Genomic DNA, 112,249 nt, shown 5'->3' with positions numbered 1-112,249 from the left:
CGATTCCGTATCGATGATGATGACATCCGGCCGCTCGCTTTGAACCACGCGGTGCAGCGCTTGCGGCGTCACGGTGCTGGCCAGCATCTCGTAGCCGAGTCGTGCGAGGGCATCGCGCAGATCGCCAATGGGTTTTTCGGTATCGGTGACGAGCAGGACGCGCAGCATGGAGTGTGGGTTATCGACGACTGGATACGAATAAAGCAACCTGTATGCCAGAAGACGAACGCTACGCTGAACGCAGCGTAATCACGGACTTACGGACCGGGGAGGCAATCGGGGCCGCACCCGAACGGGGCATGCGAGGAGGATGCACCTACGCGGCGCATGGGATGTGCGGCCGCGCGGAGGACAGGCACTCACACTCTTACTCCCATTCCCGATAGCTTCGAGGTGAAAACAGAAAACTCACCAGGATCATGCCGGCGACGCCAACGAGGAGCATGCCCCACGCGGTGATAAACGAACCACTCACACCTCGAAGAACGCCGGCGAACACCGGCGCAATTGCGGCCACCACAAACCCGACGCCTTGAGTAAACGCGACCAGCCTTCCCGCAACGCGATGATCGGCGGAATGATCCATCGCGGTCACGAGCGTCAGCGAGAAAGTCCCACCGAGCCCGGCGCCGGCAACGCCGATCCACATCGAGGGCGCCACGCCCGGCCAAAAAATCAATCCAAGAAACCCTGCCAACTGGGCGGACAAGCCGAGAATCAACCATGGCCGCCGATCCCGAAAGGGTGCAGCGGCAACCGGCAACAGCAAAGCCGATGCGGCTTGAAACACCGTCATGCTGGCAAGCAGCGAGCCGCTATCCGCGACGCTCATGCCACGCTGCTGATAGAACGCTGGCAACCACGCGACGAGGCTGGTATAGCCGCCGTTGACGATCCCGAAGTACAAGCCAAGTGTCCAAGGCCGCCGCTTACGCCACAGCGGAAAAGCCACCGCGTGCCGCAGAGCCGCCTGCGCCGCGGCGGCGCGCGAAGGCCGACGATTCAAACCCAACCAGTAAAGCAGCGCGGCCAAAGCAGGAACGGCCCACACCGCGAGCCCCGCGTGCCACGACCCCATCGCGCCGCTCACCCACGGACTCAAGCGCGCACCCAGGCCGCCGCCGCCCATGATCGATGCCGAGAACACCCCCATCGCCAACGGTACGCGTGCGGGAAAGCGCTGCTTCATGACGACGGGCAGCAGCGCCTGAATCGCCGCGACACCGACGCCCGCGAGCGCCGCCGTCGCGAGCAGCGCTGCGCCGCTGGCGGCCGCCCAGCGGGCGCCGCACGCAAGCGCGATCGCCAGCAAACCGAGCGCGACGCCGCGCGTTTCGCCGATCGAACGGGTTAGCGCGCCCGCGCCAAATGCGCCGATGCCCATCGCGACGACCGGCACGCTGGTCAGCAAGGACGCGCCGTAAAAGCTCAGCCCGGTTGCATCGCGGATCGTCGTCATCAACGGGCTGATCGACGTCAGCAGTGGGCGCAGATTGATGCCGATCACGATGATCGCGCACAGCCAGGACGCGTCCCGCCACGTCAGCGCATGGGATGCGTCGTTTGCATGAGTTGGGGTCGAACTGGCGCTGGAGTGCGAATTCACAATGGACCTGAATGCGAGGGTTGGCACCGCCTGCACGCGCAAAGAAATGCTGCGCGGCGAGGGCGGCATGGCCGGCGAGGAGGCTCGACCGGCGTGAAAAAAGACCCGAGAGACTATTTTGGTCAACCATAATAACCTGAAATGGTTAACCATTTATCTGATGTCCGGTATAGGTCCGAGCGCAACCTGATGGTGTCTGCCATCCCTCGTCGCTACAATGCCGGGCGATATCGCTCCACTCTCCGTTACTGAATCCATGGCCTCCCGTTCTCCGCGTGCGTCGTCCGCCGATCCCGAAACGCCCATCCGCCAAGCGTTCGAAGACGATTCGATCAGCGTCGAGGCGCGCATTTATGCGTCGATTACCGCGGCGTTGCTGCAAGGTCGGCTGCGGCCGGGTGCACAACTGGTCGAGCGCGATCTCGCCGCGGCGTTCGGCTGCACGCGCGGCGCGTTGCGCAAGGTGCTCGCGCGGCTCGGCTTCGAAGGCAAGCTGGTGCTCGAGGCGAATCGCGGCGCGTTCGTGCCGTCGCCGTCGGAAGAGGATATTCGCCAGGTGTATCGCGCCCGGCAGATCGTCGAGGCGGGCATCGTCGCGGCTTTATGCGGGTCGCTGAGCGCGGCTCACAAGCGCCGTCTGCGCGCCCATGTGCGCAGCGAGGAAAAGGCGCTCCGCGCGGGCGCGATCGATGAATCCGTGCGGCTGGCGGGCCAGTTTCACGTGTTGTTGACGGAACTGGCGGGTGGTACGGCGTTGCTTGGGCTGGTCGGGCAACTCGTCGCGAAGACTGAGTTGTACAAGGCGTTATTCGACCCGTCGAAGGGTTCGACCTGTTCCGCGGACGAGCACACGCAAATCATTGAAGCGCTCGACGCGGGCGAGCTGCATACGGCCTTAGCGGCGATGCACGAGCATTTGTCGGAGTTGGAGGAGCGGGTAATCGAGCAGGTACGCGAGCAGGTGCGCGAGCAGGTGCGCAAAAGCGCCGCGGGAGAGGATCTCGGAGCGGTGTTCGGGCTGTAACCAGAAGCGGGACGGCGCACAAGGGTGCGAAACACCCGTTCGCGACAGAAAGCGCGAAGCGCGGCGAGGGTGCTCGGCCGACGTGCAAGTCGATCGGCGAAGCGATCGTTCATTCACAGCGCGCAAAACACTTGTGAAACTCATGCGATGCCGCAGCGCGCCGCTCAGGCTCGAATCAAGGAGTCAAGCCTGAGAAGGCGCGCGAAAGGCTTCGCGAACAACAAACAGCTATGGGACACGCAAGGACCGATCAGAAATCTGCTCAACGAGCAACTCAATGAACGGTCAGCGTGCCGCCGGCCTTAACGGCGACGGAATTGCGAATTGCGAGCACCGCCGCCACCGGTAGCGCGCTCGTCTTTGTGACGGAAATTGATCCGGCCTTTGGTCAGATCGTAAACCGACAGTTCAAGCGTCACGCGGTCGCCCGCGAGAATTCGGATGTGGTTCTTGCGCATGCGTCCGGACGCGTAAGCGCCAACCACGACGCCGTTGTCGAGCGTCACGCGGTAACGGCTATCCGGAAGTACTTCGTCGACGATACCGTCAAGTTCAAGCAGTTCTTCTTTCGCCATGCATAACTCCTGGTCGATGGGATAAGGGGGTGTTGGTCGTTCGGCCAAGCCGCTCGGCACAACATCGGATACGGTTGACAGCTGGCCATTTCAGGCCGTCTGTCCTGCGGTAACAGCAAATACTGCCGATGTGCTGATAATACCGCTCAAAGATCGGCGACGGACTGGCCGTCTACACGGCCGTCGATCAATTGCTCGGCGTGGGCCATGCACGCAATGCGCGCCTTGCCCGTGCCGTCGAACGGAAACAGGTACTGCAGACGGAACACACGCCCGTCGGCTGCCGGATTGGTGCCTACGCGGCAGATGCGCACCGACGCGTCGTAGCCTGCGTCCGGATTGCGGCTCGTCTGACCGTCCGCCGGGCGGCGCGGATAGACGAGCGGGTGAATTTCGTAACCCTTGTATGTCTTGACAACTGAATTCATAAAGCATTTGTCCTGTATTACGTGGCCGCTGTGACACGCGCGTTACGCGGGGCACGACAGGCCGGGCAGCGCTGCACCTTGGGGCGCGCCGCCATGGAAAAAAGGTTGGCACAGGCCCGATGGCAAGGGCTTGAGCGCTACCGCGCAAAATCGCGGATTCGATGGAGAAGAAACGCGCTGATGTCGCGCGGACATCAGCGCGTAAAGCTGAACAACTCAGCGGCACAACTCGCGACGGCGAATGCATGCGGCGCATTGCCGGAGTGACGGGATCGCCGACAGGCGGCGGTCGAACAGCCGGGGATGGTGCGGAGATGCCGATTGGTGCTGCCGGTGCAACAGATGCGGGATACAGCTATTTCAATATGATGCACTAAATGGGGCTAATTGGATAGCAAAAAGTTCCAGGCGCGGGCAAACCGCCCAGCTGGCGGGGGTTTTTAGAGGGTGCTTTCATCGCGCGAAAAAAAATCTCCCGCCACCCCAAGCTGCGGTGGCCGCATGCATGCGTTCAGGCGTTCAATCGAAGCGCTGCGCGCGATACGGCCCCGGATCCGCGAAGGGCGCGGCGCCCGTCATCATTTCCGCGAGCAGGCGGCCGCTGACGGGGCCGAGCGTCAGCCCGTGATGGTTGTGGCCGAACGCGAACCACAGCCCTCGATGCCGTGGCGCCGGACCGATCACGGGCCGCATGTCGGGCGTGCAAGGGCGCATGCCGAGCCACGGCGCCGCATCGAGCCGCGCGCCCAGGCCGAAAATCGGTTGCGCGAGCCGTTCGGCGCGTGCCAACTGAACGCCGGTCGGCGGCGTGCCGCGCCGGACGATCTCGACGCCGGTGGTCAGCCGCAGCCGCGCGCCCTGCATCGGCGCGATCACATAGCCTTGTTCGCTGTCGACGACCGGCACGGACAGCATTGTCTGCGTCGGCTGATAGTGCATGTGGTAGCCGCGCTTGGCGCGCAGCGGTATGCGGTAGCCGAGCGGCGCGAATACCGTGTCCGACCACGGCCCAAGCGCGACAACCACCTCTTGGGCGCTGATGCGTCCGCTTACCGTATCGACCGTCCACGCGCCGTTTTCTTCGCGCAGCGTGGTGGCGTCGCCGGTGAGCAGGGTGCCGCCTTCGGTTTCAAAGAGCCGCGCGTAGCTTTTTGTTAGCGCGCCCGGGTTCGAGACGCTTTTCGGGTCGTGCCAATGCAACCCGCCCGCAAAACCTTCGGCAAGGCCGGGTTCGCGCTTGCGCAAGGCGGCGGCGTCGAGCGGCGTCATGCGCAGGCCGTGCTCGCGCGCGGATTCGGTGCTGGTTCGAACTTCGCTGTCGAACACGGCTCGGCTGCGAAACGCCTCGATCCAGCCGCCGTCATGCACCAGCTCGCCGACGCCCGCGCGGGCGATCAACGCGTCGTGTTCGGCGACGCTGCGCGAGATCAGCGGCAACATGTCGCGCGCAGCGCCGGCGAGTCGTGACGGTTCCGACTCCCACCAGAAGCGCACTAGCCAGCTTGCATACGAGGGAAGCGCTTTGTAGTCCCAATACAGGTCCGTGGACTGATTGCGCGCGTAGCGCAGCAGTGTTCCGAAGCGCCGCGGAAACGCATACGGCACGATCGACGAGCGTTCGATCAACCCGGCATTGCCGAAACTGGTTTCCTCGCCGGGCCCGCGACGGTCGATCAGCGCGACGCGCCGGCCGCGATCCTGCAGATGCAGCGCGGTCGAGACGCCGACGATCCCCGCTCCCAATACGATGACGTCGAAATCCATGGTCCCTTTGATCTTTATGCCGCTGCGTGCGCGAATGGGTCGTGTGGTTGGATTGCGCGCCCGGCCTGGCTCGCCAGGCGCCGCGTCCGACTCTAAATCAGATTGTCGCGCCTTCGCAATGCCGCCGTGGTCGCAGCCGCGGACCGGGGTGGCTACAATGGCGAGTTGCCGCGCAAGGCTGCCGGCATGGTCGCGCTTGCAAGGCTTGCCCTGCTTGCCGGCTGTAAGCCCGGCGCTTGCGTATCGGTTCGCCTTTGCGAAAGCGGCGCCGCATCCCTCGAACACTGCGATTTTCCAATGCGCAAGACAATCGTCTCTCCTGTGAAAGACCTGCTGCTGGACCGCTACGCGCCCATCGCGGATGGCATCGCGGCGTTGTTCTACCCGTGCGCCGAAGTGGTGATTCACGACCTGCGCGATCAAACCATCGCATATCTCGTGAACAACCTGTCGAAGCTCGAAGTCGGCGGCCCCTCAGTGCTCGATGAAGTTCACTATGCGGCGCGCGGCCAGACGATCGGGCCGTACGAGAAGCTCAATTGGGACGGCCGCCGCATGCGTTGCGTGAGCAACATCCTGTTCGACGACGACGGCAAGCCGGCCGGCATGCTGTGCATCAACTTCAACATTGCGGTGTTCGAAGATGTGCGCTCCACGCTCGATCTGTTCATCAAAGGTGGCAATCTGACTGACGCGCCGGCGGAGGAACTGTTCCGCGACGACTGGCAGGACCGCATCAACACGTTCCTGCACACCTGGCTGCGGGAGCGGCAAATCGGCATCAATGCGCTCACGCGCGAACACAAGCGGGAAATCGTCGAGGCGCTGCATGCGCAAGGCGCGTTTCGCGGCCGCAGTTCCGCGAATTACGTGGCCGCCGTGCTGACGATGGGGCGCGCCACCGTCTATAAGATTCTGAAGCAGATGAAAGAGGGCGGCTGACGGTTTTTTGCCCTGGCCGTGCGTGACGAGTGCTGTGGGTTTTAATTCAAGGAGGATGCGAATGGTGCGCTACCGGCACTACAAAGGCGGCATTTACGAGCTGGTTTGCGAGGCCACGCTGGAGTCCGACCCGACGGTCACGATGATCGTCTACAAAGCCAGCAATGGTACGATCTGGACGCGTCCGGCTTCGGTGTTTTTCGAGCCGGTCGAAATCGATGGCATCAAGATGCCGCGCTTCGCACCGATCAATTAGGCGGCCTCGTTCAAACGATTGCGGGTGCGCTTTTACTTGCACTTGCAATCGAAGAACGCTCACTGCCGGGTCAATACAAACTACAAACAGGAAATCTGAATGCGCCTTTTGCTTGCCATCATTTTGCCGTGGTTTCAGTTCTTCACGATTGGCCGTCCGGTTGCCGGGATCATCTGCCTGATCTTGCAGATCACGCTGATCGGCTGGATTCCGGCTGCAATCTGGTCGGTGTATGCGTTGAGCCAGTACACCACCGACAAGAAAATCGCCCGCGCCATGGGCAACGGGCGATAAGACTGAATGTAATGTCGTCCGCCGCGCTGCATTGCGGCGGACTTGAGGGTGTGCCTGCTTCCTGCGCCGGCTCTCGCCGGAAGCAGGCGAGCCGGGCATGTGCTGACGGCGCCCCGACGGCGCATGACGACTGTATTAGCGTTGCGGTAATTCAACCGCGTCCGGCGCTTCGATCACCACGTCGGTTTCCGCGACCGCTACGCACGGCAGGATATAGCCTTCCGCTTTTTCTTCGCGACTGAGACCCGGCCATTCGATCGTGTAGCGCACGCGTCCAGCTGTCATTTTGCAGAGGCACGTTCGGCATGTGCCGTTGCGGCACGAACGCGGCAGACGCAGATTCGCAAAACCGGCGGCTTCAAGGATGGTGAGCGAGTCAGGCGCCTCGAAGCTCTGGCCGAGCGGCTCGACGCGAACCAAAAAAGGGTTTGGGGTGTCAGGCATGAATGGATGCGACGCGGGTGAGCGAAAAGCCAAATGTCGACTGTACATCGCAATGGATAAGCGTGATGTTAACCGACGCCCTGCGACAGTAAGGCTTGTGTAATTTTTTTATTCGCGATGTTAGTTTTTGACTTCCTTCCGCGGAGTCACACTAATCATGCGCTATACATTAATTGCACTCATAGTTGGTACTGCTTTATGTCGCGACGCTGTGGCGAACGCCCCAATCGCACCAGCATGTGCCTACAAGGTTCAAGCCATTGTCGCGCATCAGAACGACGATTTGTTTTTTATGCAGACCGACTTGCAACGCCATCTGGAGCGGGGCGCTTGCGCCGAGGTTGTCTACATCACCAACGGCAAGCTCAGTGAACAAACCTGGGAATACTCAGCAAAACGTGATCTGGGCGCGTTGACCGCATGGTCGTCCATGAGTGGGGCGCCCGCGCCGGAATCGGTCCACTGGGCGCAGGACAGACTGGAGGTCAACGGTCACAGACCGGTGCGCCATACCCACCCCAACGGCCGGCTCACCCATGTCCATCTTGGGGTTGACGATGCCTGGGAAGGCATCGGCTGGGGCAGCCATACACCGTTGAGCCGCATGGAGTCGGACGTGAAATACGAGGTCCGAGCCTATCCGGTGAGAGTGGCGGATAAAGAAACGACTGAAAGCAGTCTCGAGCGCTATACCAAGTCCAGTTTCCAGGTCACGCTTGGCCAGCTGATTAAAAACTATCAGCCGAACATCCTCGTCACGCACGATCCCTCAATCAAGACTGCATATGAAAAATTGTGCCGCCTATGCGGTGAAAACAACGATCATCCGGATCGTGTCGCCGGCGCGAAACTGGCGCTTGAGAGCCTGCGCATTTCAGGCGTGCCGGCGGCGACGCAGTTCTATGTGGGCGAGCCGGCCGCCGGCAGGGCAGCGAATCTGACTTCTGCCGAGGCCGACGCGAAATCGCGCGTGGCGGCGTGGTACGGCATTCACGACAGCCAATACAGCTGTTCCCGCGCCTCTTCCTCGGCACAGCCTGTTTGTTCGTGGGCGGCGGACGCGGAATCGAAATGGCTCCGATCCCAGTACATTGTGACGCGCAACACGGACGGCCCCGGCGCACAAGCCGGCCAGGCAGGCACGGCCGATTCCAAAGGCAACCCTATCGTGGCTTACGTGGGCAATGCAGATAATAAATTGCATATCTGGAATGGATCGTCGCGCACGGGGGCGCCGATCGAAGGACGATTCGCGGGGGTGCCGGCGGTCGCTGCGAGCGCCGATGCACGGCCGTCCGTTTTCGTGCGCACTGCGCAAAACGACGTTCTCCATGTGGCTTCGGAGGCTGGCGGCGGATGGCGGCCTGCTGCAACCTGGAGCGACCGGGTGATCGTTTCGTCGCCTCAGGTGCTGGCAAACAGCGACGGGCGCCTAGCTGTAGCTGCCCGGTCGGCCGACAGAAGCGTCCTGTATCGCGCCGAAGCCGGGATTGGCGGAGGGTGGGGCGCCTGGCAGTCGACGGGCTTGTCCGGAGTCGGTGAGCCGGCCATGGTGAAGGATGCCTCCGGTGCGCTGGCCATCGCGGTACGGAAGGCCGCGCCGGTGGGTCTGGTTTTAATGCGGTCGCAGGTTCAGCCCGGCCAGCCTATTTTCCGCGACGTCGCCATCAAGGCCGGATCGCATATGGATCCGATCATGCTGAGCGCCGCGGACGGTAGCGTGACTGTCATCACGAAAGATGTGGTTGCGCGATCAACCAGCGACTTCATCGTTCACCGGCAGTCGTCACCCGGGGCGCTGTCGGCGAACACAACCTGGACCAGAAGCGCACTCGGCCTAAGAGAGGATTGGATCAATGTAACGGCGACATTTGCAGCCGACAAATTGATCGTCGCGGGCAACTGCGGGCCCGAGAAGTGGTTCGAATTCAACACGAGTTTTAGTCGTGAATATCCCAACCTGTGCGTTTGGAAAGACGGCATGTCCACGGACCTCGGGCCCGTCAAAGGCGCGCCGCAGTTCGTTCGAAACAATAGCGCCGAACCGACGTTGATCGTTCGCGGCGCGACGGCTGACGCCCCGGTGCTTGGGTCGAAGCTGCAAGGCGGTGCCTGGTCTGCCCTCAGCGAACTTTAGTATTGGGCTGTCGGTGCCTGAAGCGCCGTTGCGCGGCGATACGAAAGCAAAACGGCGGCTTCGCACGGCCGTTTTGCTTCAGACACTCACATCGCAATGTCATCGGGTCAACCACTATGCCCGCTGATGCAAGAGCCGGGGGATGCACGCTGTTGCGTGCGCAACTAACCCGCGCGACCCCGGCGCAAATACCGGTACACCGTGTTGCGTGCCAGCCCCAACTCGCGTGCTGCCGCCGACACGTTGCCGCTGTGCCTTGCGAGCGTTTGCGCGATCAGCGTGGATTGCCACTCGTCCATTCGCGCGGGCGACGCCGACGTGTCGCCCGCGGCGGGGATGCAGCGGGCTCCGCGGGTTTCATCGAGCGGCATTGCACCGTTCACTGGCGGCTCGTTGTTATCGCTGTCGTGACTGACGCAATCCTGCAGGAAGTCTTCCGGCAAATCCTCGAGTTCGATTTGTTTCATGCCCTCAGCCATGATGCTCGCGGTGCGCAACACGTTCGCCAGCTGCCGCAGATTGCCCGGCCAGCGGCATTGCTCAAACCGTTCCAGCACCTCCTCGGACACGCGTCGCGGCAAGCGCTCGCCATCCGGCTGCAATTCCAGCATGCGCTCGACGAGCGCCGCCAGATCGCTGCGCTCGCGCAGCGCCGGCAAGGTGACGACGAGGCCGTTGATCCGGTAGTACAGGTCTTCGCGGAAGGTGCCCGCCTCGATCATCGCGCGCAGATTGCGGTGGGTCGCGCAGACGATGCGCAAATCGACCGGAATCGCCCGTGTGCCGCCGAGCGGCACGACCGTGCGCTCCTGCAGCACGCGCATCAGCCGTACTTGCTGGGCGAGCGGCATGTCGCCGATTTCGTCGAGGAACAGCGTGCCACCGTCGGCCTGCACGATCTTACCGACGCTGCCCCGTTTTTTGGCCCCGGTGAAAGCGCCGTCTTCGTAGCCGAATAGCTCTGCTTCGATCAGCGTATCCGGCAACGATGCGCAATTCAGGGCAACGAAGGGCGCGGCTCGCCGCGGCGAATCGTGATGGATCGCGCGGGCGAGCCACTCCTTGCCGGTGCCGGTTTTGCCGAGAACAAGAATCGGAATGTCGCGTCCGCGCAGCTTGGCGACTCGCCGCAGGATCGCGGAGACTTGCGCGTCGCCGGTATCGAGTGTTTCGAGTGTGGCGAGGGGCGCCGGCTCGCTGGGCCGAGCCGCGGCACGTGCGCCATCAAGAGGGGCAGTGCGCGCCGCGCCGGAAAAGCCGTCTGCCGATGCGACATACCGCGGCGTCGAATATTCGCCGCGCGCCACCACGCGCACACCACTCGGCAGCGTCAGCAGGATACTTTCGCCCGGGGTGCGGGCGATCTGCTGCAGCAGCCTCGGGAATGCGATACCAAACAGCGCGTCGAACGGTTGCCCTTTCAGATCGGCGAGCGGCTGCCCGAATTGAAACAGCGCGCTGCGATTCGCCGACAGAAAAGTGCCGTCCGGCGCGAACGCCGCGAGTCCTTCGAAGAGCGTGCCGATGAATTCCGCACGTGCATGAAAGTGGACGCGAATGGCGTCGGCGAATTGATTGGAGAACAGATGATTTTCGATCATCTGCGCCGACATCCGCACGAGCGCGAGCGTGTGCTTGTGAAAGCCGCGCGTGTCGCCGCTGACATCGAGCGCGCCGATAGTCCGTCCGAACGGATCCGCGATGGGCGCGCACGAACAGGTGAGAATCCGGTTCGCGTGCAGGAAGTGCTCTCCAGCGTGCACGACGGTGGGCTGGCCGTCCACCAGGGCCGTGCCGATCGCGTTCGTTCCACGATCGGCTTCAGCCCAGGACACGCCCGGACACAACGCGACGCGATTGGCTTTTTCGACGAAGTCGCTGTCGCCAAGGCTATGGAGGATCACGCCGTGGTTGTCGGTGAGGAGCACCATGCTTTGGGTGTCGACGATCTGCGCGTGCAGCGTCTCCATCACAGGGAGCGCGTGGGTATAAAGCGACTGATTGCGATCGACGAGTTCACGCAGCGCGAGGCGGCGCAACGGATGAAAGTCCGGCGTTTCCGACGCACGCAGGCCGACTTCGAGCGAGCGGGCATGAGCTTGCGCGATGACATCTGGCCGACCGATGGCGGACGGCGTGGCAGGACGATGGATCAATGCATGTCTCCGGTGATCGGACCCGGCGGGTACGTTGCCCGCCGTTGCGTGGCGCACTGCAACATACGCGCTGACGGTCGAACACCGATATTACAGGACGAAACAGGGCGAAGCGAAAGCTGCGCGGCAGGGGAAAAAGCATCGTTACGCGTGCAGGGACCACACCCCAAAAAAACGCGCGAGGCATCAAAATCAGGCAAACAACAAGGAAAACTTGCGCCGCGCCCGAACTCGTCTACAGTGAATCAAATCACCTCCGCGCGGCGCGAACTACATCGTCGTCGGCGCCGGCAGGTGACGATCCCGTGCCATCAGCATTCGACAAGGAGGAAAAGCGCTGCAGGCGCGACCAGGCTCAACCAGCGTGCGCACTACCCATCGAACCATGCGCAGCACCAACCTTTTAGGTGAACTCCCATGCAAATCATTTTCCCGAACGAAACACCTGAATATTCAGGTCGCGAACTTACCTTGGCGTTCCCGGCGATGGTTGATGGGCAGAGGGTGGAGTGCATGATCACGGCTGAGGCACTGGAAGACCACTTTGGCGCCGCATCGCCGCGTCTTGAGGACATGGTCGGCGCATTCGACACGCACCGGGCCCGCATCGAGGCCGCCACGCGGCGTCTGCTATCGGAAACGAGGGCGCAATGCCTGGTGCTGAGGAGCGGCTACGTGCGGTTTTACGAAGCGAACTGGCGTAACTGAGTGAATCCGCGCTTGCGTACGGTCTCGCGTGTCGCAAGCGTCAAAGATCGGAAAAAAATGAGTTAAACCATGCGCCGCAGCGTCCGGTCCTTGAGCACCACGTGATGCGCAATCGCCGCAAGCGCGTGCAGTCCGATGACCCAGTAAAACGCATTGCCGAGCCACACGTGGAGCGTCTTGAGCAGTGGCCGCGCGAGCGCATCGGCACCGACCAGCGTGTAATTCACATTGACCCAGGCGAGGGTCACCGGATGTCCACCGGTATTGATCAGCAAGATACCGAGCAGCGGCTGGGCGAAGATAAAAGCGTAAAGGGCGAAATGCGCGGCCCGCGCCAGAAAGGCGAGCAGCCGATTGCTGTCGATTTCCGCGGGGGCGTTTGCCCACAGCCGCCATAGCAGCCGCAAGACCGCCAGCCCCAGCACCAGTGTGCCGGCCCAGTAATGCACGCTGCTCCAGAACACCCGGCTATCGGAGCCTTTCGGCCCGCGTATTTCGATTGCCAGATAAGCGAGCGCGACCAGCAGAAAAATGGCCCAGTGGAAGAAGATCGCGGGCGTCGTATAACGGTCCGAGGTGCGGCTGTAGGACATGCAGGGAACTCCTGTGACCAGTTCGTTGGTTTTAATTAATCCTCGGATGATAAAGGCTGCGTGTTCCGAATGGGCGCCGTCAACAAGACGATCGTTGATCTAGGCCTAACCGCCGCGGTCATTCACTGCCCAGATAGAAGTAGCGGAACAGGAAAATCGCCGCAATGATCCACACCACCAGCTTCACCTTGCGCGCCTGGCCCGTCAGCAGTTTCAGGCCGGCATACGAGATGAACCCGAACGCGACGCCGTTGGCGATCGAGTAGGTGAACGGCATCAGGAGCGCGGTGAGCGCGGCCGGTACGACTTCGGTGGCATCGTCCCACGGCAGATCGAGCATTTCGCGCAGCATCAGGCACGACACGTACAGCAGGGCCGGCGCCGTCGCGTAGCCGGGCACCACGCTCGCCAGCGGCGCGAAGAACAGCGCCGCGAGGAACAGCACGGCGACGGTGATCGCGGTTACGCCAGTGCGCCCGCCCGCCTGCACGCCCGAGGCGCTTTCGATATATGCCGTGGTCGACGAGGTGCCGAGCATCGAACCCGCCAGAATCGCGGTGCTGTCGGCGAGCAACGCGCGGTTCAGCCGATGCATCTTGCCTTCCACCAGCAACCCGGCGCGATTGGCCACGCCCATCAGCGTGCCGGTCGCATCGAACAGTTCGACGAGGAAGAACACGAGAATCACGTTCAGCACGCCGCTGGACAGCGCCCCGCGAATGTCGAGCTGGAAGAGCGTCGGCGTGATCGACGGCGGCGCGGAGACGACACCGTGGAATTGATTGCCGCCGAAGAAAAAGCTCAGCACCGTCACGCCGACAATGCCGATCAGGATGGCGCCGCGCACGCGCAGATAATCGAGCGTGACGATCGCGAAGAAGCCGACCACCGCGAGGACGACATGCGAGTTGTGCAGATTGCCGAGTGTGACGAGCGTGGCCGGACTGCCGACCACCACGCCGGCCGACTTCAGCGAAATGATCGCGAGAAAGAGGCCGATACCGCCGGTGATGGCAATGCGTATCGAATGCGGAATGCCGTTGACGATCACTTCGCGCACGCGAAACAGCGTGACGATCATGAACAGGCAGCCGGAGATGAACACCGCGCCGAGTGCGGCTTGCCACGTAAAGCCCATGCCTTTCACGACGGTGTACGCGAAATACGCGTTCAGACCCATGCCGGGCGCGAGCGCGATCGGATAGTTCGCGTAGACGCCCATGATCAGCGAGGCCAGCGCGGCCACGATGCAGGTCGCGACGAACACGGCGTCTTTCGGCATGCCGGCGTCGCCGAGAATCGCCGGGTTGACGAAGATGATGTAGGCCATCGTCAGGAAGGTGGTCACCCCGGCGAGCACTTCGGTGCGCAGGTTGGTGCCGGCGGCGTCGAAGCCGAAGTATTGTTTTATGGCGTCCATGAGGCGGGTCTCCCGGGTTTATCGAAGGGGCGAGATGATACCTTGCCAGCGCGCCGGGTGGGGCGGCAAGCGAATTCGCGATGTTGCGGAAGGCGAGAGGGCGGGAAGGCGGAGGACGGGACAGCGGACGATACCGGTTCAGGCAGACGCAGGCCAGCAGGAAAGGCATGCAAGGCCAACGTCGCCCGCGACCGTTGCAGTCGCGGGCAGCCCGGCATGCCGCGTGATCGCCAAACTGACTACTGGGTCATCGTCCCGCCCGATTCCTGCGCCCGCCGCGCGGCGACGATGCGGCCGGCGCGTAACGCGTTGTCCGGGTAGTCGATCCAGTTGAGCGGATCGTAACCGGCGGCGCGCCAATCGGCCAGATCGGCTTTCACTTCGGCACGCGTTTTCGGCGCCGACGGATCGTAAGGCCGCGCCGATGTCTGCGCAAACGCGGTGCTCATACAAACGGCGGCTAGCAGCGCGCCGAGTCCTGCTTGAGAAGCGATTTTCATGACGAGCTCCTAGGAGCGGTTGAACACAACCCCGACACTTTAGTTTTCACCTGCATTTCGAGTAAGACGATTGAAGGCAATGCACCGTTTCATCCAGTGACCCAAAGTGGAATCGCAGCCTCCCCGGATCAAGGGACAGACGGCTTGCTGAAGCGATCCAGCACCGCGCTCAGCAGATCGATCGGCAGCGGAAACACGATGGTTGAATTCTTGTCGGCGGCGATCGTGGTGAGGGTTTGCAGGTAGCGCAGCTGCATGGCTTGCGGCTGCTTCGCGAGCGTCTGCGCCGCTTCCAGCAGATGCTGCGAAGCCTGTAATTCGCCCTCCGCATGAATCACCTTGGCGCGCCGTTCGCGCTCTGCTTCGGCTTGACGGGCAATCGCGCGGATCATCGTTTCGTTGATGTCCACGTGCTTGATCTCGACGATCGACACCTTGATGCCCCACGCGTCGGTCTGTGCGTCGAGCACCTTCTGGATATCGGCGTTCAGTTGCTCGCGATCGGCCAGCAGTTCGTCGAGTTCGTGCTTGCCGAGCACCGCGCGCAGCGTGGTTTGCGACAACTGGCTGGTCGCCTCGAAATAACGCGCCACCTGTATCACCGCTTTCTCCGGATCGACGACCCGGAAATACACCACCGCGTTCACCTTCACCGAGACGTTGTCGCGCGTGATCACGTCTTGCGGCGGCACGTCGAACACAACCGTGCGCAGGTCCATGCGCACCGCCTGCTGCACGATCGGGATGATCAGGACGAGGCCGGGGCCTTTCACTTTCCAGAAGCGCCCGAGCATGAACACCACGCCGCGTTCGTACTCGCGAAAAATCCGTATCGATGAAGCAATCAGCGCGGCCACCAGCAGAATCAGAATGCTGCTGAAGCCGAATGTGAAACCGATCATGAGCGTTCTCCTTGTTGTATTGCTTCCGCGGGCACCACGGTCAGCGTCAGTCCGCGCCGCGCAGTGACGCGCACCGCGTGACCGGCCGCGACCGGGGCCGTGCTGGACACCCGCCAGCGTTCGCCGTGCACGCGCGCCCAACCGGCCAGCGTGCCGCCTGCCGTTGCATCCTCTGGCAGCAGGCCACCGTCGAGCACGACGCCGAGACTGCCGATCATCGCTTCCGAACCGGTCACCACGGGCCGGCGTCGGGCGCGCAAGGCGAGCCTCGACACCCCGAACACGAACACGACGCTGAACACGACCACGGCCGCGATCAAGGGCAGCGGAATGCCGTAGCCGGGCACCTCGGTGTCGATCAGCATCAGTGCGCCGATCACGAACGCGACCACCCCGCCAAAGCCGAGCGAGCCGAAAGTCGGCAGGAACGCCTCGCCGATCAGGAACGCGACGCCCAGAAAGATCAGGCTGAGTCCGACGTAATTGACCGGCAGCATCTGCATGGCGAAGAGCCCCACTAGCAGACTGATCGCGCCGACCACCCCGGGCAGCACGAAACCCGGATTGGCGAACTCGAAGAACAGGCCGTACATGCCGATCATCAGCAGAATCAGCGCGACGTTCGGATCGGTGATGACCGCCAGAAAATGGCTGCGCCAGTCGGCTTCGAGCGTGACGACCGGCGCGTTGGCCGTGCTTAGCTTGACCTCGCCGTGGCTCGTGCTGATCGTGCGGCCATCCACCTGACGCAGGAGGTCGGGTACGTCGCGCGCATTCAGATCGACCACGTGTTGAGCGAGTGCCTCGGTTGCCGACAGGCTGACGGCTTCGCGCACCGCACGCTCGGCCCAGTCGGCATTGCGTCCGCGCATTTGCGCGAGGCCGCGGATGTAGGCGGCGGCGTCGTGGACTTGCTTACGCGTTTCGGTCGATTGGGTGTCGAGCGGAAGGGCGGCGCTGGGCGCGCTCGTGGCAGCGGGCGAGCTGGCTGCGTTGGCTGAGGCGGCTGGGCGCGTCGACCCGGCTGAGGCAGGCGCTGCGGGCTCGTTCTTTTGGGCGCCGGCGCCGGCGCCCGTACCCGGCATCCCAGGCATGCCGCCGCCGCCCGCAGGCGGCTCGGCGCCGCCGATGCCCATCTGGATCGGCGTCGCCGCGCCAAGGTTGGTGCCCGGGGCCATCGCCGCAATATGGCTGGCGTAGACGATATAGGTGCCGGCGCTGGCCGCTCGCGCGCCGCTTGGGGCGATAAACGTGGCGACCGGCACTGGCGAGCCGAGAATCGCCTTGATGATTTGCCGCATCGACGTATCCAGTCCACCGGGTGTATCGAGTTGCAGCACGGCGAGTTGCGCGTGTTCGTCGACGGCGCGTTGCAGGCTGCGCACAATGAAGTCGGCGCTGGCCGGACCGATCGCGCCATTCACCGGGATGACCACGACGCTATTGGGCGCAACGGCGGCCTCGGCGACCCACACCCGCGGAGCGCTTTCGCATAATGCGAACCCGAGGGCCAACAGGACGCCGAACGCGGTCATGCCGCGCATCAACCGGCCCACGACTCCGCCACGGATAAGCGCAGGGCGCGGACCAGACTGCCGGAACGGGAGGCGCGGATACGTGCTCATCGCTGACGGCCGCCACGCCATGCCGACGGGTATCGGCCGGCGCGGGCCGATACCTCGGAAAAGGCTGGCCTGCTCCTTACAGCTTAGTCCGATTCCACGCGCTGCGTGAAATCCGCACGCGCCGGCCGGTAGTCGGTCGGCCGCATGCCGGTCCACTTGCGAAACGCGCGGTGAAACGCACTCGGCTCGGCAAAACCCACGGCGGTGGCGATGTCGGCGATGGTGCGGTCGGTGTCCTGCAGTTCGCCGATTGCGATGTCGCGCCGCAAGTCGTCCTTGATCGACTGATACGTATAGCCTTCCTGCTTCAGACGCCGCCGCATGGTGGCCTCGGCGACGTGCAGACGCTCCGCCATCCGGTCGGCGGCGGGCCAGCCGGCCATCGGCAGCGCGCGCAACATCTTGCGCACCCGGGCCGCAAGCGAGCCGGGATTGCGGTACTTGACGATGAAGCTGCCGGGCGCATCGCGCAGGAACGGCTTGACCGATTTCGTCGTCTGGATCACCGGCAGGTCGAGAAACGCCGGCGAGAGGTCGACATACGACTCGGTTTGATCGAACGTCATGTCGTCGCAAAACATCAGCCGGTATTCGTGCGCGGCGGGTGGCTCGGCGCAGCGAAAGCGCGCCTCGAGCAACGGAATGCGCCGCCCGACCAGCCAGCACAGCAGCCCGTAGACAAGGATGAAGTAGGTCGCATAGGCGAACATCGCGGGCGGCTTTGTGCCTTCGCGTTCGACGAATCTGAGGCGCACGCGCTGCGCATCCGTTTCGATCCGCGCGCCAAGATCGTCCAGCACCAGGCGCATGAAGCCGACCGCACGCGCGAGCGCCTGCGCCCCGCTACGCGCGGTCAGCGCCGTTTGAGTCATCGCGATGAAGCTGCCGCTTTTCATCCGGTGCGAGTCCTGGCCGAAGAATTCGTCGTCGAGCGTACGGGCGATGCCGGCCCACAGCGCGCCGTACTGCGCTGACGACACGCGGCTTTTCGGCGACGCCAGCATCGGCGCCGCGATGCCGGCGGCTTCGGCAAGCGGCCGCGCATCGAAACCGCGCGCTCGCGCCAGCGCCAGGGTCTCCTCGACCAGGCTGACGGAAATCGTGCCCTTATCGTTTTTCATGTTTTTCGTGAATATCTGGCAAATGCGCTCAATGCTTTTCTTGTAGCGATTCCCTAAGCCCTTGAAAACGCGGCCTGAATCCGCTTTGCAGCGCGCCTGTATGGCAAATGCGCTCAACCAGAATGATCGGGCTGAGCATCGAACCTGTCCAGTGGCTTCCCTACACTTGCCATGAACCGATCGCGAGCGGCTTCGCCTGGAAAGACGACGGCGAGGCCACCACCACCCCCGCGATGCGTCGTTGATGACAAGGCAGCGCCTCGCCGTCGCGACCCGATGCACATGAGAGGACCGAGCCCATGGACAGCTTCTACACCGACGAACAGCGGATGATCCGCGACGCCGCCCGCGATTTCGCCACCGAGCGCCTCGCGCCGCACGCCGCGCAATGGGACCGCGACGCGAAGCTGCCTTCGGAAATCGTCACGCAAATGGGCGAGCTTGGCTTTCTCGGCATGATCGTGCCGTCCGAGTGGGGCGGCTCCTATACCGACTACGTGGCCTATGCGCTCGCGCTGGAAGAGATCGCCGCGGGCTGTGCCGCGTGCTCCACCTTGATGAGCGTGCATAACTCAGTCGGTTGCGGGCCGATCCTGAACTTCGGCACCCACGCGCAAAAAGACCGCTATCTGCAAGACCTTGCCACTGGCCGCCGCATCGGCGCGTTTTGCCTGACGGAGCCGCAAGCCGGCTCCGAGGCGAACAATCTGCGCACCCGTGCGGTGCTGCGTGACGGCAAGTGGATTCTTAACGGCAACAAGCAGTTCGTGACCAACGGCGCGCGCGCCAACCTCGCGATCGTGTTCGCCGTGACCGATCCCGATCGTGGCAAGCGCGGTCTGTCCGCCTTCATCGTGCCGACCGATACGCCCGGCTTCAATGTCGGCAAACCCGAACATAAGCTCGGCATTCGCGCGTCCGACACTTGCCCGATCTCGCTCGACGACTGCGCGGTGCCCGAAGCCAACCTGCTTGGCGAACCCGGCGAAGGCCTGCGCATCGCGTTGTCGAATCTCGAAGGCGGGCGTATTGGCATTGCCGCGCAGGCGGTCGGCATCGCGCGGGCCGCATTCGATGCCGCGCGTCGTTACGCGAGCGAACGTATCCAGTTCGGCAAGGCGCTGAAGGACCATCAGACCATCGCCAACATGCTTGCCGATATGGCGACGCGCCTGAACGCGGCGCGTCTGCTCGTGCATCACGCGGCGCGACTGCGTAGCGCGGGCAAGCCGTGTTTGTCGGAAGCCTCGCAGGCCAAACTGTTTGCATCGGAACTTGCCGAGCAAATCTGCTCGAACGCGATCCAGATTCACGGCGGCTATGGCTATCTCGAGGACTACGCAGTCGAGCGCCATTACCGCGACGCCCGCATCACGCAGATTTACGAGGGAACCAGCGAAGTGCAGCGGATGGTGATCGCGCGCCACGTGTAAATGCAAATCAGCGGGCGTTTGAGTGCAAAATAGCCTGCCAGGAAAGTAAAAGCGGAGCGCATACCGCGCCACCAGCACAGGAGACGACGATGACTGCAGCGAAGGGCTTTCTCGAAGCGCGTGACCTGTTATTGCGCCATCGAACCGACTACGACCGTGCCTACCGCGACTTCGCGTGGCCGGCGCCAGGCGAGTTCAACTGGGCGCTCGACTACTTCGACGCGATGGCGCGAGGCAACGACAACCCGGCGCTATGGATCGTGGACGATCCCGCGAGCGACGGATTGCGCCTCTCCTACGCGCAGATGTCGGAGCGCTCGTCGCGCATGGCGAACTTCCTGCGCGGTGTGGGGGTGGGGCGCGGCGACCGCTTGCTGCTGATGCTGCCCAACCGCGTCGAACTCTGGGACGTGATGCTTGCGGCAATGAAGCTCGGTGCGATCGTGCTGCCCGCCACCACCCAGCTTTCCGCCGACGACGTCCGCGACCGCGTGCAGATCGGCGGCGCGAAGTTCGTGGTGGTCGATAGTGCGGAACTGGCCAAGTTCGATAAGCTTGAGGTGCCGCTTACACGCATTTCGGTCGGCACACCCCGCGAGGGCTGGATCGATCTTGCCGGGGCCTATGACGCATCGCCGCAATTCACGCCGGAAGGTGTCACCCAGTCCACCGATCCGCTGCTGCTGTATTTCACGTCGGGCACCACGTCCAAGCCGAAGCTTGTGGAGCATACCCACCAGAGCTACCCAATCGGCCATCTGTCGACGATGTACTGGATCGGCCTGCAACCCAACGACATTCATTGGAACATCAGCTCGCCGGGCTGGGCCAAGCACGCGTGGAGTTGCTTCTTCGCGCCGTGGAATGCGCAGGCATGTGTCTTCGTTTTCAACTTCCCGCGCTTCGTGCCGAAAGACACGCTGAACGTGCTGGTACGTTTCAACGTCACCACGCTGTGTGCACCGCCAACCGTCTGGCGCATGCTGGTGCAGGAGCATCTCACCGACTATCCGGTGAAACTGCGTGAGATCGTCGGCGCGGGCGAGCCGTTGAATCCGGAGATTATCGAACGCGTCAAGCACGCGTGGGGCATTACGATCCGCGACGGTTTCGGCCAGACGGAAACGACCTGCCAGATCGGCAACTCGCCGGGTCAGCCGGTGGTGCCGGGTTCGATGGGCCGTCCGCTGCCGGGCTACAGGATCGAACTCCTCGATGCCGACGATCAACCTGTCACCGAAGGCGAAATCGCGCTGCCTCTGGACGAACGTCCGCTCGGTTTGATGACCGGCTACGCAAATAACGCCAACGCCACCGCGCAAGCCATGCGCAACGGGTTCTATCGAACCTCCGATGTCGCGTTGCGTCGCGACGATGGTTACTACGTCTATGTCGGCCGTGCCGATGACGTTTTCAAATCGTCCGACTACCGCTTGAGCCCCTTCGAACTCGAAAGCGTGTTGATCGAACACGAGGCGATCGGCGAAGCGGCCGTGGTGCCGAGTGCCGACGCGTTGCGTTTGTCGGTGCCCAAAGCGTTCGTCACCGTGCGTCAAGGCTACGAAGCCGGACCCGAACTCGCACGCGCGGTCTTCGCGTTCTCGCGCGAAAAACTCGCACCGTACAAACGGATTCGCCGCCTGCAATTCAGCGAACTGCCGAAAACCATCTCCGGCAAGATTCGCCGAGTCGAATTGCGGCGCCGCGAAATGGAGCGCGAGGCCGAGCCCGCACGCCTGCCCGGCGAGTACTGGGAAGAGGATTTTCCCGATCTGCGTTGATTATTTTTATTCCCAGCCACTGTCCGGCCGTGAGACGGCCACTGCACAGGAGTTCCAGCATGAGCGCAATTGCTTCGACCAACGCGGGGCGCGAAGTTGCCACCGTCAAACTATTGATCAACGGCGAGTTCGTCGAATCGAAGACTACGGAATGGCGCGACATCGTCAATCCGGCCACGCAAGAGGTGCTTGCACGCGTGCCGTTCGCCACCGTCGATGAAGTGAATGAAGCGATCCGCTCCGCGCACGCCGCGTTCAAGACGTGGAAGAACACACCGTTCGGCGCGCGCGTGCGGATCATGCTGAAGTATCAGGCGCTGATTCGTGAGCATTCGCCGCACATTGCAAAGACCTTGAGCGCCGAGCAGGGCAAAACGATTCCCGATGCGGAAGGCGATATCTTCCGCGGGCTCGAGGTGGTCGAACACGCATGCTCGATCGGCACCTTGCAACAGGGTGAATTCGCCGAGAACGTGGCGGGTGGTGTGGATACATACACGTTGCGCCAGCCGATCGGCGTGTGCGCCGGCATCACGCCGTTCAATTTCCCCGCGATGATCCCGCTGTGGATGTTCCCGATGGCGATCGTCTGCGGCAATACGTTCGTATTGAAGCCTTCCGAACAGGATCCGTTGTCGACCATGCAACTCGTCGAACTGGCGCTCGAAGCCGGTGTGCCGAAGGGTGTGCTGAATGTCGTGCACGGCGGCAAGGAAGTGGTCGACGCGCTCTGCACGCACGAACTGGTGAAAGCGATTTCGTTCGTCGGCTCGACGGCGGTGGGCACGCATGTCTACCGGCTCGGCAGCGAACACGGCAAACGCGTGCAATCGATGATGGGCGCAAAGAATCACGCGGTGGTGCTACCCGATGCGAACCGCGAGCAGACCCTGAATGCACTCGCCGGTGCGGGTTTCGGCGCGGCGGGACAGCGTTGCATGGCGACCTCCGTGGTCGTGCTGGTCGGCGCGGCGCAGCAATGGCTGCCCGATCTGGTCGCGAAGGCCAAAACGCTGAAGGTCAATGCGGGCAACGAGCCGAATACGGACATCGGCCCGGTGGTTTCACGCGCGGCGAAACAACGCATTCTCGGTCTGATTGAGACCGGCGTGAAGGAGGGCGCAACGCTGGCGCTCGACGGCCGCGACGTGAAGGTCGCCGGCTACGAGCAAGGCAACTTCATTGGCCCTACGGTTTTCACCGACGTCACCACTGAGATGGAAATCTACCGCCAGGAGATCTTCGGCCCGGTGCTGGTGGTGCTGAACGCGGCCACGCTCGATGACGCGATCGCACTCGTCAATAGCAATCCGTTCGGCAACGGCGTGGGCCTCTTCACGCAGAGCGGTGCGGCGGCGCGAAAATTCCAGAGCGAGATCGATATCGGCCAGGTCGGCATCAACATTCCGATTCCGGTACCCGTGCCGTTCTTCAGCTTTACCGGCTCGCGCGGTTCGAAACTCGGCGACCTCGGGCCTTATGGCAAGCAGGTCGTGCAGTTCTACACGCAGACCAAAACCGTCACCGCCCGCTGGTTCGACGACGATACCGTCAACGACGGCGTCAACACGACCATCAGCCTGCGCTGAGGCCTCGAGTTCATTGCTTTGCATGGGATGAGAGACGACATCATGAAAATTGGCTTTATCGGACTCGGCAACATGGGCGCGCCGATGGCGCACAACCTGCTCAAAACCGGCCACGCGGTCAATGTATTCGACCTGAATGCGCAAGCCGTGCAGGCGCTGGTCGATGCAGGTGCCAAAGCGGCAGGTTCGCCGAAAGCGGCGGTGACCGACGCGGAATGCGTGTTCACGATGCTGCCCGCCGCGGCGCACGTGCGCAGTGTGCTCACGGCGGACGACGGCGTTTTCGCCGGCATTGCGAAAGGCGTGACGATCATCGATTCGAGCACCATCGACCCGGCAAGCGTCAAGGCGTTCGCTGAACTGGCCGCGCAACACGGCAACACGTTCGTCGATGCGCCCGTTTCGGGCGGCACCGGCGGCGCCGCGGCGGGCACGCTGACCTTCATGGTCGGCGGCAGTGCGAGCGCCTATGAGCAGATCAAACCCGTGTTGGCGTCAATGGGCAAGAACATCGTGCATTGCGGCGACACCGGCACCGGCCAGGTCGCGAAGATCTGCAACAACCTCGTACTCGGCATCACGATGGCGGGCGTGGCCGAGGCGATGTCCCTGGGCGAGGCGCTCGGCATCGACTCAAAAGTGCTGGGCGGCATCATCAATACGTCGACAGGGCGTTGCTGGAGTTCGGACACGTATAACCCGATGCCCGGCGTGATCGAAACCGCGCCGTCCACGCGCGGCTATACCGGCGGCTTCGGTACCGATCTGATGCTCAAGGACCTGGGCCTCGCCACCGACGCCGCGAAATTCGCGCGTCAACCGCTGTATCTCGGCGCATTGGCTCAACAGCTTTATCAGACGATGAGCACGAAGGGCGCGGGGCGCCTCGACTTTTCCGCGGTTATCAAGCTTTATCGCAAGGAAGGCAAGGAAGGAGACGCGTGATGATCGAACTCGACTACGCGCACGACGGCGCCGTCGCGCTGCTGACGCTCAAGCGGCCGCCCGCGAACGCTTTCACGCCGGACGGCTTGCTGCTGTTGCAACAAACCATCGAGTGCTTGAATGATGAGGCGCGCGTGCGAGCAATCGTGATTACCGGCGACGGCCCCAAATTCTTCAGTGCGGGCGCCGACCTGAACACGTTCGCCGACGGCAACCGCGAAGTCGCGCGCACGGCGGCCACGCGTTTCGGCGCGGCGTTCGAAACCTTGCAGAACGCGCGGCCGGTGGTCATCGCGGCGATCAACGGCTACGCGATGGGCGGTGGGCTCGAATGCGCGCTGGCGTGCGATATCCGCATCGCCGAGCAACACGCGTTGATGGCTTTGCCCGAAACGGCGGTCGGCTTGCTGCCATGCGGCTGCGGTACGCAGACGCTGCCGTGGCTGGTCGGCGAAGGCTGGGCCAAGCGGATGATTTTGACCGGCGAACGCGTCGATGCGGCTACCGCTTTGCGCATCGGTCTGGTCGAAGAAGTGGTGGAAAAGGGCGCCGCGCGCGAGGCCGCATTGACGATGGCGGCGCGTGTCGCAACCCTCAGCCCGCAAGCGGTCGGCTTCAGCAAGACGCTGATTCACCAGGGCCGCAACGGCGTGCCGCGCGCGGCGGCATTGGCGGTGGAACGGGAACGCTTTGTCGATTTGTTCGACGGCGCCGACCAGCGCGAAGGCGTCAACGCGTTTCTCGAGAAGCGTGCGCCACGCTGGCAGGTCACGCAGGCTGAGCAGGCCGGTCCTGCCGGGCAGGAGACGCATTGATGAGCGCGTTGCAGAGCGTAGCGCTGGATGCGAGCGCAGAGGCGGAGCGCGAGATTCTGTTCCGCGTGGTGAATCGCGTGGCGATCATTACGCTGAACCGGCCGGCCGCGCTCAATGCGCTATCGCACGCGATGGTGCGCGAACTCGCCGTGCTGGTCGAACATTGCCGCGCCGACGACGGCATCGTCGCACTTGTACTGAAAGGCGCGGGCGCCACGGGTTTTTGCGCGGGCGGCGACGTGCGCGAGGTGCATCGTCTGGCGAAGAACGGCGACAGCCGGTGGCTGGCGTTTTTTGTAGACGAATACCGGCTCGACTACGCGCTGCACACGTTTCCGAAGCCGGTCGTTGCCTTGCTCGACGGTGTCTCGATGGGCGGCGGCATGGGGCTTGGCCAGGCGGCGCGGCTGCGCATCGTGACCGAGCGCAGCAAGATCGCGATGCCGGAGACGCGCATCGGCTTTCTGCCGGACGTCGGCGCGACGCGCTTCCTGAGCGTGATGCCGGCGGAAGTCGAACTGTATGTCGGGCTCACGGGCGTCACGTTATCCGGCGCGGATGCGTTGCGCTTGCAACTGGCGGATCTGTGCGTGCCGGCCGAGTGGCTCGCTACCTTTGAAGAGCGCCTGCAGCGCATGTCGCATGCAGGCGAATTGATGGCTGCGTTGCGCGGCGTATTCGAGCCGCCGTGCAACATCATTCCGCACGCCGCTTTGGGGCCGTTTACCCAGCTGATCTTGCGGCATTTCGACCGCCGTTCGAGCATCGAGCGGATCGTCGCGACGTTGCGGCACGATCTGGAGCGCGAGCCGCCGCGCGAGGTGAAGCAGTGGCTGCACGCCACTTTTGACGCAATGGTCGGGCATTCCCCCAGCATGCTGTACGTGACGCGCGAGGCGCTGCTGCGCGGTCGGCAGATGACCTTGGCCGAGTGCTTCCGGATGGAGTTGGGCATCGTCAAGCGGGTGATCGAGGAGGGCGATTTCTGTGAAGGCGTGCGGGCCCAGCTGATCGACAAGGATCGCAAAGGCCGGTGGGCGCCGGCCACGCTTGCGGAAGTGCGGCCTGAAAGAGTCCGGCATTTTCTGGCTTCGCCGTGGAAGCGGGAAGCGCATCCGCTGGTTTTCCTGGGTGCCGGGGAAGGATGATCTAGCGGTCAGCCGCCGCACCTGGTGCAAGTGCATCAGACCGCCTGGTGCATTGGCTATTGGCGCAGCGGCACGATTTGGGCGATCCTGTGACCTGGACAGGCTCTCCCGCACGCTGCTCGCGTGCAAAACTAATGACTGGAACAACCTCCGCTGCACGCTCGCCGCTGGTACAAACCAGCGGCTCAGACGATACGCCGCCGCCAGCCGACGACAAGATTCTGCGTACCCAGACCGATCGCCGGCAGTTGCAGCAGATCATCACGGGGCTGACCGAGGGCGTCATCCTCGTCGAGCCGGACCAGACCATCGTCTGGGCGAATCAGGCTGCTCTCGCGATGCACGGCCTCACCGACGTCGCGCAACTGGGCACGGACGTCACCGAGTACCGCGAGCGCTTCAGGCTGCGTTACCGCAACAACCATCCGCTGCCCGAGGGCGGCTATCCGATCGAACGCGTGGTGGCGGGCGAGTGCTTCAGCGACGTGGTGGTCGAGGTCTTCCCGGCGCACGACGACGAAGTGAACTGGGTGCATCGCGTGCGCAGCCTCGTGCTGACCAATGCGCGCGGCGAGCCCGACTGCCTCGCGCTGATTCTGCACGACGCGAGCGAATGGGCGAGCGCCGAGAAGCGCTTCGAAAAGACCTTCAATGCCAATCCCGCGCCGGCGGTGATCTGCCGACTGAGCGATCAGCGCTACATCAAGGTCAATCAGGGCTTTCTGGAGATGACCGGTTATGTGCGCGAGGACGTGATCGGCCGCTCCGTGTACGAGCTCGACGTGTTCGAAGGCGCGGAGAAGCGCGAACTCGCAGTCGAACGGCTCAGCGAAGGCGCGACCATTCCGCAAATGGAGGCACTCCTGCGCTTGCCTCAGGGCGGCAACAAGTTCGTGGTGGTGGCCGGCCAGCCGATCGACATCGGCGAAGAAGCCTGCATGCTGTTCACCTTCATGGATCTCGAACCGCGCAAACGCGCCGAAAGCGCGCTGCGGCAGAGCGAGGAACGCTTCGCCAGGTCGTTTCGGATGACGCCGGTGCCGACCGCACTGTTCGTCGCCGGCGACTACATGACGCTCGATATCAACGACGCCTTCACCGCGACCACCGGCTTTACTTCCGAAGAGCTGCTGGGCAAGCCGCTCGACCAGAGCGGCTTGTGGAACGGCGGCGACGCCTGCGCGCGGATCAGCGAGGCGCTGGCCGAGTCCGGCAGCCTGCGCAATGTCGAATTTCAGGTGAACAATCAGGCGGGCGACACGCTGAACTGCCTCGTGTCGGCCGAAGCGGTCAGCATCCACGGCAAGGATTGCGTGCTGATGACCTTGCTCGACATCACCGAGCGCAAGCGCTCCGAGATGGAACTGGTGACGGCGATCGAAACGGTCATGCAGGACGCCTCGTGGTTCAGTCAAACGCTGATCGAAAAGCTCGTCAACGTGCGGCGCGCGAACGCGCCCGATGCCGGCGGCCATCTCGCGGATCTGACGGCGCGCGAGCGGGACGTGTTCTCCTGTCTGTGCGCCGGCCTCGCGGACAAGGAGATCGCGAGAGAGCTGGGACTCGCGCCGAACACCGTGCGCAACCACGTCGCCACGATCTACGCGAAGCTCGATGTGCATAGCCGGGGCGAGGCGATCGTGTGGGCGCAAAACCGTGGGCACTTCGGGCTCACTCCGGCGAAAGCGCCGCGCCGCAAGGGTTCGAAGACCACGTAGGCGTTTTTGCTACGTATTCCCGGCAGGGATCGAGGCCGGGCATGAACTGTGCTGCTAAGGTTCGGCTGAACCGAAGCGGGTTCACCCTCCGGGGCGGGTCGATCAGCAGGCTGACGCCCGCTGATGCGCGGTGGTCCGCGGTTCAAATGCACTATGCGATCCGGTACATTCGCGGCTGTCGGGCGGTGTCCTGAACCGGGACAATGCAATCCTGTGTCGAGTGCCGGTATGAACGCGCTGAGGCATGACGGACTCGACGTCTTTTGCGTGCAACCCAACCTCCTAAGGAAATCGTCATGGATAAGAATCGTGTCGAAGGTGCATCGAAACAGGTCAAAGGCTCTGTGAAGGAAGCGATCGGCAAGGTCACCGGGAACCGGACGACCCAGGCCGAGGGCGCGGCCGAAAAGCTGGCCGGCAAGGTGCAGTCGAAGGTCGGCGAGGCCGCGGATGCGGTTCGCGATCGCGTGAAGAAGTAACGAAGAAGTATCCGTAAAGCGCCGGCCGCGGCCGGCGTTTGCTTGCTCACTCTGTTTCAAGGAGAACAACGATGAATTCAAACCAGTTCGAAGGAACCGTGAAAGATGCGGCAGGCAAGGTGCAGGACGCTGTCGGCGGTTTGACGGGAGATCTGGACTTGCAGGCCGAAGGCAAGGTCCGCCAGCTTGCCGGTAAAGCGCAGGCGAAGTACGGCGACGGCGTCGACCAGGTTGCCGAGACGGCCCGCAACAATCCGATCGGCGCATTGCTGGTCGCGGTCGGCGTCGGATTTCTGCTCGGCAAGCTGATGTAAGTGGGTCTGCGGTGCGCTGTGTTGCGACGCCGGGCGCATCGCCCGCCGCCGCGCAGGCGCACCGCTTCAGCCCTGCGGGCGCCTTAGTTGTCCGATGTTCCCGGCGCGTTCGAGGCGCCGGATCTCATCGTCTGTTCGAGGAAAGTTCATGCTGGGATTTGACGTCTGCACAGCCCGGAAGGTCTGGACTGCGTTTCTGATTGCGCTGCTGCTGTTCATTATCTACACCGCGTCGTCCACGGTGCTGGTGGTGGTGTTCGCTGTCTTCTTCAGTTATCTGATCTACCCGATGGTCGAGCTGGTCGACCGCTTCCGGCCGCGTCGCGTGCCGCGGGTCGCCTCGATTGCGCTGGTGTTCGTGGTGGTGGTCGCGGTGATCGCCGTGGCGGGTTCGCTGTTTGGCGTGCAATTGCAGGATCAGGCCACGCATCTGTTCGCACAGTTGCCCGAGTTGATGAAGTCCGACGTGCCCAATCGTTTTCCGTTGCCGCACTTTCTTGAGCCATTGCGCGAACGAATTGTGGATTTCGTGCGCAGCCAGATTGAGACCGGTTCCGATAAGGCCGTACCGATGGCGCGGAGTGTCGGTCTGGGCGTGGTGCATGCGGCGAGCAATCTGATCTACCTCGTGCTGATACCGATTCTGAGCTTCCTGCTGATCAAGGAAGGCCCGCAGATGCGCGAAGCGCTTCTTGATTTGCTGACGGACCGGCATCGCGTGTTGTGGGCCGAGATCGTGACCGATCTGAATGTGCTGTTGTCGAAGTATGTGCGGGCGTTGCTGCTTTTATCGCTGGCGACCCTGATCTCCTACGGCGTGGTTTTCTCGCTGCTTGGCGTGCCGTATGCGTTTTTGCTGGCGGTCAGTGCGGCCTTGCTGGAGTTCGTGCCGTTTGCCGGACCGCTCGGCGCGGTTGCGATTACGCTGGTGGTAGCGGTTTTCAGCGGGTATTCGCATTTGCTTTGGCTGGTGATTTTTATCGCGCTCTACCGGCTGTTTCAGGACTATGTACTGAATCCCTATTTGATGAGCGAAGGCGTGGAGGTGAGTCCGTTTCTCGTCATTGTCGGGTTGCTTGCCGGTGATCAGCTCGGCGGGGTGGCGGGGATCTTTCTGGCCGTCCCGGTGATTGCCATGTTGAAGATTATTCTCGGCAGAGCCAGGGTTTTTTATTCGTCTTCGCGAGATGAAGGGGAAGCCGCGCGACGGGCGTTGACCGGAAAGGCTGAATAGCGGTTTTGCCCGAGCGGCGCAGAGATCAAAGTACCGCGCGGGCAAAATATCAAGTTTCTCCGATGGTATTGCCATTCAAAACGCTTGCCGGAGGCAAATTATTTTGCGCGCCTTGAACGCGGGAAACCCAAAACACCCCTACCGACGCGACCGCGACCGCCGCCCATCCAACAGTCCCATATCCTACGATCTGCCCGGTCGGCGAACTGCTTAGCATCAAGCCGCCAATCCATGCTCCGCACCCAGTGCCCATGGCCTGCAGTGCACTATTAGCACTAAGAAATGCACCCCGGCGGGCCGGCTCGGGCACGGTGGTCAACAGCGCCTGCATCGGCACCATCCGCCCGGACAACAGCACCATAAAAATCGGAAAGAACATGATCAGCGCGTAGAACGGCAGATCAGGCAAATGCGTCACAAACAGGATGGGCAGAAACGAAAGCACGGCCGCAATCCGGAACACGCGCCGCGTGCCGAACCGGTCAGCCAGCTTGCCAACCCGGCGCGAAGTGAAGAACGTCGCCGCTCCGCCTGCCATGTACAGCCACGACAACTGCGCCGGAGCCACGCCATGATTGGCGACCAATACAGGTGAGATAAAAGGAATCACCAGCATATGCGCGACCATCATCATGAACGTCAGCGCGAACGCATTCAGATGCCGCGGATTGCACAGCAACTGCCACAAATCAGGCAGTACCTCGCCCAGCGCAGGTTGCCGGCGACTCAAATGTTCGGCAAGCGGAGGGACCAGTTGCCAGCCCACCACCCAGACGAGCAGCGACAGCACCACCAGCAAGTAGAACGGGGCAGCCCAGTTGAAATGCGCGCCAAGCATGATGCCGGCCGGCACGCCGGCAATCGCCGCCAATGAAAAGGCAGTCATGATCGTGCCGGTCGCGGCGCCACGGCGTTGCACCGGGATCACGTCGCCGACAATCGCCATGATCACCGATCCCAGCACGCCGCCGGTGATGCCCGCAAAGGCCCGCGCGACAAGCAGCAGAGAAAAGCTGCTCGCCAACGCGCACGCCAGGTTCGACAGCGCGAACAGCGCATATACGGTCAGCAACAGACGACGCCGGTCGAAGCGGTCGATGTAGGTCGCCGCGAATAGTCCTGACAGCCCCGAACACCATGAGTAAGCCGACACCGCCGTCGCGAACGCGGCAGGCGTGGTCCGGGAACCATAAATCTTTAACTTGGGCAAAAGATAAGTCGGGATTCTTCCTTTTTTGCGCCGTGTTTTTGAGTTGGCTTGAATGAGAGGTAGGCAGATAAGTTCGTAATATTAATGAAAGATATATTACGTACGAGGACTTGCGAAATATTTGGGATTGCCGCGGCGGTATGTGCGGCGATTTGGGCGACTCGGCACACCGCGCTATTCGCGTTGGCCCGGAAAGCACCGCTGCACTAAGCGATAGAACCGTCCCGCGTCGGCGTGTCACCGTTGCTTTTCTCGCCTTCAAATCTCGCGACCGCGTTGGTACGCTGCTCGACAAGCTTGTCGGGTTGAAGTTGCCTGGCGGGATCGAGGCAAACTTTCGGGACGAAATTGCGGCGGCGGAGAAAATCGCCGAGCAGGTCGAACCGCCCGTATCGGAAGGGCACGCTGTCGCGTCACTCCCTCCCCCAGATCCAAACGAGGTACGCGCCAACCCGACCGGTGTGATCATGGAGTCGTGGATTGCGCTGACCAGGACGGCCGAGGAAATAGCGACTCTCCGTCGCAGCACAAGGAACAGACGCTCAAGAACGTTTTCCTGTTGTTCATGCTGGAACCGTACATCGATGCCGGTTATGTGCATCTGATACCCGATCCAGGAGATTTCAATAACGAGTTCGGCAGGACCGCGATGAAGATGGCGCAACAGCGCACGGCAGGATGGACTCCAGAGATGGACAACAAGTAGCGACAACGATTCGACCGGCTCGCTCAGGATGATTACCGGCGATTCCTCGGGCGACTACCTGAGCGGGCTTTGCGCAAGATGATACGGGAGAGCATGCCTGGGATCGATGACACAAAGCTCGACTCGATCATCAAGCATATGAAGACCGAACTGGAGGCAGACCCATACGCGCTGCTTCAACCGATCGAGCCGGGCAACGCGGGCGCACAACTCAACATCATGAAAGGTTACAGCCTGGAAACTGCGATGTATCTTGCAGCGTTAACTGGGGCAGTCCTGTATACCGACCTTAAAGCGCACTGGCAGCAACTTCATCTGCATACCAGCGCTGCCGATCCAGCGCGTGTGACTGACAGCCAGCGCCCGATTGCCGATGCCGCGCGAGCTATTACTGTGCCCATAGAGATCGACTGGACGGCCGCCCTCGAGGCGCGGATTTCAGGAAAGTTCGGTGAGGTCCGAACCGCGATGCGCCGCATAGTCGAATGCGTCCGGGATAACGCCCGGGAGAGCGAGGCCGCCGATCTCGCCTCACAGCTTGTGAAAGCGGCCGAGGCCGCCCATAAGGAGTGTGCGACGTCATCTTCTGCGCCAAGGTTGAACGGACGCGTGGAGATATCCGTTCCTGATGCCGGATTCGAACGCAACAAGATTCGCCGCCTGCTTCTGACGTTCGGCAGAGCGGAAGTAACACGGCTAATTCCAGCCGCGTTTTTCACCACAACGTAAGTGCGTGCGTTTGCCGCTTTTTCAGCGAAGCAGGTCGATCAGGGGTGGGCGCGGAGGAGAGATGCTGTATGCCGCGGAGGGGCGCAATCGTGATCCATATGGTGATGCAGCTATTGCCTCATGCCGAGGCAACCAGATGAGACTAAAGCTTTCGATGTGGCTGCCGTAATTCAGGGGATGTCACTGCCGTGGCGAATGACGTCCGGATCCGTGACACCGTGCGCAATGGAGAGCGCATTGGTACGCGCGGTTTCAATTCGCATTGCGAAAGTATCGTCGGTTTCGCGATGATAGCGCGCCTGCGTTTGACAGGTGACTCATGAATGGGCTTGTTACCGACCAGGGCCTGAAGTCCTCGGGGATTGTGTCTGTCAACGGTATATGCCCTCACGATGATCACACCGGGTTGGCCGGTGGTCGGGGCGACGATCGAACGATTGATTTCGATGCACCCTGCGGCGTCGGATGCCCGAGCCGCGCCGCGACCCTGCTGGTGGTGTTCACAGGGCTCGCGGCACAGGCGTCGGACGACACGTTCAGATGCCGGCTCCGCCCCACTGAGCGGCTACTCGCGCATCGCAAAAGAACATTGCTTCAGGGACTACGGCCTTTCGACCCACGCTCGTTCGCCAGCACTAATATGTAAACCTTGCTGCGGCTGCATTCACAAAGAAAGGAGAGTCGGGCGATTATCCCATTGGTGGCTGCCTGGAACGTGTTAGGAATTTAGAAGTACACGCAGTGTATGAGCATTGAAGACCACGAAATGGATGCTCGGCAAGCGCTTCGGGCACGGTAAAGGTGCGGTGGCCACCGACGACTACTCAAGCCCCAGGCAGTTTTGGGAGGTGTAGCCTGAAAGCGTGCGAGGCGTTGCTTGAACTCCTCAGAGGATGGATTGAGGGTTAACACTTCCCTCGCTGTCGACACGGCTGAATCGAAGTTGCCAGCTCTTGCGTAGGAGCACGCGAGCGTATCAAGATAGTTCGCCGTGCGCTCGATGGAGACGGCCAGTACCGCATTTCCGATGGCCTCCTGCGCAAAAGCAGGACTATCAAACCCCTGTCGCGTAGCAATAAGCCACGCGAGATTGTTATGCCCGGCTGGAGACCTTGAATACAGGGTGGCGTCTTCGCGGTAATCGGCCAACGCCTCTGCGTTTCGTCCTGACTTCTGATAAAGCAGGCCACGAATACCTTTTGTATATCCTATGACCTCGGATCGCGACATGCTCCGCCCCTGCCAGGCGGGCAACCCATTGGGCGCAACGCGTCTTTCACGTCCATTTGTATCCCAGTCTATGCCTTGGCCTTCGGGATTCACCCAGCGAAGATAGTTGTGCCCTGCGCCGCTCGGAAGTTCGATCTCGACCATACTGACGGGCAGCTTGAGTGTCTCGGCGAGGGAAAGGTACAGCAACGATGCAGTATCGCAGTCCGCAATGTGTTTTCCCTGATTTCTGAGTGATCTCGTGACGAGTGCGTCGCCGAGCGTGTCTGTTGGAATATATAGTTGGTAGCCGGAGTTCACCAGCGTATTGCCCATTACCTCAAAAAACGATGTAGCAGATTGACTCCAGTCTGTCGTGTTTCCTAGTTTACTTTTGTAAAGCCTCTGGCCCGCCTCGATCAACGCATCCAGTTCCTCAAACGCAGAATCAGGAACGAAGCACGCCTCCGATTCGCTGCTAAGAACTTCATGGCCGATAGTCCGATATTTTGGAATGTAGGTCCGCTTGACGGGATCGGGGCACTGTCTTGGTTTTGCATCATCGCTGCTGTCTGCGATTGGAGAACTGTATACGGACCCGCATGCCGGGAATATAGGGGGAGCTACGGCCGCGAGGTTTGGTATGGAGACGCCACCAAGAGCGGGGTTACAAAGAAGTATCTGAGAGACGCTCACCAGCGAAATTATAAGTAAGGCAGTCCTCATACGTCCTCCCTGCAACCTGCAGACTCAGTTCTGCCGACTCGGCAAGACACTGCCCACCTTTTTGTTCGCATTGTTCGAACGACGCGCGGGGGGATTGAATGCGATATTCTGGCGCTTCCTGGACCAGTCGCCAATAGATGAAGTCGCGACCGGTAGCAAGAAGTCTGCGTTAGGCGAGAGTACTTTCTTGCTGACGTCGGGCCGTAGCAGAGCCGTCGACCTCGCAGGCGGAAGCAATCAAACGCGCAGAGGAATCCAACCTTGGGAGTCTACCGTCGGTGAAGCGGGTGGGCTCGGTCGCTGCGAAATTCGACAACTTGGCTCCGACTCACATCGTCGCGCAAGAGGCTCGCCATATCGTTAGCCTTCGCGTGTCACTGCAGCTTGCGGGCCGTGTGACGACCATCGTTGTCTCGGACGTGCGATACGCGGCTGGCAGGGCCCCGCAACTGAACAGCGCGGCGCCACCGGTTGTCGCCGTCGTCAAAGGACAAGCTGTGGTCGGCGCGTATCCAGTCGATTCAGCGGCAGCTGTTCGCGGCCAGCATCAGCGGCGTGTAGCTTCCCCGAGCGTTTCCCGCAAATCAGCTTTCTGCTTACTTCAAGTCCGGTCAGTCTTACAATTTTCGATCTTCCGGTCTGATGAAAAACGGCCGGTCTGACGAGATCCGAATTCCAGCGGTCAGCCAAAGGACAGCAAAAACAATTTATCAACTGCGTGTTTTATTTGCGTTAAATACCGATATATGTATATTTGACGATGTCAAATTACGCGATTGGGGAGCTTTATTGTGGCAGAGCGAGCCGTACAACTTCTGATGCGAGAGGCGCCGCGTGGACAACCTCTCGACCCTCAGATGCTCAGAAACCTGGGAATCAGCCCTGCGCAGACTCACTACTTGGTGACTGCCGGGTGGCTGCAGCGACTGTCGAAAGGGGCCTATCTGCTCAGGGGAGACGTTCCAACAACGGAAGGGATTCTCATGTACCTGAGCCGACACACTGCGGGGCTTCATGTCGGTGGAAAGACTGCGCTCGACTGGCAGGGGGTACGCCACAACATTGCGTTCCGGCCGCGAATAACGTTGTGGGGACTTCAGGCGTATCGCTTTCCGTCCTGGGTCAAACAGCATTTGCCTCATACCTATCAGACAACGCGGCTGTTCGATGACCAGTTCTCCCTGTCAGACTGTCTCAAGCCACTGCCATTGAAGAATTCCTCTGTCTTGGTATCCATACCCGAACTTGCGCTGCTCGAGCTTGCCAGCGACATTGGCAAGCGCGGCGAAAAGGGGCAATCGCTGGAGGAGGCACTGCATCTGGCTGATTCGCTGCGGAACCTGCGTGCAGATCGTCTCCTTGGACTGCTGCGACGTTGTACACGTGTCAAGGTGGTCAGACTTGTGCGCGACCTGGGCGAGAGCAGCGGACATGAATGGGGCCGCGAGTTACGGGTCATCGCGGATCAGCTGAGCCCGGGCAAGCGCTGGTCAGCTCAAGAAGAGGGCGGCCGAAGGCTCACCCTGAAGCCCTGATTGCCCTCTGGAGGAAAGGCGCACGAGCCGTGAGTGGGAAAGCGATATCCTGGTCCGATGCGATCCGCTTCCCATTCGTCGCGTAACCGGTTTCCACCGGTTACGCCCAGATGAACCGTCGGCATGGCGCAGCGATGTTCACGCTGTCGGGAAACGCTTGTTCGCACGGGGCCCAACGTCGGCGGCAGCAGCGAGTGCCTTTCACGGGCACCGATCGGAGCGTCTCTTCATTCTGACGTGCGCCTAGTTGCGCGCGCCCGTCGGCGCGCTGGCCGGATCGGTGTTCTCCGTTCTTTCCTGCGCGCCTTCGCGAGCCGCTCTTCTACCTCGAGCAGCAGGTCGCTTGGATGGCAGCGCAACGCGGCCGCCAGGGTGAACAGCATGCTGAGCGTCGGCTGATGCTGGCCTAACTCGAGCATGCTGACGTAGTTGCGCCGGATGTTTGCCTCGAAGGCGAACTGCTCCTGTGTCAGCGCCGCCGCTAGACGGCGCTTGCGCAGAACCGCTCCAAAGGCTTCGACAGCTTCCAAATTCTGCTCCCAGTGAAATGGGAGCACTGTCCTTTTGACGCTATAATTTGTCTTCCCAGTTCACTAGGAATTAGCCTGATCTTGAAGGGCTGGCCGGCTTGCGCTGCTAGGGTCTGCGGCTTTCTGAGCCTATTGTGATTGTGTGTGATGGAGCGAAGGCCTGCTGACGGACATCCGGCTCAACGGCAACGAGCAGGGCGCTCCTTCCGCCTTCACGGAAATTCTGCAGATGAGGGATGCGTATCGAATACAAGGACCCAAGGTGACGTGGGCTATCGGATTAACTTAAGGAGTGTAGATGTTGGTCACTGATACGAGCTGGGCGGAGTCGCACCCAGTCAGGAAAGCAATCGCCCAGCCCTATCAGGCGTGGCGGTGTGTCGGCTGGACCGATGAGGTTCTGAACTTTCTTGTTGTGAGCGCGCACAACGTGAGCGATGGCATCGAGCTGCCGGATGGTTGGCTGATTGGTGGGCCGGACGCCTTGATGGAGTTCGCCGCGCAGATCGAACCCGCCAGTTTCAGCGTATATGTACTGGACCTCGTGGCTGAAAACGGCCCCGCACGTTTGCGTCAGGTTACAGGCATCTGGCGCGAAAAGGAGCCGGTCGAAACCATATTGCGCCTGTGGTACTCCACGGATAGCGGCGAAATGAGACCCTGCTCACGCGCCGACCGGCACGTCCAGCCGCCGGACGATCTGGTGTGCGCATTAGTGCTCGGAGAGGTTGCTGCCGCACCGGCTAGCCACTAAACGAGCGTTGGCGTCGCACGTCCGGATTGCGTTGCCTTGGGCCATGCCCAGTCGAGGGCAACGCCACACGGCGTGCTGCGCGGTGCCGGTCCTCTTGCCAACCTTATCAAGGCGAGGCGTATGTCCAGTCCCAAAGATGCTGCGCTTGCTTTTCGCGATGAACTACTTGCGAATCGCTGGCCCGACGACACACGGGTGGCAGAGCTAATCGGTGTCCCGGGCGGTCAGGATGCTGTCGGACATATCCGTGATTTGCTCATTTCCGGTGCCCTGCTCGGGGTGTGGTCTGACGCGCAGCACCGGTACGTGTATCCATGGTTTCAATTTGATTCAAATGGTGCATTACTTCCCGAGATCTCGAGTCTGCTTGAGAACTTGCCCGGTCTGGATGATGGCGGGGGATGGCGGCGCGCATTCTGGCTTTACTCGCCGCACGCGTTACTGGACGGCGGGCTGCCTGCGGAAGTTTTCATAACCGACCCGATACGGGTGATCGAGGTTGCCAGGCGCGAATTCAATCGGGATCCAGATGCTGGCTGGTGAGAAGTGCAGACGTCGAATCGGATTGAATCCGCGTCGCGCCGTCAATGGCGCCGTCGCAGGAAGGAGTTGTTTCTTTTTGCATAGCGGCACCCCTAGAGCGCATTGGCCCATTGCATTGTCGTAGCAATTTCACCGTGAACCCCCCCACCTGACCCAACTGCCCAGAAAGCATGAAGCCGCCCGAGGGCGGCTCTCAGTTCTTTTGCTGCCATGGCGTTGCCGGCTCCCGGTGAAAGGATCGTCTTTCGATTCCACGCGCTCCATTCTTCGATCTGCTGCTGGCGCTTGTCGATTTTTGGCCGCCGTGTAGTTTCTGTCGCGGCTGTTCGCAGCCTTGAACTTGCTGTCGTCGATGGCCACCATGTCACTGGATAGCAGCTTCAGTCGTAAGCACCAGCTATCCCGCCTTGACAACAATGTTGCGACTCTTGGCCGAAGCCGTCCGCTGTGCCAGTATCTTGGCTGGCCGCAATATGCTGGCCACGGAGACGTAAATGAGACATCGAATTTTATTTGCGTAGGCGGCTAACCGCTTGCGTCGGCCCACGGCTGGTTCGGTTCGCTGATCGCTCGCTCCTAACCACAACGTATCCGTCACCGCATCTCGCTGGCATGCCTTGCTGCTTCGATCGCAGGCAGGTGCTGAAGCTCGTCCTTTCAACTCGAGGATCCCGTGCTAACCGAGATCGCATGCTTATCTTCCGCCCTTCGCCAGGACTTCCTGAATCGCCATGCGGGCAAGCAGGGAGCGATCGATCTTCCCTGTCGCGAGACGCGGAAACGATTCGATCACCTTGATGTGACGCGGAATCTTGTATTCGGCCATGACAGGTCTGCACCACGAGACGAGTTCAGATGCATCGAGCGTCGCATCTGGTTTTGCTTCTACATACGCATAGACTACTTCACCGAGTCTCGTGTCCGGAACGCCGACCGCTACCGCAAAGCTCACCGCCTGCATTCCCATCAGAATATTCTCGATTTCGACTGGCGATACGTTCGTACCGCCAACCTTGATGATATCCTTGATGCGCCCGGTAATCTCCAGGTAGCCGTTTTCGTCGAAGCGACCGAGATCGCCCGTGCGCAACCATCCGTCCTCCGTCAGGGCCCGCGCCGTTGCGTCGGGCAACTTGTAGTAATGCAACATCACGGTCGGCCCGCTGCACCAGATTTCTCCCTGCGAGCCGGCGGGCAACTCCTCCAATGAGTCCGGATCGACGATCCTGACACGTCCTTCGGTGATGACCTGCGCCATGTTCCTGCAGCACATCGCCTTGGGATCGTCCCAGGCATTGAAGGTTGTTGACACGGTGTTCTCGGTCATGCCATAGGTAGACAGCAGACGCTCAATGCGAAGTGTCTGCATGATGTTGTCGAATATCTCTTCCCTTAACGTCGAGCCGCCGATATACGCAACCTTGACCGACGATGTATCGCGCGGGCGGTCATTCATCGCCGAGACCATGTCAAAATAGTGTGTAGCTACTCCGCCGATTACCGAGATGCGCTCGCGTTCGATCAGGTCAAGCGCCACGTCGCCACTCCAGTGGGACTGCAGCACCATCGTCGCCGCGCTCAGAATGGCTGGCACGGTCACGATGAACAGACCTGCGACGTGGTATAGCGGCCAGTTGGCGAGCAGGGCATCGCCAGGATTGATTCGCAACAGATCGGCGATCCGTCTGGCGTGACGTAGGGTCCGATGCGAATGTACAACGCCTTTGGGACGACCGGTGCTGCCGGACGTAAAACAGATCAACAGCGGATCGCTCTCCTTGACAGGCGTTTCGGGTGCTATTTGCATGTCGTCGGGCGCCGCTTCAAGGACTGATCGATAGGCAACGGTTCCGGCAGGCGCCTGCCCGTCGACGATCACGATCGAGCGCAGTTGCGGGAAGGTCGACAGGTGAAGAGCACCGGACGGCTGCGCGGGCAACTCAGGACACATCGACAGCATCAGCGCATACGCGTCATTTTTCCAGACCTGGCGTTCGGCGATCAGCACTTTCACGTCGGCCTGTGCGATCAGGTACTGCGCTTCCTCAGCCTTGTAGCGGGTATTGATCGGGACCACGACGGCGCCGATTCGCGCACAGGCGCAGAAGCAGATGATCCATTCGGCGCGCGTCTGCATCCATAGGCCGACGTGGTCCCCGTGACCGACCCCAAGTATTGTCAGTCCCTTCGCAAGCCGCGTCGCCGCGCTGTCAAGCTCCGCATAAGTCAGGCGAGTTTCGCCATCGACCAGTGCGGTAACCGACGGGTGCCCGAGAGCCGCGTTCCGTAGCGCGATACCGAGTGTGTTTTCCGCCATCGCACACCTCAGACTGAGTATCCGCCGTCCAGAGTCAGGCTCTGGCCGGTGATGAAAGAGGCACGGGACGATGCAAGATATACAGTTGCGTCCGCGACCTCGCGCGGGGTGCCCAGCCTCTTGAGCGATGTATTGCTCCGCATCGCCTGTCCGAATTCGGGAGAGACCTGTTCCCAAACCCGATCCATCAGGCCGCCATCGATCGCACCCACAGCAACTGCGTTTGCGCGAATATTGAAGCGTCCTTCCTCGCGTGCGATCGCCCGTATCAGTGCCTCGATGCCGGCTTTGGGTGCCGTCGACAGGATGTCCTTGGGCGAATGCCTCACGAGCGCTGCTGATGTGAGCGCCACGAACGACCCGCCGCCCCCTTTGCGCAAATGCGGAATCGCAGCCTTTGTGACGTTAAAAAACCCCGTGAGGTCACCCGTGATGGTTCTGGCCCATTCGTCGGGATCGATATCCGCTAGGTAGGCCAGGCGGAAATTCGCGCCGCTGGCGAATACAACCGTATGTACTCTGGAAAACTGCTCAGCCACCGCATCGATAAAAGCCTTCGTCGCTTCGCCGTCGGCGACATTAAGCGCACCCGTGTACGCTTTGCGGCCTGACTGCTCGATCATGTTCTGAACTTGCGCCGCTGCGTCTGCGTTGTTCCGGTAGGTCAATGCGACATCTGCACCGAGATCAGCCAGACATCGGCAAATTTCGCGTCCGATGCCGCCACTGCCGCCGACGACAATGGCGGCCCCTTCAGGAAAGAAAGGTTCATCGATACGGGTAGTCATGTTCGGGCGCACTCCTGCAATTTTGTCGACGCATGCCAGGCAAACCTGGCCGTACCTCTGGCGCGAGATGCTCAGGCCGGGAAGATCTCACGGGCTGCGGCGAGCCCATCCTCACAGGCTGGCGCACCGCAGTAGATGCATGCGGTCAGGAAAACTTCCTTGATTTCACCATGGTTACAACCGAGCCGCTGTGCGGCGCGCAGATAAACCTTGAGTTGTGCGAGCCGGTTGCTCGCGCAGAGAATGCCGATCACAACAAGAACCCTGAGCGCGGGCGGCAACGCGTCGTCGCTCCAGAGCACGCCGAAGTAGTAATCGGTTTTCAGCCCTTCATAAGCGAACCCGGCGTCGCCGTCGTCAACAACAGCAGGGGTTTCCACGCCGAACAGTCTCTCGCGCATGACTTTGCCCCGCTTCGCAACCGTATCGACCGCCTCGATGCGGGTGTCGTCCACGGCGCTTGCCGTCGCCGAAACGGGCATTGACTCGTGTTCCATTGCGGCGAATTCCTCGCGGGCCGACTTGATCGCGTCGGTCCCGATGCCGGCGCCCAGGTAGAAACTGATGGTTGCAAGAACCTGCCGCACTTCCGCCCGCGTGGCTCCGTTGCGCACTGCGCCCCGGATATGCACCTTCAACGTTTCACCGCGCGGTGTCAGTGCGGCGAGCATGGCGAATGCCACAAGCGAGCGAGTCTTTGGCGTTAGACCTGCGCGCGACCAGACCTGGGCGTATGCACATTCGTGGCCAAGCAGGTGGTGATACTCGATCAGATCGTCTTCGCTTTCGAGCGCACGACGCACGCGCTCTTCACCGAGTATTTTCGAACGCAACGCAATGCCAGCCCGATGCAATGTATCGTTGACGACAAAAGACATGGAACTTCCTCCAGGATCGTGCAGAGTCAGAGTGCACCGTCGGGCACTTCGACAGCGTTCGAAAGCCGCCAGCGTGACGTGGTCTTTTCCACTCGCGTCACAATGGCAGTCAGTACTACGCTGCAAGCCACGACGACGATGATTGCGGCGAATACACCGGCAGAATCGTATTTGACTGCCGAAAACTCGATCAGATATCCAATGCCGCGATTGCTCGAAATGATTTCGCCGAGAATCGCCGCGGTGAATGCGAGCCGCACGGAGAGACGCAGCCCGACAAAAATCCATGTCAACGCTCCCGGCAAAATGATCTTTCGCGCTATTTCGGACTGCGAGGCGCCCATCAGGCGCAGCGTCTGGATCAGGTCGCTGTCGATTTCGCGAACGCCGTCAAGCGCACTGAACATCATCATGAAGAAGACGGTGATCGCGACGAGTACGATCTTTGATTCGATACCGATACCGAACGCAATGACGAGGAGCGGCGCAATGGCGATCTTCGGCAGCGAGTAGAGTGCGACGATGAACGGCGAGAACACACGTTCGACGAAGGGCAGGAATCCCAATGTGATACCACATGCAATGCCCGCAACCGAGCCAATCGCAAAACCGGCAATCATCGCGGCAAGCGTCACCTGCAGATGAAACCAGAGCGAACCGTCCGCAACCCAGCCGTTCAGCGTCTTCGCGGTTTCCATCGGGCTACTGACCCACGAACTCTGCAGCAAGCCCGCGACGAGTGCCCACACGCCGATCAGCGCGAGCACGACCGCGCTTCTTCCGATGAACGCTCCACCCGGTCTCGCAAGCAGACGGCGTAATGAAATGGTCGGTGAGCCGGCGACAGCCGGGCGCGGCGGCACAACCTTGCGAAGCCCCCGGTCAGGCGGATTGTGGATGGAAGTCATACCCTTTCCGCCTCCTTGACCTCGCCCTTCAGTTCTTCCCACAGATCCTCATAAAGGCGTGAAAAACCCGATGTGAAGCGCACGCGAAACACGTCTCTCGGATAGGGAATATCGACCTGACGGACCGTTTTTATGTGGCCCGGCCGGCCACCGAACACGACGATGCGGTCTGCCAGCGCAATTGCCTCGGCGAGGTCGTGGGTCACGAAAACTACCGTCATGGCATGGTGCTCAGTGAGGCGCAGCAGTTCATCGTGCATCACGAGCTTGAGCTGCGCATCGAGCGCGCCGAACGGCTCGTCCATCAGCAACGTTTCCGGCCCATAGATCAGCGTGCGAGCGAGTGCGGCGCGTTTGCGCATGCCTCCGGACAGTTCACCGGGATAGTGATGCTCGAATCCTCTGAGGCCCACGAGATCGACCATCCGCGCCACGCGGTCATTGCGCTCGCTGACAGACACATGGTTGCAAGCCAGTTCGAGAGCGATGCCGATGTTATCCGCCACACTGCGCCATGGCAGCAACGTGTCCTTCTGCGTGAGGTAGCCCACACGCCGGTTGACCTGGGTGACCGGCTGACCATCGTAGAGTACCCGCCCGGAAGAGGGCGCCGACAGGCCGGCGATCATGTTAAGGATGGTGGACTTGCCGCAACCGCTTGGTCCGACCACGGCGACGAACTCACGATTCGCCACCTGCAGGCTCGTCGGCTGAAGCGCCTGCACGGTGCGGTGCCGTGCCGTGAAACTCTTGCTGACGTCTTCGAGCCGGATTTTCTCAACGGCGTTGCTGACTATCACGTTGCACCTCCTGTTACTTCGCCGCCGCGCGCCAGCCTGAGCACGCCCGGTCGATACGGTTGGCGAGCACGACCATCGCGACGCCGATTGCCATCAGAATGATCAATGTCGCGAAGACGCCGGTCATATCGACCTCCGAAATCGCATTCGTCAGCAGAAAGCCAAGTCCTTGCCGTGCTGCCAGCATTTCGCCCATGGTCGCATCGATCAGGGCGTAAGGCAGCGCAAGCCGCATCGCCGATGCAATCCATGCCGTCGACGCCGGCAGCACGATCTTGCGAAACTGTTCGGTACGGCTCGCGCCCATCAGATTGAGTGTGGCGAACAGGTCCGGATCGATCGATTCCGAGCCTGAAAAAGTCGCAAAGAACAGAATGAAGTACGTCACGATCGTGACGAGCACGACCTTTGGCATCAGGTCCAGGCCAAACCAGAGGATCAACAATGGCGCGAGCGCGATCATCGGGATGTTGTAGACAGAGACGATGATCGGACGCAGCAGCCGGTTGATCACCGGCGCGCGGCCGAGCAGCAGCCCTGAAAGCGCACCGAGTGGCACACCGATTACCAGGCCGATCAGCATTTCGAGGAGGGTCGTGCCGAGATGCATCCAGAGATCCGTCGTGGACCACATCCACAACCTCGCGGCTATCGCGCCCGGACGGCTGATCCACGCATCCGCACCATGCTGCCCCAGGGCCTCCCAGCCGGCGACGATGCACACCGCGACCACCAGCCGGGAAAGATGAAGACTCCAGTCCTTGTTGATGCCGGTCTGCAGGGCTCGCGTGCTCATGTCACTGGCCCTGTTTCGCGGAAGTCTGCCCAAGCGCCAGTCTGGCGGGTTCCGGGTCAACGATGTCGAGATACTTCGCATCGACAGGATGTGTTTCGCCGATACCCGTCCACCTGGCGGTGTTGGCGACCTGCTGCGGCGTGATCAACGGGCTCCTTGCCGACGCCTTGCGATATGAGTCGGCCATCTTCGCGTAGACGGCGGGATCAGTGTTCTGGAAGTACTGGCGCAGCATCGCCGAGGTCTCTTCAGGATGTTGCTGTGTGAAGGCCATCGCTTTGGCAATGGCAGCCACGGCGGCGTTAATCATCGGCCCCTTCTTCTGGATGGTGTCGCGGCTCGTTGCGAGCACCAGAAAGGGCACGCCGGCGACCTCGGGCACTTCGCCGGTAAAGCCGTCGATCACGGTGCGGCCCAGGCCCTTCGATTCGATGATTTCAGGAACCGGCGCCGCGTAGACGACACCATCAATCAGGCCGTTCTGGAACGCGGCGAGGCTCGGTGCTGCGCCGCCGACCGGCCGCAACTGTACCCATTTGTCCGGATCGATTCCGCGAGCGATCAGCATCTTGCGGAACGCGGTCTCGGTGCCGCTCCCGGGGGCAGAGGTACCGATCTGCAGACCCTTGAGGCGCTTGATTTTCTCGTCAAGCGACATGGAGGCGGTGATGCCTGTGCTCTTCAGGGCCTTGTTGGTCAGGACAACCTGCAGCGCGGTCGCGTCGAACAGGTCGGAGATCGCGACGAGCTTGAGACCTTTCGACTCCGCGTCAAACATGTGGAACAGCGACAGGGGCGTGACGTCTGCGCTGCCGCCCATCACGGCAGGCGTCTGGCGCGAGGCCGCACCGACATTCACCCAGTCCACCTTGATCCCCTCGCGCTCGAAAAATCCGCCAGCGCGGGCCACGTAGAGCGGAAAATAAACCAGTGTTTCGCCGCTTATCGCGATGGTCAGCGTGTATTTCGGCGCAACGGTGTCAGCACTGTTTGCAACGCCCGTCAACCCGCAAAGTATCAGCAGGCAGGCGAATATCTTCGATTTCCGGATCAGATGTCGCATGGCTCCTCCCTTTATTGTAAAAATCAACTGCCGGAAGAAAGCGGGAACGTGCCGGGCGTGCGCGATGCCGTTCAGTTGCTTCCGTACTGCCGTCTGGCCGAGGCCGGTACCGCAGACAGTTAATTCAGGGACTGCACAGGCGTCTATCGTCGAAAGCGCTTACTGATCTGCGCGATGAGCCGCCTTTCCGCAAACCAGCCTCGTGTCGGCATGGTTTTGTCTTTCCTGATACCAACGATATAGAAGGACTGCGTGAGCGTCAATACCGAATAGCACATATTTATACGCATCAGTATTTTCACTAAGCGCGGGATCTGCGGCCGATGCGAATTCCGGTCGGAAAATTCAAGGTTCCGTTACAGGGGGGCGCCTACAAGACGCAACGCCATCATTGCGTAGTAGTCGGCAGCGTCTTCGCGGCTCAGACGGCGGCCGGCGCGCCACCACGTGTAGGTGAAAGAGATCATGCCCGAGATCGCACGGGACGTCGTGTGAACGTCGTCGACCTTGAAATCGCCGGACGCGACGCCTCTGTCGATGATCTGCGCGACCATGTCGTCAAACTTCTTCAGTTCAACGGCAAGGGCCGCACGCGCGGCGTCGGACAGCGAACGCTCTTCGCGCCAGAACACGCCAACCATCAACTGGTTGTCGATGACCCATTCGGCGTAGTGACGCGCGAATGTGCGCAGCATCGACGCAGGTGCAGCATCGGAATTGATAGCGCGCTGAACGACTTCCTGCGCGGTGCCTAGCGCGCGCTTGCAGATTGCCTCGAGCACCGCATGCTTGTCCGCATAGTTGTAGTAAAAGATGGCTTTGGAACCGGACAGCCTGTCGGCGATCATATCCACGGTGGTATCGTGGTAGCCGTGCTCGAAAAACGTCTCACAGGCCGCACGCAGAATCAGCTCGCGCTTGTAGGCGCCGACCTCATTGCGGATGCTGCGAGCCCGACTTTCGGGGGGCGTGACCTCAGCCTTCGCTTTGGGTGCAGGTTTTGCAGGCTTGGATCTGGACACTTTTTTCGGCGCGGCGCTGCTTTTTGTACTGGTCGGCATAGTGTTACGTCCGGATTCGAAGATCAACAGGTTATCGTCGCCTCGAATCTTAGCAGATCGTTTTTTGCGCCCAGGAGCGTGACGGTCACTCAGCTCCCTGTCCAGACCGGTGCCCGTTTTTCCCGGAATGCTCTGGGTCCTTCGATTGCGTCGTTGCTGCGGTAGACGGATTCAAAAATATGCGTGGCCGAACGCAGCGCCGCACTTCGGCCCATTTCGGTCGCTGTCAGCAATGCTTCCTTGGCTGCGCGGACCGTCAATGGCGCACACGTGGCGATCGTCGCAGCCAGTTCGAGGGCGGCAGGCATCAGGTCAGCGGGCGCCGTGACGCGGTTGACGAAGCCGACTTCGTAGGCACGCTGTGCGGTGATCGGAGCACCTGTGAGCAGCAGTTCCATGGCGATGCGCTGCGGAATCATGTGAATGAGCGGCGTGGCCCACGGCATACCGCGGCCGACTCTGGCTTCAGTAATACCGAAGGTCGCGCTCGAGCTGGCCACGCACAGGTCGCACATTTGCGCAAACAGCCAGCCGCCTGCCAGCGCGCGGCCATTGACTGCCGCGATGACCGGCTTGCTGACGCGGACGGTATCGCCAAGGATCGGCAGGAAGCTTGCCGGCGGCACGCCAAGGCCCATTTCCGCGGCTTCGACGAGATCCATGCCTGCGCAGAAGTTGGCGTCTCCCGCGCCGGTCAGGATTGCGACACGCAGCTCGGATCGCTCAAATCTGTCGAACATCTCGAAGAGTCCGGTGCGTACCGCCTGGTTGATCGCATTTCCTTTAGCCGGACGGTTCAATGTGATGACCGCGGTCGATCCTTGTTGCTCATAACACAGGTCTGCCATGGGAACTCCTCGGGGTCAGGTATGACGACGTTGCTCGAAGACTTGCCGGGACAGCGCATCCCTGAAGTCAGGATGCGCGATCCGGATCATGGCTTTGATCCGTTCGGACAACGAGCGGCCACGCAGCTCGGCCGCGCCGTATTCGGTGACGATGACATCAACGTCACTGCGGGAGGTGCTGACCGGGCCGTTCAGTGATACGACAATGCGGCTGAGAGCACCATTGCGCGCGGTCGAAGGCAACGCGATGATGGAGCGGCCGCCCACCGAACGGTGCGCGCCGCGCACGTAGTCGAGTGCACCGCCGACCGCACCAACCTGCAATCCATTGGCGACTTCGGAGTTGACCTGCCCCGTCAGGTCCACTTCGAGCGCGCCGTTGATCGAAACCAGTTTCGGCAGCGTGGCTAGCACGCCTGCGCCATGGGTATAAGCGACGGTATGCATGACGATTTGCGGGTTGCGGTCGGCGAACCGGTAGAGACGATCGGTTCCGCCGAGCATGCCGGTGACCGTTTTGCCGCGATCGATCGGCTTGCGGTCGTTGGTGACGGCGCCCGCTTCGATCAGATCGACCAGGCTGTCGCCGATCATGCCGGAATGAATACCCAGCTCCCTGCGGTCTGTGAGGCAGGACATGACCGCTTCAGGTATGGAGCCGATGCCCATCTGCAGCGTCGTGCCGTCGTCTATATACCGGCTGATGTGAGTCGCAATCTGGCGTTCGATTGCGCCGACTGGCGAAGGCGGAATCTGCAGGACCGGCCGGTCGGTGCGCACGACACAGGCCACTCGCTCGCGCGGCAACGTATGCGGGCCGAAGGTGCGAGGCGCCTGCGCGTTGACTTCTCCGATAACGACGCGGGCCTTGCTGGCCGCCGCAACGATGTAATCGCTGCCGACTGCAAACCGGTAATTACCGTCAGGGTCTTCGGTCAGTTGCACCAGCGCGACGTCACACGGGAGAAAGCCCTGCTCGATGTATGGCGCGATATTCGACAACTGCACGGGAATGACTTCCAGCACGCCGGCTTTGGCAAGCTTCCCGTTGCTGGCGTTTCCGCCTATGGCCCTGAAGCGGACGTGATCGGCGTACGCCGGCTGAACGATGTCCGAATAGGTTGCACCGAGGAACACGGAAAACCCGCCTGTCGATGCGCGCTGGGCCATCAGGCGCGAGGTTAGCGGCAGGGGTTCGCTACTCACCTGGCCCCAGATTACCGCGTCGCCCGGCCGGATGAATTGCGCAAATTCGAGGGTCTCCAGCGTCATTTCTTTCGGGGCCGCCACTACGTTTCTCCCAAAGCCTGGACCATCGCGACGATTCGCTGTGCCCGCGCGATCAATGGTGCGTCGATCATTCTTCCTTCAAACGATGTCACGCCGTGGCCAGAAGCCGCCGCATCGCGCGCCGCGGCAAGCAGCCTTTTAGCGTAAGCGGCTTCGGTCGCATCCGGCCGGAACGCGGTGTTCGCGAGTCCCACCTGACGCGGATTCAGGCAGATCTTCCCGTCGTAGCCGAAATCACGCCCGCGCGCGGCATCGCGTCCGAAGAGCGCGTCGTTCTGAATTTCCGTCACGGCTTGATCGATCGCCGCGATCGAAGCGGATTTTGCGGCGAGCACCACACGTTGACGTGCGTAGAGCAATTCGTTAGATGCTTCGGTGCGACGCACGCCCATCTCCGTTGCGAGATCCTCGGCACCGAAATAGACAGCGCGCAAACGCTTCGAGACCTTCACGCAGGCGGCGATATCCATGACGCCAGCAATCGACTCGATTCCTCCTACGATGGCCATCCGCACGCCCGCTGCTGTCATGGCCGTATCGATGTCGAGCAACTGAGCGGCATTCTCGAGCTTCGGTATGACTATGCCGTCGATCTCGCAGGTGAGTGCTCTCGCCAGATCGTGAACGCCAAACGGGCCATCCAACACGTTGATGCGCACCAGCAACCGGCCGCGCAGGTCTCCCTGCCGCGCGACGGCAACCGCTTCATGCAATTGCGCGCGGGCTGTTTCCTTGTGCTCGACTGGTGTACCGTCTTCCAGATCGATCACATAGTTGTCGGCGTCGACCCGTCCGAACTTCGCCAGCAGGTCAGGCCGATTGGCCGGCGCAAAGAACAGGCTTCGCCAGAACGGAGCGTGTTGCATGGCCCCTCTCGCTCACGAGGCCAGGTGAACGTCGCGAGCCGGTTCGCGTTGCTGCGCCCCGATGCCGCGGAAAGTGTCGATCGTCTTGAGCCGCGGCAAGACATCTTCCGCATAGGTCCGGAAGTTCCGATGCGCGACGTCCGCCGGCATGCCACCCATTGTCAGGACGTTGACAACAGCCGCACAATCCAGCGCGCGCACGCGATCGACGGTGGCATCGATTACCTGATCCGGTGTGCCGCTGATCTGCAAGTCCGCCAGAAAACGGTTGAACTGCAGAATGCCGTGCTTTTCGATGTTACGCCGCAGACCGGCGTAGTACTCGTAACCGTTGACTGTCTCCATGCGCGGATTGTTGAATTCGTAGTGCTCAATCGTCGAACGGGCATAGGCCATCGTGTACTGGTCATGCAATTCGCGGGCACGGCCGGCGTCGCGATCAACGGTGGTCAGGTTGACGAGGATCGGACGCGGCGCTTCATAGCCATTGATCGATTCGAAAATCTCCGCATATGCCCGGGTTTCCTTCACCACAGTGTCCCACGGCTTTTGCGCGATCAGCATGAGGCCATAGCCGAACTGCGCCATGATCTTCGCCGATTCGGGAGATACCGCCGACGCATAGCTGCGTCCCCGGAATGTCAGCGGCGAGCGCGGCCGGATTTCCACGGGCGGCTGTTTGAAGAGTTCGCCGTCGGCGCGCATCACCCCCGTTTCGAGGCTTTCGGAAATTGCGCCGGCATATTCGATGAACCGTTGCCGCGACTCACCCATATTCAGACCAAAACCGTCGAACTCAACGGCGCCCAGTCCGCGCCCAAGCCCCAGAATGGTTCGGCCGCCGGACAGGATGTCAAGTACCGAGATTTCTTCCGCAAGTCGGACCGGATTGTGCCAGGGCACGATCATGACCATCGATCCGACCAGCGCCTTCGTGGTACGCGCTGCGACCCAGGTCAAAAACTGCGCCGGGTTCGGCATCATGTGGTAACGCGTAAAGTGATGCTCCGCGGTCCAGATCGACTCGAAGCCACGTGCCTCCGCCTGATCGACAAGTGGCATCTGGACGCCATAGACGTTCTGATCGACTGGATCACCCAGGCCCTGAAAGAAAAAACCTGCGCCGACGTGCATTTTGCCTCTCCCTTGCAGAGCCCTGGGCGCTGCGAACGAATAGCGTTGAAAAGTCATTGTCGATGCCGCAGACATCTCACTCACCCATGAGCGCAGTACGGTCGTCGCCCGGCTAATGTACTTATGAGAATGTCTTTATACTGATGCGTATGTTAGCACCGCATACCACTCTGTCAAGCGATGTTTCGCGGCGGCAGAGAATGCTGCCACAGGGTAAATACTATCAAGAACTAAAATATACGTGCGGGTATTGACAACGGAACCGGATCGCCGCAATCTTCATGGCGTGCGCTACGTGTCGTGACGCCGTCGGCGCGCCGGTTCGTATTTCTTGTCGTCACCTATGCGGGCAAAGATGGTTATGACAGAGCTTCTATCACTGCAGGACAAGGTCGTGATTGTCACCGGAGCCGCTCAGGGAATCGGGCATGCCGTGCTCTCGCTCGCGTTGCAGTCGGGCGCGAGCGTGGCTGCCGTCGATCTGAACGGTGAGCCGTTGCAACGACTTGAGACGCAATACCCGGGGAGAGTCGTCGCATTCGTTGGCGATGTTTCGAATCCGGACTTTGCCCGGGACACCGTGCGCACTACCGTCGAGCGCTTTGGCAGGATCGACGGGCTGGTGAACAATGCCGGCATCAGCCGCCCGGCGATGATCGAGAAGATGGAGCTCGAGCAGTGGCGGCAGGTAATCGACGTTCATCTGACCGGGACTTTCCTGTGGCTGCAGGCGGTGGGCCGTCACATGATCGAGCGCGCCAAAGCCGGCGAGCATGCGCCCGGCGCGATCGTCAATGTTTCGTCCGATGCCGGACGCAAGGGTTCGGTCGGGCAGATCAACTACTCGGCTGCCAAAGCCGGCATGCTGGGGATGACGATGAGCGCGGCACGCGAATGGGCGAAGTACGGAATCCGTACGAATTCCGTATGCTTCGGTCTCGTCGAAACCCCCATGACGGAAGTCATCCGCGGGGAACGCTTCCGCGAAGGGTTGCTGTCGCAGATTCCACTTGGCCGTTGGGCTCAACCCGTAGAAGCGGCCAGACCGATCTGCTTTCTGCTATCGGATGCCGCGTCGTATATCGTCGGTCAGCATATCGGCGTGAACGGCGGTTATCACATGTCGAGCTGAGGCGAGCCCATGAGCGACGTACATCCCGATCAGGAATTTGCATCCTTTCTGGCCGCAGGCCGTTTCATGCTGCAGCGCGCGCGCAACAGCGGTCACTATGTGTTTCCGCCGCGCATCGCTGAGCCAGGCAGCGGTTCGCGGGATCTCGAATGGGTGGAGGCGAGCGGCTGCGGCGTGGTGTATTCGCTGACTGTCGTCGCACAGAAACCGCCCGCTCCGGATTCTGTGATCGTTCTGGTCGATCTGGACGAGGGGCCGCGCATCCTGTCGCGGCTGAACCAGACGCCGCCAACCGATGGTGCGATCGGTGCTGCAGTGCGCGCCCGGATCGTCACACATGAAGGCGAGCCACTTCTGACGTTTGACCTGGTCGACTTCGCCAAGGCGAGGGTGGCCGAATCGGGAGCGCTCCGATGAAAGGTGGATTTCCACGCGGCCGCACAGCAGTCGTCGGAACGGCGACGTTCGGGATTGGTGAGTCGCCGGGTTTGACCTCAATGGATCTGGCCGCTACCGCTGGTTTGATCGCGCTCGGGAACGCGGGCATCAAACTGGCGGAAGTGGATGGCCTTTACGTCTGTCTCCCCGACGACATGCTGTCGGGTTTGAGCCTGGCTGAATACCTCGGCATTCACCCGGCCACGACCGGCAACAACCGGACCGGCGGGTCTGCGTTCCTGACCCACGCCATATCTGCTGCGCTCGCAATCGACGCGGGTCTGTGCAACGTCGCGCTGATCGCCTATGGCGCCAATCCGCGCTCGGGCGTCCGCAGACCGATCGCTGCTCCGGGGGCGTCGATCTATGAAACACCCTATGGTGTGACACTCGCGGCGTCATATGCGCTCGCTGCGACCCGGCACATGCAGGAATACGGCACCACGCGCCGGCAACTCGCGGAGGTCGCGGTGGCGGCCCGTCAATGGGCGATGCTTAATCCCGAAGCCTTTATGCGCGACCCATTGACGATCGACGAATGCCTGGCCGCACGACCCGTCGCATCGCCGTTCACCGTGCGCGATTGCTGCCTGATTTGTGACGGCGCGGCGGCCGTGGTGATGACCAGTGCGAGCCGCGCGCGGGATCTGATAGCGCGGCCCGCCTACCTGCTCGGAGGAGCTGAAGCAACCTCGCACCGCTATATCGCACAGATGCCGGACCTGACCACGACTGCCGCGGTGCAGACTGGCAGCCGCGCGTTCGCCCAGGCGGGCATCGGGCCCTCAGATATAGATGTCCTGGAACTCTACGACGCGTTCACGATCAACCCGATCCTGTTTCTGGAGGACTTTGGATTCTGCGCAAAGGGTGAGGGCGGAGCATTTGTCGAAGGAGGACGGATTGCTCCGGGAGGCAGTCTGCCGGTCAATACCAATGGCGGTGGTCTGTCGTGCGTCCATCCCGGTATGTATGGCCTTTTCACGATGGTAGAAGCGGCACGGCAGATCGCGGGGCAATGTGGCGCACGCCAGGTACCGGGAGTGAATCTGGCTCTCGCGCACGGCAACGGCGGCGTGCTGAGCAGTCAGGCAACGCTCATCTTCGGCTCTGCTGAAGCACGTGGATGAAGGGGGGCCAGTCATGACCATCGACTATGAGAGGGTACTAACGCTGGATATCCCGGCCGTGGAGTATGCCTACACCTCAAAGGACGTGATGCTGTATGCGCTCGGATTGGGCATCGGCGGCAATCCGCTTGATGAGGGCGAACTGCGCTACGTCTATGAAAAAGATCTGGCGGTATTTCCGACCATGCCGGTAATTCACGCGTTTGCTTCTCTGCGTGATATGGACCTGGGAATCGACTATACCCAGATCGTGCACGGTGAACAGGTACTGACGCTACACGCACCGCTACCCGTTTCGGCCACCGTCATCGGCAAGACGCGGGTTGTCGATATCGTGGATCGCGGCGAGAAGGGCGCAATGCTCTATCTGGATCGGGACGTTGTCGACAAGCCAACAGGGAGAGCGCTGGCCACTGTCGGCATGGGCGTCATCTGCCGGGCCGACGGCGGATTTGGCGGCCCGGTGACGGAGTTGCGCGTATCGCACCCCGTTCCCGGGCACGAGGCCGACTTCAGCGTGGATCTTCCCACCTGGCCTCAACAGGCATTGATCTACCGCCTGTCCGGCGACCTGAATCCGCTGCACGCTGATCCCGCAGCCGCACGCAGGGCTGGCTTTGAGCGCCCGATACTGCATGGTCTTGCGACCTTCGGAGTCGTCGCCCGCGGGCTCGTGGCGCGCCTGCTGAACAACGACGGAAGCAGGTTGAAATCACTGCGCGGACGTTTCAGCTCGCCGGTGTTTCCTGGCGACACACTGCGTGTCGAAATCTGGTGCGAACCCGAAGGAGTAACCATGCGCGCGCGTGCGCTGGAACGGGACAAGGTCGTTTTCAACAATGGATATGCCACCCTGGCATGAACCGGTAATGGAGCGCACAGACATGATGTTCGATGCACAGGCTGATCTGCAGGAAGCGAGTGAGCCGACGGGGCCGTTGCGCGGTCTGCGTATCGTTGACCTGACGACGGTACTGATGGGTCCGTATGGTACGCAGATCCTCGGCGACATGGGCGCGGACGTCATCAAGGTCGAGGGGCCCGACGGCGATCTGGTACGTCTGATCGGGCCTGCGCGCCACGCGGGAATGGGGGCGCTTTTCATCAATACGAATCGCAGCAAACGCAGTCTTGCCATCGATCTGAAGCAGGAGGAAGGCCGGTCGGCACTGTTGCGTCTCGCCGCCGGGGCGGACGTATTTGTCTACAACGTGAGGCCCCAGGCCATGATGCGGCTTGGGCTCTCGTATGAAGCGCTGGCGGCGGTCAATCCGCGCATTATCTACGCGGGCATGTTCGGCTATAGTCAGAACGGTCCTTATGCAGATCGTCCTGCGTACGACGACCTGATGCAGGGCGCGTCGACGCTGGCCGCGATGTTCAGCAGGAGCACGGGCGGGCCGCCCCAATATGTGCCGGCTGCCATCGCTGATCGCATTACGGGGCTCGCGGCCGTTAACGCGATTCTGGCCGCGGTGATCGAGCGCAATGTCAGCGGCAAGGGGCAGCGCATCGATATTCCGATGTTCGAGACGATGGTGAATTTCGTGCTGTCGGATCATATGGGCGGCTTGTCGTACGATCCACCTCTCGATGCGGGCGGTTATCAGCGTCTGCTTTCGCGAAGCCGGCGCCCGTACAAGACGCTCGATGGATACGTCTGCGCAATGGTGTACACGGACAGGCAGTGGCGCAGTTTCTATCGGGTTCTTGGCCGCGAAGCCGAGTTAGACGCCGATGCGCGCTTCGCAACTCTGTCCACGCGAAGCCAGCACATCGACGCCATTTACGCCGAGCTTGAAAGGACGCTGGCTACGCGGACCACCGCGCAATGGCTTCAATGTCTTGGTGAGATCGATATTCCGGCGGTGCCGGTTCATGACCTTCAGAGCATTTTTCACGATCCTCATCTGGCTGCAACACATTACTTTGGCCTCGAGCAGCATCCTACCGAAGGCCCGCTTCGAACCATGCGCCATCCGGGCACATGGTCCCGCACCCAGCCGGCAGCCCATCGGTTCACGCCGCGCCACGGCGAACATAGCGTGCAGGTGTTAAAAGAAGCCGGACTGAGCGATGCACAGATCGACGATCTGATTGCCCGAAAGATCATCGTCAGCGCCGAGCAGACGGCGGAACTTCCCGGAGAGACGTCATGAACTTCGAGCCCACGCCGGAACAGGTTGCAATCTGCGACGCGGTTGAACAGTCGTGTTCTGCTTTTACTGAAGATTACTGGCTGGAGCGCGATACGGACGGCGAATTTCCTCATGCGTTCTACGATGCGATGGCCAAAGCCGGTTGGTTCGGCATGGCGATTCCGGAAGCGTATGGCGGATCCGGTCTCGGCGTGACGGAGGCAGCGCTGATGATGCAGACGGTGGCGGCGACCGGAGCCTGCATGTCGGGTTGTTCGTCATTTCATATCAACATCTTCGGCCTAAACCCCATCGTCGTGTTTGGAACGGAGGAGCAGAAACAGCGTTTTCTGCCACCGGCGCTGACGGGCAAAACAAAAACCTGCTTCGGCGTCACCGAACCCAACACGGGGCTGAACACCACGCAACTGAAAACGAGAGCAGTGCGATCGGGCGATCGTTACATCGTGCATGGACAGAAGGTCTGGATCTCGACGGCGCAGGTGGCCGACAGGATACTGCTGCTCGCGCGTACCACGCCGATCGAGGAGTGCCGAAGTCATACCGATGGCCTGTCGCTCTTTTATACGGACCTTGACCGTAGCAAAGTGTCGATCCGGCGAATCGAGAAGATGGGCCGCAAGGCGGTGGACTCCAACGAGCTGTTCATCGACAACCTCGAAGTGCCGCTCGAAGACCGGATCGGCGAGGAAGGCAAGGGCTTTCGCTATATCCTGCACGGCATGAATCCCGAACGCGTTCTGCTTTCCGCGGAAGCGATCGGTATCGGACGCGTCGCGCTACGCAAGGCGGCAGCGTACGCCAATGAACGTGTCGTGTTTGACAGGCCAATTGGCAGGAACCAGGGCATCCAGCATCCGCTTGCGCAGAACTGGATGGAACTCGAGGCCGCAAATCTGATGATGCTCAAGGCGGCATGGTTATACGACAACGGACGCGAGTGCGGTGCGGAAGCGAACGCTGCGAAGTATCTCGCGGCGGAGGCCGGCTTTCACGCCTGCGAGCGGGCCATTCTTACCCATGGAGGCTTCGGTTACGCGAAGGAATACCATGTCGAACGCTATTTGCGCGAAGTGATGATCACACGCATTGCACCCGTTAGCCGCGAAATGATTCTGTCGTACATCGCCGAGCGGGTGCTGGGTCAGTCGAAGTCGTATTGAGCGGGCATCATCGATGCGGGTGACGCGCCGCGCTGCGCTAGGGGCGACGCGCGATCAGCAGCCCGCTCGTTCCCTCCTGGGCGACCGTGCCGTCCTGCTTGAGAAGCTGCATATGCCTGTCGATAATGCCCCGGTTCGAGCGGGTCAGTCGCTTGGCGACGATCGTCATTTCCAGGTTCAGCGTATCGCCGATATAAATGGGCGCGCGAAACGACCAGTCACGGATGTCCGTCATCGCGATCGCTGTGTCCGCAAAATCGGCGATGCGACCGAACAGTCCGATCGCCAGTGCAATACCGAATGGACCATGAGCGATGCGCTGACCGAATTCGGTCGAGGCGGCATACAGAGCGTTGACATGTACAGGATGTGTATCTCCCGAGACCATCGCGAACAGTGCGAGATCCATCTCGTTCACGCTGCGCCCGGCAATAGAGTAACGCCGACCGACCTCAACGTCCTCGTAGTAAAGAGTGCTCACCTGTATCTCCTTTGTGGATGTGGATGCAGTGACGGGAAACATCGCTTTCCAATGTATACCTGTACGTATAACTATATACCAATAAGTATTGACAACGGCGAGCTGCCGTTGCAATCTGCTATCGATGATGTAACACAGCCGATGCCTCAAGAAGGGCTGCCAATAGCAGAAGCTGGGCGGTGTGCTGTTCCGGCCGGTTTTCACGGAGCATGATCATGACTTTCTCGCGCGAAGAATTTGTCGGGGCCATGCGGCGCTTTCCTGGCGCCGCCAACATCATCACGACCGGTACGGGAGATAGCCGCGCCGGCTTCACGGCAACAGCCTGCATCTCGCTGACCGCCGATCCACCACAGGTCGGCGTTGCTGTGAACAGGACGGTGAGTTCATATCCGCAACTCGTCGAAAATGGCTACTTCTGCATCAATACGCTTGCCTCCGACCAGCTCGAACTGGCGAGCCGCTTCTCCGGTCCCATCAAAGGTGCCCAACGGTTTCTTGAAGGGAAATGGACCGAACTGAAAACGGGGGCGCCTGTACTCGAAGGCGCAGTCGTCAATCTCGATTGCAAGGTGACGAACAGGCTGGAACTCAGTACGCACACGCTGTTTGTCGGCGAAGTGGTGGCGGCCCGTCAGGCGATCGACGCGAAGCAGCTTCTCTATGTCGACGGAGACTGGGCAAGTCTGTTGCCCGCTACTGGCCGCGACGTCGCGGGTGTAATGGATGGCATTCACACCGTCACGTCGGCCGTCGAACGGGCAAGCAGACTGTCCGACGATCCGCTGGCGAATCTCGAAGCGTTTGTGAAAGAATGGACGAAGATCTACACCACCACCGAAGCCGTCACACAGAAATACATGAGCGCGAAGCTCTATGTTTCGCCGATTGATTTGCAGGCGTTAAACGCAGCGGGCCGCGAATTCGACGACAGACTCACGGCCCTGCTAGCGCAAGGCGTCGAAGCAGGATGCCTTGAAGCAGCCGACCCGCGTCTTACCGCGTACGCGATTTCCGGGCTGGTGGGCTGGATTCATCGCTGGTATCGCCCTGACGGGCGCCTCAGTCCCGAAGAGATCGGCCAGTACCTGGCCGTACTCGTCAGGAAAATGGTCAGTTGTTCTGATAAAACGGAAACAAGTGGAAGTAGAACGGGTGTCATTTGAGGATTAGTATTTTTAGCATACCTACGTTTGTATGAAAATGACCCGGAAAGCAATACATCTCCGGGCCACCGACCGGAAGGTCAGAGGAGACAAAATGAAAAAGACGTTTCTCGCCCTGTCAGCGTTGGGCATGTTCGCAGGCGTCGCACATGCCCAGAGCAGCGTGACCCTGTACGGCATTGTTGACGAGGGCTTCAACATCAATACCAATTCAGGCGGTCACCATCTGTACAATCTTTCGAGCGGCGTGATACAACAAAGCCGCTTTGGCCTTCGCGGCACGGAAGACCTCGGTGGCGACCTGAAGGTCCTGTTCGTGCTGGAAAACGGCTTCGACGCGAGTTCCGGTAAACTGGGTCAGGGTGGTCTGCTGTTCGGCCGTCAAGCCTATGTCGGTCTGTCGAGCCCGGTTGGCACGGTGACGCTGGGTCGTCAGTACGATTCGGTCGTCGACTATCTCGGTCCGCTCGCAGCCTGCGACCAGTGGGGTGGCTATATCGCGGCCCATCCGGGAGACCTGGATAATTTCAATAATGCGTACCGCACCAACAACACTGTCAAATACAAGAGTGCAAATTACGGTGGCCTGACGTTCGGCGGCACATATAGCTTCGGTGGGGTATCCGGCAACTTCTCGGCAAACCAGATCTGGTCGCTGGGCGCTGGTTACCAGAACGGTCCCCTGGTTTTGGGCGTAGGCTACCTGAATGCACGTCAACCGGGCCAGACTAACGGGATGTTCGGGAACAACACGTCTACTGCGACGGCTTCGGTAGTCACTACGCCGGTGTACAGCGGCTACACGTCGGCTAACACGTACCAGGTCATTGCCGCAGGGGGTGCTTACACATTCGGTGGCGCAACGATCGGTGCAACTTACTCGAACGTCAGGTTCGCGAACCTCGGCGCAGACGCGCCAACGGTTTTTAGAAAAGGTGATACGGCAGCTTTTAACAACGCAGAAATCAACTTCAAGTACCAGTTGACGCCCGCTCTGTTACTGGGTGCAGCGTTCGATTACACGAAGGGTAGCGACGTTACGGAAGCGAATGGGGCCGCCAGTTCGGGGGCGAAATACTACCAGGGAGCTGTTGGCGCGGACTACTTCCTTTCGAGGCGCACCGATATTTATGTGACCGCAATCTATCAGCACGCATCGGGCACGGATTCGACTGGCCACGAAGCGGTGGCAGCGATCAACCTTCTGACGCCCTCGAGCAACAGTAACCAGTTCACCGGTCGAATAGCTATTCGGCACAAGTTCTAGAAAAATTGCGCGCTGGAAGTTGGGGGGTTATGGTGTGTCGCTGGGGACAGGAATTCGTCCGCAACGGCAACGAAGCAGCGCAGGCGTTGAAGCTCCATCATCTAGCCGTCCAGTTGGCGAACACATCTGCACGGACTGGGTAAGAGCGACGCCTCCTGGATAGCTGATTGCAGCAGGGACCTGCGTGCAGCATTACTGTCACCGTTCCCCGTAACCGGGTTCGTGTAGGTCGGATATGTCCAGTAGATACATTGGCATGACACCAAGCGATCGTCGCACCTCTGATCGCCGGCTAGCGGATTCTCTATATCCCCATCTAGTGGGGAAATGTTTCCCGCGCTGCTGCGTGCAGAAGCTGGTGGCGTACCGGCGGCGTTGATGGCGGAGTACTACGAGCAGCGCGCTTCGGAAGGCGGGTTTCTGATCACGGAGTCCGCGGTGGTACTCGTGGATGGCAACGGATACCTCGGCTCGCCAGGCCTGTATGACGGCAGCCAGATTGCCGGGTGGCGTCTCGTGACGGATGCAATTCACGCGAGGGGCGGCAAGGTGTTCGCACAGATCTATCACGCTGGCCGGCAGTCGCACCAGGATCTACGGCCGAACCGCGATCAGCCGGTTGGGCCGTCCGAAGTACCCCACGGCACCATGGCACAAACGTCGGATGGCTGGGTTACACGGCCACACCAAACCGTGCTCTGCAGGCCGAGGAAATTCCGGCGATCGTCGAGGGCTTTCGCGCTGCAGCGCAGCGTGCGCTTGCCGCTGGTTTCGGTGGTGTCGAACTACACGGGGCCAACGGGTATCTCCTCGGTCAGTTCCTGCAGGACGGCAGTAACAGGCGCACCGACAGCTACGGCGGTTTGTTCGAAAATCGCGCGCGTCTGCTTCTGGATGCAACGAGAGCGGTGATCTCCGTCTGGGGTAGCGATCGGGTTGCTGTTCGCCTGAGTCCCAGCAGCACGTTCGGAGAAATGGCTGACAGCGATCCTCACGGCCTGTTCAGGTACGTGGCGCAGCAGCTCAACACGCTGGATCTGGCATATCTGCATCTGATCGAGCCGCGATGGCTTGCTGAAGAGGGCAGCGAAGAGCAGAGCCCGGTCATTACGCAGGAGCTGCGCAAGCATTCCTCTGGCGTAGTCATTGCGGCCGCCAGTTTCGACGGGCGGTCTGCCAAGGCGATCGTCGAAGCCGGAGACGCAGACATGATCGCCTTCGGGCGTCACTTCGTAGCCAATCCGGATCTGCCGAAGCGACTGCGTCGGAACTTGCCGCTGAATCGTTACGATCGCTCCACGTTCTATGGCGGCTCCGAAGTCGGATACACCGACTACCCGTTCTACGACGAAGAAACGGTGCAATGCGAGGCTTGATCGCACTTCTCTCACCCGGCAGGATCGGAAGATCCCGTCGGGTGGCCATCAGTTGAATTGGCGATGGCGAGTCTCCTATATCCAGACAGATACCAACCGAATCTTCAGGAAGTGACTGCCGACTTCGCTCGTTTCGATTGTGGTCTCGTGGATTGATCGGTCAAACGCTGTTTCGTTACGTTGAGGACCCGGTCCGAGAGTGCCGGGTTATCGAGAATTCTCGACATCGTGACCGCACCGATCATTGCCGATAGCGTGAACATCGCTTTGTCTCTCGCGGATGCAAGATCGTCGGCTGGCGTCCATCGGGCCATGACGTCGATCAACTGCTCGAAGCCCTGCGACGCCGCCCGGCGTGTCTGGGTATCGGCCCGCACCAGCTCGCTACCCATCGCAACCAGGGGGCAGCCGCCCAGCCTGTCGTCGCGATATTCGGCTGACAGGAAATCCTCCAGATGTTTGAGGAAAGCCGCCTGACCGCCTTCGGCCGCGACTTCGGCTGACTCGATAAGCACATCCATGCTCGTCGCACACGCTTCGGCCACAAGCTGTTCCTTGGATGCGAAATGCCGATAGAACGCGCCATGGGTCAGGCCGGCTGCCGACATGATTTCAGCTACGCCCGTGGCCGTGATCCCCTTGCTTTTGAACGCCTGGGCAGCGACTTCCAGGATTCGCTTCCGTGTCTCTGCTGTTTCCGCCTTCGACTTTTTCATTCCATTACTCCTTCTGACCGCGCGCAAGGCCATTTCCCATGGTGCGCTCCAGGATGACGTCTCCATCTTAGCAAAGTTAGATGATAAGTGTTATCTAAAAGCGGGGCCAGACCATCGTCGCATGAAACCTTCCGGCCGAGATACATACAGCAGGCATCGAACCGAAAGTCCGGCGCATGGCAATGCTACGCTGTTATTTTAGCTTATAGCTGCGACCTATAGAACGGAATAGTGAAAATTCATCAGCTAAAAAGTTGACGTTATAGATGATGAGATTTATCTTTAAGCCCAGATAGTGCCACTTCATCAGCTATACCACGCCAGAACAGGGCAAGGTGGAAAGCCAAAAGAGTGTGTCGACGTATCGGGCGCAGCGCCGCACCCCACGTCTCGCGGTGATGCAGACATGTCCAGGACTGAATGAGGAACACGATGAACGACAATCTGAACGAGTTGGAGGCCGGAACAATCCCGGTCCAGCGGCCGGGCAAGCGCAACGGCAAAATCTGGATCGCCTCCGGAGCGGCTCTCCTCGCCGTCGCCGTAGCGAGCACAGTGGCAATGCATTGGGGCGCGAACTCCGCAGCCCCAAGCGCGGCACCGGCAGCACCATCGGTTGCGATCAGCGCGCCGCTGCAGCGAAATCTCGATACCCGCCTCGGTTTTCTCGGCCAGTTCTCGGCCGTCCAGAAGGTCGAACTCCGCGCACAGGTCGGTGGCACGCTGACCGGGATCCACTTCAAGGACGGCGACATTGTCCACAAGGGAGATCTGCTGTTCGAGATCGATCCCGTTCCCTATCAGATCAAGATGAGCCAGGCGACGGCGCTGCTGGAAAGCGCCAACGCACGCCTCGATCTGGCCACGCGTGAACTGGCTCGCGCGCAGATGCTGAAGAGCACCGATGCCGGCACTGCAGAGAACGTCGAGCAGCGCAATGCTGAAAAGCTGGCCGCGCAGGCCGCCGTGGACGACGCGAAGGCACAGGTCCGCGATGCCAGGTTCGATCTCGATCACTGCCAGATCATCGCGCCGTTCGCGGGCCGCATCGGCACTCACCTCGTTTCGGTCGGCAATCTCGTCGCCGGCAGCCGGGCCGCAACCAGCCCGACGACACTCCTCACGACGCTCGTTTCGCTCGACCCGATCTACCTGGATTTCGACATGAGCGAAGGCGATTACATGACCTTCCTGCGGGAGCGCGAAAAGCAGAAGGATCAACTCACCGACAAGGTGAATATCTCGCTGGCCGATGAGTCCACGTTCACCCACGCCGGCACGCTCAACTTCATCGACAACGCGCTCGACCGCTCCAGCGGGACGATCCATGCGCGAGCGATCGTGCCGAACGCCAATCTGCTCATGACGCCGGGCGGCTTTGCGCGCGTGCGGCTCGCGGTATCCGTGCCGCAGCCAACGCTACTGGTCCCGGACGCCGCCGTTCTGCCGGACCAGTCCAATCACATCGTGCTCACGGTGGGACCGAATGATGTCGTGACCCCGAAGCAGGTTCAACTGGGTGATATGCGCGGCGGCCTGCGTGTCATCAAGTCCGGGCTGGCGCCGACCGACAAGGTGGTAATCGACGGCATCCCGTACGCGCAGCCAGGTTCGAAGGTGTCCCCGCATGCGGGCTCGATCCAGTTCGGATCTGATCAAGGCTAAGGCGGAGTGAATCATGAAACTGGCCCACTTTTTCATTGATCACCCGCGTTTCGCGGCCGTGATCAGTATCTTCCTGACGCTGTTCGGTCTGGTGGCAATGAAGTTCCTGCCCGTAGCACAGTACCCGAACATCGTTCCGCCAACCATCCAGATCACGACCGCGTATCCCGGCGCCTCCGCCGACACGATTGCCCGGACCGTTGCGACGCCGCTCGAGCAGGCGATCAACGGCGTCGAGAACATGGATTTCATCAGCAGCCAGTCGACCGGCAACGGGCTCATCAATATCACCGTGACGTTCAAGATCGGCACCGACATGAACATCGCGCAGATGCTGACGCAGAACCGCGTGCAGGACACACTGTCTCGCCTGCCCCAGGAAGTGCAGCAGCAAGGCGTGCAGGTCAAGAAGACGATCCCGGCGTATCTGCTGGGCATCCACCCGTATTCGCCGGATGGGTCGCGAGACTCCGAGTACATCTCCAATTACATGATCCTTCATGTCAAGGACGAGATCGCGCGGTTGCCTGGCGTTTCCGACCTGTTGTCGCTGGGCGAGCGGCAATTCGCGATGCGCATCTGGATCGATCCTGACAAGGCCGCTGTGCACGACATCAGCGCCAACGAGATCCTCTCGGCTCTCAGGGCGCAAAACGTGCAGGTATCGGCCGGTGTGCTGAACCAGCCGCCGGTTCCGGCGCAAGGCAAAGCGGGATATCAGATCAACGTCGAAGCACTGGGCCGTCTGACCACGCCCGAACAGTTCGGCAACGTCATCGTCAAGTCGGGTGACCAGGGCCACGTCACGCGCATTCACGACATCGGCCGCGTCGAACTTGGCGCGACGGATTACGGCAGCATTGCCTACGCGGATCGCTCGCCGTCGGCTCCGTTCTTCGTATTCGCGGTTCCCGGCTCGAATGTCGTGACGGTGGAGCACGAGGTACTGGACAAGATGAAGGAGCTCAGGAAGAGCTTCCCGCCGGGACTGGATTACCAGATCATCTATGACCCGACCACTTTCGTCAGCAACTCGATCGACGAAGTGATCAAGACGATCGCCATCGCCATCCTGCTCGTGATCGGAGTCGTCTACGCGTTCCTGCAGAGCTGGCGTGCGACGATCATTCCGGTGATCGCCATCCCCGTGTCGCTCGTCGGTTCTTTCACGATCCTGGCTGCACTTGGTATCTCGATCAACCAGTTGTCGTTGTTCGGACTCATTCTCGCGGTCGGCATCGTGGTTGACGATGCGATCGTCGTGGTCGAGAACGTAGAGCGCAACATGGCGCTCGGCATGTCGCCACGCGAGGCCGCCCATCGCACGATGGACGAGGTATCCGAAGCGCTGATCGCCATCGCGCTGACGCTTTGCGCGGTGTTCGTGCCGGCCATGTTCATCTCGGGCATCTCGGGTCTGTTCTTCAAGCAGTTCGCAACGACGATTGCTGCGTCGACCATCATCTCGATGCTGGTGTCGCTGACGCTCAGTCCGGCACTTAGCGCAGTTCTGCTCAAGCCGCACAAGTCCGCTGAGGATCACTCGACGATGAGCGTGTCCGGTCGCCTGCATCACAAGGCGTTTGGCTGGTTCAATACCGGCTTCGACTGGCTTTCGACAAGGTACGGACGTATGACCGGTCGGTTTGTCCGTGCAACGACCGTCATTCTGGTTGTCTACGCCGGGCTGATTTCCCTCACGGGCTTCCAGTTCTCGCAGATGAATACCGGCTTCATTCCGGAGCAGGACCAGGGCTATCTCGCTGCAATCGTCCAGCTGCCGGCCGGTGCGAGTCTCGAACGGACCGACAAGGTGGTGCGCGAGGCAAACGACATCATCCTGAAGACGCCGGGCATCGAGCACACGTCGCCGACGAGTGGATTCGATACGGTTACCGGCACCGTTGCTTCGAACAGCGGCACGATCTACATCGGCTTGCCTTCTCTGTACGGCCACCATATCAAAGGCGTGAACGCAGCAACGATGCTCGGCAAGCTGCAGAAGAATCTGTCGGTCATCAAGGATGCGTACGTGATCGTGATCCAGCCGCCTCCCGTCCAGGGCCTTGGCAGCGCGGGTGGCTTCAAGCTGGAGCTCGAAGATCGCTCGAATCTTGGACCTCAGGCGCTCGCAAAGGCAGCGAACGACCTGGTGGCCGCAGCCAACAGGGATCCGGTTTTCGGACACAGCGTCTTTACCCTGTATAACCCCGGCGCACCCGACATCTATGCGGATATCGATCGCCTCAAGGCCGAAAAGGTCGGTCTGACGCCGAGCGATGTGTTTTCCACGCTTCAGCTTTACCTCGGTTCGCAGTATGTCAACGACTTCAACTATCTCGGCCGCACCTATCAGGTGCTGGCTCAGGGTGACGGTCAGTTCCGTCAAATGCCGGAAGACATTCTGCGACTGAAGGTGCGCAACGCCAGCGGGGAGATGGTGCCGGTCGGGACGGTGGCGACGCTGCACGAACGGACCATGCCGTACCGGATTCCGCGCTACAACCTGTTCCCTGCCGCCGAACTGATGGGTGGGGCAGCGCCGGGTTATGCATCTGGCCAGGCAATCGGGCATATGGAAGAACTTGCAAAGCAGGTGCTTCCAGTAGGTATCTCGTACGAATGGACTGACCTTGCGCACCAGCAACAACAGCAGGGCACGCCGACTCTGGCGATCTTCGCCGCCGCCGCGCTGTTCGTGTTCCTCGTGCTCGCCGCGCAATACGAGAGCTGGAAGCTGCCGCTGGCCATCGTGCTGATCGTGCCAATGTGCTTGCTGGCCTCGTCGAGCGGGCTGCATATGCGTGACATGCCCATCGACATCCTTGCTCAGATTGGCTTCATCGTGCTGGTCGGCCTTGCCGTGAAGAACGCCATCCTGATCGTCGAGTTCGCCCGGCAGGCGGAAGACCACGGCGCCGAACCGGAAGAGGCCGCCGTCAGCGCAGCGAAGACCCGCCTGCGCCCGATCCTGATGACGTCGTTCGCTTTCATCATGGGGGTGGCTCCGCTCGTCATCGCGACGGGGGCGGGCTCAGAAATGCGCCAGTCGCTTGGGACGGCCGTCCTGTTTGGGATGATCGGGGTAACGGTCTTCGGCCTCATCTTCACCCCGGCGTTCTATACGTTCATCCGCCGGATCGCGGGCAAGAAGATGACCCATAGCTACTTCCAACGGATCATTGGTGGAGAGTCCAAATGAATCGCTTTGTTCAAGTGGCTATCAAGCCGGTTCTGAGTGTGCTGACACTCAGCATGATTCTCGCGGGCTGTGCGGTTGGTCCCGACTACAAGGTTCCGAAGACGGAACTGGCGCCGTTCCACAACCTCGCCGCGGTGGCGACGAAAGAAAACACCGCCGCGCCGCAACTCGATCAGTGGTGGACGGGCTTCAACGATCCGATGCTCGTGACGGTCGTGCAGCGCGCGCTGGCGCAAAACCTGGATCTGGCCGCATCGCTTGCACGGGTTCGCGAAGCGCGCGCAATGGCGGCCGGAAGCGGTGCCGATCTGCTGCCGACGCTGGATCTCGGCGCCTCGGCGACCGCGGAGCACCAGAGCCTGCGCGGCCCGCTTGGCTCGATCGCCCAGGGCAGTCCGGACTTCTCGCGCAACATCCGCGACTACAGCGTCGGCCCGGCGGCGAGCTGGGAGATCGATCTGTTCGGCGGATTGCGCAGGGATGCCGCAGCGTCGCGCGCCGAGGCACAGGCCGCGGAGGCGGAACAGGCCGGTACCCGCGTGACGGTGGCGGCGGACGCCGCGGATGCGTATCTGCAGATCCGCGGTTATCAGGCCCGTCTCGCGGTCGCCCAGGACCAGATCGACACGGATGAGCATCTGCTCAAGCTCGTGCGCGATCGCTACGCTGCCGGCGCTGCTACGGGACGGGAAATCGCCCAGGCCGATGCGCTGCTGAAGCAGGCACGCGCGAGCGTGCCGCCGCTGCGCATTGGTCTGGAGCAGCAGTTGAATCGCCTCGACGTACTGATGGGCGTCCAGCCCGGGACGTACGCCCAGGAACTCAGCGCCGTCGCCGCGATCCCGTCCATACCGGCGATTCCCGGAAACGATCAACCGGTCGACATGCTCCGCCGGCGTCCGGACATCATCGCGGCGGAGCGTCGGCTGGCCGCCTCCAACGAGCGCATCGGCGCGGCGATTTCCGACTACTACCCGAAGATCTCGCTATCGGGCGCGCTGGGATTCGACAGCCTGAGCGGACATCTCATGAGCGCGAGCGCGTTCCAGGCTTTGGGCGGGGGAGCGCTGCGCTGGAGGCTGTTCGATTTCGGCAAGATCAAGGCGAAGGTGTCGCAGGCGAAGGGGGCGAACGCAGAAGCGCTGGCGCTCTACCAGCAGTCGGTGCTTCATGCAACTGAGGACGTCGAGGACTCGCTGATGACGCTCGCGCAGACACAGATCCGCGTCGACGAGATTCAGGAGCAGGTGCAGGCGCTGACGAAGGCGCGTGATCTCTCCGAACAGGCGTACCGCGCCGGGTCCATCACGCTGACGGATGTGCTGGATGCCGACAGGGACCTGCTCACTGCACGTGACGAACTCGACAGCAACCGGGTCGGCGCTGCGAGAGCCGCGGTTGGCGTCTTCCGCGCATTTGGCGGCGGGTGGGACGAGCCGACGGCTGTGGCGAGCAGAGCGTCGACGAGCACGACTGCGGACGCTGCTACGCAAAGCACGAACCCTTCCACCGGCATGTAGTAGTCGGGAATCCGATCCAGGACCTGTTTATTTGGAGAAGTGAAATGTCTACTGTCGAAACCTTTCGTCAGCTTCACGCCGACGCGAGACCGCTATTGCTGCCGAACGCATGGGATGCAGGAAGCGCCCGGCTCTTCGAAGGCGCGGGCGCCACAGCTATAGCCACGACAAGCGGTGGGGTCGCATGGGCGCCTGGCTATCGCGATGGGGGAGTCGATCGCCCGTGGAAATCTCTATGCCGAAGCCGGTGCCGACGGCTTATTCCTTCCGGGGCTTCAGCAGTCGGACCACATTCGCGCGATCGTCAACGACGTGTCGCTGCCCCTGAATCTGATGGTCTGGCCGGAACTCGCCGACGCGTAAGCGCTCGGCAAGCTCGGCGTGCGTCGTTTGAGCGCGGGCACCGGCATTACTCAAGTGGCTTGGGGAACCGCCGAAAAGCTCGCGCAGGATTTCCTGAAGAATGGCGGTTCCGCACCCAGGTACAAGGCATTCGTACCGTACACGCAGCTCCAGGAACTTTTCCTGGTTGGCAAGTTGGCCTGAGAAGGGAGCGGCCAGTTGTGGAGGTTGTCCTGTTCGGCGAAGAGCGATGCGGCGGCGTTGATCAGCTGCGAAGAGCGGGCGGGTGGTTCGGCGGGAGATCAGTACTTCACAGGGACCCGGCCGCAGCCTTATATCGCATCAAGCTCGCCGCTTCGATGTCGACATGCGCGCGGGCGATTGGGAACTGCACGCGCTGGTTCTGTCCGATCGGGCTAGCGAAGACGACGCGTTCTTTAACGTACTTACAAACCTTGAATTGTCCGCTGTCCCGACTGGTGTTCAATTGCCTGTTGCGCAACCCGGGCCGCCGACGATCTTTAGCGTATAGACCGTCGATACGCCCAACTGCTGTGGCGCGATCGGTTCTGTCAACCACGAGGGCAACTGATTCAGGTCCAATTCGCTCGGGCCCAGCTCAAGCGTGGCATCCGCCGTCGTGATGGTCAGGGTGGGCAGCGCTGCGTGATTGAACACGACAAAAAACAGATCGTTATACGTCAGGCTGCCGCTGGCCGTCGTTTCTTTCGTCGATGTCATCATGCGTTTGACTTTGTCCGCCTCGACGATCCAGGCGTGCGCGCGGCCTCGGGTTCGAACTGCCAGTTGCAGCGTGGCGGGATCGATCTGCTGCAACGCGACAGAAGACACGCGTGCCGGGTCGGTCGGATCGTCGTCATGCAGTGATGGGTGCATGAGATCGTCGCCGGCAGGATCTTCGATCCGGTATAAATGGCTATCGACCTGTTCGCGCCGGCACGAGGGATAACAGCTGGCCTGGGGCACGTCGATACGCTTGACCAGATGGCCGTCGCTCACGAATGTGCTTCGGTCGACGAATTCGGTAACTTCGTAGCGGCCCGCATCGCCGGCGGTGCAACGGGCGGCTTGAGGCGACGCGGGGCCGCTGACCGCAGGCGCGGCGGCAAACGCGAGCGACATGGGCAGACACCAAGCTGCCACGGCCCATTTGAGTACTCTCATCGACGCTCCTGCAGGGGGACGCTGACCAGGAGATCGCTGCACGCCCGCAGCCGCGTCATTCAAATCAGTTCAGCCCGGCCCACGTGTGGCGGCCTCGAATTCCTTCAGATCGAAACCAGGTGTCGCGGCTTGTGCGATCGTTGGCAACGCGGCGCGTGCCAGCAGCTTGCGCGACGCCATATGGTCGCCCGGCCGGTTACACGACTCCACGGCGATCAGGCGGCCGGCGCGGAAGCACAACACGCTCAATTGCCGACTCTCGTCCGAACCGAGCAGGACCGTCTCGTCATGGCCATCGGAGAGTCCCGCGATCTGCAGTTTCAGATCGCCCTGATCGCTCCAGAACCACGGCAATGCGGTATAAGCCGCCGGCTTGCCCGTCAGGCGTGCCGCGACATGGCGAGCCTGATCGACGGCATTTTGCACAGACTCCAGGCGGATCGGCACACCGCTCCACGCAGACGGAAAACTGACGGCATCGCCGATGGCTGAAATCGACGGATCGCTAGTCAGCAACTGCGTGTCGACGCAGACGCCGTTCTGCACGGCGAGGCCCGCATCGGCGGCGAGATCGGTGTTGGGCAGCACGCCGATCCCATAGACGACCAGTTGTGCAGGCAGGCGGCGGCCGTCGCCCGTTTCCACGGCCACTACCCGGCCGTTGTCGCCGACCAGCCGCGCGACGGTTTGGCCGAAATCGAACGTTACGCCCCAGCCGGTATGCGCGGCGCTGAACAGCGTCGACATAGGCGTGGAGAGGGCGCGCGCCATGGGGCGCGTGCCAAGTTCGACCACGTGGACCGATAGGCCCTTGGCCGCCGCGACGGCCGCGAACTCGAGACCGATGAAACCCGCGCCGATCACGACCACCTCGCGCGCAGCCGCCACGCGCGGCGCGAGCGCATCGGCATGCTCCAGTGTGCGGATGCCGAATACGCCGTCGAGTTCGATTCCCTCGACGGGCGGCACGCGATTGCGCGCACCCGTGGCGAGCACCAGATGGTCGTAGGGCAGACGCTCGCCGCTCGCCAGTTCCACGTGCTGTGCCTCGCGATCAATCCGGGTGACGCGTGCTTCGATCCGCTCGAGACGCTGCTGCTCAAACCATTCGTGCGTGCGAAAGCGCAGCGCAGTGGTGCCGATCTTGCCGAGCAGGTAGGCCTTCGACAACGGTGGGCGCTGGTAAGGCACACCAGGTTCGTCGCCGATCAGCGCGATGTTGCCTTCAAATCCTTCCTGCCGCAGCGAGGCCGCGGTCTGATAACCGGCCTGCCCAGCACCGACAATGACGACGTTATGTAATGACATGAGAGGATCGGGAATAGGAGTAATCAGGCCAGATTCAGCGAATCGAATTTCGGGTAACGGCCGAGCGGCAACAAGGTGATCGCACCAAGCAGGAAGGCGGCGCCGCAGATCGACAGCATCGTCGTGTAGGAGCCGGTAGCGGTGTAGATCCGGCCAAACAGCCACGGCGCCAATGCCGATGCGATGGTGATCAGTGCGACGTGTACGCCGAACAGGCGCCCATAGTCGCGCATGCCGAAGTAACGCGCCATCAGATAGGCGGCAATGTCGAATTCGGCGCCGGCACCGAGGCCGATCAGCAGCGTGGCAAGCGCAAGCATGCCGGCGTGATCGGCACCGGTGGTCGATAGCAGCAAACAGCCCAGGGCAGGCATGGCGAGGGCGACAGCGGCGACAGCGGGCGCCCACAGACGGTCGATCAGATAGCCGACCAGCAGCCGGCCGCCGATTAGCGAGAGCCCGAAGCTGCCGAATATATGACTGGCCTCGGCGGCTGAGAGCCCCTTGTCGCGCAAAAGCGGCACGGTGTTGCTGACCATCGAGACGGTCGCAGCCACCACAAGCGAAAGCGCGAGGTTGAGTGTCCAGAAGCGCGCCGAACCAAGCGCGTCACGGAACGCGAGTCCCGTGTGCGCCCGCACCGGCGGTACCGCGTGATGGCCGGCAGCGCGTTCGCTCCTGCCTTCGTGAGGGGCTTGCCCGGCCGGTGTGTGCAACCACATCAGCACGAGCGGCAACACCAGCACCAGAGGAAGTGCCGCAAGCAACAGAAACGCGGCTTGCCAGTTCCAGCGGCCGATCACCCACGTCACCGCTGAGGGAATCAGAATCGCCGAGAGTCCGGTGCCCGACAGCATCACCGCCAATGCCAGGCCGCGATTGCGCTCGAACCACAGATTGACGAGATGCGTCCAAGTAATGTGCATCGTGCCCATGCCGGCGATCGGCAGCAACGCACACATCAGATAGAGCCAGCCGATCGAGTGACCCATCACCTGCATCAGCGACATCAATGCGTAGACGATAGCAAGTCCGACCACCGACGCGATCGTCACGTGCCGCATCCCATAACGTTCATTGAGCCAGCCGACGATCTGCGCGCCGATCACCGCTCCGCCGAACAGAAAGCTGATTGCCGGCTGCAGTTCACCGCGGCTCCAGCCGAATGCATGTTGCAGTGGAATCACCAGTGAACCGAACGCATATAGCAGCGAAGCGTTGGCGGCCACGCCGAGCCCGAGCATTGCCATGAGCACGGGGCGCCAGCCGGCGCGGAATTCGGTGAGGTCGACGGCGGCGGATTGAGATGGGTGAGAGGGGGACATGGGCGGTTCCTTTACGGATCGGCAAGCGGCTACTGTGTGCGCAAAACGCGCGTTGCAGGCAGTCTGCCGCAGGTGTGATATTCCATATTAAGAAAATAATTCTATATATAGATTGATTCGGATAACTCGGTAAATGCCCTGGGATGGCGCATGGATGGTTATGCCTTTAGCTTTACGCTCGACCGCGTCATTGCTTGACCAGCAGCACGCTGGCGCCGAGCGGGCCGCCGCCTGCAGCGGCAATCGCCACCTCGTGCGGTGCGACCTGGCGTTCGCCGCCGCGGCCCCAGAGCTGGGTGCAGGCTTCGTGCACGTAGCCGAGGCCGTGCGTGCGTCCACCAGACAACTGGCCGCCGTTGGTGTTCAGTGGCAACTGGCCGTTGCGTGCAATACGCTGGCCGCCTTCGACAAACGCGCCGCTTTCGCCACGCGGGCAGAGGCCGAGGCCTTCCATCCAGAGCATCGTCAGGATCGAAAAGCCGTCGTAGAGTTGTGCGTTGCCGACGTCCTTCGGCTTCAGATCGGTGCGCGACCAAAGCATGCGTCCGACATCGAAGCAGGCGATCTCCGTCAACGAAATCTGATCCCACGACCACGGCTGATGCAGTGCGGAGCCGATGGCTTCGAGCCGGATCGGTGCGTTTGGCCCGTTGCGCGCAAGGTCGGCGCGTGACAGCACAACGGCCGTGGACGCGTCGCAATGCACGTCGCAATCGAACATGCGCAGCGGTGTGGAGATCATGCGTGACGTGAGGTAGTCGTCCATCGTCATCGCATTGCGAAACACTGCTTTCGGGTTGAGCATTGCGTTGGCGCGACAGATTAGCGGAATCTGCGCAAGTTGCTCTGGCGTGGTGCCATACTCGTGAAAGTGCCGTTGCGCATACAGGGCCATCAGGTTGATGCCTGAGACGACATTGAAGGGTGTATACCACTGCCAGAAATAGCTGCCGTCGCGGCCCACTGTCTTGTTGGTAAGCGCGCTGGCGGTTTTGCTTTTGAGGCGCGCGCTCGCCTCGGTAATGGTGCGAAACACCAGTACGTGTTTGCACAGTCCCGCAGCGATCGCCATCGCGCCGTTCACCAGACCGGTGAGCGGCCCGGGTCCTTCGTAGCCGGCGCCATACCAGTTCACTTTCAGGCCGAGCACATTCATCAGCGCATTCGGGCCTACCGGCGAAAACGGGTTGCCGTTGTCATTGTCGCCCGGCCAGCACGAAATTCCGTCGATGTCCTCGTGGGTGAGGCCGGCATCGGCGATTGCTTCGAGCGCGGCATCCACGCTCAACTGCATGGCGCTGCGGGGCGACGGGCGGCCCACTTCCGACTGACCGATGCCGCTGATCGCAACGTTCTTTTCGAACAGGTTTTCGTTCATGCCGCGCTCCGTTCGGGATCGGCTTCGAAGAGCGGCAGCCACACATCCTCCTGCTGTTCAAATTTGACCCGCACCGGCATGCCGATATGCACGTCATTGACTTCGCCACCGACGATATTCGTCACGAAACGCAAGCCTTCGCGCTCCGCGAGTTCGACGATGGCGACGACATAGGGCACCGGAAGATCGGGCAGCCATGCTTGATGATTGATCGTGAAACTCACCACCTTGCCGCGTCCCGAGACCGGTTTCGCGCCGACGTGAGACGACATGCAGCGCGGACAGAGCGGTGCAGGCGGATGAAATAGATGACGGCATGCATCGCAGTGGTAGATGTTGAGCAGGCCACCTTCACCGCCTTGCCAGAACGGCGCGGTTTCAGCAGTCAGAAGAGGAAGTTTTCTGGGCATGGATGCGTTTGATTTCGTATTGCCTGGCAGTTGACCGTGTGTTGATGTCACCATAATATATGAACAGAAACGCGAAAAATGTATTAAATTAGCTGGAGCGGTGCAGGGTTTTCCCGCTAGGGAAATCACCCAGAGGTCCGTTCAAACACAGGAGACAGGCGTTCTTATGCCGACCAATCAACTTATCCATCGCAGGGTCATCGTCACGGGCGGTCTTGGGGCGTTAGGGCGCCAGGTCGGCGCCGACCTGAGCGCGCGTGGTGCGCGTGTCGCGCTCGTGGATCGCTCGGCAAGCGTGCCGCTCGACGGTGTCGAGGCGGTATTCGGCGGTGTCGATCTCGGCGATGCCGCCAGTACCTCGAACGCGTTCGAGCAGATCGCCGGGCGGCTCGGCGGTGTCGATGCGCTGGTCAACATCGCGGGCGGCTTTGCGTGGGAAACGCTGGAGTCGGGCAGCATCGAAACCTGGGATCGTCTCTATGCGATGAACGTGCGCACGGCAGCGATCGCTTCACATGAGGTTCTGGCCTATCTGCTGCGCGAGAAAAGTGCGCGCATTGTCAATGTCGGCGCGCTCGCCGCGTTGAAAGCCGGCGCGGGCATGGGTGCGTACGCAGCTTCGAAGGCCGGCGTCGCGAGGCTCACCGAAGCGCTGGCGGACGAGTTGAAAGACCGTAACGTCACCGTCAATGCAGTGTTGCCGAGCATCATCGATACGCCCTCGAATCGCGCGGATATGCCGGACGCGGATACCTCGCGCTGGGTCGCGGCTGACAAGCTTGCCGCGGTCATCGCGTTCCTGCTGTCGGAGGATGCCAGTGCGGTGACCGGCGCGTGTCTGCCTGTAGCGGGGCGTGTGTAATGGCCGCCGCGCTTTCTCCCGGTCAGAACACACAGCGGCAGCCTGGCACTACGCTCAGCTGGAACGACGGTTTCCTGCTCGGCTTCGCGCCCATGGACGAGACGCATCATGAATTCGTCGAGTGCGTGGCCGTCTTGCAGCAATGCAACGAGGCGGCCGTGCCAGGTGCGCTCGCGGCTTTCGAAAAGCATGCGATCGCGCATTTCGAGCAGGAGGAGCAGTGGATGCAGCGCACGAGCTTTCCTGCCGCCCAGTGCCACGCTGACGAACACGCGGCGGTTCTGCGCTCGGTGCGCGAAGTCGCACAGATGCTGCGTGACGGTGCAACCTTTCAGGTTGCGCGTGAACTCGCGGAAGCGCTCGCCGACTGGTTTCCCGGACATGCCGACTACATGGATGCGGCCTTATCCCACTGGATGAGCAAACGCACCCATGGCGGCCTGCCCGTGGTCCTGCGACGCGTCATACCGGGCATCGTCGCTGCTGCGCCCGATTCATCCCTTCAAGCCGGAGCCGCCCGATGAGACTCGTGACTTTCCAACTGGCTGACGGCGTGCAGCGCTCAGGCGCACTGTTCGACAACGATCAGGCGGTGCTAGATTTGCGCGAAGCGAGCCGTATCGTACGCGGTGGCGACAGTGTCGCGTTAGCGAGCGTGCAGGCGCTGCTGACGGGCGGCGAACCTTTGCTCGAGGAAGCACGCGTGCTGCAGGCCCGTGCGCCCGCCGGCGCCGTGCGCGCACGCAACACGGTGAAGCTGCTCGCACCGATTCAACCGCCCGCGCAGATGCGCGACTGCTCGTGCTTCGAACTGCATCTGCAGCAAAGCTTCAACGCGGCGCGCCGTGCCCGCGCTTTGCGTACGCCCGACCCGGAAGCGACATTGAAAGCGATGAACACGCGTGCCGACGATCGCGTGATCGACACCTTCAACCGTCAGCCGATCTACTACAAGTGCAATCGCTTCGCCGTGATCGGCCCCGACGACGACGTAATCTGGCCGGCCTATAGCAAGCTGCTCGACTTCGAACTGGAGTTCGGCTGTTACATCGGTGAGCGCGCGAAGGACGTTTCGCGCGAAAACGCGCGGGCTCATATCTACGGCTACACGATTTTCAACGACATGAGCGCGCGCGACGCCCAGGCCGCCGAAATGGGCGGCATGCTCGGCCCCGCCAAAGGCAAGGACTTCGACACTGCAAATGTAATGGGCCCATGTCTCGTCACCGCCGACGAACTCGGCGATCCCTACGACCTCACGATGATTGCGCGCGTCAACGGCGAGGAATGGGGCCGCGGCAATACGCGCGACATGCGCTGGCAGTTCGAAGACGTGATCGCCCATATCTCGCGCTCCGAGACATTGCATCCGGGCGAGTTCCTGGGTTCGGGTACGGTCGGCAACGGCTGCGGACTCGAACAACTCCGCTATCTGAAGCCGGACGATGTGGTCGAACTGGAAGTGGAGGGTATCGGTATATTGCGCAGCAGGATCGTGCAGCCGGTATTGCAGGCGGCCGTAGTATGAGCGCAGCCCATGCCGACGCCGCGCAACGGGCACGAAACGCGCCCCCCGGTCTGCTAGCCGGGTTGAAGGTGATCGACTTTGCCACCGGCCTCGCGGCCAGCGCTACCGCGTTGTATCTCGCCGAAGCCGGCGCGGACGTCGTGAAAATCGAACGTCCACGTCATGAGGCGGAACGCGACGCGGCACTCTTTCACGTGCTCGATCGTGGCAAGCGCCGCGTGACCGATGGCGACCTTGCCGCGCAGCGCGATCTGCTCAACAGCTTGCTGCCAGATGCCGACGTGCTGGTCCATGATCTCACACCCGCCGAAGCCGCTGTATGGTCGCTGGACGACGTCCAATTGCGGCAACGCTATCCAATGCTGGTCATCGCCAGCGTGGGCGGCTGGCCACGCCGTCATGTGCTCGCCGACGCTCCGGTGCGTGAGACATTGGTGCTTGCGCGGTTGGGTATTCTCGACGAACAGCCGGGTCATCGCCCCGGCCCGGTATTTATCCGTATGCCGTTCGCGAACTGGATTGCGAGTTGGCTGAGCGCTGTCGGCGTCATGGCGCGGCTGATCGCGCGTGAACGCGACGGAGAGGGCGGCATTGCACATACGAGCCTCGCGCAAGCTGCGCTCGTACCGATGACGATGCACTGGTCGCGCGCCGCGCAGCCTACGTCCGTGTTCGCCAAGGGACTCGACAAGAGCGTGCCGATTCCGCTGCATCGCTGTGCGGATGGCCGCTGGATCCACGTGCACTACTCGCCCGACGCCGCGCCGTGGATGGCCGAAGCGCTTGCCGCGATGGGTCCGGACGAGATGGCTCGCGCCAACGCGCAATGGCCGCCGAGCCATGTCGCGCCCAATTTCGGCGCGAATCGGGAAATCATTGCCACGCGCAACGCGCAGGACTGGGTCGAACATTTCTGGGCGCATGACGTGGCGGCTCAGATCGCCGCGCCATTCGGCGAGATATACACCGACGAGCAGGCGCGGCTCAACGGTTATGTGGTTGCCGTGGACGATCCGCTTTGGGGCTGCACGTCCCAACCTGGACCCGCGTATCACGTGGATCCGCCGGCGCACGTGCGTGGACCTTTACAAGCGCCAACGGCAGCGGGAGATATAGGCTGGTGGGACAAGAGTCGCTTTGGCGCCACCGCTCGCACGAACTCCGTGGCTGCCAATGAGCCCCGCTTGCAGGGCGCCGCGTCCGCGGCATCCCGGCCCCCGCTCGACGGTCTCAAAGTGCTGGACCTCGGAGCTTACCTCGCGGGTCCGTTTGCCTGCATGGTGCTTGCCGATCTCGGCGCCGATGTCATCAAGGTCGAGCCGCCCGCGGGCGACGCAATGCGGCGGCTTGAGCGCGCCTTCGCCGGCACGCAGCGCGGCAAGCGCGGACTTGCATTGAAGCTCGGCGCCGAAGGTAGCAAACCGGTCATCGAAGCCCTTGCGAACTGGGCTGACATCGTTCACCACAACGTGCGTTTGCCGGCGGCGCGCAAGCTCGGCATCGCACCCAACCAGTTGCGCGCCATCAAGCCGGCGCTCGTTTGCGCGCATGTCAGCTCGTATGGTCCACAAGGTCCCCGCGCCGATTGGCCAGGCTTCGATCAGTTGATGCAGGCGGCGGTCGGCTGGGAAACTGAATCGGGCGGCGAGGGCAATCCGCCGAGCTGGCTGCGCTTCGGCGTCGGCGATCATCTGGCGGCTTTGTCCTCGGTGTTCGCAGTGTTGCTCGCGCATCTCGCGCGGATGCGGACCGGCCAGGGACAGGCTGTTGCCTCGTCGCTGCTTGGTGCAATGACGATGACCGCGAGCGAAGCCGTGGTGATCGATCGGGAACGCGCCTTGACGCCGATGGTGCATCTCGATGCGGGCCAGCATGGCGTCGCGCCGACGCATCGTCTCTATCGCTGCAAGGACGGCTGGATCGCCGTGGCCGCGCTGAGTGCGGCGGAAGGCGATGCCTTCATGCGCATCGCCGGCGACGGACCCGAAGCCACGTTTGCCGCGCTCGACGTCACGGCGGCGCTGGCCAGATTGCATGCAGCGGGCGTACCTGCAGAGCCTGCCCTGGAATCGCAAAGTGACGCGTTTCTCGACAGCGCCGAGCATGCCGCCGCCGGGCTGCATGCTACGTACGGCCACGCCGTCTATGGCTCGCTGCAGCAGATCGGCGCGCTGTGGGACTTCGACGACTTGCCGCTCGTCATTGAACGGGCGCCCCCCGCACTTGGCGAGCACAGCCGCGAGGTGCTGGAGATGCTGGGTTTCGACGCGCCGCACATCGACGAACTGGTCAATCAGGGCGTCATACGCATTTGAGCGCCATTTGAACGCCACGGAGACGAAGACAATGAACGAACTGGATTTCACCGACAAGAACGTGCTGGTGGTGGGCGGCTCAAGCGGTATTGGCAACGGTATTGCCCAGGCGTTCCTGGAACGCGGTGCGACGGTGCACGTGTGGGGCACGCGCGCTTCGGTATCCGATTACGCGGACTCGGTTGATTCGAATCTGAAGGGGCTGCATTACGCCCAGGTGGACGTGGCGGAGCCGGCCAATATCGAACGCTGCGAACTACCGTTCAACAGACTCGACGTGCTCGTGCAGGCGCAGGGCACGGTGCTCTACGATCGTCAGGAGTTCAAGACACCAGGTTTCAGAAAGGTGCTCGAGATCAACCTGACCAGCCTGATGGCCTGCGCCGACCGTTGCTTCGAACCGTTGAAGGCGGCGCGGGGCGCGATGATCATCGTCAGCTCGGCAGCCGCCTTTCATTCGACGCGCGGCAACCCCGCGTATAACGCGTCGAAAACCGGCGCCTTCGGGTTGACACGCACGCTGGGCGAAGCGTGGGCGCGCGACGGCATCCGCGTGAACGGTATTGCCCCCGGGCTCGTGGAAACCAAGCTCACGCGCGTGACGACAGCGGATCCGAAGCGGCTCGAAGGTGCGCTGCGGCGCATTCCGCTCGGCCGCCTCGGCACGCCCGCAGACATGGCCGGCGGCGCGCTGTTTCTGGCATCACCGTTGTCCGCGTACATGCTTGGCCAGACCTTGCTGCTCGACGGCGGCATGTTGCTCGCCTGACTCTTATCCGCACGCTTACCTCGAAGAGGAATCGCATGTCCTGGGACTTTGAGACCGATCCTGACTTTCAGGCCGAACTCGACTGGATCGAGCAGTTCGTGCGTGAAGAAGTCGAACCGCTCGAACATGTATTGGGTAGCCCGTGGAATATCCATGACCCGAAGTTTCAGCTTCTCGTGAAGCCGTTGCAGCAGCAGGTGAAGAATCGCAAGCTGTGGGCTTGCCACCTCGGACCCGAACTCGGCGGACCAGGCTACGGGCAGGTCAAGCTCGCGCTGATCAACGAGATTTTGGGCCGCGCGCTGTTCGCGCCGATCGTATTCGGCTGCCAGGCACCCGACTCCGGCAATGCGGAAATTCTCGCGCATTACGGTACTGATGCGCAGAAGGCGCGTTATCTCGCTCCCTTGCTCGCGGGCGATATCGTTTCCTGTTTCGCGATGACCGAACCGCAAGGTGGCGCCGATCCCAAAGTATTCACGACCCATGCGGTGCGCGACGGTGACGACTGGGTGATCAGCGGGCAGAAATGGTTTGCGTCGAACGCGCGGTTCGCGGACTTTTTCATTGTCATGGCGATCACCGATCCGGCTGTCTCAGCCTACAAGGGCATGTCGATGTTCATCGTGCCGGCGGGTACGCCGGGCTTGAACATTTTGCGCAATGTCGGCATGGCCGACGAGCCTGAAGCAACGCACGCGTATCTGGCCTTCGACCAGGTGCGCGTGCCGGCCGACCACATGCTCGGTGCGCCCGGCGAAGCCTTCGTGGTCGCTCAGGTGCGGCTTGGCGGCGGCCGCGTACACCATGCAATGCGCACGATCGGTCTCGCGCAGAAAGCACTCGACGCCCTATGCGAGCGCGCGCTGTCACGCCATACGCAGGGCAGTGTGCTCGCCGACAAACAGATGGTGCAGGAAAAGATCGCGGATTCGTGGCTCGAACTGGAGCAGTTCCGCCTGCTCGTGATGCGTACCGCGTGGCGCATCGATCGCTATCAGGATTACCAGAAGGTCCGCAAGGACATCGCAGCAGTGAAGGCTGCGATGCCGAAGGTGCTGCACGACATCGCGGCGCGTGCCTTGCATGTGCATGGCTCGATTGGCGCTTCTTCGGAGATGCCGTTCGCCGGCATGATCTCGCGCGCCTTCCAGATGGGTCTCGCCGATGGCCCGACGGAAGTGCACAAGGTCACCGTCGCCAAACAGTTGCTGCGCGACTACGTGCCGTGCGGGGACCTGTTCCCCGCGTATCACCGGCCGACCGCGACAGCAGCAGCCGAACGGAAATTCCGTGCGGCGCTCGGCTAACGGCTCAAAAGGAGTAGGGGATGACGAATTCCGCCTGGCAAGCAGCCGTGGATCTCGAGCGGCTCACACAATGGATGGACGCACAGCAGCTCGAAAGCGGACCGATTGTCGACGCGAAGCCGCTCACGGGCGGCACGCAAAATATCCTGTTGCGCTTCAGACGCGGAACACGCGAATTCGTCCTGCGCCGGCCGCCCTTGCATGCACGGCCGGAAGTGTGCGCGACCATCGCTCGCGAGGCGCGCGTGCTGGGCGCATTGGCCTGCACCGCGGTGCCGCATCCGGCGTTGTTCGGATCCTGCACCGACGATGCCGTGCTCGGCGCACCGTTTTATCTGATGGCGCCGGTGGCGGGGTTCAACGCTTCGGCTGCGGTGTTGCCGGAGTTGCATGCGCACCCGCAAGCGCAGCAGCGCATGGGCTACTCGATGGTGGATGCGCTGCTGCGGCTCGGTGAGGTCGATCCATTGGCCGTCGGGCTCGGCGACTTCGGCAAACCGCAGGGCTTTCTCGAGAGGCAGGTCGCGCGTTGGCGCGCGCAGCTGGAGCACTACCAGGTGCATGCGGGCTGGGCCGGTCCCGCTTCGCTGCCGGGTGTGGTCGAGGTGGCGGAGTGGCTCGACGCGAATCGCCCCCCGCCATCGCGTACCGGCATCCTGCATGGCGATTTTCATCTGGCGAACCTGATGTTCCGCAACGACTCGGCGGAACTCGCGGCGATCATCGACTGGGAGCTGGCCACCGTCGGCGATCCATTGCTCGATCTCGGCTGGCTGGTGGCGACGTGGCCGAATAACGAGGGCCAAGGCGCGGGAACAATACGTGTTACGCCGTGGCGTGGATTTCCGGGCGCAGCGGAACTCGTCGGCTACTACCGCGAGCGGAGCGATCGCGATTTATCCGCAATCGATTGGTACGTGGTGCTGGCGCGCTTCAAGCTCGGCATTCTGCTCGAAGGCAGTTATGCGCGCTCGTGCGCCGGAAAGGCGCCGGTGGAGTTGGGCACCAGGCATCACGCGTCGGCCGTGCGCCTGCTCGGGCAGGCCAAAGATCTGATTGCACAACTGGCGTAATCCGGGGCAAGCCAGCGGCACCCGAAGTATTCGACAGGAACAGCAACATGGAGACAGACATGGACATCCAGAACAAGCGTGTGATCGTGACGGGCTCGGCGAGCGGCATCGGCGCGAGTGCCGTGAAGGCGCTAGTCGCCGCAGGCGCGAAAGTGGCGGCACTCGATCTGAACGACGAGGCGGGCCGCAACATCGCCGCAGAGGCATCCGAAAAGGGGCCGGGCGTCGCGCACTACTTCAGCTGCGACGTGAGCCGGCGCGCACAGGTCGACGACGTATTCAAGGCCGCAGTGGAGCGCATTGGCGGCCTCGATGCACTTGTGAATATCGCCGGCGTGGAGCGGAAATCGCCGGCGGAATCGATCACCCAGGAAGAGTGGGACCTGATGTTCGACGTCAACGCGCGCGGGACGCTCAACACCAATCAGGCGGCATTCGCGCATCTGAAAGAAAGTGGCGGGCACGTTGTCAATTTCGCGTCGGCGGCGGGTGTGATGGGGCTGCCAGGTCTCGCGCACTATTCGGCGGCCAAGGCGGCGGTGCTGGGCTGGACTCGCACGGCGGCCAAAGAATGGGGCAAGTATCGCATTACGGTCAATGCATTGGCGCCCGCCATGTGGACCCCGATGTACGAGAAATTCCGCGCCCGGCTAGCTGCCGAACAACTCGCCGCGCACGATGCCTTCATGGCGCAACAGATACCGCTCGGCGGGCGCCTCGGCGACCCCGATACGGCGATGGCGCCCGTGCTGCTCTTTCTCGTCAGCGACGGCGCGAACTTCATCACTGGACAGACGCTGGCGGTAGACGGCGGTCTGATGATCCCCTGAGTGCGGGCACACAATGACTGAACGTTTGCAAGGTCAGGTTGCGTTGATCACCGGAGCCGCTGGCGGCATAGGTGCGGCGACGGCCCGGCGCATGTCGGCAGAAGGCGCTGCGGTCGTGCTGGCCGATATCGACGCCGACGCCGGTGCATTTCTGGCGCGGGAACTGGCGAATGCCTCGTTTGTGCACACCGACGTGAGCGTTGAGGCACAGGTCGCTCAGGCGGTCGAGCATGCATTGCAACGGCATGGCCGGCTCGATTGCATGGTGAACAACGCGGGATTGGTGGGTGCGTGTGGCTCGATCCTCGAGACCGGCGCCGCTGCCTGGCACGCCACGCTTGCTGTACTGCTCGATAGCGTGTTTTACGGTATCAAGCACGCCGGCCGGGCGATGGTGCGGCAAAAGAGCGGCTGCATTCTCTCGGTGGCGAGTACTGCCGGGGTGATCGGCGGTCTCGGGCCGCATGCCTATACCACAGCCAAACACGGTGTGATCGGGCTCACCCGGTCAGCGGCATCGGAACTCGCGCCTCACGGCGTGCGCGTCAACGCGGTGGCGCCGGGTACGACCGTCACCAACATGATCGTGCAGGGCCGTGGCAGTCTCGAAGCTGCGCTCGATGCGGCGGCGTCGGCATCACCGCTCGGTACGCCATTGATGCCGGACGAAATCGCCGCGGCGCTCGTCTACCTGGCAAGCGACGATGCACGCCATGTGACCGCGCACACGCTGGTCGTCGACTCCGGCGTGACGGTGGCGGGCGCAACCGGTAGTGACCAGTTTCATCGACGCCCGGCGGGTTTCATAGGCCGCATGCCGGAAGCAGCAGATCGACCCGACCGAACAGATCGAACCCATTGAGCAGAACGCGCCGCTGCTGTGCAGCGACGCGCGTGCATTTTGAACCGTACACCGCAGCGCGCATGACATTCGTGCAGCGACGGCGTCCCTACACCACCCAACAGCCGTCCCCGCCATACCAGGAGAAAACCCATGCTGATCGACGTCCACGCCCATCTTTTCACCCCCGGGATGCTCAAGCGTCACGAGTTCTGGGGCCCATTCATGAAGACCAAAGGCCTGACCGTGGGGCATTTTTCGCTTGGCACGACGCAGCCGTCAAAAGCGCGCGACGACGACGAGGCCGAAGCCAATCTGCTCGCGCGCATGACACACGAAGCGCGCCGCAAGCTGATGACCGAGCGTGGTGTCGACAAGCTGGTGCTGTCCACGCCGTCGCATGCGTTCATGTACTGGGCCGGCGAGTTCGGCGACGAATACGCGCGCATCTGTAACGACGAACTCTCGGCCTTCTGCGCAAAGGACCCGGATCACTTTGCATTCTGGGCCCATGCGAACCTCGCCAATCCGGCGCAAGCCGCACGTGAAATCGAACGCGCGGTGACGCAACTCGGTGCCAGGGGCGTATGCGTGGGCGGCGCCAATTTCAATGGTCTGGAAGCGTATAGCGAAGAACTGTTCCCGGTGTGGGAGCAGCTTGAAAAACTCGATGCGCCGATCATGGTGCATGGCTTCAACCAGTCGATCTACTGGGGCGAAAAGCATACCGACGACAAGTTCGAGACCACTTCGATCGTCGGCGACTGCGTCGACGAAACGCTGTTTTTCTGGAATCTGATCAGCGGCGGCGCACTGGATACATTTCCCGGCCTGAAGACCTACATCACGCACGCGGGCGGCATGGCGATTTTCCAGCTTGGGCGCCTGAACGATCTCAATCGCGTGATGGCGCCGGACTCGCGCAACAAGCGGCCGGTGATGGACTATCTGCCGAACTTCTACTTCGACCTCGATGTGCACGCAACGGGTTTGCGTCGCGGCGTAGTGGAGGTGGTGGGTGTGGACAACCTGCTGTACGGCACGAATTTCGGCGGCGCCTACGAGCACGGCGATCTGACCCAAGGCCTCGGGCTTTCCGACGCGGATCGCGAGAAGATCCGTAGCGGCAATGCCACCAAGCTGCTGAAGCTCGACGTCAGCGAGCAGGTCGTCGCCTGACGCGCTCGCGCGGGGAAACACACGACGTGCAAGGAAGTCTGCAACGCGCGCCGGTGCGGTGCCCTGTTGCGCCGCGCCAGCGAGACTCGATAAAAAGATGGAGACACGCGTATGACGACAGGCAACTGGTGGACGGCGGCTCTTCGCGAATCGGTGAACGGCGAGAGGCCGCTTGCGGTCGTGTGTAATGGTGAGGCGCTGGTGTTGTTTCGCAATGCGGCGGGCGAACTGTGCGCACTGGAGGATCGGTGTCCGCATCGGCGCGTGCCGCTCGCGCTCGGGACGGTCACGCCGAAGGGACTGCAATGCGGTTATCACGGCTGGACCTTCAGCGGCACGACCGGAATGTGCACCACGATTCCGAATCTGCGTGAGGACGAACGCGTGCCGTCGCGTTATGGCGCGCGTGCCTATCGGGTTGCCGAAAGCAATGGCTTCGTCCATGTCTGGCTAGGCGAGGGCAGTCCCGCGGATGTGCCCTTGCCGGGCGCGGACTATCAGCCGCGGGGCAGCGAATTCAGCGGCGCGGCGGTGGTCAATATCGCCCACGACGAATATCTCGCGGCGATGCTCGACGGTCCCGAGTGTCTGCTCGAATTCGGCAGCGTGCGTATGACCGATTTTTTCCTCGGCGATCCACGCGTGGAGTCAGGGCATCTCGTGGTCGATCGCGGTGCGGTATGGACGATGCGGATGTTGCCGGCAGCCTTCGTCATCGATCATCCGTTGATTGTGCGCACGGCGGTGCCGCTCGAGGGCGGCACGATACGCGTCGAGTTGCTGGATGCGGACGAGGTGCCGCTCGTGACGGTGTACATCGCGTCCAGCGTCAATCGGCGCGGCACCACCAGCCTATGCTGGCGTGGCTTCAGACACGACGCGCGGGTGGTTGGCGCGCCGTTGCGCTGGCATCTCGCCCGGCGTCGCGAATGCGCGCCCTTCCGGATCCATCAAATGATCGACGGTGCTGCGCTGGCTGCGTTGCTGGTGGCGCCGTCGCGCGATCTGGCCGCGGCACGCGCCGCGCAGCGCGCGCTTATGAGCGACGCAGCCTGAGTTGCTTTCCATTTCGACAAGGAGCATCGCAAGATGAACGCCGTCACTGAAACACTCGCCGTCGATACGGCCAATCTCGCCGCCAAAGGCGTTGGCGCGCCGTCCAGATCCGCGCGCCGCGACTGGACCCCACTCAACTACGATCTGCGCGACACCTGGTTTCCGGTTTCGCATAGCCGCGACGTGACGGAGAAACCGATTCGCCGCATCGTCCACTCGCAGCCTTATTTCCTGTGGCGGGACCACGCGGGCAAGCCGTTCGCCGCGGAGTTTCGTCCGGACCAGCTGGGACAACGGCGTGCGCAGGCCAGCGCGTTTACCGGCGGGCTGGATTTCTATCCATCGGTGGAGCGCTATGGCTATATCTGGGCGTGGTACGGCAATCCGGATAACGCTGACGAGCAATTGTTGCCGCACATTCCGTTTCTGCCGCTCGACGGCAGCTTGCCCGGTTATACGCAACGCACGGTGCGCTTCGATTCGACCTCGGCCCTCTCGATTGAAAACCTGATCGATCTCACACATGCCGATTTTCTGCATGCGAATACGATCGGCGACGGTACTTCCGAATCCGACATCGTCGAAACGGAATGGACCTCGGAGACGGTCACGCGCACCCGTATTGTGACGCAGAAATCGGTGGCGCCGATCATGCGCTGGGTCGGCGGCGTGCGCGCGAAGTACCAGGATTTCCGTGCGGTACTGCACGTACATTTGCGCAGCAATGTGTGCATTTCCTATCCACGTTTCAGGCCCGGTTACGACGTGCCGAACCTGCAGCCGTTCGTGCCGGTGGGCCGTCATCGTTCGCGCTGTGACGTCACCTTCAATACGACCGCGGCACCGATTCCGCTGCGTTATGTGATGCCGCGAATTGCGTTCGTGATCCAGCCGCAGGACAACTCGGTGATCCGGCCGCAGAACGAGCGCTATTTCGATCCGGACGAGCGCCTCGATCTGCATTCACGTTTCGATGCACCAGGTACGCGCTACCGCTTCCTGATGGATCAACTGGTGCAACGGCAGGCGCGAGGCGACTTCTCGTACGGATCGGATGCGGAACCGGGACGCGATATCCGCGCGTTGCTCGGTATGGTGGATTGACATGACCTGTGTGCGAGCGTCGAGGAGAAGGGCGGGCGTGCATAACGTCCGCGTACTTCGTTAGCGGGTGCGGATGAATTCGCGGCAGAGTTCGAAGAATGGATGCCTTCGGTTCGCGAGAGCCTGTACCACGTCGAAATGATCGCAGTCATCAATCCGGTAGTGCGGCATGAAGCGCTGGGCTTTGCCGAATGCCGTTTCGTAGGTACGCGCCTGCTGATGAAACGCCGGCGTTTCGGCGCCGCCCACGGCGATCAATTGCGGCGCGTCGGTCGCCGGCGGGTGCCGTAACGCACTCACGGCGCGCGCCTGCTCCCGGTCGAGCCGCAAACCTTCGTTGATCGAGGTTTCGCACAGCGGCTCCGGGTCGAACAGTGCCGAGATCAGGATCGCGCCGCTGAGCATCTGCTTTGGCAAATCGTCACCGAGCGTATCCCAGTGCGTCGCCATCATCCGCGCGGCGAGATGGCCGCCCGCCGAATGCCCGCTGACGAACCAGCGCTCGCGCGAGCAGCCGAGCTCGCCAGCGTGACGCCACAGCCATACCAGCGCCCTTTGCGATTGCGTGACAATGTCTTCGACCGAAACCACCGGGCACAGCGTGTAATTCACGAGTACGACCGACACGTCTTCGGCCACGAAGGGCTCGGCCACGAAGCTATACACCGATTTGTCGCCGCGCTGCCAGAAACCGCCGTGAAAGAAGATCAGCAGCGGCGCATCGGCCGACGCGGCGGAGAAGTAGTCCAGACGATCCCGCTCGCCCGCGCCATACGCCACATCCAGTTGCGCGCCGGGCAAGCGCCTGAATGCCGCTGAACGGGTCAGCCATTCCTGCAACAGGCCGGCCTCGAAACCGGGACGCAACCGACGCATGTTGTATTGCGCTTCAAGTTCGGCGGACAGCGGAATCGTTGTGAACGCAGACATGACGTGATCACAACGGAGCGAAGCCAAGCGCATGGCGGAAGCGATTCTTCACGAAGACGCCATCGCGCGAGGGCAACGCGCGCGGCAACTCATCCGCTTTGACGTGCACTTGCGCGAAGTTCAGTCCGGCGCGCGTGTTGATCCGGGCGGCCAATGCCTCGACGCCGTCGAGCGAGTGAATTTCGGTAGTCTCCTCGATGCCGCATGCGCGCGCCACTTGCGCGAGCCTGGTCCCAAGGCTGCTATGGCTGCGCTGCATGCCTGTTTCGCCGAAGTGTCCATTGTCGAGTACGACCACGCTCAGATTGGGCGGCTGCTGTGCGCCGGCGGTTGCGAGGCTGCCCACGCCCATCAACTGTTCGCCGTCGCCGGTAATTGCCAGCACCGGGCGCTCGGGTTGGGCGAGCGCGAGGCCCAGTGCGATGGAGGTTGAACCGCCCATTGCGCCCCAGAGATAGAAGTAGCGGTCTGAATCACCGGAAGCAAACACGTCGTAAGTCGGCGAACCGAGGCCTGTCACCACCAGCGCGTTTGGGCATAGTGCGAGCAGACGTGCGACGAATGCGCGGCGATCGATCGACGCGGAAGAAACGATGGAAGATGAAGCGTTCATTTGCGTTCCCACTTTTTACGTCCGATGAGGCGCTGCGACAGCAGCACGGCAACCTGCTGACCGCCTTCGAAGGCGGCGTCGAGTCCGGCGGACACGATATCTTCGACTTCATCGGGTGTCGACGCGCGCAGTACAGTGATCCCCATCAGTTCGAGGGCCGCCTGGGTCGCCTGGCCCATGGGGCATTGCCAGGGGTTGAATTCGGCGTACTCGCCGCGCATCGTCACCAGCGTCAGAAACGGGAAGCGACAACTCTGCAGCAGCGAAAACATGTTCACGCAATTGCCGACACCGCTGCTTTGCATCAGCAGCACCGCACGCTGGCCGCCGAGCCATGCGCCACTCGTGAGTGCGACGCCTTCCTCTTCGGTCGTGAGCACAATGTCGTGCATCTGCGGGTCCTGCTGGACGCGGTGGATCACGTGCGCGTGGCCGGCATCCGGCACATAGGCAACCTGGCGCACGCCGCCGCTCTTCAGAATGGAGAAAACGTTCTCCTGCCAGTTCGATACTGGCGACTCGGTTGTGCTCATGTCTCCTCGTGATTCCGTTAATGTGTAGCGCTATGCTAGGGCGAGACGTGGGTGCCGCGCCAATAACAAAGGTTGCTGGTGATATCAGCTTTTGGCATGGACGTGCGCAGCGTTTCGTGCCTTTCAACGCATCACGAACGGATTGACGCTGCCCGCGCCCGTGTTGATCCACACGCTTTTGGTTTGCAGGTACTCGTGGATCGCCTGGGCGCCGTTCTCGCGCCCCAGACCCGAGTCCTTGTATCCACCGAACGGCGACATGAAACTGACCGCGCGATAGGCATTGACCCAGACCGTGCCGGCTTGCAGCCGCTCCGACACACGAAAGGCGCGGCCAATGTCGGATGTCCAGACCCCCGATCCAAGTCCGAAGCGCACATCGTTGGCAATGCGCAGTGCGTCGTCTTCATCCCGGAAGCGGATGACCGACAGCACCGGACCGAACACCTCTTCCTGCGCGATGCGCATGCTGTTGTCGACGTCGCCGAAAATAGTCGGTTCGACGAACCAGCCGCGTCCGCACTCGGGCCGTGTGCCAGCGCTGCCGCCGAGCAGGAGCCTGGCGCCTTCGGATTGTGCGGTATCGATGTAGCGCAACACCTTGTCGTATTGGGGACGTGTTGTGATCGGACCAACCTGTGTATCCGCGGACATCGGATCGCCCATGCGCGCCGTGCGGGCGAGATTCAATAATCGCTCGACGAATGTGTCGTAGATCGAGTCCTGCAGGAGCAACCGCGAACCGGCGATACAGGTTTGCCCAGTCGCGGCAAAGATGCCGGCGACTGCGCCGTTGACGGCGTCATCGAGATTGGCGTCGGCGAACACGATGTTCGGCGACTTGCCCCCGAGTTCCAGGCTCACGTGCTTGAAGTGACGTGCGGCGGTTTCATTGATTGCGCGGCCGGTGCTGTCCGCGCCGGTAAAGGTGATCTTGCGCACCAGTGGATGCTCGACGAGGCTCGCGCCGACATCGCGCCCGAAACCGGTTACGACATTGACGACGCCCGGTGGGAAGCCGGCCTCGGCGAATAGTTTGACAAACTCCAGCGTGGACGCCGAAGTGAATTCGGACGGTTTGATCACGACCGTGCAACCCGCGGCGAGCGCAGGCGCTATCTTCCAAGCTGTGAGCAACAACGGCGAATTCCAGGGCGTAATTGCTGCGACTACGCCGAGCGGTTCGTGGCGCGTGAAATTGAAGAAGCCCTTTTTATCGAGCGGAATCACACTGCCTTCGATCTTGTCCGCGAGACCGCCAAAATAGTAGAACCACTGCGGGATGTAGTTCAGTTGCCCAGCCATTTCGGCGAGCAGCTTGCCGTTGTCGCGCACTTCGGTGGCTGCCAGCTTGTGCGCATCGCGTGCGATCAACTCGCCCACGCGGCGCAACAACTCGCCGCGTTGTGTCGCGCTCAATTGCGGCCACGCACCGCGTGTGAAGGCGCGGTGCGCGGCCTGAACGGCCAGATCTGCGTCGGCAGCGGAGCCTTCCGCGATGTCCGCCCAGGCGTCGCCGGTATAGGGGTTGTACGACTCGAACCAGCGTTGGCTTAGCGGCGGTGTATCGTGGCCGTCGATGTAATGCACATAGCGTTGCATGTCGATTCCTGTTCGAAAGAGGGCGTGACGGTGAGCCTGCTCAAGCAGCTTCGTCGACAACCGGATTGCTCAGCGTGCCAATGCCTTCGATCGTGATGTCGCAGACATCGCCGCCATTGAGCGGGCCGACGCCGGACGGCGTGCCGGTGAGAATCACGTCGCCGGGCAGCAGGGTGACCGCTTGACTCAGATAGGACACGATGAAGGGTACGGAGAAGAGCAGATCCGACGTGTTGCCGTCCTGACGCTTCGTGCCGTTGACGCTCGACTGCACGCGTAAATTGCCGGCGTCGAGTCCTGTGGTGATCACGGGTCCGAGTGGGCAAAAGGTATCGAATGCCTTGCCGACCAGTAAGCAGCCGTAGCCCATTTCGCGGTTCTGGATCACGCGTTCGCTCACGTCGTTCGCGCAGGTGTAGCCGAACACGTGATCGAGCGCATAAGCGATATCGACGCGACGGCCCTTTTTGCCGATCACGATGGCCAGTTCCGCCTCATGATGGACTACCTGGGCCTCGCGTGGCCGGACGATGGCTTCACCCGGGCCGATTGCCGCCGTCGTCGGCATCATGAAGAACTGGGGAATCTCGGGCGTCTTCGCGCCGGCCTCGGCGATGTGACCGACGTAGTTCATGCCGACTGCAAACAGTCTCGGGGCGGCCAGCGGGCAGAGGAGTTTCGCGTCGGCCAACGCATCGGTCTTGCCGGCCGGCGTGATGCCCTCGAAGGGCGAGCCGCTCAGGCGCTCCAGCTGCTCGCCTTCGAGCACACCGTAGTGGACTTCGTCATGCAATTGATAGCGGGCGATTTTCATGGGGTGTCCTGAGGGTGTTCTACAGTTTGCCGAACTCGAGGAACGCGTCATACGGATCGCGGCCGCCACGGATGGCCGTGCGCATGCGCGAATCCGTACTCACCGTCTTGACCGTTTCAGTGATGACGAACTCCGCGTGTTCGCGCTGGATCAGCAACGTGCCGTCGCGATCGCCGAGGAGGTAGTCGCCGGGCGATACGGTAACGCCGCCGATGACCACCGGCACATCAGTCGCTTCCAGACGCCAGCTTCCGACGATGTCGATCGGGCTGGTATAGCGGGCGAAAACCGGAAAGCCGATGGCTTCGATTTCGTCTGCGTCGCGAGAACCACCGTCGATGTAATAGCCGCGGATGCCGCGCTGTTTGAGGGCTTCGGCGGCCAGATCGCCCATCGCCGAGCGCGCATGATCGTGTGGTTGGCACACGACGACGTGGTCGCGTGGCGCGCCAGAGAGGACCCTGGAGATGAAGAGTTCGAGCGATTCGCTAACCGAAATGGTCGGATCGGCGCGGCCGGTGACGGTAAATACGGGCCCGGCCAGTTTCATATTAGGTGCGAGACCTTTGATGTCGCGCGGCAATTCGTGAACCGGCAGGCCGTGGATGCGCAGGACGTCAAAGAGGCCGGGCGTGTTGCAGGTGGCCAGCTGATCGGCGAGTGAGGTCATGGAAGTTCTCTTTGCCAAAGGGCGGATAACGCGGATGTGCGCATAGGGTGTCGTGTCGCCTGGCGGCGCATCCGCGGCTAGGGGATTCTAGGAGCCGCGTCGGCGGCATGTCGAATCACAAAAGTTGATGCTTCGATCAATCCGGGGTATGGCTGGCTCCAATCCACCGGGCGCCCGCCCACTCGCCGCTGCAAGCGATCTCTCTCACGCAGTTCTGCAGCACGGTGGTGGCACACCTGACCGCTGTGGAGGACCTTCTCGTCGTCGGGATTGCCAGATAAATCCGCCTTAAAAATGCTCCCGAGTCGATCCGCGCAGCGCTGAACACACCACGCTCGATCTCCTGCTGAACGGCAACACGAGGCATCACCGTTACGCCGTATCCCTGCGCAACTAGCGCTTTCTGCACACTCAAAGCGTTGGTCTCGGCAGCAAAAGTGATTCCGACTCCGGCTACCGAGCAGGCATGTTCGACCAGACTGCGCAGCCGATGCGGCGCACTCGGCAGCACCAGAGGCGCATCTCCAAGTGCCGCAACGGAAACCGGGCAATCGTCGCTAAGCCTGGCCGAAGCCAACCCGACAAGGCTCAGCGACTCTTCGACCAACGGCTTGACATCCAGAGCCGGCGAGGCCGCCGGGTCGTACAGCAGCGCGGCGTCGATCTCGCCACTTTCGAGCCAGTGCAGTAAGTGATCGGTATAACCCACTGACAGCGAAACACGTATCTGCGGAAATGCTTGCTGTAAGGCTCCCACCAGCGGCGCGGTCAGCAACTCGCAACTACTGGGCAGCAAACCTAAACTTACCGTGCCGGATACAAGTCCAGGTGTCGGCCGGATCTCCTGTTGTGCGGACTCCAATTCGCGCAAGGCTCGCCGTGCGCGATCGAGCAGGATATGACCCGCTTCGGTCAACTGCATGCCGCGGCGATCGCGCTCGAATAATGGTGCGCCTACGTCGTCCTCGAGCAACTTCAATTGCCGCGATACCGCGGGTTGCACGATATGCAGCAACTCGGCGGCGCGCGTCGCACTGCCTGTGTCGGCAATCGCAAGGAAAGTGCGGATCTGACGGATATCCATAGCGAGTCCAGTAGTTCCAGAACATGTTGCATTCAGTTGGCCAACACGCATGTCAGTGCGTGATACGGCGATCAGTTTTTGTCATTCGACAACGAATTGCACGCAATCCTAAGATGACTCCCTGCCAAAACATCATCGCGTTCAGCAGCGCGTTCGCGCGAATGCTGCGCATACCGGAGACAAGCCACATGACAGTGAAGCCCAATCTCATCGGCGGGGAATGGCGCGAAGGAGCGAGTTCGATCGAGAGCATCAATCCATCGGATACGGGTGAAAGCATTGGACACTACGCGCTCGCGGACGCGGTGCAAATGCGTGAGGCGGTCGCAGCGGCACGCGCAGCGCAACCTGCGTGGAGCGCCACGACGACCCAGGTCCGCAGCGATCTTTTGCTGAAGACGTCGATCGAACTCGCTGCCCGCAAGGAGGAAATCGGCGAACTGGTGTCGCGCGAAGCAGGCAAGACGCGCGCGGAGGGCATTGGCGAAGTATTGCGCGCCAGTCAGATCTTCCAGTTCTTCGCCGGTGAAGCGGTGCGCTATGGCGGCGAGAACCTGCCGTCGGTACGGCCGAATATCAACGTACAGATCAGTCGCGATCCCGTCGGTGTTGTTGCGTTGATTACGCCGTGGAATTTCCCGATTGCCATTGCCGCATGGAAACTCGCGCCGGCGCTTGCGTTCGGCAACACGGCTGTACTCAAACCATCGGAAGAAACACCCGGCGTCGCGTGGGAGTTGTTTCGCGTGCTGGAACGCAACGGCTTGCCGGCTGGCGTCGCGAATCTGATTAACGGACGCGGTGCGGATGCCGGTGAGACCCTCGTCGAAGGTGTCGACGCGCTGAGTTTTACCGGCAGCGTGCGCACCGGCCGACGTCTCGCGCAAAGTGCAATCGCCAACATGGTACGCATTCAACTGGAAATGGGCGGCAAAAATCCGCTCGTCGTTCTCGACGATGCGGATCTGGCTGTCGCGGTCGAATGCGCGCTCAACGGTTCGTTCTTTTCGGCGGGACAGCGTTGCACCGCATCGAGCCGATTGATCGTGACAGAGGCGATCCACGACCGTTTCGTCGACGCACTGCGCAAACGCATGCGCGCGCTGAAGATCGGCCACGCGCTGACGGCCGGTACGGACATTGGGCCGCTCATCAGCCAGCGTCAACTGGACATGGTGCAAGGCTATATCCAGACGGGACGCGATGAAGGGGCGGAACTGGTCGAAGGCGGTCAGTTGTTGCAGCCCGGCACGCCGGGCTTCTTCATGCAGCCCGCGTTGATGACCGCCACGTCGAACAGCATGCGCATCAATCGCGAGGAAGTGTTCGGTCCGTTCGCGACAGTCATCCGCGCTGCGGACTACGACGAAGCACTGGCGCTCGCCAACGACACCGAGTACGGCCTCTCGGCGGGCATCTGCACGAGCTCGCACAAGTATGCGAGCCACTTCCGTCAGCACGTCAGAAGTGGCCTCGCGATGATCAACCTGCCGACTGCGGGCCTCGACTACCACGTGCCGTTCGGTGGCACCAGGGCGTCGAGCTACGGCCAGCGCGAGCAGGGGACTTACGCGGTGGATTTCTACACGAACAGCAAAACAGCCTATGTCGGTTACTGAACCGCGCGGCCCTCTCTGATAACGATGGACGACAACAGGACCTGAATGATGGAAAAGATCGGATTTATCGGCCTCGGCCGCATGGGCAAGCCGATGGCGGCCAACCTGCGCAAGAAGGGCTTCGAGTTGGTCGTGATGGATCTGAACCGCGCGGCCGTGAGGGAACTGGTGGAGTTGGGTGCGCGCGCCGGCGAAAGCGTTGCGCAGATCGCGCGCGATTGCTCGATCATTGTGACGATGCTGCCGAGCTCGGTGGAAGTGGAGCAGGTCGCGCTGGGCGCCAATGGCATTTTCGCCAACGCCGCGCGCGGCAGCGTGCTGCTCGATATGAGCACAATCGATCCGCTCGCCACTGACCGGTTGGAAACGCAAGCGCGTGAGCATGGTCTCTCGGTGGTGGATGCACCGGTTGGCCGTCTCGCCGAGCATGCGGACCGCGGGGAATCGCTCTTTATGGTGGGGGCGAGCGACGCGGATTTCACCCGCGTCAAACCGCTCCTCGACGCGATGGGCACCACGGTCTATCACTGCGGAGCCGTCGGCACCGGCGGGCGGACCAAACTGGTCAACAACTACATCGCTGTCACGCTGTGCCAGGTGAATGCGGAGGCGCTCGCGCTGTCGCAGCGCTTCGGCCTCGACATCACGAAGACTTTGCTGGTGCTCTACGGTACCTCGGCGAGCAATGGCCAACTGCGGATGAACTTCCCGAACAAGGTGCTCGCGGGTGACACTGCACCGGGTTTCACGATCGACCTTGCACACAAGGACATGGCGTTGGTGCTTGGCGCCGCGCATGCAGCCAAGGTGCCGATGCCGGTCGCGGCAGCTGTGTTCGAGTCGTTCAGTCTCGCGCGAGCCAGTGAGTATGGCCGTATCGACTTTTCCGGCATTGCCGACGCGATCTGCGATCTGGCGAAGATCGAACGGGCGCGCGTGCCGAAGGGCTGGACCGCTTCCTGAATATGAAGACATGGCTTGCAGACTCATGACGAAGACCCGGGGTGCGAGTAGGCATGGACGTGCCCGCTTCGCCCCTAGGGGATTATCCGGATCAAAAACTCAAAATATGTACACAGATGATAAAAGTGTTTATATTAACAATTCAGCCCCAAGAAGGGTAAGTCAAGGAGACAAGCATGTTGACGCAGACCAGTCCCACACTGGCGGACGGCACCAAGGTTGCTGATCTGGTGAACGTCGAAACGCGAGAGGTGCAGATGCGCACGCTTTCGGACCCCGAACTGTATGAACTGGAAATGGAGCGGATTTTCGGCAAGACCTGGCTGCTGCTCGGCCATGAAAGCGAAATTCCGAATTCCGGCGACTTCATGGTTCGCGACATGGGGTCGGACTCGGTGCTGGTCACGCGCGACAAGAACGGCGAGATTCACGTCATGCTGAACGTGTGCCCGCACCGAGGCATGCGCGTCTCCACGCTGGACGCCGGCAACACGCAAATCCACACGTGCATTTACCACGGCTGGGCGTTTCGTCCGAACGGCCAGTTCCTCGGCGCGCCAGTCGAGAAAGAATGCATGCACGGCAAGATTCGCAGTAAAGACGAACTCTCGCTGAAAAAGGCGCGAACGACGCTGTACGGTGGGCTGATCTTCGCAACCTGGAATCTGGACGGCCCGTCATTCGAGGAATTTCTCGGCGATGCGAAGTGGTATTACGACATGCTGTTCAAACGCAGCGACAAGGGCATCGAAGTGCTCGGGCCGCCGCAGCGTTTCATCGTGCGGGCCAACTGGAAGGCGGCGGGCGAACAGTCATCGGGCGACGGTTATCACACGTTGACGTTGCATCGCTGGCTCGGCGAAGTGGGCGCGTATTCGAAGAAAGATGAAAAGGGCGGCGATCTGAGCCCGGAAATGTACGGCGTCGAAATCAGTTCACCGCATGGCCATGCGCTGCGCTGCATCGACCTTGGGCGCAAGATCCGCCGTCTGACCGGGCTTGATCCGGACCAGTTGACAGTCGAGCAGAAGCTCGACGTCCTGCCTCCCGCGGGAATGACGAGGGAAATGGTCGGCCAGCTCAAGCGCAATCTGAACGAAGGCCAATTGCAGGTGCAGACCTCCATGCCGCCCCAAGTGGGCGGTATGTTCCCGAACGTGCTGTTCGGTTTCCTCTATATTCCGCAGGCCGATGGTTCGGTAATCGGCTCGATCACGCTGCATGCCTATATTCCGCGCGGACCGGACAAGCTCGAGTTCGTCAACTGGATCTTCGCGGAAAAAGACTGTCCGCCCGAAGTGCGTGAGCAGATGCTCAAGCAGACCATCCAGTTGTTCGGCACGTCGGGCATGGTCGAGCAGGACGACTCTGACACATGGCCGCATATGACGCTCGCCGCGAAGGGCGCGCAGGGTAAAAAGCAGACGCTCAAGTATCAGGCGATCTACGAAACCGGCGCACCGGCGGGCTGGCCGGGTCCTGGCATCGTCAACGAGGGCTTCACGAAGGACGACACGCAATGGCACTGGTGGTTGCACTGGCGCGAACTGATGACCTCGGAAAGCTGAGCGCCGCGCGCCAATCAAAGCCATTCAAGGAGACAGTGTGATGAGCGAAGTAAAGGAAGCCGCAGGCTGCGCCACAGTGCCGCAACGCGCTCGTGTGCCGCTCGGTTCAGCCGTATATAACGCAGTGGTCGAGTTCCTGTACGACGAGGCGGTGCTGCTCGACGAGATTCGTCTGGAAGAATGGGGTGCGACGCTCGCCACCGACCTCGTCTACGTGGCGCCGCTGCGGCAAACGCGGCCGTATGCACAGCATGAGTCGTCGGTCATTCGTACGATGCAGCACTATCACGACAACTATCGCTCGATCATGGGCCGTATCATGCGTCTCACGGGTACCAAGAGCGCATGGGCCGAAGACCCGCCGTCGCGCACGCGCCGGCTCGTAACCAACGTGCTGGTGTATGAGGGCGATGCGACCGGCGAATACGTGGTGCGCAGCAATCTGCTGGTGACGCGCAGCCGTTTCAACTTCGATGAATTGGATCTGATCAGCGGCGAGCGCCATGATGTGCTGCGCCGCAGCGGCGAAACGTTCAAGCTGGCGCGCCGCGAGATCATTCTCGATCAGGCCGTGCTGGGTACACCGAATCTGGCGATCTTTCTATAGTCGCTCTGGTTTCCGGTGGCTTCGCAAGCCAAGGAAGTTGCCCCCTGTTTCCGGGGGCTTTTTTATGTCCCGCGATTTTCTGTGGCTCATTCGTCGAAGGCTAGCCACGCCTCATCGTCGGCGCACAGGTCGGCGGGGCGCGTGGCGAAGTCCAAAGTCGATCCGATGATGCGAATCGCCTGTTCGGCTCGTACCGGCTGCTGGGCAAAACAGTTACCGTTGGGGCGTGCATGCACTTGCGCGTCGAGATTCATGCCACGGCCCTTGGCGATGCCCGTCGCGCGTCTGAGCACCAGTGCCGCTTCGGCTTCTTCGCTCGATAGCGTGGTCAGCGCCCAGCGCGCCATACCATGATACAGATCGATTCCCGCATACGGCGAGGGCCCCTGAATCACCGTGCTCAAAACATCCCATTCGAGTAAAGGGACGCCGTCGCGCGCGAGCGTCGAATGGGTGCGATCGTTGACCCGCATCGGCACCTCGATGTCGTATTGACGCCGTAACGTGCCGCGCGCCGCCGCGGCGATCGCAAGTCCGGAGAGTTCGAACAGATGGGTGCATTGCTCGCTGGCGTCCGTTATGCGGGTGACTTCGTGGGCTGTTCGCGTGAGCGCCATGCCGACCAGCATCTGCAATTGTCCAGCGGCTTGTGCACACAACGTATAGGGGCGGCGCGGCGAGGCGGCCTCGATGGAACTCACCAATCCGTGCGCGCTGGTGACTTCAACGCGGAAGTGATGAAAGTCGTCTTCGAGTGTGGCGCGCGTCACGCGCTGTGACGTCTCGGTGCGACTGCGGATGACGATGCGGCGCCTGAACATGATGAAACCCTCGAAAACAGCGTAAAAAAGCGGCGGCGCCCGATTGTGATCTGCAAAATACTGACACCTTAATTCTTAAAGTGTACGATATCGCAAATTATGTTCAACAAACAAGGGGAGTTGGCATGGCATTGCTTAAGGAGAAGGTGAGTCTCGTCACGGGGGCCGGCGGCGGCATCGGCCGCGGCGTTGCACGGGCCTTCGCGCGCGAAGGAGCGGCCGTGGTGATCGCCGAGATCGACGAGAAAACCGGCTTGCAGGTCGAACGCGAAATCAAGGAACTCGGTGGCCGTGCGCTGTTCGTCAAGACCGACGTGACAAGCAAGACTTCGATCGAGGCAGCGGTGCAGCGTACGGTGGTGCACTTCGGCAGTCTCGACATTCTCGTGAACAACGCCTTCATTCCAACCCCTAATGTATTGTTCGAAGACAAGACAGATGAGATGTTGCAGCAGACCCTGACGTCGTCGCTGTGGGCCACCTGGTGGGCGATGCGCGCGGTGATGCCGCATATGCGCGAGCGCCGCTGGGGCCGCATCGTCAACTTTTATTCGATCGACACTGAGACCGGCGCATGGCTGCATGCCGATTACAATACCGCCAAATCGGGCATCGTCGGTTTGACGCGTAGCGCTGCGTCGGAGTGGGGACGTTTCAATATTACCGTGAACGCGATCGCGCCCACCGCGATGGGCGCGACGTTCTTCAAACTGGCCGAAGAGAATCCTGGCTTTGCCGAGCGTTCGGCCGCGGCGCGTCCGCTTGGCCGTTGCGGCGATCCAGAAGAAGATATTGGGCCGGCAGCGGTGTTTCTCTCGTCGGAGATGTCGCGCTTCATCACCGGCGAGACGCTGCATGTGGACGGTGGCCTGCACTTGCCGGGCTACAACTCGCGGCCGGCCAATGTGCCTGTGCGCGAGTATTGAGTGATGGTTCGGGTATGCGGCCGAGTACGAAAGCGGGTCGTCTATAAAGCAAAAGGAGCCCTGCGGGCCCCTTTACTGCCAGTCATTGACGAAAGTGAACACGGTCAGCGTTTGGCTACCTTGATGCCGGTCGCCTCGATGTCCCAGGTGGATGCCGTCTTGCCTTCATCGCGCAGCTGATACTTCAGGATGCGGCCTTGCGGGTTTTTCGGCAGCGTCTCGCGAAACTCGATGTAGCGCGGCAGGGCGTAATATGGAACGGCGTCGGTAGCCCAGTGGAACAGGGTCTCGGCGGTGAGCGCGGCACCCGGCTTCAGAATGGCGGTGACTTTGACATCGTCCTCGCCTTTGTCCGATGGCACGGCATGGACCGCGACCTCGGCGATATCGGGGTGGCGTGCAAAGGCCGACTCCATCTCGAAGCTGGAAATATTTTCGCCGCGGCGGCGCAAATAGTCTTTTTTGCGGTCTACGAAATAGAAGAATCCATCGTCGTCGAACTTGCCTATATCTCCGGTATGGAACCACATGTTGCGCATCAGCTTCAGCGTCTCCTCGGGGCGGCGCCAGTAGCCCATGAACATGATGTCCGGTCGCAGCGGACGGCAGACGATTTCGCCCGGCGTATTGGCCGGCAGCTCGCGGTCGAGATCGTCGACGATTCGCACGTCGAAGTCGGCTATGCGCTTGCCGGACGACCCCGGCGCCGCGTATTCACCACCCGGCAGCGAGGTGATCACGCACGCTTCCGTGAGGCCGTAACCGTTGCCACCGACCTGTCTGGCGCCGAAACGCTCGCGCCAGACCTTCTTGTTCTCTTCTGTGAACGGATTGCCGCGCACGGTATGAATCTGGCCGAAGCAGCGCTTTGCCGCTTCGTGATCCGGCGCATTGGCGAGCAGGCCGCCCATGCCGCCGAGAATCGACGCAATGGTTGCGCCGCTGCGCTCGACTTCGGGCCAGAAATTGGATACCGAGAAACGCGGAATGATCGCCACGCGCGCGCCGACCAGAATATTCGACAGGATGCCCACTGCCAGCGCGTTCATGTGAAACAGCGGCAGCGGCGTGATCGTCACGTCGTCGGCGCTCGCGGGGCCGGCGCGCAATTGCAGGCGCGCCAGATTGCACATGAAGTTGTAGCTGATCATGCAGCCCTTGGACGGTCCGGTGGTGCCGGATGTATAAATGAGACTGGCGAGGTCCCAGGGGTTCGGCTTGCGCTCGAAGGGTGTGTCGTCATGACCGCGATGAGCGTCCAGCGGCGCCAGCGGCAACGGTCCGCAGGTGGTGGCGGTGACGGCGGCGCCCACATCGGTGCCCACATCGGTGCTGCGATACAGCACCTGCTTCACTTCGGACAATTGCGCCGCCACGGCGGCGACCCGCTCGAGATAGTCGGCTTCGCAGATCACGAGCGGCGCGCCGGCATCGGCGATCTGATGGCGCAGGAATTCGCCGCGCAATGCCGTGTTGATCGGCACGCTGACGGCGCAGAGTTTGTTGACCGCGAGCCACGAGATCACGGCGTCGACGTTGTTATCGAGCATCGTGACGACGGTTTGCCCCGCCTGAACCCCGAGCGATGCCAGCGAGTGGGCGAGGCGCGTGGAAAGACGGTCGACGTCCGCGTAGGTGTAGAGCGCACCCGAAAAGTCGAGCAAAACCCGGTCAGGATGCGCCGCGACGGCGCGCTCGAGTGCGGCGATAACGGTGTCCTGTTCGCCGGGAGACCACGTCTCTGCTCTTCCCATACCAGCCATATCAACCTCTCCGAAAATGAACTGGGTGTGAACCGGGCGGCTTGCCCGAAAATTCTAACCCGAGAATTGAATTCTAGTGTTTGTATTTCGATCCTGATCTGCGGGGAAACCCGCACACTTTTCTAAAAACTGATCAACTTATGACCAAGCAGACCACTTCATCGAAAGGCGGCACGTCGAAGATTGCTGTCGAACAAGCGGCGAAGAAACGCGCCGTTGCCGAGAGGAGCAGCAAGAGCACCGCGCAGTCGGTAGTGCCTGCGCCAACGGCACGCAAGAGCCGCGTGCCTGCCGTGCAAGCTGCGCCTCCAGCGCCTGCCGCCGCACCCGCTGCAGCCGCAGCACCCCCGCGCCGCCGGCGCAGTAATCGCCGCTCCGAGCAGACCATCGACAATATCTTTGCGGCGACCGAAAAGGTTGTGCTGGAGTCGGGTGCGGACCGTATTTCCATTCTTGAAGTGTGCGAAACGGCGGGCGTTTCGCGGGGCACGTTTTACCGTTATTTCGCCTCGCAGGATGAACTGCTCGAAGCATTTTCGCGCCACAAAAGAGAGAACTTCCACAAGTCACTGGCCGAACTGCTGGTGCGTTATCAGGATCCGGACGAGCGTTTCGATGTCGTCCTCAACTACCTGCAGGACTACCTCGACGCGGGCAATTCCCGGCGCATGCTGCTGGTCGCTCCGGAGTTCGCACTGCGCTTTTTCAAGCGCATCTTTCACGACGCCGTGGTGCGCTTTCAGGACTTGCTCTCACCGGTGTTCGACGCGTGGGACGAACGTCTGGGCGTGAAACTCGATCGCGAACTGATCTGCGATCTGCTGATCCGTTTCGTCATGAGCGAACACCTCGTGTCGAGCGAGTCCGAGCGGGGCGCAATGCAGCGCCGTATCGGCCGTCTCATCGATTCGATCCGCTTCGGCGGCGTCACGCGGGCGCGCCGCTGAACGTATGACGTACACGCACAGCTTCCGGCAACCGCTTTACCGTTGGCTTTTTCGCCGGGTCCGATACGTTGCGGTGCAGGAATCAGTGGCGACAGCGGGAAAGCGGACCGAAGGCAAGCATTGAGGAGCGCGCGTAAACGTTAATTTGAACACATTTGCATTAAGTGACTAATATTGGCATGATGTCGAACAGTCTGATCTGCTTCGCGCATCTGGCTTTCGTGCGTCCGGGTGTTGGTGAATCGCAGACAGGTCTATCCCACATCTGCGCCGTCGAGCGCCAGGAGACATCATGCTCATCGACCTTCACGCCCATGCTCCGCATCCCGGCTACTACAACCAGCACCCCCACTGGGGCCCGTTCTTCGAACAGCACGAGGACGGCGACGTCAAGCTGCGGGTGGGCGACTGGATCCTGACGCTCGGTTCACCGGAGCGCAAAGCAGCCGTGCGGTCCGGCAAAGGGCTGAAACTCGACGAATACTTCGCGCGCTGGGCCAATCCGAATGTGCGTCTCGCCGGCATGGATGCCGCCGGCCAGAATGCCCAGGTGGTGTCAGTGCCGTCGCATTGCTACATGTACTGGGCAGAAGCGGATTTTTCGGTGCGCTACGCGAAGAAGGTCAACGACACGCTCGCTGAATACTGTTCCGCCGCGCCCGATCGTCTGATGTTCTGGGCACATGCGCCGCTGAACGTCCCGGAGGAGGCCGCGAAGGAAATCCGCCGCGCGTGCGGCGAGCTCGGTGCGAAAGGACTCGTGGCGGGCGGCGCCAATTTCGGCGGCCTTGAATTCGATTCGCCGGAACTCGATCCGGTCTGGCGGGCGCTGTGCGATCTCGACCTGCCGATGTTCATCCACGGATACAACCAGTCGGTCACGTGGGGCAAGAAGGCCAACGAGGACCGCTACGAGACCACGGCGATCGTCGGTATGCAGTACGACGAAACGCGCTGCTTCTGGAACCTGATCTGCGGCGGTGTATTCGACCGCTTTCCGGATCTCAAGGTGTACATCACGCACGGCGGCGGCTACGTGCCGTACCAGCTCGGCCGCCTTGCGCAATGTAATGCCAATCTCGACTTCGCGCACAACACGAAACCGGTGCTCGAGTACCTGAAGAACTTCTATTTCGACGTCGAGTTGCATGAAGTGCCGATGCGCCAGGCGCTGATCGACATCATCGGCGCGGACCGGATTCTGTACGGCAGCAACTTCGGCGGCAGCGATGCGGTGCGTCACGATCTCACCGATGGTCTGCGTTTGTCTGCTGAAGACCTGCAAAAGATTCGCTGGCAGAACGCCTGCAAGCTGCTGCATCTCGATCCGGCGAAGATCGGTGTGCCGGCGCCGAAACAGGCGGTGAGCGCATGAAACTCGCGCGCTGCACGGACGGTGGCGTGCCGTTTTGGGCCGTCGTGGATACGGAACGCGACGAAGCGACCCCGATCGCCGGCTCATTTGCGCAATGGGCGCCTGCACTCACCGCAAGACCGGAGGAAGGCGCCGCCGCGCTCAAGCTGGCAGGTGCGCCGCGCAAGCTGGGCGAGTTGCGCCTGCTGCCGCCGGCTGAGCGCGGCAATCGCGTGGTCGTCGCCGGCGCCAACTATGCGAAGCACCTGAATGCCGACTTCGGCATGAAAAGCCATAGTCAGCCGGTGGCGTTCCTGAAGGCATACGGTGCGTTGATCGGCGCGCACGATCCGATTCGCTATCCACCGCTGACCCGAGAACTCGACCATGAAGTTGAACTGGTCGCCGTGATTGGTGCGCAGCGGGTGGACCGTGACGATCCTCTCACTAGCGTGCTGGGTTACACCGTGGGCAACGACGTCAGCGCGCGCGATCTGCAACGCAGCGGGCCGCCGGGCGTCGGAATGGATCTGTTCGCTGCGAAGAGCCAGGATCGTTCGACGGGTCTCGGTCCCTGGATCGTCACCCGTGATGAATTCGCGGCCGGCAGTCCGGCCTTGCGCATGATCCTGAAAGTGAACGGCGACACGCGTCAGGACGCGTCCTCGGGAGAGATGACGTGGGACGTGGCGGCGCTGGTGCGCTTCGTCGACGAGCGCTCGAGCTTCGAGGCGGGGGACGTGCTGTTCACGGGCTCGCCGGAGGGCACGGGCCAGGGTACGGGCCGCTTTCTGAATCCTGGCGACGTGGTGGAAGCCTCGATAGAAGGCATCGGTATCCTGCGCAACGTCGTATCGGCAAACGAATCAGCATGAAGGAGGCAGTGGCATGACTTTGAAAAACAACAAGGTGGTCGTGGTCGGTGCGGGTCTGATGGGCACTGGCATCGCACATGCGTTTGCGAGTTCGGGGTTCAGCACGACACTTGTCGACATGGACGAAAATGCGTTGGAACGCGCCCACAAAGGCATTGGCAAGATTCTCGACGACGGTGTGCGGCTCGGTAAATTCCAGGTCACCGCAGCCGATGCCGCCAAGGCGCGGCTCGCCATCAAAACCGACCTCGCTGCCGCTGCGGACGGTGCGCATCTGCTGATCGAAACAGTGTCGGAGAAACTGGCGGTCAAGCAGGCGGTCGTCGCGCATGCTGCAGACGTGATGGCCGACGGCGCGCTCTACGCGACCAATACGTCGGCGCTCAGCGTAACCGAGATCGCCACAGCGGTCACGCATCCGGAACGCGTGATCGGCATGCATTTCTTCAATCCCGTGCACAAGATGAAGCTGGTCGAACTGGTGCGCGGCCTTGCCACCAGCGACGAAACCCTGGCGCTGACACGCGAGTATGCGGATGCGATCGGCAAGACGTCGATCATCGTCAACGAATCGCCCGGTTTGACGACGAGCCGCATGTCCGCACTCGCGGGCAACGAGGCGATGTGGATGTTGCAGGAGGGCGCGGCCAGTGCAGAGGATATCGACACCGCGCTGCGCCTCGGCTTCAATCATCCGATGGGACCGCTCGAACTTGGCGATCTTACCGGCTGGGACACGCGCCTGTCAGTGTTGAGGTATCTTCATCAGACGCTCGGCGACAAGTTTCGCCCGTGCCCCCTGATCATCAAGATGGTGGCTGCGGGGCGCCTCGGCCGCAAGACCGGCCATGGCGTGTATCGCTACGAAGACGGTCAGCGGGTGCCTGGGTCGGGTCTGAAGGGGAGTTCGCTATGAGCAGCGATGTCGTGATCGTCGGTGCGGCGCGCACCCCGATCGGCAGGTTTCGCGGCTCGCTCGCCGGCGTGCGCGCCGATCATCTTGGCGCGCACGTAATCGATGAACTGGTCAAGCGTGTCGGACTCGCACCCGCCGTCGTCAACGACGTGATTTTCGGTTGCGTCACGCAGATTGGCGAGCAGTCGGCCAATATCGCGCGCACGTCGCTGCTTGGCGCGGGGTGGCCGGACAGCATTCCTGGTCTCACCATCGACCGCAAATGCGGCTCGGGCGAAGAAGCGGTGCACGTCGCCGCCGGCCTGATTGCATTCGGTGCGGCTGAAGTAGTGGTGGCCGGTGGCGCGGAAAACATGAGCCGCGTGCCAATGGGCAGCAATCGCGATCTGCATGGCGAAGCGTTCGGCTGGATGGCGAGCGAAAGGTACGAGCTGACGAGCCAGGGCGAGGCAGCCGAGCGTCTGTGCGACGCGTGGGAGCTCGGGCGCGAACAGCTCGACGCGTTTGCCGTGGAGAGCCATCGGCGCGCGGCGGCCGCGGCAGCGGAAGGCTGGTTTGCTCGCGAGATCGTCCCGGTGCCGGTACAACGTCTGCGCGAGAAATCGCAGGAAGGCGACGCGGCGCTTTTTTCCGCGGACGAAACGATTCGTCCCGGCACCCACGCCGAAAAACTGGCGACGTTGAAGACAAGTTTTCGTAGCGTTGGGCGGCTGACGGCCGGCAATTCGTCGCAGATATCGGATGGTGCGTCGGGCTTGTTGCTGATGTCCGCTGCCAAAGCGAAGGCGCTCGGGGTGAGGGCGCGGGCACGCGTGCGAGCGGTTGCCACCGTCGGCGCCGATCCGACGTTGATGCTCACCGGTCCGATTGCCGCGACGCGTGACGTGCTGGCGAAGGCCGGGCTCGGGATCGACGATATCGATCTGTTCGAGGTTAACGAGGCCTTTGCGTCCGTGCCGCTCGTATGGATGAAAGAACTCGGCGTGCCGCATGCGAAGCTGAATGTGAACGGCGGGGCGATCGCGCTCGGCCATCCACTGGGCGCGAGCGGGGCGCGCATCATGACCTCGATGCTGCATGAACTGGAACGCCGTGGCGCGCGTTATGGCTTGCAGGCGATCTGCTGTGCGGGCGGGCTGGGGACGGCGACGATTATCGAGCGGCTCGACTAAAGCGCATGCCGGCATGCCGAGCGGAATTCCGGAAAGCAAACGGCGCGCCATAACGGGCGCGCCGTTTTTCATTCGGCTAGTTAAGCGACTGACATCAGCAACTGAAATCAGTCAGCTCCACACTTACTTCGCGAGTTCCGCATCGATCGCCGCCACGAGGCGCGGATCGTCCGCCGCCACATCCGGCGCAAAACGCGCGACCACCTCACCCCGGCGGTTCAGCAGGAATTTTTCGAAATTCCATAGCACTTCAACCGGATCACCCGATTCGATGCCATAGCCTTTCAGACGCTCACGAAACGGACCGTCGCCGATGGCCGACGGCTGCGCGCCCGTCAGTGCGGCATATAGCGGATGCTTGTCTTCACCCGTCACTGAGATCTTCGAGAACAGCGGGAAGTGCACGTCGTAGCTGGTCGAGCAGAACGATTTGATCTCTTCGTCCGAGCCCGGCTCCTGACCCTTGAAATTGTTGGCCGGGAACCCCAGCACTTCAAGTCCGGATTCACGCTTGTCCTGATAGAGGCTTTCCAAGCCCGTGTACTGCGGCGTTAGCCCGCATTTCGACGCTACATTGACGACTAGCAGCACCTTGCCGCGATACTGCGCGAGATTGCTGGGCGTGCCGTCGATAGTCTTGACGGGAATATCGTAAATCGATGTGCTCATTGCGAGTCCTCTGGTTGCAGACAGAAAAAAAGCGCTGATCTGCACTGTACGTGATTCTGTTCGATCGTGTGTGGCGTGCTTTCAGGCGAGCACCTATTGCTTGATAAAGTAGCGCACGAATAGCTGGCCGCCCGTGAAGCGAAAGAGCTCGACTGTTTCGATCACGCGTTCGGTGCCGACCACGACATTCCGCACGTAGCAGGCAGCTTCGTTGCCGTTGATGATCTTCGCCACCGGTTCGGCGCGGATATTCGCCCGCTGGTTCTCCCACATATGCTCGAGGACCGGCCAACCGTCTTGTGGCGGCCGGCCGATATATTCGATCGTGAGTCCTGCGGGCGCGATGCGTCTGTAAGCATCGAAGAATGCAGTCTTGTCGCCGGCGTTCCAGTGTTCGGTCTGGTCGTGGAGGAAGGCTGCGATGGATTCGGTGGTTTCGGTAGATGACATGGTCGCTTCGCTTGAAAGGAACGCACCGTGGTGCGTCAAAGACGCTTCAAAAACGCATCGGACACACGTCAAAGTTCCGCGCCGCGCACGTTGCGCGCCGTGCCGTTGCGCCGGTCGGATTCGCCCCAGCCGAGCCAGCGGTCCGGCTCGCGCGTGTCGCCGACGCGGCGCCAGCGACCTTCCTGCTGCGCAGTAATTGGAAAGCCACCGACAAAGTCGATCATCTCGCCTTTCGGGCAGGGCAGATATTCCCATTCTTCATGCCCGTCGAGCACGATGTGCGCGCTGTCGACAAAGTAACTGCCGTCCTTGTGTGTGACGCTGCCTTCGATATCGGTGGTGGTGCGGATTTCGCCCTTGTGGTTCTGGAAAATCGCGTAACCAAGATTATCGTGACCGACCATGAAGGAGCCCGCGTCCCACGTGCCGTCCTTGTAGACGGTCGCGAACGACCACCAGATCACATGCATCTTGTTGTTGACGATCAGGTCCTTCTTGAAGTGGATCGCGCCGCCTTCGGCCATATACGCCTGGTCGAAACACATCAAGCCTTTGACCTTCCGGCCGTCGCAGGTACCGGCGATATCGTAGATCTGCGAGACATAGAACGTGCCCCATTCCGAGCCCGGCAGATACCATTGCATGCCCTGACCGAGCAGGGGGCCGTTCAGATCGAACAAGCCATCCTCGCGCCAGCTCAGGCGTTCACCGGATGCCGTCAATTGCCATGCGGCACCCGGCTCTCCTTCGAGGCTCGACCAGCAGGCTGTATCGCCGTCGAGCCAGCGCCTGGGGAACAGCGTCATCGCGCGCGGCTCGATGCGCGACTTGTCGATGCGTAGATGCTGGCCGTCCACCTGTGTCGACAGGTAGACGAATCTGGTCGGATTCGGCGTGCTGCCGGGTTCGTTGACAGCGCGCACGAATGCATAGATTTCGCCGTCTTCGTCGCGTACGCAGCCGAACGGCATGCCTTTGGTTAGTTGCAGTCCGTAAAAACCGCGCAGATCGTGCATCGCGCGGCCGCTCACTTTATGCGGCGCGACGAGTGTCTGAAAAGTAAAATCGCCGCGCTCGGGAACCGTGTTGAAGTGCTTCATGATTTTTTCGAGAAAATTCGTGCGGTAAGGACGCGCAAGGTGCAAGCGCGTCGCTAGGAACGCGAAGTCAGTGCCGGAGTCAGTCCCAGATGACCGGCACAGACTTCGCTCCACGCAACTGGGCGCCGGCGATTTTCGGTGCGGGCTTGCTGGGATCCAGCCGCACATTCGGGAACAGGTCCAGAATCGCATTCACCGCGCACTGCAATTCCACCTTGGCGACAAACTGGCCGATACACATATGCGTGCCGAAACCGAAGCCGAAAGAAGGCTTGGGTTTGCGGTCGATGTCGAAGGTGTCGGGATTGGCGAAAGCATCTTCGTCTCGGTTCGCGGACATCACCATGCACTGCACCAGCGCGCCCTTGGGGACCTTTACGCCGTGGATCTCAACGTCGCGCGCCGCTTGCCGAACCTTGAAGGTCGCAACCGGTTCGAAACGCACGGCTTCGTCGATCAGGCGCGATATCAGTGTGCGATCGTTGCGTACGCGCTCGACTAATTCCGGACGCTCGAGCAGCAGCGCCATGACCGAGCTGAAGGTGCGCGTGGTGGTCTCGCCAGCCGCGGGCAGCAGGGAGCGCACGAAGGTGGTCACTTCGTGGTCGTCGAGCATGTGGCCTTCGTACTCCGCGCGCATGAGGCGGCTGATCAGATCGTCGCCGTGGGCGCCTTCCGCGCGGCGCTGCACCACGACTTCTTTTACCGCGTCGTAGAGGTGTTTGACGGCCGCTCCGGCAAGCGGCCCGTAAATCCTGATCTTCTCCGGGTCGATCTGATTGCCGGCCACCATCGAAAGCGCCCATGTCGCATATTGATTGAAGCGCGCGGTGTCGTCGGTCGGGAAACCCATCAGCGCATACATCTCGCGAATCGGAAAGTACAGGCCGAAGTCCATCAGTTCGGCCTGCTTCTTCGGCACCAGCGGCTCGAGAAAATCCTGACGGATCACACGGTCGAGTTCGGGCCGCCAGCGGTTCACCGTCTCCGGCATGAATACAGGCTGCAACAGGCCTCGCGCGCGGCGGTGAGCGTCGCCGTCCATCGCCAGCACGATCAGGCCGTCGAAGAAGGCACCGAGACCCTCGGCGATGAAGCCGTTAGTGAAGGTCGTGGCATCCCGCATCACGGCCATCACATCCTGATACTTGAAGAGCGTCACTGCGCATTGCGCCGCTTTGGCGCCCGCATTGGTCGGTACGCCGAGCCGTGTGGCGACGAAATCGCCCTGCATGACGGGTTGCGTATGGCGCATTTCGCGGCAAAGCGCCTGTAAATCTATGTCAGGGCCGCGGAAGGTGTCGGAGACGGCGTGATAGGCCGCCTCCAGATCGAGCGTGAGGTCTTCGTGCGTGGGTGCGTTCATGTGTCTCCTCATGGGTCTTCTTGCGGCCCTGCTGCCGGACGCGGTAAGGGGCAATGGGGCCTCGTGACGTGAGCGGACGTGGTGTCCGTCTTGCTGTGCAGCTTAGCGAGCAATGACCGTGCTGTCCGCCGGGTTCGTTTGACGCGTCGTAAAACCGGACGCGATACGGGTTCGTCGCTATAGGCACGGCTGTCCTGAACGGCTTATATAGACATGTTGCGTCGAAATGTTCACATCAAGGTCGGGATGTCGTACGCTCAAATGCTGGACCCGAACGTCTCTGATCTCTACGCCATCGCTGGCGGCGGCGAGCTGGTGCGGCGCGAGCGCATGGCGCCGCACCATCTGTCGGTGGATGCGCATCTCACCACGCCGTCGATCGAGGTCAATGTGCGCACGTTTACGCTCGACGGCCCGCTCGATGCGGTATTCCGTCCGTCGATGGGCTATCTGGATCTGTCACTCGATTCGCGCGAACGCGGCGCATGCGGCGCATTTCGCGGTGCCGCCGGCGAAACGGCATTTGGCAGGTTGGGCGAGAGCGTGCTCGTACCGCCCGGTCAGACCTTTCATGTGCGCTGTGACTCGATGCAACGGCGCGTGGTCTGCTGCATGTTCGAGCCCGCGCGTTTCGATCAACTGCGCGACTGGCAATGGGACGCCGGCCGGCTCGAACTGTGCCGCGATTTGCGGGTGGCGCAAGTACGCGACGCGATGCTGCAACTGGCCGGTGAAGCGCTCAGTCCAGGCTTTGCCGGCGCGGTGCTCGCCGAAAGTCTGGTGATGTCGGCGCTTGTGCATATCGTGCGGCATATTCGCGGCATGGATCCGCGAGCGAACCAGGCTGAGGGCAGCAAGCTCGCGCCGTGGCAGTTGCGCCTGATCCGCGAGCGCGTCGAGGACGCGTATGGACCATCGCCCGGTGTGATCGAACTGGCACACGCATGCCGTATCAGCGCGCGGCACCTGTCACGCACTTTCAGGAACAGCACCGGCGTGACGTTGAGCGCGTTTATCGCCGATGCGCGCATCCGCCAGGCCAAAGGACGGCTGGCCGATCCCGACGTGCTGATCAAAACGGTGGCATACGAATGCGGCTTCACCAGCGCCGCGGCATTCGGCGCGGCATTTCGCAAGGTCACCGGCCGTACGCCGCGCGCCTATCGACTCGATCTGTTGGGCTTGCGTACGGCGCCTGGGCACGACATGGCCGTTCGACGATAGTTTGACCGCACAGCGCGACAACTAGAGGTTCTGTTCGGCGGCGCGTTTTCATAGCATTCAGATGCGCACCGCGAATCATTCCGAGCGCGGTTCGAATAGCCCAGACAGCCCGAATGGAGACACCATGTCCACGCTGTATACGCAGCTCCTCGCTGATCCCGCAGCACTCGTCACCGCGTGTTATGACGATGCCTTCCGTTTCACCCAGCAGCAGATTCACGATATACAACTGAGCGGCGCACGCCGGCGGTTCGGCGAAATGCGCGCAAAAATTCCGGTGCTTGAACGTCTCGCCGCCGAACAGGGCATCGATACGATCGAGCGCATCGACGACGTCGCGCCGTTGCTGTTTGCGCACACGGTGTACAAGTCGTATCCGCTGTCGTATCTCGAACGCGGCCAGTTCGACAAACTCACGCGCTGGCTCAACGGTTTGACCACGGAAGATCTGAGCCACGTCGACGCATCGGGCATCAAGCTGATCGACGACTGGATCGATCTGCTCGACGCGCAAACGAATCTGCGCGTGTTCCATACCTCGGGCACCACGGGCAAGCTGTCTTTTCTGCCGCGCACCGATCGGGAGTGGCGCCAGAACATCACGCTATCGGCGAACCGCATTCGCGACTGGCGCGGTCCGGGCACCGGTCCCGATCTGATCGCCAACCCACGCCCGTTGATTGCGCCGACTTATCGCAAGGGTGCGAGCGCGGCGGCTCGCGGCAGCGGTTATCAGATCGAGATGTACGCGGGCGGCGAGCACAACGCATTGTTCATGTATCCCGACGCGC

Annotated in this window: 106 protein-coding genes and 4 pseudogenes (2 of these 110 cut by a window edge); 61 read left to right on the top strand and 49 right to left on the bottom strand. The window is 61.6% G+C overall.

The window, feature by feature from the left end:
- Nucleotides 1-168, bottom strand: the beginning of a protein-coding gene (locus ACAX43_RS14250) for an ANTAR domain-containing response regulator (RefSeq protein WP_370709039.1). The gene continues 408 nt to the left of window position 1, outside the view; only the first 168 of its 576 coding nucleotides appear in the window; its start codon is at nucleotides 166-168; its stop codon lies beyond the left edge, outside the window.
- 199 nt (nucleotides 169-367) lie between these two features.
- The gene (locus ACAX43_RS14245) at nucleotides 368-1,606 is read right to left on the bottom strand and encodes a cyanate transporter (RefSeq protein ID WP_370709038.1); all 1,239 of its coding nucleotides are present in this window, start codon (nucleotides 1,604-1,606) and stop codon (nucleotides 368-370) included.
- A 256-nt stretch (nucleotides 1,607-1,862) separates the two neighbouring features.
- Here ACAX43_RS14245 and ACAX43_RS14240 point away from each other — a divergent pair, with 256 nt between their 5' ends.
- Nucleotides 1,863-2,630 (top strand): GntR family transcriptional regulator, encoded by a 768-nt coding sequence (locus ACAX43_RS14240; RefSeq protein WP_370709037.1) that lies wholly within the window; start codon nucleotides 1,863-1,865, stop codon nucleotides 2,628-2,630.
- Nucleotides 2,631-2,932: 302 nt separating this feature from the next.
- On the opposite strand, the gene infA is transcribed toward ACAX43_RS14240, so the two are convergent.
- Nucleotides 2,933-3,205, bottom strand: a complete 273-nt coding sequence (infA, locus tag ACAX43_RS14235; protein WP_007177610.1) for a translation initiation factor IF-1 — start codon at nucleotides 3,203-3,205, stop codon at nucleotides 2,933-2,935.
- 146 nt (nucleotides 3,206-3,351) lie between these two features.
- Nucleotides 3,352-3,633: a hypothetical protein gene (locus ACAX43_RS14230; protein ID WP_370709036.1), complete on the bottom strand. Its 282-nt coding sequence runs from the start codon at nucleotides 3,631-3,633 to the stop codon at nucleotides 3,352-3,354.
- Nucleotides 3,634-3,794: 161 nt separating this feature from the next.
- Between ACAX43_RS14230 and ACAX43_RS14225 the strand changes: the two genes are divergently transcribed.
- Nucleotides 3,795-4,010, top strand: a complete 216-nt coding sequence (locus ACAX43_RS14225; RefSeq protein ID WP_370709035.1) for a hypothetical protein — start codon at nucleotides 3,795-3,797, stop codon at nucleotides 4,008-4,010.
- A 142-nt stretch (nucleotides 4,011-4,152) separates the two neighbouring features.
- Here ACAX43_RS14225 and ACAX43_RS14220 read toward each other — a convergent pair whose 3' ends face one another.
- Nucleotides 4,153-5,397 carry an NAD(P)/FAD-dependent oxidoreductase gene (locus tag ACAX43_RS14220; RefSeq protein ID WP_370709034.1) on the bottom strand — a complete coding sequence of 415 codons (1,245 nt, stop codon included), beginning with the start codon at nucleotides 5,395-5,397 and terminating at the stop codon, nucleotides 4,153-4,155.
- A gap of 297 nt (nucleotides 5,398-5,694) precedes the next feature.
- Between ACAX43_RS14220 and ACAX43_RS14215 the strand changes: the two genes are divergently transcribed.
- The 3 genes from ACAX43_RS14215 to ACAX43_RS14205 all read left to right on the top strand — a co-directional run bounded on the left by ACAX43_RS14215 (nucleotide 5,695) and on the right by ACAX43_RS14205 (nucleotide 6,889).
- Nucleotides 5,695-6,339, top strand: coding sequence for a transcriptional regulator (locus ACAX43_RS14215; RefSeq protein ID WP_370709033.1), 645 nt, complete (start codon nucleotides 5,695-5,697; stop codon nucleotides 6,337-6,339).
- A 61-nt stretch (nucleotides 6,340-6,400) separates the two neighbouring features.
- Entirely contained in the window at nucleotides 6,401-6,595 is a 195-nt protein-coding gene (locus ACAX43_RS14210; protein WP_370709032.1) for a DUF1653 domain-containing protein, read from the top strand.
- A gap of 99 nt (nucleotides 6,596-6,694) precedes the next feature.
- Nucleotides 6,695-6,889 (top strand): YqaE/Pmp3 family membrane protein, encoded by a 195-nt coding sequence (locus tag ACAX43_RS14205; RefSeq protein ID WP_370709031.1) that lies wholly within the window; start codon nucleotides 6,695-6,697, stop codon nucleotides 6,887-6,889.
- 135 nt (nucleotides 6,890-7,024) lie between these two features.
- Here ACAX43_RS14205 and ACAX43_RS14200 read toward each other — a convergent pair whose 3' ends face one another.
- Entirely contained in the window at nucleotides 7,025-7,333 is a 309-nt protein-coding gene (locus ACAX43_RS14200) for a 2Fe-2S iron-sulfur cluster-binding protein (RefSeq protein ID WP_370709030.1), read from the bottom strand.
- A gap of 157 nt (nucleotides 7,334-7,490) precedes the next feature.
- Between ACAX43_RS14200 and ACAX43_RS14195 the strand changes: the two genes are divergently transcribed.
- Nucleotides 7,491-9,470, top strand: coding sequence for a PIG-L family deacetylase (locus ACAX43_RS14195; protein WP_370709029.1), 1,980 nt, complete (start codon nucleotides 7,491-7,493; stop codon nucleotides 9,468-9,470).
- A 164-nt stretch (nucleotides 9,471-9,634) separates the two neighbouring features.
- Here the strand turns inward: ACAX43_RS14195 and ACAX43_RS14190 are convergent, their stop codons facing one another.
- The gene (locus ACAX43_RS14190) at nucleotides 9,635-11,626 is read right to left on the bottom strand and encodes a sigma-54-dependent Fis family transcriptional regulator (protein ID WP_370709028.1); all 1,992 of its coding nucleotides are present in this window, start codon (nucleotides 11,624-11,626) and stop codon (nucleotides 9,635-9,637) included.
- Nucleotides 11,627-12,043: 417 nt separating this feature from the next.
- Here ACAX43_RS14190 and ACAX43_RS14185 point away from each other — a divergent pair, with 417 nt between their 5' ends.
- Nucleotides 12,044-12,334, top strand: a complete 291-nt coding sequence (locus ACAX43_RS14185) for a DUF1488 domain-containing protein (protein ID WP_370709027.1) — start codon at nucleotides 12,044-12,046, stop codon at nucleotides 12,332-12,334.
- Nucleotides 12,335-12,396: 62 nt separating this feature from the next.
- On the opposite strand, the gene ACAX43_RS14180 is transcribed toward ACAX43_RS14185, so the two are convergent.
- The 6 genes from ACAX43_RS14180 to ACAX43_RS14155 form a co-directional block, all read right to left on the bottom strand.
- A complete protein-coding gene (locus ACAX43_RS14180) occupies nucleotides 12,397-12,927 on the bottom strand; it encodes a cytochrome b (RefSeq protein ID WP_370709026.1) in 531 nt (176 codons plus the stop codon).
- A gap of 118 nt (nucleotides 12,928-13,045) precedes the next feature.
- Nucleotides 13,046-14,347, bottom strand: coding sequence for an NCS2 family permease (locus tag ACAX43_RS14175; protein WP_370709025.1), 1,302 nt, complete (start codon nucleotides 14,345-14,347; stop codon nucleotides 13,046-13,048).
- Between the two features lie 239 nt (nucleotides 14,348-14,586).
- Nucleotides 14,587-14,847 carry a DUF4148 domain-containing protein gene (locus ACAX43_RS14170; RefSeq protein WP_370709024.1) on the bottom strand — a complete coding sequence of 87 codons (261 nt, stop codon included), beginning with the start codon at nucleotides 14,845-14,847 and terminating at the stop codon, nucleotides 14,587-14,589.
- A 128-nt stretch (nucleotides 14,848-14,975) separates the two neighbouring features.
- Nucleotides 14,976-15,749 carry a slipin family protein gene (locus ACAX43_RS14165; protein ID WP_370709023.1) on the bottom strand — a complete coding sequence of 258 codons (774 nt, stop codon included), beginning with the start codon at nucleotides 15,747-15,749 and terminating at the stop codon, nucleotides 14,976-14,978.
- Nucleotides 15,746-17,374: a nodulation protein NfeD gene (locus ACAX43_RS14160; RefSeq protein WP_370709022.1), complete on the bottom strand. Its 1,629-nt coding sequence runs from the start codon at nucleotides 17,372-17,374 to the stop codon at nucleotides 15,746-15,748. Before ACAX43_RS14160 ends, ACAX43_RS14165 begins: the two co-directional genes overlap by 4 nt.
- Before the next feature lie 83 nt (nucleotides 17,375-17,457).
- Entirely contained in the window at nucleotides 17,458-18,495 is a 1,038-nt protein-coding gene (locus ACAX43_RS14155) for an AraC family transcriptional regulator (RefSeq protein ID WP_370709021.1), read from the bottom strand.
- A gap of 299 nt (nucleotides 18,496-18,794) precedes the next feature.
- Here ACAX43_RS14155 and ACAX43_RS14150 point away from each other — a divergent pair, with 299 nt between their 5' ends.
- The 10 genes from ACAX43_RS14150 to ACAX43_RS14105 all read left to right on the top strand — a co-directional run bounded on the left by ACAX43_RS14150 (nucleotide 18,795) and on the right by ACAX43_RS14105 (nucleotide 29,951).
- Complete coding sequence (locus ACAX43_RS14150) at nucleotides 18,795-19,928, top strand: acyl-CoA dehydrogenase family protein (RefSeq protein ID WP_370709020.1); 1,134 nt, start codon at nucleotides 18,795-18,797, stop codon at nucleotides 19,926-19,928.
- A gap of 89 nt (nucleotides 19,929-20,017) precedes the next feature.
- Nucleotides 20,018-21,709: an AMP-binding protein gene (locus ACAX43_RS14145; protein WP_370709019.1), complete on the top strand. Its 1,692-nt coding sequence runs from the start codon at nucleotides 20,018-20,020 to the stop codon at nucleotides 21,707-21,709.
- A 59-nt stretch (nucleotides 21,710-21,768) separates the two neighbouring features.
- Nucleotides 21,769-23,298, top strand: a complete 1,530-nt coding sequence (locus tag ACAX43_RS14140) for a CoA-acylating methylmalonate-semialdehyde dehydrogenase (protein ID WP_370709018.1) — start codon at nucleotides 21,769-21,771, stop codon at nucleotides 23,296-23,298.
- A 42-nt stretch (nucleotides 23,299-23,340) separates the two neighbouring features.
- On the top strand, nucleotides 23,341-24,243 hold the full coding sequence (gene mmsB / locus ACAX43_RS14135) for a 3-hydroxyisobutyrate dehydrogenase (protein ID WP_370709017.1): 903 nt from the start codon (nucleotides 23,341-23,343) through the stop codon (nucleotides 24,241-24,243).
- Entirely contained in the window at nucleotides 24,243-25,058 is an 816-nt protein-coding gene (locus ACAX43_RS14130) for an enoyl-CoA hydratase (RefSeq protein WP_370709016.1), read from the top strand. Before mmsB ends, ACAX43_RS14130 begins: the two co-directional genes overlap by 1 nt.
- The gene (locus ACAX43_RS14125) at nucleotides 25,058-26,206 is read left to right on the top strand and encodes an enoyl-CoA hydratase/isomerase family protein (RefSeq protein ID WP_370709015.1); all 1,149 of its coding nucleotides are present in this window, start codon (nucleotides 25,058-25,060) and stop codon (nucleotides 26,204-26,206) included. Before ACAX43_RS14130 ends, ACAX43_RS14125 begins: the two co-directional genes overlap by 1 nt.
- 134 nt (nucleotides 26,207-26,340) lie before the next feature.
- A complete protein-coding gene (locus ACAX43_RS14120) occupies nucleotides 26,341-27,924 on the top strand; it encodes a PAS domain S-box protein (protein ID WP_370709014.1) in 1,584 nt (527 codons plus the stop codon).
- Between the two features lie 296 nt (nucleotides 27,925-28,220).
- Nucleotides 28,221-28,403 (top strand): CsbD family protein, encoded by a 183-nt coding sequence (locus ACAX43_RS14115; RefSeq protein ID WP_370709013.1) that lies wholly within the window; start codon nucleotides 28,221-28,223, stop codon nucleotides 28,401-28,403.
- Nucleotides 28,404-28,474: 71 nt separating this feature from the next.
- Nucleotides 28,475-28,717: a CsbD family protein gene (locus tag ACAX43_RS14110; RefSeq protein WP_370709012.1), complete on the top strand. Its 243-nt coding sequence runs from the start codon at nucleotides 28,475-28,477 to the stop codon at nucleotides 28,715-28,717.
- A gap of 148 nt (nucleotides 28,718-28,865) precedes the next feature.
- On the top strand, nucleotides 28,866-29,951 hold the full coding sequence (locus tag ACAX43_RS14105) for an AI-2E family transporter (RefSeq protein ID WP_370709011.1): 1,086 nt from the start codon (nucleotides 28,866-28,868) through the stop codon (nucleotides 29,949-29,951).
- A gap of 49 nt (nucleotides 29,952-30,000) precedes the next feature.
- On the opposite strand, the pseudogene ACAX43_RS14100 reads toward ACAX43_RS14105, so the two are convergent.
- Nucleotides 30,001-31,128, bottom strand: a pseudogene (locus ACAX43_RS14100) (MFS transporter); the annotation flags it as partial.
- A gap of 508 nt (nucleotides 31,129-31,636) precedes the next feature.
- Here ACAX43_RS14100 and ACAX43_RS14095 point away from each other — a divergent pair.
- The gene (locus ACAX43_RS14095) at nucleotides 31,637-31,867 is read left to right on the top strand and encodes a hypothetical protein (RefSeq protein ID WP_370709010.1); all 231 of its coding nucleotides are present in this window, start codon (nucleotides 31,637-31,639) and stop codon (nucleotides 31,865-31,867) included.
- A 93-nt stretch (nucleotides 31,868-31,960) separates the two neighbouring features.
- A complete protein-coding gene (locus ACAX43_RS14090) occupies nucleotides 31,961-32,596 on the top strand; it encodes a hypothetical protein (protein WP_370709009.1) in 636 nt (211 codons plus the stop codon).
- A gap of 726 nt (nucleotides 32,597-33,322) precedes the next feature.
- Here ACAX43_RS14090 and ACAX43_RS14085 read toward each other — a convergent pair.
- On the bottom strand, nucleotides 33,323-34,531 hold the full coding sequence (locus ACAX43_RS14085; RefSeq protein ID WP_370709008.1) for a tetratricopeptide repeat protein: 1,209 nt from the start codon (nucleotides 34,529-34,531) through the stop codon (nucleotides 33,323-33,325).
- A 791-nt stretch (nucleotides 34,532-35,322) separates the two neighbouring features.
- Between ACAX43_RS14085 and ACAX43_RS14080 the strand changes: the two genes are divergently transcribed.
- Nucleotides 35,323-36,066: a type IV toxin-antitoxin system AbiEi family antitoxin domain-containing protein gene (locus ACAX43_RS14080; RefSeq protein ID WP_370709007.1), complete on the top strand. Its 744-nt coding sequence runs from the start codon at nucleotides 35,323-35,325 to the stop codon at nucleotides 36,064-36,066.
- A gap of 227 nt (nucleotides 36,067-36,293) precedes the next feature.
- Here ACAX43_RS14080 and ACAX43_RS14075 read toward each other — a convergent pair whose 3' ends face one another.
- Nucleotides 36,294-36,596 carry a helix-turn-helix domain-containing protein gene (locus ACAX43_RS14075; RefSeq protein WP_370709006.1) on the bottom strand — a complete coding sequence of 101 codons (303 nt, stop codon included), beginning with the start codon at nucleotides 36,594-36,596 and terminating at the stop codon, nucleotides 36,294-36,296.
- Between the two features lie 298 nt (nucleotides 36,597-36,894).
- Here ACAX43_RS14075 and ACAX43_RS14070 point away from each other — a divergent pair, with 298 nt between their 5' ends.
- Both ACAX43_RS14070 and ACAX43_RS14065 read left to right on the top strand, forming a co-directional pair.
- Entirely contained in the window at nucleotides 36,895-37,350 is a 456-nt protein-coding gene (locus ACAX43_RS14070) for a hypothetical protein (RefSeq protein WP_370709005.1), read from the top strand.
- 120 nt (nucleotides 37,351-37,470) lie between these two features.
- Complete coding sequence (locus ACAX43_RS14065) at nucleotides 37,471-37,893, top strand: hypothetical protein (RefSeq protein WP_370709004.1); 423 nt, start codon at nucleotides 37,471-37,473, stop codon at nucleotides 37,891-37,893.
- 694 nt (nucleotides 37,894-38,587) lie between these two features.
- On the opposite strand, the gene ACAX43_RS14060 is transcribed toward ACAX43_RS14065, so the two are convergent.
- From ACAX43_RS14060 to ACAX43_RS14005, 12 genes are all read right to left on the bottom strand, one after another.
- Complete coding sequence (locus tag ACAX43_RS14060) at nucleotides 38,588-40,210, bottom strand: class I adenylate-forming enzyme family protein (protein ID WP_370709329.1); 1,623 nt, start codon at nucleotides 40,208-40,210, stop codon at nucleotides 38,588-38,590.
- 8 nt (nucleotides 40,211-40,218) lie between these two features.
- Nucleotides 40,219-40,998: an SDR family NAD(P)-dependent oxidoreductase gene (locus ACAX43_RS14055; RefSeq protein ID WP_370709003.1), complete on the bottom strand. Its 780-nt coding sequence runs from the start codon at nucleotides 40,996-40,998 to the stop codon at nucleotides 40,219-40,221.
- Nucleotides 40,999-41,069: 71 nt separating this feature from the next.
- Nucleotides 41,070-41,876, bottom strand: coding sequence for a carboxymuconolactone decarboxylase family protein (locus ACAX43_RS14050; protein ID WP_370709002.1), 807 nt, complete (start codon nucleotides 41,874-41,876; stop codon nucleotides 41,070-41,072).
- Nucleotides 41,877-41,902: 26 nt separating this feature from the next.
- Entirely contained in the window at nucleotides 41,903-42,784 is an 882-nt protein-coding gene (locus ACAX43_RS14045) for an ABC transporter permease (RefSeq protein WP_370709001.1), read from the bottom strand.
- On the bottom strand, nucleotides 42,781-43,584 hold the full coding sequence (locus tag ACAX43_RS14040; protein ID WP_370709000.1) for an ABC transporter ATP-binding protein: 804 nt from the start codon (nucleotides 43,582-43,584) through the stop codon (nucleotides 42,781-42,783). Before ACAX43_RS14040 ends, ACAX43_RS14045 begins: the two co-directional genes overlap by 4 nt.
- Before the next feature lie 13 nt (nucleotides 43,585-43,597).
- Nucleotides 43,598-44,380 carry an ABC transporter permease gene (locus tag ACAX43_RS14035; protein WP_370708999.1) on the bottom strand — a complete coding sequence of 261 codons (783 nt, stop codon included), beginning with the start codon at nucleotides 44,378-44,380 and terminating at the stop codon, nucleotides 43,598-43,600.
- Between the two features lies 1 nt (nucleotide 44,381).
- Nucleotides 44,382-45,443 (bottom strand): ABC transporter substrate-binding protein, encoded by a 1,062-nt coding sequence (locus ACAX43_RS14030; protein ID WP_370708998.1) that lies wholly within the window; start codon nucleotides 45,441-45,443, stop codon nucleotides 44,382-44,384.
- Between the two features lie 356 nt (nucleotides 45,444-45,799).
- Nucleotides 45,800-46,504, bottom strand: a complete 705-nt coding sequence (locus tag ACAX43_RS14025) for a TetR/AcrR family transcriptional regulator (RefSeq protein ID WP_370708997.1) — start codon at nucleotides 46,502-46,504, stop codon at nucleotides 45,800-45,802.
- 89 nt (nucleotides 46,505-46,593) lie between these two features.
- Nucleotides 46,594-47,352: an enoyl-CoA hydratase-related protein gene (locus ACAX43_RS14020; protein WP_370708996.1), complete on the bottom strand. Its 759-nt coding sequence runs from the start codon at nucleotides 47,350-47,352 to the stop codon at nucleotides 46,594-46,596.
- Nucleotides 47,353-47,367: 15 nt separating this feature from the next.
- The gene (locus tag ACAX43_RS14015; RefSeq protein WP_370708995.1) at nucleotides 47,368-48,624 is read right to left on the bottom strand and encodes an acetyl-CoA hydrolase/transferase family protein; all 1,257 of its coding nucleotides are present in this window, start codon (nucleotides 48,622-48,624) and stop codon (nucleotides 47,368-47,370) included.
- 17 nt (nucleotides 48,625-48,641) lie between these two features.
- Nucleotides 48,642-49,508, bottom strand: coding sequence for a CoA ester lyase (locus ACAX43_RS14010; RefSeq protein WP_370708994.1), 867 nt, complete (start codon nucleotides 49,506-49,508; stop codon nucleotides 48,642-48,644).
- Between the two features lie 12 nt (nucleotides 49,509-49,520).
- Entirely contained in the window at nucleotides 49,521-50,642 is a 1,122-nt protein-coding gene (locus ACAX43_RS14005; RefSeq protein ID WP_370708993.1) for an LLM class flavin-dependent oxidoreductase, read from the bottom strand.
- Between the two features lie 361 nt (nucleotides 50,643-51,003).
- On the opposite strand from ACAX43_RS14005, the gene ACAX43_RS14000 reads away from it, so the two are divergent.
- Genes ACAX43_RS14000 through ACAX43_RS13975 form a run of 6 tightly spaced genes read left to right on the top strand, consistent with a single transcriptional unit; the run spans nucleotide 51,004 to nucleotide 56,664 of the window.
- Nucleotides 51,004-51,774, top strand: coding sequence for an SDR family NAD(P)-dependent oxidoreductase (locus ACAX43_RS14000; protein WP_370708992.1), 771 nt, complete (start codon nucleotides 51,004-51,006; stop codon nucleotides 51,772-51,774).
- 9 nt (nucleotides 51,775-51,783) lie between these two features.
- Nucleotides 51,784-52,191, top strand: coding sequence for a Zn-ribbon domain-containing OB-fold protein (locus ACAX43_RS13995; RefSeq protein WP_370708991.1), 408 nt, complete (start codon nucleotides 51,784-51,786; stop codon nucleotides 52,189-52,191).
- Nucleotides 52,188-53,342 (top strand): acetyl-CoA acetyltransferase, encoded by a 1,155-nt coding sequence (locus tag ACAX43_RS13990; RefSeq protein WP_370708990.1) that lies wholly within the window; start codon nucleotides 52,188-52,190, stop codon nucleotides 53,340-53,342. Before ACAX43_RS13995 ends, ACAX43_RS13990 begins: the two co-directional genes overlap by 4 nt.
- A gap of 13 nt (nucleotides 53,343-53,355) precedes the next feature.
- A complete protein-coding gene (locus tag ACAX43_RS13985; protein WP_370708989.1) occupies nucleotides 53,356-54,204 on the top strand; it encodes a MaoC/PaaZ C-terminal domain-containing protein in 849 nt (282 codons plus the stop codon).
- Nucleotides 54,205-54,211: 7 nt separating this feature from the next.
- Nucleotides 54,212-55,501 (top strand): CaiB/BaiF CoA transferase family protein, encoded by a 1,290-nt coding sequence (locus ACAX43_RS13980; RefSeq protein ID WP_370708988.1) that lies wholly within the window; start codon nucleotides 54,212-54,214, stop codon nucleotides 55,499-55,501.
- Nucleotides 55,498-56,664 (top strand): acyl-CoA dehydrogenase family protein, encoded by a 1,167-nt coding sequence (locus ACAX43_RS13975; protein ID WP_370708987.1) that lies wholly within the window; start codon nucleotides 55,498-55,500, stop codon nucleotides 56,662-56,664. The genes ACAX43_RS13980 and ACAX43_RS13975 overlap by 4 nt, the downstream gene beginning before the upstream one ends.
- Nucleotides 56,665-56,701: 37 nt before the next feature.
- Here ACAX43_RS13975 and ACAX43_RS13970 read toward each other — a convergent pair whose 3' ends face one another.
- Nucleotides 56,702-57,145, bottom strand: coding sequence for a MaoC/PaaZ C-terminal domain-containing protein (locus tag ACAX43_RS13970; protein ID WP_370708986.1), 444 nt, complete (start codon nucleotides 57,143-57,145; stop codon nucleotides 56,702-56,704).
- Nucleotides 57,146-57,360: 215 nt separating this feature from the next.
- Here ACAX43_RS13970 and ACAX43_RS13965 point away from each other — a divergent pair, with 215 nt between their 5' ends.
- From ACAX43_RS13965 to ACAX43_RS13950, 4 genes and pseudogenes are all read left to right on the top strand, one after another.
- On the top strand, nucleotides 57,361-58,311 hold the full coding sequence (locus tag ACAX43_RS13965; protein ID WP_370708985.1) for a flavin reductase: 951 nt from the start codon (nucleotides 57,361-57,363) through the stop codon (nucleotides 58,309-58,311).
- A 94-nt stretch (nucleotides 58,312-58,405) separates the two neighbouring features.
- Nucleotides 58,406-59,578, top strand: a complete 1,173-nt coding sequence (locus ACAX43_RS13960; RefSeq protein WP_370708984.1) for a porin — start codon at nucleotides 58,406-58,408, stop codon at nucleotides 59,576-59,578.
- A gap of 327 nt (nucleotides 59,579-59,905) precedes the next feature.
- Nucleotides 59,906-60,154: pseudogene (locus tag ACAX43_RS13955) on the top strand (alkene reductase); the annotation flags it as partial.
- Nucleotides 60,085-60,954 (top strand): alkene reductase, encoded by an 870-nt coding sequence (locus ACAX43_RS13950; protein WP_370708983.1) that lies wholly within the window; start codon nucleotides 60,085-60,087, stop codon nucleotides 60,952-60,954. The pseudogene ACAX43_RS13955 and the gene ACAX43_RS13950, both read left to right, overlap by 70 nt.
- Nucleotides 60,955-61,058: 104 nt before the next feature.
- Here the strand turns inward: ACAX43_RS13950 and ACAX43_RS13945 are convergent, their stop codons facing one another.
- Nucleotides 61,059-61,670 (bottom strand): TetR/AcrR family transcriptional regulator, encoded by a 612-nt coding sequence (locus tag ACAX43_RS13945; RefSeq protein WP_370708982.1) that lies wholly within the window; start codon nucleotides 61,668-61,670, stop codon nucleotides 61,059-61,061.
- 432 nt (nucleotides 61,671-62,102) lie between these two features.
- Between ACAX43_RS13945 and ACAX43_RS13940 the strand changes: the two genes are divergently transcribed.
- The 5 genes and pseudogenes from ACAX43_RS13940 to ACAX43_RS13920 all read left to right on the top strand — a co-directional run bounded on the left by ACAX43_RS13940 (nucleotide 62,103) and on the right by ACAX43_RS13920 (nucleotide 68,420).
- Nucleotides 62,103-63,335 (top strand): efflux RND transporter periplasmic adaptor subunit, encoded by a 1,233-nt coding sequence (locus ACAX43_RS13940; RefSeq protein WP_370708981.1) that lies wholly within the window; start codon nucleotides 62,103-62,105, stop codon nucleotides 63,333-63,335.
- A gap of 13 nt (nucleotides 63,336-63,348) precedes the next feature.
- Nucleotides 63,349-66,537 (top strand): efflux RND transporter permease subunit, encoded by a 3,189-nt coding sequence (locus ACAX43_RS13935; RefSeq protein WP_370708980.1) that lies wholly within the window; start codon nucleotides 63,349-63,351, stop codon nucleotides 66,535-66,537.
- Entirely contained in the window at nucleotides 66,534-68,057 is a 1,524-nt protein-coding gene (locus ACAX43_RS13930) for an efflux transporter outer membrane subunit (protein WP_370708979.1), read from the top strand. The genes ACAX43_RS13935 and ACAX43_RS13930 overlap by 4 nt, the downstream gene beginning before the upstream one ends.
- Nucleotides 68,058-68,101: 44 nt before the next feature.
- A pseudogene (locus ACAX43_RS13925) lies at nucleotides 68,102-68,209 on the top strand (isocitrate lyase/phosphoenolpyruvate mutase family protein); the annotation flags it as partial.
- Between the two features lie 52 nt (nucleotides 68,210-68,261).
- Nucleotides 68,262-68,420: an isocitrate lyase/phosphoenolpyruvate mutase family protein gene (locus ACAX43_RS13920; RefSeq protein WP_370708978.1), complete on the top strand. Its 159-nt coding sequence runs from the start codon at nucleotides 68,262-68,264 to the stop codon at nucleotides 68,418-68,420.
- A gap of 307 nt (nucleotides 68,421-68,727) precedes the next feature.
- Here the strand turns inward: ACAX43_RS13920 and ACAX43_RS13915 are convergent.
- The 6 genes and pseudogenes from ACAX43_RS13915 to ACAX43_RS13890 form a co-directional block, all read right to left on the bottom strand.
- Nucleotides 68,728-68,856 (bottom strand): annotated as a pseudogene (locus ACAX43_RS13915) (acyl-CoA dehydrogenase family protein); the annotation flags it as partial.
- A 26-nt stretch (nucleotides 68,857-68,882) separates the two neighbouring features.
- Entirely contained in the window at nucleotides 68,883-69,584 is a 702-nt protein-coding gene (locus ACAX43_RS13910; protein WP_370708977.1) for a hypothetical protein, read from the bottom strand.
- Between the two features lie 69 nt (nucleotides 69,585-69,653).
- Nucleotides 69,654-70,892: an NAD(P)/FAD-dependent oxidoreductase gene (locus ACAX43_RS13905; protein ID WP_370708976.1), complete on the bottom strand. Its 1,239-nt coding sequence runs from the start codon at nucleotides 70,890-70,892 to the stop codon at nucleotides 69,654-69,656.
- 23 nt (nucleotides 70,893-70,915) lie between these two features.
- A complete protein-coding gene (locus ACAX43_RS13900) occupies nucleotides 70,916-72,217 on the bottom strand; it encodes an MFS transporter (RefSeq protein ID WP_370708975.1) in 1,302 nt (433 codons plus the stop codon).
- Nucleotides 72,218-72,404: 187 nt separating this feature from the next.
- Nucleotides 72,405-73,595, bottom strand: a complete 1,191-nt coding sequence (locus tag ACAX43_RS13895) for a thiolase family protein (RefSeq protein WP_370708974.1) — start codon at nucleotides 73,593-73,595, stop codon at nucleotides 72,405-72,407.
- On the bottom strand, nucleotides 73,592-74,005 hold the full coding sequence (locus ACAX43_RS13890) for a Zn-ribbon domain-containing OB-fold protein (protein ID WP_370708973.1): 414 nt from the start codon (nucleotides 74,003-74,005) through the stop codon (nucleotides 73,592-73,594). The genes ACAX43_RS13895 and ACAX43_RS13890 overlap by 4 nt, the downstream gene beginning before the upstream one ends.
- Before the next feature lie 166 nt (nucleotides 74,006-74,171).
- On the opposite strand from ACAX43_RS13890, the gene ACAX43_RS13885 reads away from it, so the two are divergent.
- From ACAX43_RS13885 to ACAX43_RS13830, 12 genes are all read left to right on the top strand, one after another.
- Nucleotides 74,172-74,867, top strand: coding sequence for an SDR family NAD(P)-dependent oxidoreductase (locus tag ACAX43_RS13885; RefSeq protein ID WP_370708972.1), 696 nt, complete (start codon nucleotides 74,172-74,174; stop codon nucleotides 74,865-74,867).
- On the top strand, nucleotides 74,867-75,391 hold the full coding sequence (locus ACAX43_RS13880) for a bacteriohemerythrin (protein WP_370708971.1): 525 nt from the start codon (nucleotides 74,867-74,869) through the stop codon (nucleotides 75,389-75,391). The genes ACAX43_RS13885 and ACAX43_RS13880 overlap by 1 nt, the downstream gene beginning before the upstream one ends.
- The gene (locus tag ACAX43_RS13875; RefSeq protein ID WP_370708970.1) at nucleotides 75,388-76,395 is read left to right on the top strand and encodes a fumarylacetoacetate hydrolase family protein; all 1,008 of its coding nucleotides are present in this window, start codon (nucleotides 75,388-75,390) and stop codon (nucleotides 76,393-76,395) included. Before ACAX43_RS13880 ends, ACAX43_RS13875 begins: the two co-directional genes overlap by 4 nt.
- Nucleotides 76,392-78,710, top strand: a complete 2,319-nt coding sequence (locus ACAX43_RS13870; protein WP_370708969.1) for a CoA transferase — start codon at nucleotides 76,392-76,394, stop codon at nucleotides 78,708-78,710. The genes ACAX43_RS13875 and ACAX43_RS13870 overlap by 4 nt, the downstream gene beginning before the upstream one ends.
- A 31-nt stretch (nucleotides 78,711-78,741) precedes the next feature.
- Entirely contained in the window at nucleotides 78,742-79,479 is a 738-nt protein-coding gene (locus ACAX43_RS13865) for an SDR family NAD(P)-dependent oxidoreductase (RefSeq protein ID WP_370708968.1), read from the top strand.
- 35 nt (nucleotides 79,480-79,514) lie between these two features.
- Nucleotides 79,515-80,789: an acyl-CoA dehydrogenase family protein gene (locus tag ACAX43_RS13860; protein WP_370708967.1), complete on the top strand. Its 1,275-nt coding sequence runs from the start codon at nucleotides 79,515-79,517 to the stop codon at nucleotides 80,787-80,789.
- 20 nt (nucleotides 80,790-80,809) lie between these two features.
- The gene (locus ACAX43_RS13855) at nucleotides 80,810-81,862 is read left to right on the top strand and encodes a phosphotransferase family protein (RefSeq protein WP_370708966.1); all 1,053 of its coding nucleotides are present in this window, start codon (nucleotides 80,810-80,812) and stop codon (nucleotides 81,860-81,862) included.
- A 47-nt stretch (nucleotides 81,863-81,909) separates the two neighbouring features.
- Nucleotides 81,910-82,692, top strand: a complete 783-nt coding sequence (locus tag ACAX43_RS13850) for an SDR family NAD(P)-dependent oxidoreductase (protein ID WP_370708965.1) — start codon at nucleotides 81,910-81,912, stop codon at nucleotides 82,690-82,692.
- A 13-nt stretch (nucleotides 82,693-82,705) separates the two neighbouring features.
- Entirely contained in the window at nucleotides 82,706-83,554 is an 849-nt protein-coding gene (locus ACAX43_RS13845) for an SDR family oxidoreductase (RefSeq protein WP_370708964.1), read from the top strand.
- 132 nt (nucleotides 83,555-83,686) lie between these two features.
- A complete protein-coding gene (locus ACAX43_RS13840) occupies nucleotides 83,687-84,712 on the top strand; it encodes an amidohydrolase family protein (RefSeq protein ID WP_370708963.1) in 1,026 nt (341 codons plus the stop codon).
- Between the two features lie 111 nt (nucleotides 84,713-84,823).
- Nucleotides 84,824-85,768 (top strand): Rieske 2Fe-2S domain-containing protein, encoded by a 945-nt coding sequence (locus ACAX43_RS13835; RefSeq protein ID WP_370708962.1) that lies wholly within the window; start codon nucleotides 84,824-84,826, stop codon nucleotides 85,766-85,768.
- 33 nt (nucleotides 85,769-85,801) lie between these two features.
- Nucleotides 85,802-86,872, top strand: coding sequence for an oxygenase (locus ACAX43_RS13830; protein WP_370708961.1), 1,071 nt, complete (start codon nucleotides 85,802-85,804; stop codon nucleotides 86,870-86,872).
- Nucleotides 86,873-86,932: 60 nt separating this feature from the next.
- On the opposite strand, the gene ACAX43_RS13825 is transcribed toward ACAX43_RS13830, so the two are convergent.
- The 7 genes from ACAX43_RS13825 to ACAX43_RS13795 form a co-directional block, all read right to left on the bottom strand.
- Nucleotides 86,933-87,802 (bottom strand): alpha/beta hydrolase, encoded by an 870-nt coding sequence (locus ACAX43_RS13825; protein ID WP_370708960.1) that lies wholly within the window; start codon nucleotides 87,800-87,802, stop codon nucleotides 86,933-86,935.
- Nucleotides 87,803-87,809: 7 nt separating this feature from the next.
- Nucleotides 87,810-88,415: a thiamine pyrophosphate-dependent enzyme gene (locus ACAX43_RS13820; protein ID WP_370708959.1), complete on the bottom strand. Its 606-nt coding sequence runs from the start codon at nucleotides 88,413-88,415 to the stop codon at nucleotides 87,810-87,812.
- Nucleotides 88,412-88,948 (bottom strand): phosphonopyruvate decarboxylase, encoded by a 537-nt coding sequence (locus ACAX43_RS13815; protein ID WP_370708958.1) that lies wholly within the window; start codon nucleotides 88,946-88,948, stop codon nucleotides 88,412-88,414. The genes ACAX43_RS13820 and ACAX43_RS13815 overlap by 4 nt, the downstream gene beginning before the upstream one ends.
- 123 nt (nucleotides 88,949-89,071) lie before the next feature.
- Nucleotides 89,072-90,550, bottom strand: a complete 1,479-nt coding sequence (locus ACAX43_RS13810) for an aldehyde dehydrogenase (RefSeq protein WP_370708957.1) — start codon at nucleotides 90,548-90,550, stop codon at nucleotides 89,072-89,074.
- Between the two features lie 40 nt (nucleotides 90,551-90,590).
- On the bottom strand, nucleotides 90,591-91,364 hold the full coding sequence (locus ACAX43_RS13805) for a fumarylacetoacetate hydrolase family protein (protein ID WP_370708956.1): 774 nt from the start codon (nucleotides 91,362-91,364) through the stop codon (nucleotides 90,591-90,593).
- 19 nt (nucleotides 91,365-91,383) lie between these two features.
- Nucleotides 91,384-92,034 (bottom strand): RraA family protein, encoded by a 651-nt coding sequence (locus ACAX43_RS13800; protein ID WP_370708955.1) that lies wholly within the window; start codon nucleotides 92,032-92,034, stop codon nucleotides 91,384-91,386.
- Between the two features lie 136 nt (nucleotides 92,035-92,170).
- Nucleotides 92,171-93,118: a LysR family transcriptional regulator gene (locus ACAX43_RS13795; RefSeq protein WP_370708954.1), complete on the bottom strand. Its 948-nt coding sequence runs from the start codon at nucleotides 93,116-93,118 to the stop codon at nucleotides 92,171-92,173.
- Between the two features lie 188 nt (nucleotides 93,119-93,306).
- On the opposite strand from ACAX43_RS13795, the gene ACAX43_RS13790 reads away from it, so the two are divergent.
- From ACAX43_RS13790 to ACAX43_RS13775, 4 genes are all read left to right on the top strand, one after another.
- The gene (locus ACAX43_RS13790; protein WP_370708953.1) at nucleotides 93,307-94,737 is read left to right on the top strand and encodes an aldehyde dehydrogenase family protein; all 1,431 of its coding nucleotides are present in this window, start codon (nucleotides 93,307-93,309) and stop codon (nucleotides 94,735-94,737) included.
- A gap of 45 nt (nucleotides 94,738-94,782) precedes the next feature.
- On the top strand, nucleotides 94,783-95,700 hold the full coding sequence (locus ACAX43_RS13785) for an NAD(P)-dependent oxidoreductase (RefSeq protein WP_370708952.1): 918 nt from the start codon (nucleotides 94,783-94,785) through the stop codon (nucleotides 95,698-95,700).
- 176 nt (nucleotides 95,701-95,876) lie between these two features.
- The gene (locus ACAX43_RS13780) at nucleotides 95,877-97,268 is read left to right on the top strand and encodes an aromatic ring-hydroxylating dioxygenase subunit alpha (RefSeq protein WP_370708951.1); all 1,392 of its coding nucleotides are present in this window, start codon (nucleotides 95,877-95,879) and stop codon (nucleotides 97,266-97,268) included.
- A gap of 40 nt (nucleotides 97,269-97,308) precedes the next feature.
- On the top strand, nucleotides 97,309-97,875 hold the full coding sequence (locus tag ACAX43_RS13775; protein WP_370708950.1) for a 3-phenylpropionate/cinnamic acid dioxygenase subunit beta: 567 nt from the start codon (nucleotides 97,309-97,311) through the stop codon (nucleotides 97,873-97,875).
- A gap of 86 nt (nucleotides 97,876-97,961) precedes the next feature.
- Here ACAX43_RS13775 and ACAX43_RS13770 read toward each other — a convergent pair whose 3' ends face one another.
- Entirely contained in the window at nucleotides 97,962-98,696 is a 735-nt protein-coding gene (locus tag ACAX43_RS13770; RefSeq protein ID WP_370708949.1) for a DUF2889 domain-containing protein, read from the bottom strand.
- Between the two features lie 125 nt (nucleotides 98,697-98,821).
- Here ACAX43_RS13770 and ACAX43_RS13765 point away from each other — a divergent pair, with 125 nt between their 5' ends.
- Complete coding sequence (locus ACAX43_RS13765; RefSeq protein WP_370708948.1) at nucleotides 98,822-99,622, top strand: SDR family NAD(P)-dependent oxidoreductase; 801 nt, start codon at nucleotides 98,822-98,824, stop codon at nucleotides 99,620-99,622.
- Between the two features lie 104 nt (nucleotides 99,623-99,726).
- Here the strand turns inward: ACAX43_RS13765 and ACAX43_RS13760 are convergent, their stop codons facing one another.
- Nucleotides 99,727-101,385 (bottom strand): ATP-dependent acyl-CoA ligase, encoded by a 1,659-nt coding sequence (locus ACAX43_RS13760; protein ID WP_370708947.1) that lies wholly within the window; start codon nucleotides 101,383-101,385, stop codon nucleotides 99,727-99,729.
- A gap of 140 nt (nucleotides 101,386-101,525) precedes the next feature.
- Here ACAX43_RS13760 and ACAX43_RS13755 point away from each other — a divergent pair, with 140 nt between their 5' ends.
- From ACAX43_RS13755 to ACAX43_RS13735, 5 genes are all read left to right on the top strand, one after another.
- Nucleotides 101,526-102,332, top strand: coding sequence for a TetR/AcrR family transcriptional regulator (locus tag ACAX43_RS13755; protein WP_370708946.1), 807 nt, complete (start codon nucleotides 101,526-101,528; stop codon nucleotides 102,330-102,332).
- 292 nt (nucleotides 102,333-102,624) lie between these two features.
- The gene (locus ACAX43_RS13750) at nucleotides 102,625-103,707 is read left to right on the top strand and encodes an amidohydrolase family protein (RefSeq protein ID WP_370708945.1); all 1,083 of its coding nucleotides are present in this window, start codon (nucleotides 102,625-102,627) and stop codon (nucleotides 103,705-103,707) included.
- The gene (locus ACAX43_RS13745; protein ID WP_370708944.1) at nucleotides 103,704-104,561 is read left to right on the top strand and encodes a fumarylacetoacetate hydrolase family protein; all 858 of its coding nucleotides are present in this window, start codon (nucleotides 103,704-103,706) and stop codon (nucleotides 104,559-104,561) included. The genes ACAX43_RS13750 and ACAX43_RS13745 overlap by 4 nt, the downstream gene beginning before the upstream one ends.
- Before the next feature lie 13 nt (nucleotides 104,562-104,574).
- The gene (locus ACAX43_RS13740) at nucleotides 104,575-105,477 is read left to right on the top strand and encodes a 3-hydroxyacyl-CoA dehydrogenase (protein ID WP_370708943.1); all 903 of its coding nucleotides are present in this window, start codon (nucleotides 104,575-104,577) and stop codon (nucleotides 105,475-105,477) included.
- Nucleotides 105,474-106,649 (top strand): acetyl-CoA C-acyltransferase, encoded by a 1,176-nt coding sequence (locus ACAX43_RS13735; protein WP_370708942.1) that lies wholly within the window; start codon nucleotides 105,474-105,476, stop codon nucleotides 106,647-106,649. Before ACAX43_RS13740 ends, ACAX43_RS13735 begins: the two co-directional genes overlap by 4 nt.
- 123 nt (nucleotides 106,650-106,772) lie before the next feature.
- Here ACAX43_RS13735 and ACAX43_RS13730 read toward each other — a convergent pair whose 3' ends face one another.
- The 4 genes from ACAX43_RS13730 to ACAX43_RS13715 form a co-directional block, all read right to left on the bottom strand.
- On the bottom strand, nucleotides 106,773-107,318 hold the full coding sequence (locus ACAX43_RS13730) for a glutathione peroxidase (protein ID WP_370708941.1): 546 nt from the start codon (nucleotides 107,316-107,318) through the stop codon (nucleotides 106,773-106,775).
- Between the two features lie 93 nt (nucleotides 107,319-107,411).
- On the bottom strand, nucleotides 107,412-107,768 hold the full coding sequence (locus ACAX43_RS13725; protein ID WP_370708940.1) for a nuclear transport factor 2 family protein: 357 nt from the start codon (nucleotides 107,766-107,768) through the stop codon (nucleotides 107,412-107,414).
- A 68-nt stretch (nucleotides 107,769-107,836) separates the two neighbouring features.
- A complete protein-coding gene (locus ACAX43_RS13720; protein WP_370708939.1) occupies nucleotides 107,837-108,868 on the bottom strand; it encodes a hypothetical protein in 1,032 nt (343 codons plus the stop codon).
- Nucleotides 108,869-108,947: 79 nt separating this feature from the next.
- Nucleotides 108,948-110,234 carry a cytochrome P450 gene (locus ACAX43_RS13715; protein ID WP_370708938.1) on the bottom strand — a complete coding sequence of 429 codons (1,287 nt, stop codon included), beginning with the start codon at nucleotides 110,232-110,234 and terminating at the stop codon, nucleotides 108,948-108,950.
- 246 nt (nucleotides 110,235-110,480) lie between these two features.
- Here ACAX43_RS13715 and ACAX43_RS13710 point away from each other — a divergent pair, with 246 nt between their 5' ends.
- Together ACAX43_RS13710 and ACAX43_RS13705 are read left to right on the top strand one after the other, a co-directional pair.
- The gene (locus ACAX43_RS13710) at nucleotides 110,481-111,458 is read left to right on the top strand and encodes a helix-turn-helix transcriptional regulator (protein ID WP_370708937.1); all 978 of its coding nucleotides are present in this window, start codon (nucleotides 110,481-110,483) and stop codon (nucleotides 111,456-111,458) included.
- A 124-nt stretch (nucleotides 111,459-111,582) separates the two neighbouring features.
- Nucleotides 111,583-112,249, top strand: the start of a protein-coding gene (locus ACAX43_RS13705) for a hypothetical protein (protein ID WP_370708936.1). It continues 752 nt past the right edge of the window; only the first 667 of its 1,419 coding nucleotides appear in the window; it begins with the start codon at nucleotides 111,583-111,585; its stop codon lies off the right edge, out of view.

Origin of the sequence: Paraburkholderia sp. IW21 (assembly GCF_041321145.1) — a bacterium.
In the GTDB taxonomy this organism is placed as follows: Bacteria; Pseudomonadota; Gammaproteobacteria; order Burkholderiales; family Burkholderiaceae; genus Paraburkholderia.
This window is presented reverse-complemented; position numbering and strand designations above follow the sequence as displayed.

Excerpts from the sequence above, each read along its gene's own strand:
- ACAX43_RS13890 (WP_370708973.1), bottom strand. The coding sequence starts at position 74,005 with ATGCCCAGAAAACTTCCTCTTCTGACTGCTGAAACCGCGCCGTTCTGG.
- ACAX43_RS13965 (WP_370708985.1), top strand. The coding sequence starts at position 57,361 with ATGACTTTCTCGCGCGAAGAATTTGTCGGGGCCATGCGGCGCTTTCCT.
- ACAX43_RS13850 (WP_370708965.1), top strand. The coding sequence starts at position 81,910 with ATGGAGACAGACATGGACATCCAGAACAAGCGTGTGATCGTGACGGGC.
- ACAX43_RS14215 (WP_370709033.1), top strand. The coding sequence starts at position 5,695 with ATGCGCAAGACAATCGTCTCTCCTGTGAAAGACCTGCTGCTGGACCGC.
- ACAX43_RS13840 (WP_370708963.1), top strand. The coding sequence starts at position 83,687 with ATGCTGATCGACGTCCACGCCCATCTTTTCACCCCCGGGATGCTCAAG.
- ACAX43_RS14205 (WP_370709031.1), top strand. The coding sequence starts at position 6,695 with ATGCGCCTTTTGCTTGCCATCATTTTGCCGTGGTTTCAGTTCTTCACG.
- ACAX43_RS14000 (WP_370708992.1), top strand. The coding sequence starts at position 51,004 with ATGACAGAGCTTCTATCACTGCAGGACAAGGTCGTGATTGTCACCGGA.
- ACAX43_RS14240 (WP_370709037.1), top strand. The coding sequence starts at position 1,863 with ATGGCCTCCCGTTCTCCGCGTGCGTCGTCCGCCGATCCCGAAACGCCC.
- ACAX43_RS13765 (WP_370708948.1), top strand. The coding sequence starts at position 98,822 with ATGGCATTGCTTAAGGAGAAGGTGAGTCTCGTCACGGGGGCCGGCGGC.
- ACAX43_RS13900 (WP_370708975.1), bottom strand. The coding sequence starts at position 72,217 with ATGTCCCCCTCTCACCCATCTCAATCCGCCGCCGTCGACCTCACCGAA.
- ACAX43_RS14120 (WP_370709014.1), top strand. The coding sequence starts at position 26,341 with ATGACTGGAACAACCTCCGCTGCACGCTCGCCGCTGGTACAAACCAGC.
- ACAX43_RS13985 (WP_370708989.1), top strand. The coding sequence starts at position 53,356 with ATGACCATCGACTATGAGAGGGTACTAACGCTGGATATCCCGGCCGTG.
- ACAX43_RS13770 (WP_370708949.1), bottom strand. The coding sequence starts at position 98,696 with ATGTTCAGGCGCCGCATCGTCATCCGCAGTCGCACCGAGACGTCACAG.
- ACAX43_RS13930 (WP_370708979.1), top strand. The coding sequence starts at position 66,534 with ATGAATCGCTTTGTTCAAGTGGCTATCAAGCCGGTTCTGAGTGTGCTG.
- ACAX43_RS13975 (WP_370708987.1), top strand. The coding sequence starts at position 55,498 with ATGAACTTCGAGCCCACGCCGGAACAGGTTGCAATCTGCGACGCGGTT.
- ACAX43_RS14085 (WP_370709008.1), bottom strand. The coding sequence starts at position 34,531 with ATGAGGACTGCCTTACTTATAATTTCGCTGGTGAGCGTCTCTCAGATA.
- ACAX43_RS14225 (WP_370709035.1), top strand. The coding sequence starts at position 3,795 with ATGGAGAAGAAACGCGCTGATGTCGCGCGGACATCAGCGCGTAAAGCT.
- ACAX43_RS13730 (WP_370708941.1), bottom strand. The coding sequence starts at position 107,318 with ATGAGCACATCGATTTACGATATTCCCGTCAAGACTATCGACGGCACG.
- ACAX43_RS13720 (WP_370708939.1), bottom strand. The coding sequence starts at position 108,868 with ATGAAGCACTTCAACACGGTTCCCGAGCGCGGCGATTTTACTTTTCAG.
- ACAX43_RS14010 (WP_370708994.1), bottom strand. The coding sequence starts at position 49,508 with ATGCAACACGCTCCGTTCTGGCGAAGCCTGTTCTTTGCGCCGGCCAAT.
- ACAX43_RS13995 (WP_370708991.1), top strand. The coding sequence starts at position 51,784 with ATGAGCGACGTACATCCCGATCAGGAATTTGCATCCTTTCTGGCCGCA.
- ACAX43_RS14210 (WP_370709032.1), top strand. The coding sequence starts at position 6,401 with ATGGTGCGCTACCGGCACTACAAAGGCGGCATTTACGAGCTGGTTTGC.
- ACAX43_RS14125 (WP_370709015.1), top strand. The coding sequence starts at position 25,058 with ATGAGCGCGTTGCAGAGCGTAGCGCTGGATGCGAGCGCAGAGGCGGAG.
- infA (WP_007177610.1), bottom strand. The coding sequence starts at position 3,205 with ATGGCGAAAGAAGAACTGCTTGAACTTGACGGTATCGTCGACGAAGTA.
- ACAX43_RS13815 (WP_370708958.1), bottom strand. The coding sequence starts at position 88,948 with ATGAGCACAACCGAGTCGCCAGTATCGAACTGGCAGGAGAACGTTTTC.
- ACAX43_RS13710 (WP_370708937.1), top strand. The coding sequence starts at position 110,481 with ATGTCGTACGCTCAAATGCTGGACCCGAACGTCTCTGATCTCTACGCC.
- ACAX43_RS13830 (WP_370708961.1), top strand. The coding sequence starts at position 85,802 with ATGAACGCCGTCACTGAAACACTCGCCGTCGATACGGCCAATCTCGCC.
- ACAX43_RS13740 (WP_370708943.1), top strand. The coding sequence starts at position 104,575 with ATGACTTTGAAAAACAACAAGGTGGTCGTGGTCGGTGCGGGTCTGATG.
- ACAX43_RS13715 (WP_370708938.1), bottom strand. The coding sequence starts at position 110,234 with ATGAACGCACCCACGCACGAAGACCTCACGCTCGATCTGGAGGCGGCC.
- ACAX43_RS13920 (WP_370708978.1), top strand. The coding sequence starts at position 68,262 with ATGGGGGAGTCGATCGCCCGTGGAAATCTCTATGCCGAAGCCGGTGCC.
- ACAX43_RS13905 (WP_370708976.1), bottom strand. The coding sequence starts at position 70,892 with ATGTCATTACATAACGTCGTCATTGTCGGTGCTGGGCAGGCCGGTTAT.
- ACAX43_RS14130 (WP_370709016.1), top strand. The coding sequence starts at position 24,243 with ATGATCGAACTCGACTACGCGCACGACGGCGCCGTCGCGCTGCTGACG.
- ACAX43_RS14005 (WP_370708993.1), bottom strand. The coding sequence starts at position 50,642 with ATGCACGTCGGCGCAGGTTTTTTCTTTCAGGGCCTGGGTGATCCAGTC.
- ACAX43_RS13805 (WP_370708956.1), bottom strand. The coding sequence starts at position 91,364 with ATGAAAATCGCCCGCTATCAATTGCATGACGAAGTCCACTACGGTGTG.
- ACAX43_RS13855 (WP_370708966.1), top strand. The coding sequence starts at position 80,810 with ATGACGAATTCCGCCTGGCAAGCAGCCGTGGATCTCGAGCGGCTCACA.
- ACAX43_RS13885 (WP_370708972.1), top strand. The coding sequence starts at position 74,172 with ATGCCGACCAATCAACTTATCCATCGCAGGGTCATCGTCACGGGCGGT.
- ACAX43_RS13945 (WP_370708982.1), bottom strand. The coding sequence starts at position 61,670 with ATGAAAAAGTCGAAGGCGGAAACAGCAGAGACACGGAAGCGAATCCTG.
- ACAX43_RS13870 (WP_370708969.1), top strand. The coding sequence starts at position 76,392 with ATGAGCGCAGCCCATGCCGACGCCGCGCAACGGGCACGAAACGCGCCC.
- ACAX43_RS13940 (WP_370708981.1), top strand. The coding sequence starts at position 62,103 with ATGAACGACAATCTGAACGAGTTGGAGGCCGGAACAATCCCGGTCCAG.
- ACAX43_RS13790 (WP_370708953.1), top strand. The coding sequence starts at position 93,307 with ATGACAGTGAAGCCCAATCTCATCGGCGGGGAATGGCGCGAAGGAGCG.
- ACAX43_RS14150 (WP_370709020.1), top strand. The coding sequence starts at position 18,795 with ATGGACAGCTTCTACACCGACGAACAGCGGATGATCCGCGACGCCGCC.
- ACAX43_RS13990 (WP_370708990.1), top strand. The coding sequence starts at position 52,188 with ATGAAAGGTGGATTTCCACGCGGCCGCACAGCAGTCGTCGGAACGGCG.
- ACAX43_RS13755 (WP_370708946.1), top strand. The coding sequence starts at position 101,526 with ATGACCAAGCAGACCACTTCATCGAAAGGCGGCACGTCGAAGATTGCT.
- ACAX43_RS14170 (WP_370709024.1), bottom strand. The coding sequence starts at position 14,847 with ATGAAAATCGCTTCTCAAGCAGGACTCGGCGCGCTGCTAGCCGCCGTT.
- ACAX43_RS13800 (WP_370708955.1), bottom strand. The coding sequence starts at position 92,034 with ATGACCTCACTCGCCGATCAGCTGGCCACCTGCAACACGCCCGGCCTC.
- ACAX43_RS13785 (WP_370708952.1), top strand. The coding sequence starts at position 94,783 with ATGATGGAAAAGATCGGATTTATCGGCCTCGGCCGCATGGGCAAGCCG.
- ACAX43_RS13865 (WP_370708968.1), top strand. The coding sequence starts at position 78,742 with ATGAACGAACTGGATTTCACCGACAAGAACGTGCTGGTGGTGGGCGGC.
- ACAX43_RS13820 (WP_370708959.1), bottom strand. The coding sequence starts at position 88,415 with ATGAACGCTTCATCTTCCATCGTTTCTTCCGCGTCGATCGATCGCCGC.
- ACAX43_RS14185 (WP_370709027.1), top strand. The coding sequence starts at position 12,044 with ATGCAAATCATTTTCCCGAACGAAACACCTGAATATTCAGGTCGCGAA.
- ACAX43_RS14195 (WP_370709029.1), top strand. The coding sequence starts at position 7,491 with ATGCGCTATACATTAATTGCACTCATAGTTGGTACTGCTTTATGTCGC.
- ACAX43_RS13775 (WP_370708950.1), top strand. The coding sequence starts at position 97,309 with ATGAGCGAAGTAAAGGAAGCCGCAGGCTGCGCCACAGTGCCGCAACGC.
- ACAX43_RS13810 (WP_370708957.1), bottom strand. The coding sequence starts at position 90,550 with ATGCAACGCTATGTGCATTACATCGACGGCCACGATACACCGCCGCTA.
- ACAX43_RS14180 (WP_370709026.1), bottom strand. The coding sequence starts at position 12,927 with ATGTCCTACAGCCGCACCTCGGACCGTTATACGACGCCCGCGATCTTC.
- ACAX43_RS13745 (WP_370708944.1), top strand. The coding sequence starts at position 103,704 with ATGAAACTCGCGCGCTGCACGGACGGTGGCGTGCCGTTTTGGGCCGTC.
- ACAX43_RS14110 (WP_370709012.1), top strand. The coding sequence starts at position 28,475 with ATGAATTCAAACCAGTTCGAAGGAACCGTGAAAGATGCGGCAGGCAAG.
- ACAX43_RS14165 (WP_370709023.1), bottom strand. The coding sequence starts at position 15,749 with ATGATCGGTTTCACATTCGGCTTCAGCAGCATTCTGATTCTGCTGGTG.
- ACAX43_RS14015 (WP_370708995.1), bottom strand. The coding sequence starts at position 48,624 with ATGACGCTGGAGACCCTCGAATTTGCGCAATTCATCCGGCCGGGCGAC.
- ACAX43_RS14020 (WP_370708996.1), bottom strand. The coding sequence starts at position 47,352 with ATGGCAGACCTGTGTTATGAGCAACAAGGATCGACCGCGGTCATCACA.
- ACAX43_RS14070 (WP_370709005.1), top strand. The coding sequence starts at position 36,895 with ATGTTGGTCACTGATACGAGCTGGGCGGAGTCGCACCCAGTCAGGAAA.
- ACAX43_RS14200 (WP_370709030.1), bottom strand. The coding sequence starts at position 7,333 with ATGCCTGACACCCCAAACCCTTTTTTGGTTCGCGTCGAGCCGCTCGGC.
- ACAX43_RS14140 (WP_370709018.1), top strand. The coding sequence starts at position 21,769 with ATGAGCGCAATTGCTTCGACCAACGCGGGGCGCGAAGTTGCCACCGTC.
- ACAX43_RS14105 (WP_370709011.1), top strand. The coding sequence starts at position 28,866 with ATGCTGGGATTTGACGTCTGCACAGCCCGGAAGGTCTGGACTGCGTTT.
- ACAX43_RS13735 (WP_370708942.1), top strand. The coding sequence starts at position 105,474 with ATGAGCAGCGATGTCGTGATCGTCGGTGCGGCGCGCACCCCGATCGGC.
- ACAX43_RS14230 (WP_370709036.1), bottom strand. The coding sequence starts at position 3,633 with ATGAATTCAGTTGTCAAGACATACAAGGGTTACGAAATTCACCCGCTC.
- ACAX43_RS14035 (WP_370708999.1), bottom strand. The coding sequence starts at position 44,380 with ATGAGCACGCGAGCCCTGCAGACCGGCATCAACAAGGACTGGAGTCTT.
- ACAX43_RS13935 (WP_370708980.1), top strand. The coding sequence starts at position 63,349 with ATGAAACTGGCCCACTTTTTCATTGATCACCCGCGTTTCGCGGCCGTG.
- ACAX43_RS14220 (WP_370709034.1), bottom strand. The coding sequence starts at position 5,397 with ATGGATTTCGACGTCATCGTATTGGGAGCGGGGATCGTCGGCGTCTCG.
- ACAX43_RS13835 (WP_370708962.1), top strand. The coding sequence starts at position 84,824 with ATGACGACAGGCAACTGGTGGACGGCGGCTCTTCGCGAATCGGTGAAC.
- ACAX43_RS14160 (WP_370709022.1), bottom strand. The coding sequence starts at position 17,374 with ATGAGCACGTATCCGCGCCTCCCGTTCCGGCAGTCTGGTCCGCGCCCT.
- ACAX43_RS14090 (WP_370709009.1), top strand. The coding sequence starts at position 31,961 with ATGCCTGGGATCGATGACACAAAGCTCGACTCGATCATCAAGCATATG.
- ACAX43_RS14045 (WP_370709001.1), bottom strand. The coding sequence starts at position 42,784 with ATGACTTCCATCCACAATCCGCCTGACCGGGGGCTTCGCAAGGTTGTG.
- ACAX43_RS13860 (WP_370708967.1), top strand. The coding sequence starts at position 79,515 with ATGTCCTGGGACTTTGAGACCGATCCTGACTTTCAGGCCGAACTCGAC.
- ACAX43_RS13845 (WP_370708964.1), top strand. The coding sequence starts at position 82,706 with ATGACTGAACGTTTGCAAGGTCAGGTTGCGTTGATCACCGGAGCCGCT.
- ACAX43_RS13760 (WP_370708947.1), bottom strand. The coding sequence starts at position 101,385 with ATGGCTGGTATGGGAAGAGCAGAGACGTGGTCTCCCGGCGAACAGGAC.
- ACAX43_RS14050 (WP_370709002.1), bottom strand. The coding sequence starts at position 41,876 with ATGTCTTTTGTCGTCAACGATACATTGCATCGGGCTGGCATTGCGTTG.
- ACAX43_RS13750 (WP_370708945.1), top strand. The coding sequence starts at position 102,625 with ATGCTCATCGACCTTCACGCCCATGCTCCGCATCCCGGCTACTACAAC.
- mmsB (WP_370709017.1), top strand. The coding sequence starts at position 23,341 with ATGAAAATTGGCTTTATCGGACTCGGCAACATGGGCGCGCCGATGGCG.
- ACAX43_RS13795 (WP_370708954.1), bottom strand. The coding sequence starts at position 93,118 with ATGGATATCCGTCAGATCCGCACTTTCCTTGCGATTGCCGACACAGGC.
- ACAX43_RS14145 (WP_370709019.1), top strand. The coding sequence starts at position 20,018 with ATGACTGCAGCGAAGGGCTTTCTCGAAGCGCGTGACCTGTTATTGCGC.
- ACAX43_RS13910 (WP_370708977.1), bottom strand. The coding sequence starts at position 69,584 with ATGAGAGTACTCAAATGGGCCGTGGCAGCTTGGTGTCTGCCCATGTCG.
- ACAX43_RS13875 (WP_370708970.1), top strand. The coding sequence starts at position 75,388 with ATGAGACTCGTGACTTTCCAACTGGCTGACGGCGTGCAGCGCTCAGGC.
- ACAX43_RS13895 (WP_370708974.1), bottom strand. The coding sequence starts at position 73,595 with ATGAACGAAAACCTGTTCGAAAAGAACGTTGCGATCAGCGGCATCGGT.
- ACAX43_RS14055 (WP_370709003.1), bottom strand. The coding sequence starts at position 40,998 with ATGACTACCCGTATCGATGAACCTTTCTTTCCTGAAGGGGCCGCCATT.
- ACAX43_RS13780 (WP_370708951.1), top strand. The coding sequence starts at position 95,877 with ATGTTGACGCAGACCAGTCCCACACTGGCGGACGGCACCAAGGTTGCT.
- ACAX43_RS14065 (WP_370709004.1), top strand. The coding sequence starts at position 37,471 with ATGTCCAGTCCCAAAGATGCTGCGCTTGCTTTTCGCGATGAACTACTT.
- ACAX43_RS14115 (WP_370709013.1), top strand. The coding sequence starts at position 28,221 with ATGGATAAGAATCGTGTCGAAGGTGCATCGAAACAGGTCAAAGGCTCT.
- ACAX43_RS14060 (WP_370709329.1), bottom strand. The coding sequence starts at position 40,210 with ATGGCGGAAAACACACTCGGTATCGCGCTACGGAACGCGGCTCTCGGG.
- ACAX43_RS14030 (WP_370708998.1), bottom strand. The coding sequence starts at position 45,443 with ATGCGACATCTGATCCGGAAATCGAAGATATTCGCCTGCCTGCTGATA.
- ACAX43_RS13980 (WP_370708988.1), top strand. The coding sequence starts at position 54,212 with ATGGAGCGCACAGACATGATGTTCGATGCACAGGCTGATCTGCAGGAA.
- ACAX43_RS13825 (WP_370708960.1), bottom strand. The coding sequence starts at position 87,802 with ATGTCTGCGTTCACAACGATTCCGCTGTCCGCCGAACTTGAAGCGCAA.
- ACAX43_RS13725 (WP_370708940.1), bottom strand. The coding sequence starts at position 107,768 with ATGTCATCTACCGAAACCACCGAATCCATCGCAGCCTTCCTCCACGAC.
- ACAX43_RS14155 (WP_370709021.1), bottom strand. The coding sequence starts at position 18,495 with ATGAAAAACGATAAGGGCACGATTTCCGTCAGCCTGGTCGAGGAGACC.
- ACAX43_RS14175 (WP_370709025.1), bottom strand. The coding sequence starts at position 14,347 with ATGGACGCCATAAAACAATACTTCGGCTTCGACGCCGCCGGCACCAAC.
- ACAX43_RS13880 (WP_370708971.1), top strand. The coding sequence starts at position 74,867 with ATGGCCGCCGCGCTTTCTCCCGGTCAGAACACACAGCGGCAGCCTGGC.
- ACAX43_RS14025 (WP_370708997.1), bottom strand. The coding sequence starts at position 46,504 with ATGCCGACCAGTACAAAAAGCAGCGCCGCGCCGAAAAAAGTGTCCAGA.
- ACAX43_RS13960 (WP_370708984.1), top strand. The coding sequence starts at position 58,406 with ATGAAAAAGACGTTTCTCGCCCTGTCAGCGTTGGGCATGTTCGCAGGC.